The sequence below is a fragment of the Pseudomonas sp. SbOxS1 genome (assembly GCF_013416725.1).
Classification (GTDB): Bacteria; Pseudomonadota; Gammaproteobacteria; order Pseudomonadales; family Pseudomonadaceae; genus Aquipseudomonas.
Map to the genome: position 1 here is coordinate 452833 of NZ_JAAVXC010000004.1, position 114351 is coordinate 567183.

General features: G+C 60.9%; 108 protein-coding genes (2 of these 108 cut by a window edge). 49 read left to right on the forward strand and 59 right to left on the reverse strand.

Translation table 11 applies throughout. The features are described from left to right. Positions 1 to 479, reverse strand: the 5' portion of a protein-coding gene (locus tag HFK74_RS08390; protein WP_180203105.1) for an acyl-CoA dehydrogenase family protein. It extends 409 nt beyond the left edge of the window; only the first 479 of its 888 coding nucleotides appear in the window; its start codon is at positions 477 to 479; its stop codon lies off the left edge, out of view. A gap of 156 nt (positions 480 to 635) precedes the next feature. Between HFK74_RS08390 and olsB the strand changes: the two genes are divergently transcribed. Next, positions 636 to 1391 carry an L-ornithine N(alpha)-acyltransferase gene (gene olsB, locus HFK74_RS08395; protein ID WP_007903792.1) on the forward strand — a complete coding sequence of 252 codons (756 nt, stop codon included), beginning with the start codon at positions 636 to 638 and terminating at the stop codon, positions 1389 to 1391. Beyond that, the gene (locus HFK74_RS08400) at positions 1391 to 2185 is read left to right on the forward strand and encodes a lysophospholipid acyltransferase family protein (RefSeq protein WP_180203106.1); all 795 of its coding nucleotides are present in this window, start codon (positions 1391 to 1393) and stop codon (positions 2183 to 2185) included. Before olsB ends, HFK74_RS08400 begins: the two co-directional genes overlap by 1 nt. A gap of 121 nt (positions 2186 to 2306) precedes the next feature. On the opposite strand, the gene HFK74_RS08405 is transcribed toward HFK74_RS08400, so the two are convergent. Next, complete coding sequence (locus HFK74_RS08405; RefSeq protein ID WP_180203107.1) at positions 2307 to 2876, reverse strand: ACP phosphodiesterase; 570 nt, start codon at positions 2874 to 2876, stop codon at positions 2307 to 2309. Between the two features lie 171 nt (positions 2877 to 3047). On the opposite strand from HFK74_RS08405, the gene HFK74_RS08410 reads away from it, so the two are divergent. Genes HFK74_RS08410 through HFK74_RS08420 form a run of 3 tightly spaced genes read left to right on the forward strand, consistent with a single transcriptional unit; the run spans position 3048 to position 5623 of the window. Continuing rightward, positions 3048 to 3350, forward strand: a complete 303-nt coding sequence (locus tag HFK74_RS08410) for a helix-turn-helix transcriptional regulator (RefSeq protein ID WP_175392598.1) — start codon at positions 3048 to 3050, stop codon at positions 3348 to 3350. 35 nt (positions 3351 to 3385) lie between these two features. Continuing rightward, on the forward strand, positions 3386 to 4552 hold the full coding sequence (locus tag HFK74_RS08415; RefSeq protein ID WP_180203108.1) for an MFS transporter: 1167 nt from the start codon (positions 3386 to 3388) through the stop codon (positions 4550 to 4552). A gap of 21 nt (positions 4553 to 4573) precedes the next feature. Then, entirely contained in the window at positions 4574 to 5623 is a 1050-nt protein-coding gene (locus HFK74_RS08420) for an alkene reductase (protein ID WP_180203109.1), read from the forward strand. Between the two features lie 408 nt (positions 5624 to 6031). Here the strand turns inward: HFK74_RS08420 and HFK74_RS08425 are convergent, their stop codons facing one another. Continuing rightward, positions 6032 to 6664, reverse strand: coding sequence for a TetR family transcriptional regulator (locus HFK74_RS08425; protein ID WP_180203110.1), 633 nt, complete (start codon positions 6662 to 6664; stop codon positions 6032 to 6034). A gap of 267 nt (positions 6665 to 6931) precedes the next feature. Here HFK74_RS08425 and HFK74_RS08430 point away from each other — a divergent pair, with 267 nt between their 5' ends. The 4 genes from HFK74_RS08430 (at position 6932) to HFK74_RS08445 (ending at position 14401) form a co-directional block, all read left to right on the forward strand. Next, positions 6932 to 8089, forward strand: a complete 1158-nt coding sequence (locus HFK74_RS08430) for an efflux RND transporter periplasmic adaptor subunit (protein ID WP_008056893.1) — start codon at positions 6932 to 6934, stop codon at positions 8087 to 8089. A 3-nt stretch (positions 8090 to 8092) separates the two neighbouring features. Beyond that, positions 8093 to 11254: an efflux RND transporter permease subunit EmhB gene (gene emhB, locus HFK74_RS08435; protein WP_180203111.1), complete on the forward strand. Its 3162-nt coding sequence runs from the start codon at positions 8093 to 8095 to the stop codon at positions 11252 to 11254. Beyond that, positions 11254 to 12714 carry an efflux RND transporter outer membrane subunit EmhC gene (gene emhC / locus HFK74_RS08440; RefSeq protein ID WP_180203112.1) on the forward strand — a complete coding sequence of 487 codons (1461 nt, stop codon included), beginning with the start codon at positions 11254 to 11256 and terminating at the stop codon, positions 12712 to 12714. Before emhB ends, emhC begins: the two co-directional genes overlap by 1 nt. Before the next feature lie 427 nt (positions 12715 to 13141). Beyond that, positions 13142 to 14401, forward strand: coding sequence for an OprD family porin (locus tag HFK74_RS08445; RefSeq protein ID WP_180203113.1), 1260 nt, complete (start codon positions 13142 to 13144; stop codon positions 14399 to 14401). Positions 14402 to 14529: 128 nt separating this feature from the next. Here HFK74_RS08445 and pcaC read toward each other — a convergent pair whose 3' ends face one another. From pcaC to pcaR, 11 genes are all read right to left on the reverse strand, one after another. Next, positions 14530 to 14922, reverse strand: a complete 393-nt coding sequence (pcaC, locus tag HFK74_RS08450) for a 4-carboxymuconolactone decarboxylase (RefSeq protein ID WP_020798348.1) — start codon at positions 14920 to 14922, stop codon at positions 14530 to 14532. Positions 14923 to 14932: 10 nt separating this feature from the next. Then, the gene (gene pcaD / locus HFK74_RS08455; RefSeq protein ID WP_180203114.1) at positions 14933 to 15724 is read right to left on the reverse strand and encodes a 3-oxoadipate enol-lactonase; all 792 of its coding nucleotides are present in this window, start codon (positions 15722 to 15724) and stop codon (positions 14933 to 14935) included. An 11-nt stretch (positions 15725 to 15735) separates the two neighbouring features. Further along, a complete protein-coding gene (locus HFK74_RS08460; RefSeq protein WP_180203115.1) occupies positions 15736 to 17100 on the reverse strand; it encodes a 3-carboxy-cis,cis-muconate cycloisomerase in 1365 nt (454 codons plus the stop codon). A gap of 45 nt (positions 17101 to 17145) precedes the next feature. Beyond that, the gene (locus HFK74_RS08465; RefSeq protein ID WP_180203116.1) at positions 17146 to 18453 is read right to left on the reverse strand and encodes an MFS family transporter; all 1308 of its coding nucleotides are present in this window, start codon (positions 18451 to 18453) and stop codon (positions 17146 to 17148) included. Positions 18454 to 18647: 194 nt separating this feature from the next. Further along, the gene (pcaG, locus tag HFK74_RS08470) at positions 18648 to 19214 is read right to left on the reverse strand and encodes a protocatechuate 3,4-dioxygenase subunit alpha (RefSeq protein WP_180203117.1); all 567 of its coding nucleotides are present in this window, start codon (positions 19212 to 19214) and stop codon (positions 18648 to 18650) included. 1 nt (position 19215) lies between these two features. Then, positions 19216 to 19920 (reverse strand): protocatechuate 3,4-dioxygenase subunit beta, encoded by a 705-nt coding sequence (gene pcaH / locus HFK74_RS08475; RefSeq protein WP_180203118.1) that lies wholly within the window; start codon positions 19918 to 19920, stop codon positions 19216 to 19218. Between the two features lie 33 nt (positions 19921 to 19953). Next, a complete protein-coding gene (gene pcaF, locus HFK74_RS08480) occupies positions 19954 to 21159 on the reverse strand; it encodes a 3-oxoadipyl-CoA thiolase (RefSeq protein WP_177325070.1) in 1206 nt (401 codons plus the stop codon). Beyond that, positions 21156 to 21935, reverse strand: a complete 780-nt coding sequence (locus tag HFK74_RS08485; RefSeq protein WP_180203119.1) for a CoA-transferase subunit beta — start codon at positions 21933 to 21935, stop codon at positions 21156 to 21158. The genes pcaF and HFK74_RS08485 overlap by 4 nt, the downstream gene beginning before the upstream one ends. Next, positions 21935 to 22792, reverse strand: a complete 858-nt coding sequence (locus HFK74_RS08490; protein ID WP_008054173.1) for a CoA transferase subunit A — start codon at positions 22790 to 22792, stop codon at positions 21935 to 21937. The genes HFK74_RS08485 and HFK74_RS08490 overlap by 1 nt, the downstream gene beginning before the upstream one ends. Before the next feature lie 289 nt (positions 22793 to 23081). After that, entirely contained in the window at positions 23082 to 24428 is a 1347-nt protein-coding gene (locus tag HFK74_RS08495; RefSeq protein ID WP_180203120.1) for an MFS transporter, read from the reverse strand. A gap of 131 nt (positions 24429 to 24559) precedes the next feature. Next, entirely contained in the window at positions 24560 to 25402 is an 843-nt protein-coding gene (pcaR, locus tag HFK74_RS08500; RefSeq protein WP_180203121.1) for a pca regulon transcriptional regulator PcaR, read from the reverse strand. A gap of 422 nt (positions 25403 to 25824) precedes the next feature. On the opposite strand from pcaR, the gene HFK74_RS08505 reads away from it, so the two are divergent. The 3 genes from HFK74_RS08505 to HFK74_RS08515 all read left to right on the forward strand — a co-directional run bounded on the left by HFK74_RS08505 (position 25825) and on the right by HFK74_RS08515 (position 28134). Next, positions 25825 to 26085 (forward strand): hypothetical protein, encoded by a 261-nt coding sequence (locus tag HFK74_RS08505; RefSeq protein ID WP_180203122.1) that lies wholly within the window; start codon positions 25825 to 25827, stop codon positions 26083 to 26085. Then, complete coding sequence (locus HFK74_RS08510; RefSeq protein ID WP_008056863.1) at positions 26082 to 26282, forward strand: hypothetical protein; 201 nt, start codon at positions 26082 to 26084, stop codon at positions 26280 to 26282. The genes HFK74_RS08505 and HFK74_RS08510 overlap by 4 nt, the downstream gene beginning before the upstream one ends. A gap of 376 nt (positions 26283 to 26658) precedes the next feature. Further along, positions 26659 to 28134 (forward strand): inorganic phosphate transporter, encoded by a 1476-nt coding sequence (locus tag HFK74_RS08515; protein WP_180203123.1) that lies wholly within the window; start codon positions 26659 to 26661, stop codon positions 28132 to 28134. A 267-nt stretch (positions 28135 to 28401) separates the two neighbouring features. Here HFK74_RS08515 and ccoM read toward each other — a convergent pair whose 3' ends face one another. From ccoM to HFK74_RS08525, 3 genes are all read right to left on the reverse strand, one after another. Beyond that, positions 28402 to 28518, reverse strand: a complete 117-nt coding sequence (gene ccoM / locus HFK74_RS33415; RefSeq protein WP_056856105.1) for a cytochrome c oxidase subunit CcoM — start codon at positions 28516 to 28518, stop codon at positions 28402 to 28404. Positions 28519 to 28661: 143 nt separating this feature from the next. Next, positions 28662 to 28823, reverse strand: coding sequence for a hypothetical protein (locus HFK74_RS08520; protein WP_008016476.1), 162 nt, complete (start codon positions 28821 to 28823; stop codon positions 28662 to 28664). 99 nt (positions 28824 to 28922) lie between these two features. After that, positions 28923 to 29264: an aspartate-semialdehyde dehydrogenase gene (locus HFK74_RS08525; protein WP_180203124.1), complete on the reverse strand. Its 342-nt coding sequence runs from the start codon at positions 29262 to 29264 to the stop codon at positions 28923 to 28925. 231 nt (positions 29265 to 29495) lie between these two features. On the opposite strand from HFK74_RS08525, the gene rapA reads away from it, so the two are divergent. Continuing rightward, positions 29496 to 32342: an RNA polymerase-associated protein RapA gene (gene rapA / locus HFK74_RS08530; protein WP_180203125.1), complete on the forward strand. Its 2847-nt coding sequence runs from the start codon at positions 29496 to 29498 to the stop codon at positions 32340 to 32342. Positions 32343 to 32460: 118 nt separating this feature from the next. Here the strand turns inward: rapA and HFK74_RS08535 are convergent, their stop codons facing one another. Then, a complete protein-coding gene (locus HFK74_RS08535) occupies positions 32461 to 33810 on the reverse strand; it encodes an MFS transporter (protein WP_180203126.1) in 1350 nt (449 codons plus the stop codon). 375 nt (positions 33811 to 34185) lie between these two features. On the opposite strand from HFK74_RS08535, the gene HFK74_RS08540 reads away from it, so the two are divergent. Continuing rightward, positions 34186 to 36318, forward strand: a complete 2133-nt coding sequence (locus tag HFK74_RS08540; protein ID WP_368738156.1) for a putative bifunctional diguanylate cyclase/phosphodiesterase — start codon at positions 34186 to 34188, stop codon at positions 36316 to 36318. Here HFK74_RS08540 and HFK74_RS08545 read toward each other — a convergent pair. Beyond that, complete coding sequence (locus HFK74_RS08545) at positions 36275 to 37168, reverse strand: NAD(P)-dependent oxidoreductase (RefSeq protein WP_180203128.1); 894 nt, start codon at positions 37166 to 37168, stop codon at positions 36275 to 36277. The two genes, HFK74_RS08540 and HFK74_RS08545, sit on opposite strands and share 44 nt — an antisense overlap. A gap of 195 nt (positions 37169 to 37363) precedes the next feature. Between HFK74_RS08545 and HFK74_RS08550 the strand changes: the two genes are divergently transcribed. Beyond that, a complete protein-coding gene (locus HFK74_RS08550) occupies positions 37364 to 39559 on the forward strand; it encodes a hypothetical protein (RefSeq protein ID WP_180203129.1) in 2196 nt (731 codons plus the stop codon). 296 nt (positions 39560 to 39855) lie between these two features. On the opposite strand, the gene HFK74_RS08555 is transcribed toward HFK74_RS08550, so the two are convergent. Next, entirely contained in the window at positions 39856 to 40161 is a 306-nt protein-coding gene (locus tag HFK74_RS08555; protein WP_180203130.1) for a DUF2288 domain-containing protein, read from the reverse strand. 349 nt (positions 40162 to 40510) lie between these two features. Here HFK74_RS08555 and HFK74_RS08560 point away from each other — a divergent pair, with 349 nt between their 5' ends. The 5 genes from HFK74_RS08560 (at position 40511) to HFK74_RS08580 (ending at position 45514) form a co-directional block, all read left to right on the forward strand. Beyond that, on the forward strand, positions 40511 to 41638 hold the full coding sequence (locus HFK74_RS08560; protein ID WP_180203131.1) for a branched-chain amino acid ABC transporter substrate-binding protein: 1128 nt from the start codon (positions 40511 to 40513) through the stop codon (positions 41636 to 41638). A gap of 233 nt (positions 41639 to 41871) precedes the next feature. Continuing rightward, positions 41872 to 42795, forward strand: coding sequence for a high-affinity branched-chain amino acid ABC transporter permease LivH (gene livH, locus HFK74_RS08565; RefSeq protein ID WP_095058735.1), 924 nt, complete (start codon positions 41872 to 41874; stop codon positions 42793 to 42795). After that, complete coding sequence (locus HFK74_RS08570) at positions 42792 to 44048, forward strand: high-affinity branched-chain amino acid ABC transporter permease LivM (RefSeq protein WP_110748910.1); 1257 nt, start codon at positions 42792 to 42794, stop codon at positions 44046 to 44048. The genes livH and HFK74_RS08570 overlap by 4 nt, the downstream gene beginning before the upstream one ends. Continuing rightward, positions 44045 to 44812 carry a high-affinity branched-chain amino acid ABC transporter ATP-binding protein LivG gene (gene livG, locus HFK74_RS08575; RefSeq protein WP_180203132.1) on the forward strand — a complete coding sequence of 256 codons (768 nt, stop codon included), beginning with the start codon at positions 44045 to 44047 and terminating at the stop codon, positions 44810 to 44812. Before HFK74_RS08570 ends, livG begins: the two co-directional genes overlap by 4 nt. Next, positions 44813 to 45514: an ABC transporter ATP-binding protein gene (locus tag HFK74_RS08580; protein ID WP_020798122.1), complete on the forward strand. Its 702-nt coding sequence runs from the start codon at positions 44813 to 44815 to the stop codon at positions 45512 to 45514. 165 nt (positions 45515 to 45679) lie between these two features. Here the strand turns inward: HFK74_RS08580 and HFK74_RS08585 are convergent, their stop codons facing one another. After that, positions 45680 to 46588 carry a LysR family transcriptional regulator gene (locus tag HFK74_RS08585; RefSeq protein ID WP_180203133.1) on the reverse strand — a complete coding sequence of 303 codons (909 nt, stop codon included), beginning with the start codon at positions 46586 to 46588 and terminating at the stop codon, positions 45680 to 45682. A 106-nt stretch (positions 46589 to 46694) separates the two neighbouring features. Here HFK74_RS08585 and HFK74_RS08590 point away from each other — a divergent pair, with 106 nt between their 5' ends. Continuing rightward, positions 46695 to 47291, forward strand: coding sequence for a short chain dehydrogenase (locus HFK74_RS08590; RefSeq protein WP_008056834.1), 597 nt, complete (start codon positions 46695 to 46697; stop codon positions 47289 to 47291). Positions 47292 to 47326: 35 nt separating this feature from the next. Here the strand turns inward: HFK74_RS08590 and HFK74_RS08595 are convergent, their stop codons facing one another. Then, a complete protein-coding gene (locus HFK74_RS08595; RefSeq protein ID WP_257230275.1) occupies positions 47327 to 47788 on the reverse strand; it encodes a hypothetical protein in 462 nt (153 codons plus the stop codon). Between the two features lie 83 nt (positions 47789 to 47871). Here HFK74_RS08595 and HFK74_RS08600 point away from each other — a divergent pair, with 83 nt between their 5' ends. Together HFK74_RS08600 and HFK74_RS08605 are read left to right on the forward strand one after the other, a co-directional pair. After that, positions 47872 to 48537: a COG3650 family protein gene (locus tag HFK74_RS08600; protein WP_180203316.1), complete on the forward strand. Its 666-nt coding sequence runs from the start codon at positions 47872 to 47874 to the stop codon at positions 48535 to 48537. A gap of 95 nt (positions 48538 to 48632) precedes the next feature. Then, entirely contained in the window at positions 48633 to 50246 is a 1614-nt protein-coding gene (locus HFK74_RS08605) for an NAD(P)/FAD-dependent oxidoreductase (protein WP_180203134.1), read from the forward strand. Between the two features lie 140 nt (positions 50247 to 50386). Here HFK74_RS08605 and HFK74_RS08610 read toward each other — a convergent pair whose 3' ends face one another. Then, the gene (locus tag HFK74_RS08610; protein ID WP_180203135.1) at positions 50387 to 51481 is read right to left on the reverse strand and encodes a PLP-dependent cysteine synthase family protein; all 1095 of its coding nucleotides are present in this window, start codon (positions 51479 to 51481) and stop codon (positions 50387 to 50389) included. 250 nt (positions 51482 to 51731) lie between these two features. On the opposite strand from HFK74_RS08610, the gene nhaA reads away from it, so the two are divergent. Continuing rightward, positions 51732 to 52919 (forward strand): Na+/H+ antiporter NhaA, encoded by a 1188-nt coding sequence (nhaA, locus tag HFK74_RS08615; protein WP_180203136.1) that lies wholly within the window; start codon positions 51732 to 51734, stop codon positions 52917 to 52919. 193 nt (positions 52920 to 53112) lie between these two features. Beyond that, positions 53113 to 53583, forward strand: a complete 471-nt coding sequence (locus HFK74_RS08620) for a hypothetical protein (protein ID WP_180203137.1) — start codon at positions 53113 to 53115, stop codon at positions 53581 to 53583. 78 nt (positions 53584 to 53661) lie between these two features. On the opposite strand, the gene HFK74_RS08625 is transcribed toward HFK74_RS08620, so the two are convergent. Next, positions 53662 to 54126 (reverse strand): glycine zipper 2TM domain-containing protein, encoded by a 465-nt coding sequence (locus tag HFK74_RS08625; protein WP_008056824.1) that lies wholly within the window; start codon positions 54124 to 54126, stop codon positions 53662 to 53664. Positions 54127 to 54292: 166 nt separating this feature from the next. On the opposite strand from HFK74_RS08625, the gene HFK74_RS08630 reads away from it, so the two are divergent. Next, positions 54293 to 54529, forward strand: a complete 237-nt coding sequence (locus tag HFK74_RS08630; protein ID WP_180203138.1) for a hypothetical protein — start codon at positions 54293 to 54295, stop codon at positions 54527 to 54529. 5 nt (positions 54530 to 54534) lie between these two features. Here the strand turns inward: HFK74_RS08630 and pdxH are convergent, their stop codons facing one another. The 5 genes from pdxH to dinG form a co-directional block, all read right to left on the reverse strand. Continuing rightward, entirely contained in the window at positions 54535 to 55182 is a 648-nt protein-coding gene (pdxH, locus tag HFK74_RS08635; protein ID WP_180203139.1) for a pyridoxamine 5'-phosphate oxidase, read from the reverse strand. A gap of 24 nt (positions 55183 to 55206) precedes the next feature. Beyond that, positions 55207 to 56301 (reverse strand): OmpA family protein, encoded by a 1095-nt coding sequence (locus tag HFK74_RS08640; RefSeq protein ID WP_180203140.1) that lies wholly within the window; start codon positions 56299 to 56301, stop codon positions 55207 to 55209. Positions 56302 to 56414: 113 nt separating this feature from the next. Then, positions 56415 to 57560, reverse strand: coding sequence for an EstA family serine hydrolase (locus HFK74_RS08645; protein WP_008056818.1), 1146 nt, complete (start codon positions 57558 to 57560; stop codon positions 56415 to 56417). 169 nt (positions 57561 to 57729) lie between these two features. Continuing rightward, positions 57730 to 60231: a beta-agarase gene (locus tag HFK74_RS08650; RefSeq protein WP_180203141.1), complete on the reverse strand. Its 2502-nt coding sequence runs from the start codon at positions 60229 to 60231 to the stop codon at positions 57730 to 57732. A gap of 96 nt (positions 60232 to 60327) precedes the next feature. Beyond that, positions 60328 to 62472, reverse strand: coding sequence for an ATP-dependent DNA helicase DinG (dinG, locus tag HFK74_RS08655; RefSeq protein WP_180203142.1), 2145 nt, complete (start codon positions 62470 to 62472; stop codon positions 60328 to 60330). A 99-nt stretch (positions 62473 to 62571) separates the two neighbouring features. Here dinG and HFK74_RS08660 point away from each other — a divergent pair, with 99 nt between their 5' ends. Then, positions 62572 to 63036: a CopD family protein gene (locus HFK74_RS08660; protein ID WP_180203143.1), complete on the forward strand. Its 465-nt coding sequence runs from the start codon at positions 62572 to 62574 to the stop codon at positions 63034 to 63036. Between the two features lie 40 nt (positions 63037 to 63076). On the opposite strand, the gene HFK74_RS08665 is transcribed toward HFK74_RS08660, so the two are convergent. The 4 genes from HFK74_RS08665 to HFK74_RS08680 all read right to left on the reverse strand — a co-directional run bounded on the left by HFK74_RS08665 (position 63077) and on the right by HFK74_RS08680 (position 65756). Next, positions 63077 to 63835 carry a collagen-like protein gene (locus HFK74_RS08665; protein ID WP_180203144.1) on the reverse strand — a complete coding sequence of 253 codons (759 nt, stop codon included), beginning with the start codon at positions 63833 to 63835 and terminating at the stop codon, positions 63077 to 63079. Next, complete coding sequence (locus HFK74_RS08670; RefSeq protein ID WP_180203145.1) at positions 63828 to 64106, reverse strand: DUF1145 domain-containing protein; 279 nt, start codon at positions 64104 to 64106, stop codon at positions 63828 to 63830. The genes HFK74_RS08665 and HFK74_RS08670 overlap by 8 nt, the downstream gene beginning before the upstream one ends. A gap of 147 nt (positions 64107 to 64253) precedes the next feature. Then, positions 64254 to 64970, reverse strand: a complete 717-nt coding sequence (locus tag HFK74_RS08675) for an OmpA family protein (protein WP_180203146.1) — start codon at positions 64968 to 64970, stop codon at positions 64254 to 64256. Positions 64971 to 65060: 90 nt separating this feature from the next. After that, on the reverse strand, positions 65061 to 65756 hold the full coding sequence (locus tag HFK74_RS08680; protein WP_180203147.1) for an OmpA family protein: 696 nt from the start codon (positions 65754 to 65756) through the stop codon (positions 65061 to 65063). Positions 65757 to 65946: 190 nt separating this feature from the next. On the opposite strand from HFK74_RS08680, the gene HFK74_RS08685 reads away from it, so the two are divergent. The 4 genes from HFK74_RS08685 to HFK74_RS08700 all read left to right on the forward strand — a co-directional run bounded on the left by HFK74_RS08685 (position 65947) and on the right by HFK74_RS08700 (position 67747). Then, positions 65947 to 66444 carry a DUF6231 family protein gene (locus HFK74_RS08685; RefSeq protein ID WP_180203148.1) on the forward strand — a complete coding sequence of 166 codons (498 nt, stop codon included), beginning with the start codon at positions 65947 to 65949 and terminating at the stop codon, positions 66442 to 66444. Between the two features lie 4 nt (positions 66445 to 66448). Next, positions 66449 to 66925, forward strand: a complete 477-nt coding sequence (locus HFK74_RS08690) for a YchJ family protein (protein ID WP_180203149.1) — start codon at positions 66449 to 66451, stop codon at positions 66923 to 66925. Between the two features lie 124 nt (positions 66926 to 67049). Next, entirely contained in the window at positions 67050 to 67544 is a 495-nt protein-coding gene (locus tag HFK74_RS08695; RefSeq protein ID WP_180203150.1) for an LEA type 2 family protein, read from the forward strand. Beyond that, positions 67541 to 67747, forward strand: coding sequence for an SEC-C metal-binding domain-containing protein (locus HFK74_RS08700; protein WP_008056806.1), 207 nt, complete (start codon positions 67541 to 67543; stop codon positions 67745 to 67747). Before HFK74_RS08695 ends, HFK74_RS08700 begins: the two co-directional genes overlap by 4 nt. A 70-nt stretch (positions 67748 to 67817) precedes the next feature. Here the strand turns inward: HFK74_RS08700 and HFK74_RS08705 are convergent, their stop codons facing one another. Further along, positions 67818 to 68384 (reverse strand): cysteine hydrolase family protein, encoded by a 567-nt coding sequence (locus HFK74_RS08705; protein ID WP_180203151.1) that lies wholly within the window; start codon positions 68382 to 68384, stop codon positions 67818 to 67820. A 304-nt stretch (positions 68385 to 68688) separates the two neighbouring features. Between HFK74_RS08705 and HFK74_RS08710 the strand changes: the two genes are divergently transcribed. Then, complete coding sequence (locus HFK74_RS08710) at positions 68689 to 69099, forward strand: GNAT family N-acetyltransferase (RefSeq protein ID WP_180203152.1); 411 nt, start codon at positions 68689 to 68691, stop codon at positions 69097 to 69099. Between the two features lie 6 nt (positions 69100 to 69105). On the opposite strand, the gene def is transcribed toward HFK74_RS08710, so the two are convergent. The 3 genes from def to HFK74_RS08725 all read right to left on the reverse strand — a co-directional run bounded on the left by def (position 69106) and on the right by HFK74_RS08725 (position 70976). Then, positions 69106 to 69645 carry a peptide deformylase gene (gene def / locus HFK74_RS08715; RefSeq protein WP_130210077.1) on the reverse strand — a complete coding sequence of 180 codons (540 nt, stop codon included), beginning with the start codon at positions 69643 to 69645 and terminating at the stop codon, positions 69106 to 69108. Between the two features lie 2 nt (positions 69646 to 69647). Next, positions 69648 to 70607 (reverse strand): YihY/virulence factor BrkB family protein, encoded by a 960-nt coding sequence (locus tag HFK74_RS08720; RefSeq protein ID WP_180203153.1) that lies wholly within the window; start codon positions 70605 to 70607, stop codon positions 69648 to 69650. A 177-nt stretch (positions 70608 to 70784) separates the two neighbouring features. Beyond that, positions 70785 to 70976 (reverse strand): CsbD family protein, encoded by a 192-nt coding sequence (locus HFK74_RS08725; RefSeq protein ID WP_180203154.1) that lies wholly within the window; start codon positions 70974 to 70976, stop codon positions 70785 to 70787. 199 nt (positions 70977 to 71175) lie between these two features. Between HFK74_RS08725 and HFK74_RS08730 the strand changes: the two genes are divergently transcribed. Beyond that, the gene (locus HFK74_RS08730; RefSeq protein ID WP_180203155.1) at positions 71176 to 71553 is read left to right on the forward strand and encodes a hypothetical protein; all 378 of its coding nucleotides are present in this window, start codon (positions 71176 to 71178) and stop codon (positions 71551 to 71553) included. 169 nt (positions 71554 to 71722) lie between these two features. On the opposite strand, the gene fadD1 is transcribed toward HFK74_RS08730, so the two are convergent. Both fadD1 and fadD2 read right to left on the reverse strand, forming a co-directional pair. Then, complete coding sequence (fadD1, locus tag HFK74_RS08735) at positions 71723 to 73423, reverse strand: long-chain-fatty-acid--CoA ligase FadD1 (protein WP_180203156.1); 1701 nt, start codon at positions 73421 to 73423, stop codon at positions 71723 to 71725. Between the two features lie 379 nt (positions 73424 to 73802). Then, the gene (fadD2, locus tag HFK74_RS08740) at positions 73803 to 75491 is read right to left on the reverse strand and encodes a long-chain-fatty-acid--CoA ligase FadD2 (protein WP_180203157.1); all 1689 of its coding nucleotides are present in this window, start codon (positions 75489 to 75491) and stop codon (positions 73803 to 73805) included. A gap of 227 nt (positions 75492 to 75718) precedes the next feature. On the opposite strand from fadD2, the gene HFK74_RS08745 reads away from it, so the two are divergent. Then, a complete protein-coding gene (locus HFK74_RS08745; RefSeq protein ID WP_180203158.1) occupies positions 75719 to 76663 on the forward strand; it encodes an alpha/beta hydrolase in 945 nt (314 codons plus the stop codon). Between the two features lie 41 nt (positions 76664 to 76704). Then, on the forward strand, positions 76705 to 77175 hold the full coding sequence (locus HFK74_RS08750) for a MaoC family dehydratase (RefSeq protein WP_008056792.1): 471 nt from the start codon (positions 76705 to 76707) through the stop codon (positions 77173 to 77175). 151 nt (positions 77176 to 77326) lie between these two features. Here the strand turns inward: HFK74_RS08750 and HFK74_RS08755 are convergent, their stop codons facing one another. From HFK74_RS08755 to HFK74_RS08770, 4 genes are all read right to left on the reverse strand, one after another. Then, positions 77327 to 78190: an HlyD family secretion protein gene (locus HFK74_RS08755; RefSeq protein WP_180203159.1), complete on the reverse strand. Its 864-nt coding sequence runs from the start codon at positions 78188 to 78190 to the stop codon at positions 77327 to 77329. A gap of 10 nt (positions 78191 to 78200) precedes the next feature. After that, positions 78201 to 78407 carry a DUF1656 domain-containing protein gene (locus HFK74_RS08760; RefSeq protein ID WP_008056790.1) on the reverse strand — a complete coding sequence of 69 codons (207 nt, stop codon included), beginning with the start codon at positions 78405 to 78407 and terminating at the stop codon, positions 78201 to 78203. Beyond that, complete coding sequence (locus HFK74_RS08765) at positions 78394 to 80382, reverse strand: FUSC family protein (protein ID WP_180203160.1); 1989 nt, start codon at positions 80380 to 80382, stop codon at positions 78394 to 78396. The genes HFK74_RS08760 and HFK74_RS08765 overlap by 14 nt, the downstream gene beginning before the upstream one ends. Positions 80383 to 80539: 157 nt before the next feature. Continuing rightward, on the reverse strand, positions 80540 to 81007 hold the full coding sequence (locus tag HFK74_RS08770; RefSeq protein ID WP_008056786.1) for a PA2169 family four-helix-bundle protein: 468 nt from the start codon (positions 81005 to 81007) through the stop codon (positions 80540 to 80542). Between the two features lie 204 nt (positions 81008 to 81211). On the opposite strand from HFK74_RS08770, the gene HFK74_RS08775 reads away from it, so the two are divergent. Beyond that, positions 81212 to 81448, forward strand: a complete 237-nt coding sequence (locus HFK74_RS08775; RefSeq protein WP_008056784.1) for a DUF3820 family protein — start codon at positions 81212 to 81214, stop codon at positions 81446 to 81448. A 12-nt stretch (positions 81449 to 81460) separates the two neighbouring features. Continuing rightward, the gene (locus tag HFK74_RS08780) at positions 81461 to 82642 is read left to right on the forward strand and encodes an aminotransferase class V-fold PLP-dependent enzyme (RefSeq protein ID WP_180203161.1); all 1182 of its coding nucleotides are present in this window, start codon (positions 81461 to 81463) and stop codon (positions 82640 to 82642) included. Positions 82643 to 82644: 2 nt separating this feature from the next. On the opposite strand, the gene HFK74_RS08785 is transcribed toward HFK74_RS08780, so the two are convergent. The 4 genes from HFK74_RS08785 to zwf all read right to left on the reverse strand — a co-directional run bounded on the left by HFK74_RS08785 (position 82645) and on the right by zwf (position 86407). Next, positions 82645 to 83361 carry an intradiol ring-cleavage dioxygenase gene (locus HFK74_RS08785; protein WP_180203162.1) on the reverse strand — a complete coding sequence of 239 codons (717 nt, stop codon included), beginning with the start codon at positions 83359 to 83361 and terminating at the stop codon, positions 82645 to 82647. Positions 83362 to 83554: 193 nt separating this feature from the next. Further along, a complete protein-coding gene (locus HFK74_RS08790; protein WP_020797030.1) occupies positions 83555 to 84220 on the reverse strand; it encodes a bifunctional 4-hydroxy-2-oxoglutarate aldolase/2-dehydro-3-deoxy-phosphogluconate aldolase in 666 nt (221 codons plus the stop codon). 17 nt (positions 84221 to 84237) lie between these two features. Next, positions 84238 to 84951 (reverse strand): 6-phosphogluconolactonase, encoded by a 714-nt coding sequence (gene pgl, locus HFK74_RS08795; RefSeq protein ID WP_180203163.1) that lies wholly within the window; start codon positions 84949 to 84951, stop codon positions 84238 to 84240. Continuing rightward, positions 84938 to 86407, reverse strand: a complete 1470-nt coding sequence (zwf, locus tag HFK74_RS08800; protein ID WP_008056775.1) for a glucose-6-phosphate dehydrogenase — start codon at positions 86405 to 86407, stop codon at positions 84938 to 84940. Before zwf ends, pgl begins: the two co-directional genes overlap by 14 nt. 226 nt (positions 86408 to 86633) lie before the next feature. On the opposite strand from zwf, the gene HFK74_RS08805 reads away from it, so the two are divergent. Then, a complete protein-coding gene (locus HFK74_RS08805) occupies positions 86634 to 87494 on the forward strand; it encodes a MurR/RpiR family transcriptional regulator (RefSeq protein ID WP_170948639.1) in 861 nt (286 codons plus the stop codon). A gap of 131 nt (positions 87495 to 87625) precedes the next feature. Here the strand turns inward: HFK74_RS08805 and HFK74_RS08810 are convergent, their stop codons facing one another. From HFK74_RS08810 to edd, 11 genes are all read right to left on the reverse strand, one after another. Beyond that, positions 87626 to 88480, reverse strand: coding sequence for a D-hexose-6-phosphate mutarotase (locus HFK74_RS08810; protein WP_180203164.1), 855 nt, complete (start codon positions 88478 to 88480; stop codon positions 87626 to 87628). A 219-nt stretch (positions 88481 to 88699) separates the two neighbouring features. Beyond that, complete coding sequence (locus HFK74_RS08815; protein WP_180203165.1) at positions 88700 to 90046, reverse strand: carbohydrate porin; 1347 nt, start codon at positions 90044 to 90046, stop codon at positions 88700 to 88702. A gap of 149 nt (positions 90047 to 90195) precedes the next feature. Next, a complete protein-coding gene (locus HFK74_RS08820; protein ID WP_180203166.1) occupies positions 90196 to 91356 on the reverse strand; it encodes an ABC transporter ATP-binding protein in 1161 nt (386 codons plus the stop codon). Positions 91357 to 91359: 3 nt separating this feature from the next. Continuing rightward, positions 91360 to 92205 (reverse strand): carbohydrate ABC transporter permease, encoded by an 846-nt coding sequence (locus tag HFK74_RS08825; RefSeq protein ID WP_008056770.1) that lies wholly within the window; start codon positions 92203 to 92205, stop codon positions 91360 to 91362. Further along, positions 92198 to 93106, reverse strand: coding sequence for a carbohydrate ABC transporter permease (locus tag HFK74_RS08830; protein WP_180203167.1), 909 nt, complete (start codon positions 93104 to 93106; stop codon positions 92198 to 92200). Before HFK74_RS08830 ends, HFK74_RS08825 begins: the two co-directional genes overlap by 8 nt. A 159-nt stretch (positions 93107 to 93265) precedes the next feature. Then, positions 93266 to 94564, reverse strand: a complete 1299-nt coding sequence (locus tag HFK74_RS08835; protein WP_180203168.1) for an ABC transporter substrate-binding protein — start codon at positions 94562 to 94564, stop codon at positions 93266 to 93268. Between the two features lie 118 nt (positions 94565 to 94682). Then, positions 94683 to 95942 (reverse strand): AGE family epimerase/isomerase, encoded by a 1260-nt coding sequence (locus HFK74_RS08840; protein WP_180203169.1) that lies wholly within the window; start codon positions 95940 to 95942, stop codon positions 94683 to 94685. Positions 95943 to 96170: 228 nt separating this feature from the next. Then, entirely contained in the window at positions 96171 to 97640 is a 1470-nt protein-coding gene (locus HFK74_RS08845) for an ATP-binding protein (RefSeq protein WP_008056764.1), read from the reverse strand. Next, complete coding sequence (locus HFK74_RS08850; protein WP_008056763.1) at positions 97630 to 98361, reverse strand: response regulator; 732 nt, start codon at positions 98359 to 98361, stop codon at positions 97630 to 97632. Before HFK74_RS08850 ends, HFK74_RS08845 begins: the two co-directional genes overlap by 11 nt. A gap of 152 nt (positions 98362 to 98513) precedes the next feature. Beyond that, complete coding sequence (locus tag HFK74_RS08855; protein ID WP_180203170.1) at positions 98514 to 99467, reverse strand: glucokinase; 954 nt, start codon at positions 99465 to 99467, stop codon at positions 98514 to 98516. After that, complete coding sequence (gene edd / locus HFK74_RS08860; protein WP_008056761.1) at positions 99464 to 101290, reverse strand: phosphogluconate dehydratase; 1827 nt, start codon at positions 101288 to 101290, stop codon at positions 99464 to 99466. The genes HFK74_RS08855 and edd overlap by 4 nt, the downstream gene beginning before the upstream one ends. Before the next feature lie 220 nt (positions 101291 to 101510). On the opposite strand from edd, the gene gap reads away from it, so the two are divergent. The 11 genes from gap to HFK74_RS08915 all read left to right on the forward strand — a co-directional run bounded on the left by gap (position 101511) and on the right by HFK74_RS08915 (position 114005). Then, positions 101511 to 102512: a type I glyceraldehyde-3-phosphate dehydrogenase gene (gap, locus tag HFK74_RS08865; RefSeq protein ID WP_180203171.1), complete on the forward strand. Its 1002-nt coding sequence runs from the start codon at positions 101511 to 101513 to the stop codon at positions 102510 to 102512. A 226-nt stretch (positions 102513 to 102738) separates the two neighbouring features. Further along, positions 102739 to 103203: a methylglyoxal synthase gene (locus HFK74_RS08870; RefSeq protein ID WP_180203172.1), complete on the forward strand. Its 465-nt coding sequence runs from the start codon at positions 102739 to 102741 to the stop codon at positions 103201 to 103203. A gap of 77 nt (positions 103204 to 103280) precedes the next feature. After that, positions 103281 to 103799, forward strand: coding sequence for an RNA polymerase sigma factor (locus HFK74_RS08875; RefSeq protein ID WP_180203173.1), 519 nt, complete (start codon positions 103281 to 103283; stop codon positions 103797 to 103799). A 101-nt stretch (positions 103800 to 103900) separates the two neighbouring features. After that, entirely contained in the window at positions 103901 to 104866 is a 966-nt protein-coding gene (locus HFK74_RS08880) for a FecR domain-containing protein (protein WP_180203174.1), read from the forward strand. 122 nt (positions 104867 to 104988) lie between these two features. Then, positions 104989 to 107553, forward strand: a complete 2565-nt coding sequence (locus tag HFK74_RS08885) for a TonB-dependent receptor (protein WP_180203175.1) — start codon at positions 104989 to 104991, stop codon at positions 107551 to 107553. A 116-nt stretch (positions 107554 to 107669) separates the two neighbouring features. Then, positions 107670 to 108278 (forward strand): biliverdin-producing heme oxygenase, encoded by a 609-nt coding sequence (locus tag HFK74_RS08890; protein WP_180203176.1) that lies wholly within the window; start codon positions 107670 to 107672, stop codon positions 108276 to 108278. 166 nt (positions 108279 to 108444) lie between these two features. After that, positions 108445 to 108834 (forward strand): YbaN family protein, encoded by a 390-nt coding sequence (locus HFK74_RS08895; RefSeq protein ID WP_180203177.1) that lies wholly within the window; start codon positions 108445 to 108447, stop codon positions 108832 to 108834. A gap of 201 nt (positions 108835 to 109035) precedes the next feature. Next, entirely contained in the window at positions 109036 to 111174 is a 2139-nt protein-coding gene (locus HFK74_RS08900) for a methyl-accepting chemotaxis protein (RefSeq protein ID WP_180203178.1), read from the forward strand. A gap of 46 nt (positions 111175 to 111220) precedes the next feature. Then, a complete protein-coding gene (locus tag HFK74_RS08905) occupies positions 111221 to 112567 on the forward strand; it encodes a CoA transferase (protein WP_180203179.1) in 1347 nt (448 codons plus the stop codon). A gap of 4 nt (positions 112568 to 112571) precedes the next feature. After that, the gene (locus tag HFK74_RS08910; RefSeq protein ID WP_180203180.1) at positions 112572 to 113543 is read left to right on the forward strand and encodes a hypothetical protein; all 972 of its coding nucleotides are present in this window, start codon (positions 112572 to 112574) and stop codon (positions 113541 to 113543) included. A gap of 144 nt (positions 113544 to 113687) precedes the next feature. Beyond that, positions 113688 to 114005 (forward strand): helix-turn-helix transcriptional regulator, encoded by a 318-nt coding sequence (locus tag HFK74_RS08915; protein ID WP_180203181.1) that lies wholly within the window; start codon positions 113688 to 113690, stop codon positions 114003 to 114005. 22 nt (positions 114006 to 114027) lie between these two features. Here HFK74_RS08915 and HFK74_RS08920 read toward each other — a convergent pair whose 3' ends face one another. After that, a protein-coding gene (locus tag HFK74_RS08920) for an amidase family protein (protein ID WP_180203182.1) crosses the window boundary here: on the reverse strand, positions 114028 to 114351 show its 3' portion. Its footprint extends 1206 nt past the window's final position; only the last 324 of its 1530 coding nucleotides appear in the window; its start codon lies off the right edge, out of view; the stop codon is at positions 114028 to 114030.

Sequence of the window (114351 nt, forward strand, 5' to 3'; positions counted from 1 at the left end):
AACAAGCGGCCATGGCTGATGTCCGGCATCAACGGCATCGGCGGCAGTTTTTCCACCCGCACGCCCGGCTCATCGGGGTAGACCACCGCCAGGCTCAGGCACGGCGCCTCGCCTTGCTGTTCACTGCGGGCGGCAATCAACAGCCAGTCGGCGGCATCGCCTGCGGTGACGAAATCCTTGCGTCCGCTCAAGCGCAAATCGTGCAGGCGGGTCTGCATGTCAGCCACCCGCAGGCTGCGTTGCTCGGTCGCGCACAACGCGCCAAGGCTCAACGGCGCGCTTGGCCACAGCATGCGCAACGCCGCCTGATAGCCCACCAGGAACGCCAGCCCCGGCGTCGCCATCAAGCGTCCACCGACCACGGCCAGTTCAAACGGCGTGACGTTGCCCAGCTGCTGCAACAACGTTGCGAACCCCTCGCCCAGGTCCGGGTTGGCGGGCAAGCGAGCGTGGCGGTTCAACAGGGTTTGCCAGGGCATAAGAGGCTCCTTGTGGGCTGTCATACAAGCATCACCAAAGCTTCATGGCGATGACACCGGGGCTACATAGCCTGACTTTGCACAACACGGCTGGATAAAGAAAGTCGATTCGCTGTAACCCCCAAGACGGGTGAGCAGCCCGCACGGAGATTCGCCATGACTCAGATCGCCCGCATCAGCGACACCGGCAACGAACGCCGCCTGCAAGCCGAACGTCTTGTCGGCGCCGAGGCTTTGCAAGAGGCACAGGCCTTGCGCTTCAACGTGTTCAGCGGCGAATTCAACGCCAAGCTCAAAGGCGCGGAGCTGGGTCTGGACATGGACGATTACGATGTTCACTGCGCACACATCGGCGTGCGCGACCTGAACACCGGGCGCCTGGTGGCGACCACCCGCCTGCTCGACCACACCGCCGCCAGCAGCCTGGGCAAGTTCTACAGCGAAGAAGAATTCAGCCTGCACGGCCTGGTTCACTTGAAGGGCCCTATCCTCGAAATCGGCCGCACCTGCGTCGACCCGGCCTACCGCAACGGCGGCACCATCGCCGTGCTCTGGGGCGAGCTGGCGGAAGTCTTGAACCAGGGCGGCTACAGCTACCTGATGGGTTGCGCGAGCATTCCGATGCAGGACGGCGGGATCCAGGCCCACGCCATCATGCAGCGCCTGCGCGAACGTTACCTGTGCACCGAGCACTTGCGGGCCGAACCGAAAAAACCGCTGCCGACCCTGGATATTCCCTCGAACGTGATCGCCGAAATGCCGCCGCTGCTCAAGGCCTACATGCGCCTGGGCGCGAAGATCTGCGGCGAGCCGTGCTGGGACGAAGATTTCCAGGTGGCCGATGTGTTCATCCTGCTCAAGCGCGACGAACTCTGCCCGCGCTACGCCAAACACTTCAAGGCGGCCGTGTGATGCGTCGGTTGCGCGTGTACGCGCGAATCGCCCGGGTGTCGCTGGTGGTCGGGCTCGGCCTGGGCATGGCCACCGTGTTTGGTATCTTCGAGCGCCTGGGGCTGAGCCATTCGATGGAGCGCCGCCAACGCTGGTCGCGGTTTTTCATGGCGCGCCTGAGCAACGCCCTGCCCTTCGATGTGACCGTGCACGGTGAGTTGCCGAAAACGCCGATGCTCTGGGTCAGCAACCACGTGTCCTGGACCGACATCCCGCTGCTGGGGATGCTTACGCCGCTGTCGTTCCTGTCCAAGGCCGAAGTGCGCACCTGGCCGGTGGCGGGCTGGTTGGCGGCCAAGGCCGGCAGCCTGTTTATCCGCCGCGGCTCGGGTGACAGCCAGTTGATCCGCAAACAGATGACCCGCCACCTGGCGCACGCCCATCCGCTGCTGATGTTCCCGGAAGGCACCACCACCGATGGTCGCTCGCTGCGCACTTTCCACGGTCGCTTGTTGTCGGCGGCGATCGATTCCGAGGTGAAACTGCAACCGGTGGCGATCCGATATGTGCGTAATGGCGAGCCCGACACGCTGGCGCCGTTCATTGGCGATGATGATCTGCTGTCGCACTTGATGCGCCTGTTTGCCAATGACCGCGGCGCGGTGGAGATTCATCTGCTCAAGCCGATTGCTTGCGAAGGACGTGAGCGTGCGGCACTGGCGTTCGACGCGCAGCAGGCGGTGCAGAAGGCGTTGTTTGGAGAAGTGGCGAAACCTGCAGAACCACGTCGCGCCGGCGAACTGATCGCGGCCTGACGCACACGACCTGTAGGAGCGAGGCTTGCCCGCGAAGAACGATAACGCGGGCTCTCAGGTACACCGCGGCGCTCCCTTCGCGGGCAAGCCACGCTCCTACAAGGTTCGTGGAGGTTGGGTGTCAGCGGTTCTGGGCAAAATCCTGAAGCTGCGGATAAAACAACCGAAAATCCTCGCTCAACGGCTCATACAACAGCCGCAATTCCTGCATCGCCGCCGCCAGCTCCTCCGGCCGGGTCAAGCGCCGGGAAATCCCCCGCAGCACCTGCTCCAGCACTTCGAACTCTCGATAAGACCCCAACCAGTCATTGGCCACCATGTGCGGCGCGATCCTCGCCAGGCGCTCCGGCAACTGCGGTTGACTGGACAGCACCCGGTACACGTCCGAGGTGAACAGCTCCAACGGCCGGTCCGCGTACAGCGTCCAGTCCCGTGCCAGGCAATGATCGAAAAACACATCGAGCACGATCCCAGCATAGCGCCGACGAGTCAGGGAAAACCTCGACAACGCGACATCCACCAACGGATGGCGATCGGTGAACACGTCGATGCTGCGATGCAGCTGGATGGCCGTTTCGATTTCCGGATCAAACTGCCCTTGCAGCCGTCCCTTGACGAAATCGCCATAGAGACTGCCGAGCAATTGACCGGGACGCTGGCCACCAAGATGAAGATGTGCGAGATAGTTCATGGGCGCAGCTTAGCACTGCGCCCTTGTCCCTATACAATCATCGTATCGTTATAACCCGATATACCGATTTACTCGGCCATCAGATCAAAATCATATTGGTATATCGCGAAATACCGATTTAAAGTTCGCTTCATCGCGATATAGCGTTTTACTAATCACGAGCCCCCGACCATGAACCTTGACCTCGACGAAATAATAAAAGCCCTGGCGCACCCGGTACGGCGAGACATCCTGCACTGGCTCAAAGACCCGACCGTCGAATTCCCCGATCAGTCCCACAGCAACGAGCACGGCGTTTGCGCCGGGCAGATCGATCAACGTTGCGGCCTGTCGCAGTCCACCGTGTCCGCACACCTGGCCACCCTGCAACGCGCCGGCCTGATCAGCAGCCGCAAAGTCGGCCAGTGGCACTTCTTCAAACGTAACGAGGAAACCATCCAGGAGTTCCTCCGCATCTTCAGCAAAGAGCTCTGACCCTTTACGTCAGCCAGCCGACAAGGAATCCACCCATGCCCCTCTCGCTACTCATATTGGCGTTAAGCGCCTTCGCCATCGGCACCACCGAATTCGTCATCATGGGTTTGCTGCCCGATGTGGCGGCCGACCTCGGTGTGTCGATCCCCGGCGCCGGCTGGCTGGTGACCGGTTACGCCCTGGGCGTGGCCATTGGTGCGCCGTTCATGGCGCTGGCCACCGCCCGGTTGCCGCGCAAGGCCGCCCTGGTGGCGCTGATGGGCATTTTCATTGTCGGCAACCTGCTCTGCGCGGTGGCCAGTGACTACAACGTACTGATGTTTGCCCGTGTGGTGACGGCACTGTGCCACGGTGCGTTCTTCGGCATCGGTTCGGTGGTGGCGGCGGGCCTGGTGCCCGCCAACAAACGCGCCTCGGCCGTGGCCCTGATGTTCACCGGCCTGACCCTGGCCAACGTCCTCGGCGTACCGCTGGGCACCGCGCTCGGTCAACAGGCCGGCTGGCGCTCGACCTTCTGGGCGGTGACCGTGATCGGCGTGATTGCGCTGATCGGCCTGATTCGCTTCCTGCCGGCCAAGCGCGATGAAGAAAAACTCGACATGCGCGCCGAACTGCGTGCCCTCAAGGGCGCCGGTATCTGGTTGTCCTTGAGCATGACCGCCCTGTTCGCCGCTTCGGTGTTCACCCTGTTCACCTACGTGGCGCCACTGTTGGGCGAAGTCACCGGCGTTACGCCCCGCGGCGTGACCTGGACCCTGATGCTCATCGGCCTGGGGCTGACGGTGGGCAACATCATCGGCGGCAAGCTGGCGGACAAGGGCCTGGCGGCAACGCTGATCGGCGTCTTCATCGCCATGGCCGTGGTCTCCACCGTATTGACCTGGACCAGCGTCGCGCTGATCCCGACCGAAATCACCCTGTTCCTCTGGGCCACCGCGTGTTTCGCCGCCGTGCCGGCCCTGCAAGTGAACGTGGTGACCTACGGCAAGGCCGCACCGAACCTGGTCTCGACCCTGAACATCGGCGCCTTCAACGTCGGCAATGCCCTGGGTGCCTGGGTTGGCGGCAGCGTCATCGCCCACGGTTTCGGCCTGACCAGCGTGCCCCTGGCGGCAGCGGCCCTGGCGGTACTCGCCCTGCTGGCGACCCTGATCACCTTCCGTCAGAGCGGCGACCCCGAACTGGCCCCTGTTACCAACTGATCTTCACAAGAGAGCTATTTCATGACGACTATTTTCGATCCGATCAAACTGGGCGACCTCGAACTGGCCAACCGCATCATCATGGCCCCGCTGACCCGCTGCCGCGCCGACGAAGGCCGCGTACCCAACGCGCTGATGGCCGAGTACTACGTACAACGCGCTTCGGCCGGCCTGATCCTCAGCGAAGCCACCTCGGTCACGCCGATGGGCGTCGGCTACCCGGACACCCCGGGCATCTGGTCCAACGACCAGGTTCGTGGCTGGACCAACGTCACCAAGGCGATTCACGGCGCGGGCGGCAAGATCTTCCTGCAGCTGTGGCACGTCGGCCGGGTGTCCCACGAGTCGTACCTGAACGGTGAAAAGCCGGTCGCCCCGAGCGCCATCCAGCCGAAAGGCCACGTCAGCCTGGTGCGTCCATTGGCCGATTACCCGACGCCACGCGCGCTGGAAACCGCTGAAATCGCCGACATCGTCGATGCTTACCGCGTGGGCGCCGAAAACGCCAAGGCAGCCGGTTTCGATGGCGTGGAAATCCATGGCGCCAACGGCTACCTGCTCGACCAGTTCCTGCAGAGCAGCACCAACCAGCGCACCGACCAATACGGCGGCTCCGTGGAAAATCGTGCGCGCCTGCTCCTGGAAGTGACCGACGCTGCCATCGAAGTCTGGGGCGCCGGCCGCGTCGGTGTGCACCTGGCACCGCGTGCCGACTCCCATGACATGGGTGACGACAACTTGGCCGAAACCTTCACCTACGTCGCTCGCGAACTGGGCAAACGTGGCATCGCCTTCATCTGCTCGCGCGAAAAAGAAGCCGACGACAGCCTCGGCCCACAGATCAAGGAAGCCTTCGGCGGCCCGTACATCATCAACGAACGCTTCACCAAGGACAGCGCCAATGCCTGGCTGGCGAGCGGCAAGGCTGATGCAGTCGCCTTCGGTGTGCCTTTCATTGCCAACCCGGATCTGCCGGCACGCTTGAAGGTCGATGCGCCGCTGAATGAGGCGCGTCCGGAGTTGTTTTATGCCAAGGGGCCGGTTGGTTACATCGACTACCCGACGTTGTAATCGTCGCCCGCTAAAATGCAAAAGCCCCGGACTCGAAAGAGCCGGGGCTTTTTACTTATTGTGAGTTTGCCGCGCCCACTGTTAGGAGCGAGCCTGCTCGCGATGAACGTCCAGACAACGCGTTCATCCAGACAGCCAATGTTATCGTTGACGCCCATCGCGAGCAGGCTCGCTCCTACAGGGATTTGGGTGCATCCGCGAGAGTGGCGTTGGACTTCTGGTCGCCTTCGCGGGCAAGCCTCGCTCCTACGCGGCCGACACAAAATCCCTACAAAATACTGAGCCTGCTACCTGTCAACCTGCCGAACAGGCGTATATAAAAGCACCCTTGCGCCGTAACGCCCGTGAAGAACTGTTCATCTATGGCTTCAGCGGTTGACACACGGGAAGCCGATTACGCATTTTGTTTCACTTACGCAGGCTGGGACTGAAACGCAGCATGTCCAGCGCGATATCGACCCAACGCTCGGCCTCGGTGTGCAGCTCGAAGCTGTCCGGCGCGAGCAACCATTGGTACAGCAAGCCGTCTATATAGGCATGAATGCTGACAGCCGCACGGGCGGTGTCGAGATCTTCCGGCAACTGCCCACGATTGACGGCGTTACGCAGGGTCAGGCCGATGCGCGTGTTGCATTCGAGGCTGACTTCCCGGCGCTGCTGGCGCAGGTCGCACATTTCATCGGTGAACTCGCACTTATGAAACAGAATTTCGTTGATGCGCCGGGTCTTGGGATCCAGCGCAACTTCATGAAACAAATGAATCAGCAGCCGGCGCATGCAGCCCAGCGGGTCGGGCTCGTCTTCGCTCTCGGCGGCTTTGGCCAGTTCATCAAGGGGCTCTTGCAGCGTATCGAGCATGGCCTGCACCACATCCGCCTTATTGCTGAAATGCCAGTAGATCGCCCCGCGGGTGACGCCGGCCAGGGTCGCGATGTCCGCCAGGGTCGTGCGGGCCACACCCCGCTCGAAAAAGGCCTTTTCGGCCGCTTCGAGTATCTGGTTGCGGGTTTCTTGAGCTTCCTCTTTGGTACGACGGACCATGGCAGTACAACCTCAATCAGGATGCTTCAGCGATGTCTGGATATCAGCTGAATAAAAGCGGGGCGAGTGCTCTCGGGTATCGTCCCCGGACCTACGATTCGAACCTTTCAACGGTGTTTGTAACGACTTGGGTACAGGGCCAAGGTATTTACAAACAGCCATGAATGTAAGTATATTCCTTAGCATGCTACTTATCCACTCGGCCCTCAATTTTTAACCTTCAAACTTTTCTTGTGCGTTTTTTTCGCGCCTGACCCGAGGATTTTCATGCAATTCAAGCCAGCTGTTACCGCTCTGGTCGCCGCCGTCGCCCTCGCATCGCTGCTCAGCGGATGCAAAAAGGAAGAAGCCCCGCCGGCCGCTCCACCGCCTCAGGTCGGCGTCGTTACCCTGCAGACGCAAACGTTTACGTTGACGTCCGAGCTGCCGGGCCGCACCAGTGCGTTCCGCATTGCTGAAGTGCGCCCACAGGTCAACGGCATCATTCTCAAGCGTCTGTTCAAGGAAGGCGGCGACGTCAAGGCCGGCCAGCAGCTGTATCAGATCGATCCGTCGGTTTATGACGCTACGCTCAAAAGCGCCGAAGCCAACCTGCGTTCGACCAAGTCGGTCTCCGACCGCTACAAGCAACTGGTCGACGAGCAGGCTGTAAGCCGCCAGGAATACGACACCGCCGTGGCCAACCGCCTGCAATCGGAAGCCGCACTGCAAACGGCCCAGATCAATGTGCGCTACACCAAGGTGTATGCGCCGTTGACCGGCCGTATCGGTCGTTCGTCGGTCACCGAAGGCGCGCTGGTCAGCAACGGCCAGACCGAAGCGATGGCGGTGATCCAGCAACTGGACCCGATCTACGTCGACGTTACCCAGTCCTCGGTCGAGCTGCTTGCGCTGCGCCGCGAACTGGAAAGCGGTCGCCTGCAAAAGGCCGGCGACAACGCCGCGAAAGTCAAACTGACCCTCGAGGATGGCAGCCAGTACAAACTCGACGGCAAGCTGGAGTTCTCCGAGGTCTCGGTGGACCAGACCACCGGCTCCGTCACCCTGCGCGCCGTGTTCCCGAACCCTGATCACACACTTCTGCCGGGCATGTTCGTGCACGCCCAGTTGCAGGCAGGCGTGAACAGCGCCGCGATCCTGGCGCCGCAGCAAGGTGTCACCCGCGACCTCAAAGGCACGCCGACTGCGCTGGTCGTGGGTCCCGACAACAAGGTCGAACTGCGTCAGCTCAAGGCCAACCGTACCGTCGGCAACCAATGGCTGATCGAGGACGGCCTGAAGGCCGGCGATCGCCTGATCACCGAAGGCCTGCAATTCGTCAAGCCTGGCATCGAAGTCAAGCCCACTGACGCGACCAACGTCGGCGCAAAAAACCCGGCCCCCGCCAAGCCCGCTGAGCAGGCTTCCAGCGGCCAAGGGGAGTAATTCATGTCCAGATTCTTCATCGACCGTCCGATTTTCGCCTGGGTAATCGCCCTGGTGATCATGCTGGTCGGGGCTCTATCGATCCTCAAGCTGCCGATCAACCAGTACCCGAGCATTGCGCCGCCGGCCATCGCCATCTCCGTGACCTACCCGGGCGCTTCGGCGCAAACCGTGCAGGACACTGTGGTCCAGGTGATCGAGCAACAGCTCAACGGTATCGACAACTTGCGTTATGTGTCTTCGGAAAGTAACTCCGACGGCACCATGACCATTACCGCGACCTTCGAGCAAGGCACCAACTCCGATACCGCGCAGGTCCAGGTCCAGAACAAGCTGAACCTGGCCACCCCGCTGTTGCCGCAAGAAGTGCAGCAGCAGGGTATCCGCGTGACCAAGGCAGTGAAGAACTTCCTGCTGGTCATCGGCGTGGTTTCCCGTGACGGCAGCATGACCAAGGACGACCTGTCTAACTACATCGTGTCCAACATGCAGGACCCGATCTCGCGGACCGCCGGTGTCGGCGACTTCCAGGTGTTCGGTTCCCAGTACGCCATGCGCATCTGGCTCGACCCGGCCAAGTTGAACAACTTCAACCTGACCCCGATCGATGTCAAGACCGCCATTGCCGCACAGAACGTCCAAGTGTCGTCCGGCCAGCTCGGCGGCCTGCCCGCCCTGCCCGGCACGCAGCTGAACGCGACGATCATCGGCAAGACCCGCCTGCAGACCGCTGAGCAGTTCGAAAAGATCCTGCTCAAGGTCAACAAGGACGGCTCCCAGGTTCGCCTGAAAGATGTCGCCAGCGTCGGCCTGGGCGGTGAAAACTACAGCATCAACGCCCAGTTCAACGGTGCCCCTGCGTCCGGCCTGGCCGTGAAACTGGCCACCGGCGCCAACGCCCTGGATACCGCCAAGGCCCTGCGCACGACTATCGACAACCTCAAGCCGTTCTTCCCCGAAGGGATGGAAGTGGTGTTCCCGTATGACACCACACCAGTGGTGACTGAATCGATCAAGGGCGTGGTTCACACCCTGGTCGAAGCGGTCGGGCTGGTGTTCCTGGTAATGTTCCTGTTCCTGCAGAACTTCCGCGCCACCATCATCACCACGATGACGGTGCCGGTGGTATTGCTCGGTACATTCGGCATCCTCGCGGCAGCCGGGTTCAGCATCAACACCCTGACCATGTTCGGTATGGTGCTGGCCATCGGCTTGCTGGTGGACGACGCCATCGTCGTGGTGGAAAACGTCGAACGGGTGATGAGCGAAGAAGGCCTGTCACCGAAAGAAGCCACCAAGAAGTCCATGGGCCAGATCCAGGGTGCACTGGTGGGTATCGCCCTGGTGCTGTCGGCGGTACTGCTGCCAATGGCGTTCTTCAGCGGCTCCACCGGTGTGATCTACAAACAGTTCTCGATCACCATCGTCTCGGCCATGGCCCTGTCGGTACTGGTTGCCCTGATCTTCACGCCGGCGCTTTGCGCCACCATGCTCAAGGCGATTCCGAAGGGCGAGCACCACACCCCGAAACGCGGCTTCTTCGGCTGGTTCAACCGCAACTTCGACCGTGGCGTCAAAAGCTACGAGCGTGGCGTGGGCAGCATGCTGACGCACAAGGCGCCGTACCTGTTGGCCTATCTCATCATCGTCGTAGGCATGATCTGGCTGTTCACCCGCATTCCAACCGCGTTCCTGCCGGAAGAAGACCAGGGCGTACTGTTCGCCCAGGTACAGACCCCTGCCGGTTCGACAGCCCAGCGCACCCAGGTGGTCGTGGACGAAATGCGTGAATTCCTGCTGCGTCCAGGCAAGGATGGCGGTGAAGGCGATGCGGTGAACTCGGTGTTTACCGTGACCGGCTTCAACTTCGCCGGCCGTGGCCAGAGCTCGGGCATGGCGTTCATCATGCTGCGCCCATGGGAAGATCGTAACGCCGACAACAGCGTGTTCAAGGTCGCAGCCCGTGCCCAGCAACACTTCTTCACCTTCCGTGACGCCATGGTGTTTGCCTTCGCGCCTCCGGCGGTACTGGAGTTGGGTAACGCCACCGGTTTCGACGTGTTCCTGCAGGACCGCGCCGGTATCGGTCACGACAAGCTGATGGAAGCCCGCAACCAGTTCCTCGGCATGGCGGCGCAAAGCAAGATCCTGACGCAAGTGCGTCCGAACGGCTTGAACGATGAGCCGCAATACCAGCTGGAAATCGATGACGAGAAGGCCAGTGCCCTGGGCATTACCATCGCCGACATCAACAACACCCTGTCGATCGCCCTGGGCAGTAGCTACGTCAACGACTTCATCGACCGTGGTCGAGTGAAGAAGGTTTACGTGCAAGGCCAGCCCGGTGCACGCATGAGCCCTGAAGACCTGCAGAAGTGGTACGTGCGCAACAGCGTCGGCACCATGGTGCCGTTCTCGGCGTTCGCCAAGGGTGAGTGGATTTACGGATCGCCGAAACTCGCCCGTTATAACGGCGTGGAAGCGGTGGAAGTCCTCGGCGCCCCGGCACCGGGTTACTCCACCGGTGAAGCGATGGCCGAAGTCGAAGCCATCGCCAAGAAACTGCCAGCCGGTGTCGGTATTTCCTGGACCGGCCTGTCCTACGAGGAACGTCTGTCGGGTTCGCAAGCGCCGGCGCTGTACGCCCTGTCGTTGCTGATGGTGTTCCTGTGCCTGGCGGCACTCTATGAAAGCTGGTCGATTCCGATCGCGGTGATGCTGGTGGTGCCGCTGGGGATCATCGGTGCGCTGATGGCCACCAGCCTGCGCGGCCTGTCCAACGACGTGTACTTCCAGGTGGGCTTGTTGACGACCATCGGCCTGGCGGCGAAAAACGCCATCCTGATTGTCGAATTTGCCAAGGAACTGCACGAACAAGGGCGTAGCCTGCGCGAGGCAGCCATCGAAGCCTGCCGCATGCGTCTGCGACCGATCATCATGACCTCGCTCGCGTTCGTGCTTGGCGTGGTACCCCTGGCGATCTCCACGGGCGCAGGCTCCGGTAGCCAGCATGCAATCGGCACCGGTGTGATTGGCGGTATGATCACGGCAACCGTGTTGGCGATCTTCTGGGTCCCACTGTTCTTCGTCACTGTGTCGGCCCTGGGTCAGCGTAAAAACGTCGACCAGCAAGACGCCATTGAACCTTCTAAAGAGGCTGGCTAATGAGCAAGTCGCTACTCTCCCTGGCAGTCGCCGCCTTCGTGCTCAGTGGCTGCTCGCTGATACCTGACTATCAGCGGCCGGATGCACCGGTGGCAGAACAATACCCGCAGGGCCTGGCATACTCGCCGGCCCAGGCACCGGCGCAGGCCGCTGCCGAGCAGGGCTGGAAGCAGTTTTTCCATGACCCGGCGCTGCAGCAGCTGATTCAGCTGTCCCTGGAAAACAACCGAGACCTGCGTGTCGCGGCCTTGAACATCGACGCCTTTGCGGCTCAATACCGCATCTCGCGCGCCGATCTGTTCCCGGCCGTTTCGGCCAACGGTACCGGCAGCCGCCAGCGCTTGCCGGCTGACGCTTCGCAGTCCGGCGAGGCAGGCATCACCAGTTCCTATTCGGCCACCGTTGGCATCAGTGCCTATGAACTGGATATGTTCGGCCGGATTCGCAGCCTGAACGAAGAAGCCCTGCAGAAGTACTTCGCCACCGAAGAAGGCCGGCGCAGTACCCAGATCAGCCTGGTGGCCAGCGTGGCCAATGCCTACCTGACCTGGCAGGCCGACAAGGAACTGTACAAGCTGACCCAGGACACCCTGGCCGCGTTCGAGGAGAGCTACAAGCTCACCGCACGCAGCAACGAAGTGGGGGTCGCTTCGGCCCTGGACCTGGCACAGTCGCGCACCTCGGTGGAAAACGCCCGTGCGCAACTGGCCAAGTACACCCGTCAGGTCGCCCAGGATGAAAACAGCCTGGTGCTGCTGCTCGGCACCGGCATCCCGGCCAACCTGCAAGCGGCCAAACCGCTGAACGACGACCTGCTGGCCGAAGTACCGCCTGGCCTGCCGTCGGACTTGCTGCAGCGTCGTCCAGACATCCTGCAAGCCGAGTACAACCTCAAGGCCGCCAACGCCAACATTGGCGCGGCGCGGGCAGCGTTCTTCCCGAGCATCAGCCTGACGGCCAACGCCGGGACCCTGAGCCCGGACCTGTCCGGCCTGTTCAAGGGTGGTTCGGGCACCTGGCTGTTCCAGCCGCAGATCAACCTGCCGATCTTCAACGCCGGCAGCCTGCGCGCCAGCCTGGATTACTCGAAAATCCAGAAAGACATTGGCGTGGCGAACTACGAGAAGTCCATCCAGACGGCCTTCCAGGAAGTCGCCGACGGCCTGGCCGCGCGCCAGACCTACGTGCAGCAGTTGCAGGCACAGCAGGATTTCGTCAATGCCAACCAGGACTACTACCGCCTGGCCGAGCGTCGCTACCGTATCGGTGTCGACAGCAACCTGACCTTCCTCGATGCCCAGCGCCAGCTGTTCAGTGCCCAACAGGCATTGATCACCGACCGTCTGGCGCAGCTGGTCAGCCAGGTCAACCTGTACAAGGCCCTGGGCGGTGGCTGGAATGAACAGACGGCGAAGAACGAGCCGTTGAAAGAAGAAGCGCCGAAGATGAAGTATTTCTGATAGCGCGGTGAAAACACTAAGCCCACCTTTTGGTGGGCTTTTTGTTGGGTGCGGGAAAATTGTGGTGCCTGTGATGGCCCCATCGCGAGCAGGCTCGCTCCCACAGTTGACCCAGTTCCTTCAGAAAAAATGCGGTCCATTGTGGGAGCGAGCCTGCTCGCGATGAGGCCCGCATAACCACCACAAATTCAAAACCAATCTCGGTTCGATAATCGCCCAAAAACTGCTTTCAACGATTGAACCATCTAGTACATTCACATCACCATTCGACCAACAAAACCAATAACAACAGGTCCGATGCCATGCCCCCGCGCCCTGCCCTCTCCGGCTGATCCGCCCCGCTTGTCCTGATTTCCAATGCACGTCTGCAACCCCGGGTTGCGGCATCACCCTGTTTCATCCCCAAGAATTAGAGAGACCCGAGCCCATGACGCCTTCTTCCGCTCAGTATTTCGTTCCCAGCCTGATCGCCGTCGCCCTGGCGAGCGCAGCCCTGCCCGCCCAGGCCGAGGAGTCGGGTTTTGTCGAAGGGGCCAAGGTCAACCTGAACCTGCGCAACTTCTACATCAACCGCAACTTCACCAACCCGACCAAGGCCCAGGGCAAGGCCGAAGAGTGGACGCAGAGTTTCATTCTCGATGCCAAGTCCGGGTTTACCCAGGGCACCGTCGGTTTCGGCATGGACGTGCTGGGGCTGTACTCGGTGAAACTCGATGGCGGCAAAGGCACGGGCGGTACCCAGCTGCTGCCGCTGGACAGTGACGGCCGCCCGGCCGACAACTTCGGCCGCACCAACGTGGCGTTCAAAGCCAAGCTGTCGCAGACCGAAGCGAAGGTTGGCGAATGGATGCCGGTACTGCCGATCCTGCGTTCGGACGACGGTCGCTCCCTGCCGCAGACCTTCCGTGGCGGACAGCTCACCTCGAAGGAAATCGACGGCCTGACGCTGTACGGCGGCCAGTTCCGCCAGAACAGCCCGCGCGATGACAGCAGCATGGGCGACATGTCGATGACCGGCAAAGCCGCGTTCACCTCCGACCGTTTCAACTTCCAGGGCGGCGAATACCTGTTCAACGACAAACGCACCCAGATCGGGGTGTGGAACGCCGAACTCAAGGACATCTACAGCCAGCAATTCATCAACCTGACCCACAGCCAACCTATCGGCGCCTGGACCCTGGGTGCCAACCTCGGTTACTTCTATGGCAAGGATGACGGCAGCGCCCGGGCCGGCGAGCTGGACAACAAAACCATGTACGGCCTGTTCTCGGCCAAGTACGGCGGCAACACCTTCTACGTCGGCCTGCAGAAACTCACCGGCGACAGCCCGTGGATGCGGGTCAATGGCACCAGCGGCGGCACCCTGGCCAACGACAGCTACAACTCCAGCTACGACAACGCCCGGGAAAAATCCTGGCAAGTACGCCACGACTACAACTTCGCTGCCCTTGGCGTGCCGGGGCTGACCCTGATGAACCGTTATATCAGCGGCGATAACGTGCACACCGGCACGATCACCGATGGCAAGGAATGGGGTCGTGAAAGTGAACTGGGCTACACCGTGCAGAGCGGTGCGCTGAAAGACCTGAACGTGAAATGGCGCAACTCGACGATCCGTCGCGACTACAGCAACAACGAGTTCGATGAGAACCGCGTAATCATCAGCTATCCGATCAGCCTGCTCTAGAGACCGATCGTTCCCACGCTCTGCGTGGGAATGCAGCCCGGGACGCTCCGCGTCCCTTCCAAAGCCGAACGCGGAGCGTCCGTTGAGGCATTCCCACGCAGAGCGTGGGAACGATCAATCGCGGGGGATCACTCCCGCGATTCAACCCCCAACTCATCCCACACCGACTCCGCCAGGTGGAACGTCGCATTGGCTGCCGGAATCCCGCAGTAGATCGCGCTCTGCATGATCACTTCCTTGATCTCGCTGCGGCTCACGCCGTTGTTGGCAGCGGCGCGCAGGTGCAGTTTGAGTTCACCCTCGCGGTTCATGCCGATCAGCATGGCGATGGTGATCAGGCTGCGGGTATGGCGCGGCAGGCCAGGACGGGTCCAGATATCACCCCAGGCGTGGCGGGTGATCATTTCCTGGAACTCCGAGTTGAACTCGGTCAGGGTGGTCAGGCTGCGGTCGACATGGGCGTCGCCCAGAACGGCGCGACGGACCTTCATGCCCTCGTCGTAACGTTGTTTCTCGTCCACGGAATTTCCCTCAACGAGCCGTCAGAAAGGCCAGTACGCGATCGCTGAAATCAGCGCCGGCCTGGACGTTGGACAAGTGCGCGGCATAGAACTCGGCGTACTCGGCGCCCGGCACGTGTTCCTGGATGAAGTGCCCACCGGACGGTGGCGTGACCGCATCCTGGGTGCCGGCGATCACCAGCAGCGGCGCCTTGATCGAGGACAACTGATCACGGAAATCGGCATCGCGCACCGCCGCACAGTTGGCCGCATAGCCTTCAGGCGAAGTGGCCGCCAGCATGTCGGTAATCTGCTTGGCCGCTGCCGGGTTGGCTTCGGAGAAGTCCGGGGTGAACCAGCGTGCGATCGATGCATCTCGCAAGGCGACCATGGCCGCCTGACCGTCACGCAGCACGGTTTCGATACGCGGGTTCCAGATCGACGGATCGCCGATTTTCGCCGCCGTGTTGCACACGATCAATTTGTTCAGGCGCTCGCCTGCGTTGATGCCCAGCCATTGCCCGATCAGCCCGCCCATGGACAGGCCACAGAAATGTGCGCGTTCGATGTGCAAGGCATCCAGCAGCGCCAGGACGTCACGGCCCAGTTGCTCGATGCTATAAGGCCCCGGTGTCACCAACGATTGGCCGTGGCCGCGGGTGTCGAAACGCAGCACACGAAAGTGCTCCGTGAACGCCGGAATCTGCGCGTCCCACATATGCAGGTCAGTGCCCAGCGAGTTGGACAGCACCAGTACCGGTGCATCCACCGGCCCATCGAGTTGGTAATGCAGTTCGCCATCGGCGAGTTGAACGAAAGCCACAGCAGTCTCCTTCAGGCAGTCAATGCAGAGTGTTCAGCCACCGCTCGCTCGACCCAGGTACGGGCCTGACCGAGGTAATGGGCGGGGTCCAGCAGATGATCGAGTTCAGTGGCCGACAGCTCGGCGGTCACTTGCGGCTCGTCGCCGAGTACGGCGCGCAGATGGCGTTTTTCAGCCACGGCGCGTTTGCAGCATTGCTCCAACAGGTGGTGCGCGGTGTCGCGGCCAACCCGTTGTGCGAGGACGATGCTCACCGCTTCAGCGAGCACCAGGCCCTGGGTCAGGTCGAGGTTGCGCGCCATGCGTTCGGCGTCCACTTCCAGCCCGCCCGTGACCAACAGCGCTTGCTTGAGACTGCCGGACACCAGGCAGCAAATCTCCGGCAGGGTTTCCCACTCGGCGTGCCACAGTCCCAGGCTGCGCTCGTGCTCCTGCGGCATGGCACTGAACAGTGTCGACAGCAGGCCAGGCACGCGAGTCGCCGCGCCAATCAGCACCGCCGCGCCAACTGGATTGCGTTTATGTGGCATGGTCGAAGAGCCGCCCTTGCCCGGCGCCGAAGGCTCGAACACCTCGGCGGCTTCGGTCTGCATCAACAAGCTGATATCGCGACCGAGTTTGCCGAGGCTACCGGCGATCAATCCGAGTACCGAGCCAAACTCCACCAGGCGATCACGCTGGGTGTGCCAGGGCTGGTCAGGCAAGCTCAGTTGCAGCTCCTCGGCCAACGCCTGGGCAATCGGCAGCGCCTGATCACCGAGAGCCGCGAGGGTTCCGGATGCACCACCGAATTGCAGCACCAGCAGGCGCGGCTTGAGTTCTTGCAGACGTTGACGGCTGCGGGTGACGGCACCCAGCCAACCGGCGATCTTCATGCCGAGGGTGACCGGCGTCGCGTGCTGCAGCCAGGTGCGTCCCGCCAATGGCGTGGCCGCATACCGTTGGGCCTGGCTGGCGAGGGTATCGCCCAGTTGTGCCAGATCGCTGTCGATCAATTCCAGCGCCCGGCGCAATTGCAGCACCAGGCCACTGTCCATCACGTCCTGGCTGGTGGCGCCCAGGTGCACGTAGCGTTCGGCTTGCGCATCGCTCGCGGCGATCTGCTTGCCCAAGGCCTTGACCAGCGGGATCGCCGAATTACCCGCCGTGGCAATCGCCTCGCCGAGGGCAGCAAAATCGTAATGCCCGGCCTGGCAGGCCGCTTCAATCGGTGCCACCGCGGCATGCGGAATTACACCGACCCGCGCTTCGGCCCGGGCCAGCGCCGCTTCGAAATCGAGCATGGCCTGGACCCGGCCCTGATCGCAGAACACTTCGCGCATATCGCGGGCAGTGAAATAGGCATCGAACAATTGATTGCCCGGTCGCTCGTTCATAAACAGTCCCTGGAGGCGCGGGCCGCTCGGGCCCGCGGGTGTGGATCAAAGGTCGTTTTCTAGATACTTCGCATGCTTGGGCAGACGCAGGCTGAACAGGAACGCTATCGCCATCATCAACGTCACGTACCAGTAGAAGGTGTTTTCCATGCCGACCGCTTTGAGGCTCAGGGCAACATATTCCGCCGAACCGCCGAAGATTGCATTCGCCACCGCGTAAGCCAGGCCAACGCCCAGTGCACGCACCTCAGGCGGGAACATTTCGGCTTTTACCAGACCGCTGATCGAGGTGTAGAAACTGACAATCGCCAGCGCCAGGGTAATCAGCACGAAGGCCAGGAACGGACTGGTGACGCTTTTCAGGCTGAGCAGGATCGGCACGGTGCACAGCGTGCCGAGTGCGCCAAACCACAGCATCGAGTTCCGGCGACCGATCTTGTCCGAGAGCATGCCGAAGATCGGCTGCATGCACATATAAAGGAACAGTGCGCCGGTCATGATGTAGCTGGCAGTCTTGGCCTGCATGCCGGCGGTGTTCACCAGGTACTTCTGCATGTACGTGGTGAAGGTGTAGAAAATCAGCGAGCCACCGGCGGTATAACCGAGCACGGTGATGAACGCGGCTTTATGGTCGCGGAACAACGCGCGAATACTGCCGGCGTCCTTGTTTTCGCGCATTTCCTTGCTGGTGGTTTCTTTCAGCGAACGACGCAGGTACAACGAAACCAATGCCGCCATGGCACCGACCACGAACGGAATCCGCCAGCCGTAGGCACGCAGGTCATCCTCGGTGAGGAACTGTTGCAGGATCACCACCAGCGACACCGCCAGCAACTGCCCGCCGATCAGCGTCACGTACTGGAAGGAGGCGAAGAAACCGCGCTGCCCCTTGAGGGCGACTTCGCTCATGTAGGTGGCGGTGGTGCCGTATTCGCCGCCCACCGACAGGCCCTGGAGCAAACGGGCCAACAGCAGCATGATCGGCGCCCAGACGCCGATGTCCTTGTAGGTTGGCAGGCAGGCGATGAGCAACGAACCGAAGCACATCATCAGAATCGATATCAGCATCGAATTCTTGCGCCCGTGCTTGTCCGCGACGCGACCGAAAATCCAACCGCCAATCGGACGCATCAGGAACCCGGCGGCAAAGACGCCCGCGGTGTTGACCAACTGCACCGTGGGGTTGTCGGACGGGAAAAAGGCGGGCGCGAAATAGATCGCACAGAAGGCGTAGACGTAGAAGTCGAACCATTCGACGAGGTTGCCCGACGATGCGCCGACAATGGCGAAGATCCGCTTGCTGCGTTCTTCGCCGGTGTAGAGCGCTGCTGGAGCTGTAGTTGGGGTTGTCATTATTTTGTTCACTCAATGGGGACAGTGAGAGTCTAGACACACTTTGCAACAGTCCCGTTCCGCAGATGCAGTCTTACACCGATCGTTCCCACGGTCCCCGTGGGAATGCATCCCGTGACGCTCCGCGTCACAGTGGACGCAGAGCGTCCATGGCGGCATTCCCACGCAGAGCGTGGGAACGATCATTCATTGACTCAATAATCGAAGAACACCGTCTCTGCATCAGTGCCCTGCAGAATCACATTCCACTGATAAACACCGCTCGCATCCTGTTTGGCCAGCAAGGTGCCGCGGCGCTCGGCCGGCACGCATTCGAGCAGCGGGTCGTCCAAGTTGGCCGGCTCGCCATCGAAGTAGATCCGCGTCAGCAAGTGCTTCACCAAGCCACGGGCGAACACCAGCACCACCAGGTGCGGTGCCTGGGTCGTGCCCTTGAGGCCTTCGACCGTGCCCGGCTTGACGGTGGTGAAACGGAAACGCCCTTCGGCATCCACCGGCACCCGGCCAAAGCCTTCGAAGTTCGGGTCCAGGGGTTTGTCCTGATCGTCTTCAGGGTGGTCGTACTTGCCGGCGGCGTTGGCCTGCCAGACTTCCAGCATCGCGTCGTTGACGACATCACCGTTGCCATCGACCACTTGCCCGGTGATCGCCACGCGCTCGCCCAGGGTTTGTTCGACGGTCAGGTTCTCGCGGTTCAGCCAGGTCAAGCCAATGTGGTAGTACGGCCCGACGGTGTGGGACGTGGTCGCGGTCAGCGTCATCTTATTTCTCCATCGGCGTGGCATCGCGGCCGCGCAATACGATGTCCCAGCGATACCCAAGGGCATAGGAAGGGATGGTTTTTTCAAGATCGAACGTGGCGATCAAACGCTCCTTGGCGCTGGTATCCGGCACGCAGTTGTAGATCGGGTCGTACGCCAGCAGCGGATCCCCCGGGAAATACATCTGCGTGACCAGGCGCGTCAGGATGCTCGGCCCGAACAGCGAGAAATGGATGTGCGCCGGGCGCCAGGCGTTGTGGTGGTTACCCCACGGATACGCGCCGGGCTTGATGGTCTGGAACTGGTACCAGCCATCGGCGTCGGTCACGGTACGGCCGGTGCCGGTGAAGTTCGGGTCCAGCGGTGCATCGTGCAGGTCACGAGCATGGTTGTAGCGACCGGCGGCGTTGGCCTGCCAGATCTCCACCAGAATCCCCGGCACCGGGAAACCGTTTTCGTCCAGCACACGGCCGTGGACGATGATGCGTTCGCCCTGAGGCTGTCCCTCGTGCTGGGCGGTCAGGTCGTTGTCCTTCTCGTTGATGCGCTCGGCACCCACGGTAGGACCGGTGATTTCCGACAGCGAATGCGGCAGGAACACCAGCGGTTTGGACGGCGAGCGCAGGTTGGTGGATTGATAGGTCGGGTGCAGGTAGGCAGGCTGGGTGCCTTCCTGCGGGCGACGGTAACCAGGCTTGTCAGTCATGAAACATTCCTCTTATAAGTCTTTTCGAGCGCGTCAGACGCGCTCGATTGCCAGGGCCAGACCTTGGCCGACACCGACGCACATGGTCGCCAGACCTTTCTTGCCACCGGTTTTTTCCAGCTGATGCAGAGCTGTCAAAACCAGTCGCGCACCGCTCATGCCCAACGGATGGCCCAAGGCAATGGCGCCACCGTTCGGGTTGACTTGAGGTGCGTCGTCCGCCAGCCCCAGTTCGCGCAGCACCGCCAGGCCCTGGCTGGCGAACGCTTCGTTGAGTTCTATGACGTCGAAATCGCTGACCGCCACACCCAGGCGTTCGGTCAGCTTGCGCACCGCTGGCACCGGGCCAATACCCATCACCCGAGGTGCAACACCGGCGCTGGCCATGCCCAATACTTTGGCGCGAGCCGTCAGGCCGTGCTTTTTCACCGCTTCGGCCGAGGCCAGGATCAGGGCCGCCGCGCCGTCGTTCACACCGGAAGCGTTGCCGGCGGTGACGGTTTTGTCCGGGCCATTGACCGGTTTGAGTTTGGCCAGGGTTTCCAGGGACGTGTCGGCGCGAGGATGCTCATCCTGGCTGACCACCGTTTCACCCTTCTTGTGGGCAATGCGCACTTCGACGATTTCTTCGGCGAAAAAGCCCGCGGCTTGCGCGGCAGCGGTGCGTTGCTGGCTGCGCAGGGCGAAAGCGTCCTGGTCTTCACGGGACACTTCGTAATCGTCAGCGACGTTGTCGGCGGTCTGCGGCATCGCATCCACACCGTATTGGGCTTTCATCAACGGGTTGATGAAGCGCCAGCCGATGGTGGTGTCTTCAAGTTTCATGTTGCGCGAGAACGCGGCGTCGGCCTTGCCCATCACGAACGGTGCGCGGGACATCGATTCGACGCCACCGGCAATCGCCAGCTCCATTTCGCCACTGGCGATGGCACGGAACGCGGTGCCGATGGCATCCATGCCCGAAGCGCACAGGCGATTGAGCGTCACGCCAGGAATCGATTCCGGCAGACCCGCCAGCAGAAGCGCCATGCGCGCCACGTTGCGGTTGTCTTCACCGGCCTGGTTGGCGCAGCCGAGGAACACCTCGTCCACTGCGTTCCAGTCCACCGACGGGTTGCGCTCCATCAGGGCCTTGATCGGCACGGCGGCCAGGTCATCGGCACGAACCGCCGACAGGCCTCCGCCGAAACGGCCGATGGGGGTGCGAATCGCGTCGCAGATATAAACTTCACGCATCATGCTTCTCCTGGTGCTTGGCCGTGGGCCGCTGCGGTGCGGGCTTCCAGATCGCGCAGTGCGGTCAGCTCGACCTCGGTCGGCTCGGCGGTGGTGTCGACGTTGTCGGCAAAACGGATCGGCCAACCGGTAGCCGCGACCACTTGCTCGCGGGTCACGCCCGGGTGCAGTGCAGTGACCACAAATTCGTGGGTGCCGGTTTCCGGCTCCATGATGCACAGGTCGGTAATGATCCCTACGGGACCTGCGCCCGGCAGGCCCAGACGCTTGCGTGAATCACCGCCCTCGCCATGGCCGACCGACGTGATGAAGTCGAGTTTGTCGACGAAGGAACGCGACGACTGCTTGAGGATGATCAGCACGCTCTTGGCGGAACCGGCAATCTCCGGCGCGCCACCGGCACCCGGCAGGCGCACTTTCGGTGCGTGGTAATCACCGACCACGGTGGTGTTGATGTTGCCGAAACGGTCGACTTGCGCAGCGCCGAGGAAACCGACGTCGATACGCCCACCCTGCAGCCAGTAGCGGAAAATCTCACCGGTCGGGACCACGGTATCAGCGGTTTCCGCCAGTTCACCGTCACCGATCGACAGTGGCAGTACGCTCGGCTTGGCGCCGATCGGGCCCGATTCGTAGATCAGCACCACGTCTGGCGAGGAGGTCAGGCGCGCCAGGTTGGCCGCTTTCGACGGCAGGCCGATACCCACAAAGCATACGGAACCGTTCTTCAGGCGGCGGGCGGCAGCGACGGTCATCATTTCATTGGTGGTGTAAGTCATTACTTCGCCTCCGAAGCGGCGGCCAGTTTGGCCTGGAACTCGCTGAAGTCAGCGCTGCCATGGATGTACTCGTTGATCCACGCAGTGAAGGTTTCACGGTCGCGGGCAATCGGGTCCCAAGCCTGGTAGAAGCGGTTGTCGCGCTCGTTGTAACCGTGGGCGTAGGACGGATGCGCGCCACCAGGGACGTGGCAAACCGCGCTCAGGGCCCAGGTTGGCAGGACACAGGAGTTCATCGGCGCGTTCAGGTCGTCGACGATTTCCTCGACGGTGACGATGCAGCGCTTGGCGGCCAGCGCAGCTTCTTTCTGCACGCCGAGAATGCCCCACAACAGCACGTTGCCCTTGCGGTCGGCTTTTTGCGCGTGGATCACGGTGATATCCGGGCGTACCGAAGGCACGGCGGCCAGCACTTCGCCGGTGAACGGGCAGGTAACGGACTTGATCAGCGGGTTGACCTTCGGCAGGTCGGAACCGGCGTAGGCACGCAGCACTGCGAACGGCAGGCCGGAAGCGCCGGCGACATAGGCGTTGGCCAGGTCGGCGTGGCTGTGTTCTTCAATTTCCAGGGCGTGGGGCCACTGCTTTTCGACGGCGTCACGCAGACGATGCAACGAACCGACGCCAGGATTGCCACCCCAGGAGAAAATCAGCTTGCGAGCACAACCGGCACCGATCAACTGATCGTAGATCAGGTCAGGGGTCATCCGTACCAGGGTCAGGTCTTTCTTGCCCTGGCGAATGATTTCGTGACCCGCTGCTGTCGGGATCAGGTGAGTAAAGCCTTCGAGTGCGACCGTATCGCCGTCGTTCACGAATTGCTTCACCGCGTCGTGCAGCGAAAGAATTTCAGCCATTGGGGCAGGCTCCCATTTTTTATTAACCAACGTGGTGAAAAGGCGCCGATGCGCAGCGCCGAATTGGTTAAAGATTAAGCTCCTGCCATACGCCAAACAATCCGATAATCGACTGAGCGTTCGTTTATCGAACACATTGTTGTCAGGCTACCGTTTCTTTGATTGATCGTTCCCACGCTCTGCGTGGGAATGCAGCCCGGGACGCTCCGCGTCCCAAAAGCAGACGCAGAGCGTCCATTGAGGCGTTCCCACGCAGAGCGTGGGAACGATCAACGATCAAGGTAAAATGTCAGGTCGCATCCGCGTGACTGACCACACCCTTGATCAGCACCGCCGCAGTCGCCAACGCCGCCGGAATCACCAGCGCCGTCAGCACTTGCTCGAAGTTCCAGCCCAGCCCCAGCAGGGTCGCGCCCATCCATGCCCCCAGGATCGCGCCGAAACGGCCAATCCCGAGCATCCACGACACCCCGGTGGCACGCCCTTGAGTCGGATAAAACCGCGCCGCCAGCGACGGCATCGCCGATTGCGCACCGTTGACACACATGCCGGCCACCAACACCAAGGTCGCCAGGAGGGTGATATTGCCCAGGCTCTGCCCTACCGCGTAGGCAAACACCCCGGCCAACAGATAGAACGTGCCGATGACCTTGTGCGGATTGAAGCGATCCATGGCCCAGCCTACACCCACCGCGCTCAACACCCCACCGAACTGGAACAGCGCGCCGATGAACGCGGCCTGCTCCATGCTTGCGCCACTGTCGCGCATCAGGGTTGGCAGCCAGCTGGTGAGAAGGTAAACGATCACCAAGCCCATGAAATAAGTCAGCCACAACAACAAGGTGCCGACGCTGTAGGTGCCGCTGAAGATCACCGCAAACACGTTGCGCGCCTTCACGGTTTTCTGTTCCGGCACGCTGAAGCCCGATGCCTGCGCCACCACCGTCGGATCGATGGGCGCCAGCGTCTTGCGTACTTTGTCGGTGCCGCGATTACGCACGACCAGAAAGCGCGCCGATTCGGGTAGCCAGAACAGCAACACGACGCCGAGGATCAACGGCAGGATCCCGCCGATCAACAGCAGGCTGTGCCAGCCGAACGCCGGAATCAGCTTGGCCGAAATGAATCCGCCACCGGCCATGCCCAGGTTGAAGCCGCAGAACATGCTGGTCACCAGCAGGGATTTCTTGCGCTCCGGGGTGTATTCCGACAACAGGGTCGTGGCGTTCGGCATGCCCGCGCCCAAGCCAAGGCCGGTCAAAAAGCGCAACACCAGCAACTGGTCGACGTTGGTGCTGTAGGCCGACGCCAGGCTGAAGGCACCGAACAACAGCACCGCCCCGACCAGCACGACCTTGCGCCCAAACCGGTCAGCCAGCGGGCCGGAGCCCAGTGCCCCAAAGACCATGCCGATCAGCGCCGCACTCATCACCGGGCCGAGGCTGGCGCGATCGATACCCCAATCCTGGGACAGGGCGGGCGCGATGAAGCCCATGGCCGCCGTATCGAGGCCATCGAGGAAGACAATCAGGAAACACAGGATCACCACTCGCCACTGATAGCGCGAAATGGGTTGGGCATTGATGAAGGACTGCACGTCGAGGCAGTTACCTACAGCAGACTGGGGCTGGTTCATTATTTTTATTCCGCGCAAAAGTACACAGTCGAACAGGTGCCAGCCGAAGGGTTGGCGCAGCCGCGACAGTAATAATCCGCAGGAAACAGCGTCAATTCACCAAAAGCGACTCCGTGCGATTATCGAACAGCTTAGGAGAACAGCTGGGTGCTGAGGTCCCGACTCGCACTCAACAGACCGGGCAAGAAACGCTGTTCAAGCTCGCTGCGGCTGACCCGGCCGGCGTGGGTACTGACGTTGAGTGCCGCGACCACCTGGCCGGAAGCGTCGTACACCGGGACAGCGATCGAGCGCAGTCCCTGCTCCAGCTCCTGATCGACGATGCACCAACCCTGCTGACGTACTTCCTGCAGGCATTCGAGCAAGGCTTCGGGGGTGTGAATGGTTCGACTGGTCTTGGCTTGCAGGTCGGCGTGGTCAAGATACTCGCGCAATGAAGTGTCATCGAGGGCGGCGAGCAGGATCCTGCCCATCGACGTGCAGTAGGCCGGCAGGCGTCCGCCCACCGAAAGGTCGACCGAAATCAGGCGCTGGGTGGTCGCCGAGCGGGCGATATATAGAATGTCATCGCCTTCCAGGGTGGCCATGTTGCAGGCCTCATGGAGTTGCTCGCTCATGCGGTCCAGGTAGGGTTGCGCAGAAACGGCCAGCGGCGTCGAGGACACATAGGCATGGCCGAGTGTCAGCACTTTGGGCAGCAACGAATACGTACGGCCATCAGTGGTGGCATAACCGAGTTTGATCAGCGTGTGCAGGCAACGTCGCACGGCGGCGCGGGGAATTTCCGTGCGATGGCTGATCTGCGCAATGGTCAGGTGCCGCTTGCGCTCCTGGAAGGCTTGCACCACGGCAAGCCCACGCGCCAGCGAGGTCATGAAATCCGGATCACCGGTCAGGGCCTGGATTCGCTTGGCGGGTGAAGCAACGATCGGCGGTGCCACCGAAGCGAAGGAGTTGCGCAGTTGATCGTTCATAACAAGGTCCTTTTCCCGGACGGATCGGCGAGCTATTACAGGGCACTGGCTGCTGGGCACACAAGCCCGGCCCTAAGACACTGGGCGATTATCGAACCATTGCTCGATAATCGCAATCCATGCTCCTCATGACGCAACCGGTCATGCAGCCATCAGTACATGTACTTGCGCAGGCGCTGCAGACTTCAAGGCGCAATGTAACTGTCTTTAGTTGTGCGACTTAATGGCGCCAGCAAAAAGACATCGCCGTACAGTGGCATCATCCATGCCCAAGTTGCCAGTAACGGTTATGGATAAAAAACAATCACACATCAAGATCCACTTTTAACTCTATCGTGATAGTGTTCTGTCAATCGCTCGCTATAATGTAATTCAGTAGCCATTCGGATTTTTATTGGCCGATACCGCTACCCGGTGGCGCGATGTTCCATCGCCGCTCTCCACAGCAAGCACCTGACGCCGACTGCATCCGCATCGCGCCAACGCGCTCGCTGAAACAGGATCTGATGCTACGTCAGCTGTTTATCTCTGGTGCCGTGGCCGCCTGCAACATGGAAGTAAAGATCGCACTGTCGCAAAAACGATGCCTGCAAGGGCTTTTTGCATTCGACGCGTGCGGTCAATACATCAGTGCAGCGCGTTTCACCAGAATTCATCTCAACTCTATCAAGGTAGCACCGTGACAAAAGACGAACTGCGCGCGGAACTTGAGCGCCAGGAACAACGTTACAAGGAAGTTTACGGCGGGGAAGTCACCACCTACGCCGCCCAGCCAGAACCGGAACGCAAGCCATGGCGCAAACGTGCCACCGTTCAGGATCAGGTGTTCAAGCAAGAACTGGAAAAAATGGAAAAGGAACTCAAAGCCGAAGAGCCATGATGGCCTGGGCTTGAAAACCTGCCGGGGTCTGCGTTGCATCCGTTAAAAGCGGAATGTACAAATATTGCCTTTTGCGCCCGCTACGAGCGGGCAGCGGCCGCCTTGCCCACCGGACGAGGTTGAAGGCTCGAATCTGACCCTTTTTTCAGAAATTTCATACAAGCATGCTCACACCCCCTACAGGTGAGGCAAACCCCTGTGCCTGCGGGCTTTCCAAAGAAATTCAATCACTTGCAAAACCCTGAAATTCACCGGGGTTATGGGCACCGTTGCAAAATAATTCGTTGAAGAATGTTACCGATGAGCAGCAAGTGCATCGATTTCCAGTCTTTTCTGGCATAATCGCGCCCCCTTATGACCGGGTCAGAAAACCTTCATGATCGATTTATTCAGCGGACTGGATGCTTGGGTGCTTGTGAGCCTCTTGCTCGCCCTGGCTTTTGTCCTCGCCTTCGAGTTCATCAATGGATTTCATGACACCGCTAACGCGGTAGCCACTGTTATCTACACCAAAGCGATGCCCCCACATCTGGCGGTGTTCTTTTCCGGTGTGTTCAATTTCCTCGGCGTATTGCTCGGTGGCGTTGGCGTGGCGTATGCCATTGTCCACCTGCTACCAGTTGAACTGCTGATCAACGTGAACACCGGCCACGGCCTGGCAATGGTTTTCTCGCTGCTCGCAGCGGCCATCACCTGGAACCTGGGCACCTGGTACTTCGGTATTCCGGCCTCCAGCTCCCACACGCTGATCGGTTCGATCCTCGGCGTAGGCCTGGCCAATGCCCTGATCAACGAGATTCCACTGGCCGACGGGGTGAACTGGCAAAAGGCGATCGACATCGCCATGTCGCTGGTGTTCTCGCCGATGGCAGGTTTCCTGATCGCCGCGCTGATACTGATCGGCCTTAAATGGTGGCGTCCGCTGTCGAAGATGCACAAGACGCCGGAACAGCGCCGCAAGATCGACGACAAGAAGCACCCACCGTTCTGGAACCGCCTGGTGCTGGTCATCTCGGCCATGGCCGTGAGCTTCGTGCACGGCTCCAACGACGGCCAGAAAGGTATCGGCCTGATCATGCTGGTACTGATCGGTATCGTGCCGGCGCAGTTCGTGCTCGACCTGAACAGCACCACCTACCAGATCGAACGTACCCGCGACGCGACCTTGCACTTGAGCCAGTTCTACAAGCGCAACGCCGACTCCCTGGGCGAGTTCCTGGCCCTGGGCAAAAGCTTGGAAGGCGATTTGCCGGAGAAGTTCCGCTGCAACCCGCAGCAGACCGAACCGACCATCGACGCATTGCTTGGCACCCTTAAAGGTGTATCCGACTACCACTCGTTGTCGTCGGAAAGCCGCATCGAAGTCCGCCGTTACCTGCTGTGCCTGGACGACACGGCGAAGAAAGTCAGCAAATTGCCAATCCTGGGCGCCCGTGAAAAGGCCGACCTGGACAAGCTGCGCAAGGACCTGACCACGACCACTGAATACGCTCCGTTCTGGGTCATCCTGGCGGTCGCCCTGGCCCTGGGCCTGGGTACCATGGTTGGCTGGAAACGCGTGGTACTGACCATCGGCGAGAAGATCGGCAAGCAAGGCATGACCTATTCCCAAGGCATGTCGGCGCAGATCACCACCGCGAGCCTGATCGGCATGGCCAACATCTTCAGCCTGCCGGTGTCGACCACCCACGTCCTGTCCTCGGGCGTGGCCGGCACCATGGTCGCCAACAAAAGCGGCCTGCAAGGTGGCACCGTCAAGACCATCCTGCTGGCCTGGGTCCTGACCCTGCCGGCCACGGTCGCCCTGTCGGCCGGCCTGTTCTGGCTGGCGTCGAAGGCGCTGGGTAGCTGATAGGCTGTTGTACGAAAAAGGCGCGCTCCGTGAGGACCGCGCCTTTTTTATTGCCGCAAGAAAGGCAAACAACCCGAAACCTGTAGGAGCTGAGCTTGCTCGCGAAGAGGCCGTAACATTCAGCATCTACGTTGGATGTTAAACCGCTATCGCGAGCAAGCTCAGCTCCTACAGATGTTTTGTGTGCCCGATAGAAATCGCAGGCAAAAAAAAAGGGCAACCGAAGTTGCCCAAAATGCCTTGCGTGCTCATTGCATCCAGAAAGACCTACGGCTTTTTTCGCTTGTGCGAGTCTTTCCAGATAAAAAATCCGAACCCTGCAAAAAATACAAACATGAGGCTGACGGTCAGCACTCCGGCGATCACCACGTTGTCGAAAAACATGACGCGTCTCCTGCAGTTGCCCTGTTGCGATGGAGCCAAGGTAACCAATCAGGCAGGAGCGAATATTGACCGGGATCAATGTTGCCCGGGGCCGGGCATAGAAGGAGGGAAAAACTGACCTGCATCAATCGATGCAGGGGGATTCAACGTTTTTTCGGTTTGTTCTTTGGCTTTTTCTTCGCCTTGCCCAACGGCATGGCCTGCTCGAACGCCTGGCGCACTTCATTCAGGCGCTTGTCGTTGAGGTCATGGACACGCTTGGCGCGTTCAGCATTAAGGTCGATTAGCTTGTCATCTTGGCTCATGGCGTCAGTGCATCGCTTGAAATGAAATTCAGTTGCCGCAGGGTTCGGCAGGATTGTGCCAATAATGCGGTCTGGCGACGGCGCTGACCAGCCACCGGCTCAAATCTCGATATCGACCCACAGCCCCTGGCGAGGCTGGCCTTCCATCAACGGAGCCACCGGCACGGTGTTGTCGGCATTGAGTTCGTTGCCCGGGATTGCCAGGTGCGCCTCCGGGTCCTCGTCGGCCTCACGGCGGCGTCTTTGCTGCTCCTGCTTGCGCCGCTGCTCCTCGCGCAGCAACAGGGCGGCCTCCTCCGGATCACGTTTTTGCAGGTCGATGGTGCTGTCGCTGGCACTTTCCTGCATCGGCACGACGGGTGCGATGTCCGGGCGCGGGCGGACCGGGTCGTGCTGGGAAGTGATCGGCACGGCACTCAAGGGGAGCATCGGTGGCAGCATATTTATCAGTCTCCTGTCAGCAGGCTGTCGGCCGCGGCGACGGCGACTTGAGCCATCGGTCGCAAACTGCGTCTCTATCGGCACGGCGGGAACTGTCACAGGCTACGATTTCCTCAGCCCGGCAAGATCAAAAGATCGCAGCCCAGGGCAGTTCCTGCACAGGTATTCCTTTGGTCTGGAGACCTGATTCCGTTAAGATAGCCCGCTTTTTCAAGGTGGGAGTCAGGCAGCATGGCGCAGCAGTATCAACCGGGGCAACGCTGGATCAGTGACAGCGAAGCGGAGCTGGGTTTGGGCACCGTTCTGGCACAGGACGGCCGCTTGCTGACCGTGCTCTACCCGGCCACTGGCGACACTCGCCAGTACGCGCTACGGAATGCGCCCCTCACACGTGTACGGTTTTCGCCGGGCGACACCATCACTCACTTCGAAGGCTGGAAACTGACCGTACGCGAAGTCGACGACGTCGATGGCCTGCTGGTCTATCACGGCCTCGACGCGCAGAACGAAGTGGTCACCCTGCCGGAAACCCAACTGTCGAACTTCATCCAGTTCCGTCTCGCCAGCGACCGGCTGTTCGCCGGGCAGATCGATCCCCTGGCCTGGTTCGCCCTGCGTTATCACACCCTGGAACACACCAGCCGCCAACTGCAGTCGTCGCTGTGGGGCCTGGGTGGCGTGCGTGCGCAACCGATCGCGCACCAGCTGCACATCGCCCGCGAAGTGGCCGACCGCATTGCGCCACGGGTCTTGCTGGCCGACGAAGTGGGCCTGGGTAAAACCATCGAAGCCGGTCTGGTGATCCATCGCCAACTGCTCTCGGGCCGCGCCAATCGCGTGCTGATCCTGGTACCGGAAAACCTCCAGCACCAGTGGCTGGTGGAGATGCGCCGCCGCTTCAACCTGCAGGTCGCGCTGTTCGACGAAGAACGCTTCATCGAAAGCGACGCCACCAACCCGTTCGAAGACACCCAGCTCGCCCTCGTGGCCCTGGAGTGGCTGGTGGACGACGAGAAAGCCCAGGACGCGCTGTTCGCGGCCGGTTGGGACTTGATGGTGGTCGACGAAGCACACCACCTGGTGTGGCACGAAGATCAGGTCAGCCCTGAATACTCCCTGGTCGAGCAGCTTGCGGAAACGATTCCGGGCGTCCTGCTGTTGACCGCGACCCCGGAACAACTGGGCCAGGACAGTCACTTCGCGCGTCTGCGCCTGCTCGACCCGAACCGCTTCCACGACCTGGCGGCCTTCCGCGCCGAGAGCGAAAATTATCGCCCGGTGGCCGAGGCCGTTCAGGAGCTGCTGGAAAAAGGTCGCCTGTCGCCGCAAGCCCACGAAACCATCCATGGCTTCCTCGGTAACGAAGGCGAAGCGTTGCTGAACGCCGTCAACGATGGCGACACCGAGGCCAGCGCCCGCCTGGTCCGCGAACTGCTGGACCGCCACGGCACCGGCCGCGTGCTGTTCCGTAATACCCGCGCCGCGGTCCAGGGTTTCCCGGAGCGCAAACTGCATCCTTACCCGCTGCCGTGCCCGGACGAATACCTCGAGTTGCCACTGGGCGATCACGCCGAGCTGTACCCGGAAGTCAGCTTCCAGGCCCAGCCGGATGCCAACGAGGAAGAGCGCTGGTGGAAATTCGACCCACGCGTCGAGTGGCTGATCGACCAACTGAAAATGCTCAAGCGCACCAAGGTACTGGTGATCTGCGCCCACGCCGAAACCGCCATGGACCTCGAAGACGCCCTGCGCGTGCGCTCCGGCATCCCGGCCACGGTGTTCCACGAGGGCATGAACATCCTCGAGCGTGACCGCGCCGCCGCCTACTTCGCCGACGAAGAGTTTGGCGCGCAAGTGCTGATCTGCTCGGAAATCGGCAGTGAAGGCCGTAACTTCCAGTTCTCCCATCACCTGGTGCTGTTCGATCTGCCATCGCACCCGGACCTGCTGGAACAACGTATCGGTCGTCTGGACCGGATCGGCCAGAAGCACACCATCGAACTGCACGTGCCGTACCTGGAAACCAGCCCGCAAGAGCGCCTGTTCCAGTGGTACCACGAAGCCCTGAACGCGTTCCTCAATACCTGCCCAACCGGTAACGCCCTGCAACATCAGTTTGGCCCGCGCCTGCTGCCGTTGCTCGAGGAAGCCGACGATGGTGAATGGCAAGCGCTGATCGACGAAGCCCGTACCGAGCGCGAGCGCCTGGAAGCCGAACTGCACACCGGCCGTGACCGCTTGCTGGAGCTCAACTCCGGTGGTGCCGGTGAAGGCGATGCGCTGGTCGAGGCCATCCTTGAGCAAGACGACCAGTTCGCCCTGCCGATCTACATGGAAACCCTGTTCGATGCATTCGGCATCGACAGCGAAGACCATTCGGAAAACGCCCTGATCCTCAAGCCGAGCGAAAAAATGCTCGACGCCAGCTTCCCGCTGGGCGACGACGAAGGCGTGACCATCACCTACGACCGCAACCAGGCGCTGTCTCGCGAAGACATGCAGTTCATCACCTGGGAACACCCGATGGTCCAGGGCGGCATGGACCTGGTGCTGTCCGGCTCCATGGGCAACACCGCCGTGGCGCTGATCAAGAACAAGGCGCTCAAACCCGGCACCGTGTTGCTGGAACTGCTCTACGTCAGCGAAGTGGTAGCCCCGCGCTCGCTGCAACTGGGCCGCTACCTGCCACCGGCCGCCCTGCGCTGCCTGCTCGATGCCAATGGCAATGACCTGTCGGCCCGGGTGTCGTTCGAGACCTTGAACGATCAACTGGAAAGCGTGCCGCGCGCCAGCGCCAACAAGTTCATCCAGGCCCAGCGCGATCAGCTGACGCCACGGATCAACGCCGGCGAAGACAAGATCTACCCACGTCACGCCGAACGTGTGGCAGAGGCGCAACGCCGCCTGGCTGCCGATACCGAGGAAGAACTGGCACGCCTGACCGCGTTGCAAGCGGTCAACCCGACCGTACGCGACAGCGAACTGGTTGCCTTGCGCAAGCAACGCGAACAAGGCCTGGCCATGCTCGACAAGGCTGCGCTGCGACTGGAAGCGATCCGGGTGCTGGTGGCGGGTTAAGCCCCCTGCTCTACCGGTAAAAAAGAAGGCCCGCAGCGATGCGGGCCTTTTTTTACCTGATCGTTCCCACGCGGAGCGTGGGAACGATCAAGCTACCGAAGGCTACGATCTTTTGATCTTAAGCAGTCGCCGCAGAACCCACTGGCTCAACCACCGCCACCAGCCCTTCCTTCATCCGCTTCGCATCCCTCACAAAACACCGCGAAGCCAACACCAGAAACACCATGGTGAAAAACAGCGCCACCGGAATCAGGTACATCGCGTCATGCAGGCCCACCGCCTTGAACGCCTCGGTCATCTGTTCGGCACCCGCCGCCAGCATCGCCGTGTGGGCAAAGTGATCGGACAGCGCGCCAACCACCACTGGCCCCAACCCACCGCCCAACAGGTACAGTCCGGCAAAGAACAAGGCCATGGCAGTGGCCCGCAGGCGCGGCTCGACCACGTCCTGAATCGCCGTGTAGACGCAGGTGTAGAAGTTATAGGCGAACAGCCAGCCCACACTGAACACGGCCACGAACACCCCGATCTCGATTCGTCCCGAATGCAGCGCCCACGCCGTGCACAGGGTTGAAATGATCAGGCTGAACGCGGCAAACAGCAGACGACCGTTGGCAACCCGCTGGTGGATCTTGTCCGCCACCCAGCCACCCAGGGTCAGGCCAACCAACCCGGTCACGCCGACGATCACCCCGGTCGCCACCGCCGCTTCCTGTAACGGCATCAGGAAATAGCGCTGCAGCATCGGCACCAGAAACGAATTGCAGGCATAGGTCGCGAAGTTGAAGCACAGCCCGGCCAGTACCAGCCACAGGAAAGTCGGCACCGCCAGGATACGGCGGATAGGCCGGTCAACCTTCTCCTGCGACACTTGCACGCTTTCAGCGGCGCCGCGTTTCGGCTCCTTGATGAAAAACATGAAGATCGCCAGGATCAGCCCCGGTACCGCGGCTATGAAGAACGGCGCCCGCCAGCTGTCGAAAGCCTTGACCATCGCGCCGATGGTGAAGAACGCCAATAACAGGCCCAACGGCAGCCCGAGCATGAATATGCCCATGGCCCGCGCCCGGCGATGCGCCGGGAACAAGTCGCCGATCAGCGAGTTGGCGGCGGGTGCGTAACTGGCTTCACCGATGCCGATGCCCATGCGCACGATCAGGAAACTCCAGAAGCTGCCGACCATGCCGTTGACCGCGGTCAGGCCGCTCCACGCTGCCAGGCCCCAGCCCATCAACTTGCTGCGCGAACCAGTATCGGCCATTCGCCCCAGCGGCAGGCCGGCGATCGCGTAGACGATGGTGAAGGCCGTACCGATGATCCCCAGTTGAAAGTCGCTGAGGTGCCACTCCATGCGGATCGGTTCGATGATGATGGCCGGGATCGTGCGGTCGAAGAAGTTGAACAGGTTGGCCAGGAACAGCAGGAACAGAATGCGCCAGGCATTCGCCGCTTGGGTCGAGTTCTGCATGGGTCCGTCTCTTTTATTGTTATGGGGGCTTCATTGCCAGTGCATCCGAGCCCGGAACCTGCAATCTAGTCAGGCGGGCCAGGACTGTCTGTAATTATTCGTAAAGCTGATACCCGCCCATGGGGACAGACGCGGCCCATGCAACATTTTATTTCCAAACGAACTAAGGCTCATTCCAAAATCATTGGGAGACAATGTGCCACTATCCCTTGCGTTCAATCCATGGCCTCTATACTCCAACACATTCGCCAGCGTTGATTGCCGGCCAGGGAGACAACCACGGGGCATGCTATGGAGTGGCTTGGTCTGCATTTCACTACAGAGCTAGCAGAAAGCGGACAGGTCATACTCAACTGCGTACATGACCCTTTTCTGGTGCTGCTGGCTTTTCTGGTCGCCTGCGCCAGCTGTTTTGCCGCACTGGATATGGCCGAACGGATCAGCCACGCGCAAAAACCCGCGGCCCAACGCCTTTGGCGCTGGATCGGTGCCGGGTGCCTGGCTGGCGGAATCTGGGCCATGCACTTCATTGGCATGCTGGCATTCCAGGCGCCGATCGACGTGCACTACCATTTGCCCATCACACTCCTGTCGCTGTTGATCGCCCTGTGTGCCTCGTGGCTGGCGATGCATACCCTCAGCCTGCCTGCCTTGAATGTGCGCCAATGCTGCAAGGCATCGATCATCATCGGCCTGGGCATCGCCACCATGCACTACGTGGGCATGGCCGCCATGCGTTCGCAAGCGACGGCCTACTACCATCCGGCGCTGTTCCTCCTTTCCATCGTGATCGCCACAGGCGCCAGCCTGGCGTTACTGCTGCTGGCGAGCTACCTGCGCAATGGCGCGGGGGTGTTTCACCAACTGCGCAAATACGCCGCCAGCCTGGTGCTGGGCGCAGGCATCATGAGCCTGCATTTCACCGGCATGGCTGCCTTCGACCTGGTCCTGCCAACCGGCAGCCTGATCACCCAGCCTGGGGAAAACAACCATCTGCAACTGGGCCTGACGGTAGCCGTCATGACGCTGCTGATCATCGGCAGTTGCATCAGCGCGGCGCTGGCAGACAAGAAACTGCAACACAAGGACCGTGACCTGCTGCGGGTCAACTCGCTGCTCAGCCAACTGGACCAGGCGCGCATGTCCCTGCAACAGGTGGCGCATTACGACGCCCTGACCAACCTGGTCAACCGTCGCGGGTTCAACCAGCTCTTCGCCGAGAAGCTTCTGGAGCGCACTCACTCAGGCGGCATGCTCGCAGTGCTGTTCCTCGACATCGACCATTTCAAGCGTATCAACGACAGCCTCGGCCACGATGCCGGCGATGAGCTGCTCAAGGTCCTCGCCCGGCACATCAAAAGCTCGGTGCGCAGTCATGACGATGTGGTGGCGCGCTTTGGTGGCGACGAGTTCTGCATTCTCATCGACCTGCATGACCGCGAAGAGGCGCGACAGATGGCCCAGCGCATCATGCTGAAAATGAAGGAACCCATCGAGCTGTCCGGGCGGCGCATGGTCATGACCACCAGCATCGGCATCAGCGTGTTTCCCGAGGACGGCAAGACCTGTGAAGAACTGCTCAAAAACGCCGACCTGGCGCTGTATCAATCCAAGGACAGCGGCCGTAACGGCCTGAATTTCTTCAGTGCCAACCTCAAGGCACGCGCCATGCTGGAACTGCAAATGGAGGAAGAGTTGCGCCATGCCCTGCGCGAAGACACCGGCCTGATGCTCTATTACCAACCGATCCTGGACCTCAAGACCGACGAGGTCAGCAAGCTCGAAGCGTTGATCCGTTGGCAACACCCTGTCCATGGCTTCCTCGCGCCGGACCGCTTCATCGGCATAGCCGAGGCCAATGGCCTGATTACCGAACTGGACAACTGGGTGCTGCGCAAGGCCTGCGCGGACCTGGGCGAACTGGCGCGCCAGGGTTGCGGGCACTTGAAGATCGCCATCAATTGCTCACCCCTGACCCTGGCGCGCGAAGAACTGAGCGACGAAATATCACTCGCGCTGCGCAGCGCCGGGGTGGAACCCCATCGGCTGGAACTGGAGGTCACCGAGAGTGCGCTGATGGGCAACATTGCCGATACGCTGGTGTTGCTGCAGCAGATACGCGCCCTCGGCGTTTCGCTGTCGATCGATGACTTCGGCACCGGTTATTCATCCCTGGCTTACCTCAAGCGCTTGCCGCTGAACACGCTGAAGATCGACCGCTCATTCATCCAGGACATTCCCAAATCCACTCAGGACATGGAGATCGTCCAGGCGATCATCGTCATGGCCCACACCCTGCATCTGGAGGTGGTTACCGAAGGCGTCGAAACCTTCGAGCAGTACCGGTTTCTCGAATGCCACGGCTGCGACTTCGTCCAGGGTTACCTGCTCAGCCGTCCGGTCCCGCTGACCGAACTGCAGCCGGTGCTGAACGAAATCAACCAGCGCAAGCATTCATACAACGTCACGCACCTGGGTCTGGTTCACGGTACATCTGCACTAATGTAGACGGATCTTTCTCCAGGAACCCCTGCCCCCCGTGCAGGCGCATCAATTGCGCGGCCAGGCCGCTGATCGGCGTTGCCGAACCTTGTTCGCGGGAAAACTTCACCGCGCCGTCCAGATCCTTGAGCAAGGTGCGCACGTGCCATTTGACCGGTTCGAAACAGCTCTCGGCCATTTGTGGCACCAAGAACTGCAAGGGCCTTGAATCGGCAAACCCACCGGCCAGTGCCTCGGCGATGAGACTGGCGTCGACCCCGGAGCGCTCCGCCAGGGCCACCACTTCGGCGATGACCAGCACATTGCAGGCCACGATCATCTGGTTGCAGGCCTTGGTCACCTGCCCTGCGCCCACGGCGCCCATGTGCGTCACGCGCTGACCAAGAGTCAACAAAACCGGCTTGACGCGCTCAAGGTCTGCCATGGTGCCGCCAACCATGATCGCCAGGCTGCCGGCTTCGGCACCCACCACCCCGCCCGACACCGGCGCATCCAGCCAGCCCATGCCGGTTTTACCGAGTTCTGCCGCCATCTCCCGGGTTGCCGTGGGTTCCAGGCTGGAAAAATCCACCAGCAATTGATCCTTTTTCGCCCCCTCGGCAATGCCCGACTTGCCGAAAACCACCTCGCGAACCACCGCGGTATCCGCCAGGCACAGCATGACCACGTCGGCGTGTTGGCATAACTCGGCAGGCGTGGCGACCTGGCGTGCACCGGCTTCGACCAGCGGCGCGCACTTGGCCGGATTGCGGTTCCACACCGTCAATGGATACCCCGCGGCGAGCAAGCGCCGGCACATTGGCAGGCCCATCAGGCCAATTCCGGCAAAACCCAGGGCCGGTAGAGTTGACATCATTTTGCCTCCTTTTGATTAAAGAACACCGAATATTGGCCGATTCATCAAGACGCAGGAAAGGATTCCGCCGAGCGACGCGCAAGCTGACTGCGCCGCCCGGGACTAATACGCGCTGATAAAAGACGCGAGTTCTCATTCCGTGATGGTCGAAGGCAGCATGTCCTGCGACCAACCAGCCCAGGTAAATGGCGAACAATGACTTCCAAAAACAACCCGGCCCCTGCGCTTTCCGACCTGACGCTGAGCCCGGCGGCGAACAGCCCCGCACCCTCGAAGCCATTGACGCCGTCGCGCCCGCTGGCGACCCAGCAGTACCTGTACTTCACCGAAACCAACACCGATCGCATTCTCGACAACCTCGACGGCCTGCGCGACCTGGTGTTCCCCCGCCCACCGCACCTGGAAGGCGACAACGAACAGCACAACGACCAGCAATTCCCGTCAGTGTGCCTGATTGGCCTGGGCCGCTGCGGTTCGAACATCGCGCTGGATGTCGCGGAACTGGTCTACAACGCCCGCAAGTTCTACCTCAACGAATTCAATAACGAAGATCGCCTCTCGCCAGACAAACGCTATGCGGAAAAAGGCTACAGCCCGGCACAGTGGATTCGTAACAATTTGCGCCTGGGGGCGAACAAGGCCACCAAACCGGTGTTCCTGGTGGAACCGCTGGTGATGCTGGGCGACCTGGACAAGGACATTGCCGGACGTATCCGTTTCTCGCGCAAAGGCGAAAAAAGCGGGTTCCTGCGTGACTACAGCAAAATGAAAATCATGGACCTGTCGGAAGTCCATGCCGGGGGTGCCGGTAACGCGCCGATCCTCGGCCAGTACCTGGCCAAGATCATCCTGAACAAGGACACCCAGCGCTTCTCCAGCCCCGACTGGAAGATGATCCACTCGTACCTGATCGACAGCTGCGGCATCAAGGCCAACCAGTCGCGCCTGTACTTCTCGATCTTCAGTGCCGGTGGCGGTACCGGTTCGGGCATGGCCTCGGAGTTCGGCCTGGCCCAGCAACACTCGTACATGAACAAGACGTTCGACACCAAGCCGATGGACGAGCACGACAGCAAGAGTGGCCACGCCTTCGTCTTCGAGCCGATCTTCACCAGCGGCATCTGCGTATTGCCGAACATTTCCGATCACCGCAGTGAAATGTCCGAAGCACTGCACATCAACGCCGGTCGCCTGCTGTGCAAATACCTGTCGGAAGAGTGGGACTTCTCCTACAACTTCGCCAACGAAGACAGCAGCGAAGCCAGTGTCATGGGCCGTATCCGCCCATGGAACGCGATGATGCTGATCTCTAACGACATCATGCGTTATGCCGAAGAAAGCGATGACGGCAACATCCAGAACATCGACGTCAACGCGATGGAAAAGCATGCCAACCAGTACATCTCGCAGCAGATCTTCAACATCCTGACCGCGCAGGCGGTCACGACCGACTACGACCAGAACTATTTCCGCCGTGCCGGCATCGACATCGGCGAAACCATTCGCCTGGACGCCAACGACCTGTTCATGAGCCTGGCCGGCCCAGTGGCGATTGCCTACGCCGAGTCCGTGGTGCCGGAAACCCCGGCGCCTACCGGCGACAAGTTCAAGGTGTTCGAGAAAGAGCCACAGCGCCTGAACATCGACGACCTGTTCTTCCGCTCCATCGACCTGCCGCACTTCAACAAGGTCACCCAGGCCATCGAAGGTATCAGCCTGTTGCCGATCGAGTCCAAGCGCTATCGGGCGGCGCTGGAGCAGTACAAGAATTCGGGGTATGACGCGGCGGCCCTGCACGACCTGCACTTCTTCAAGAATTGCTCGTCGGTGGTGTCGATCGTTTCCCTGCCAAAGGACTACAAGCTGTCCTACATGGACCTGAACCGGTTGAAGACGCACCTCAACAACCTGTTCCCCAACACCACGCTCAAGCGCTATGCGCTGGTGATCGGCGCCTCGGCCAACCTGTCGCTGACCACCCTGATCGCCAAGAGCCCGTGCCTGTCGGACGATTTCCTGACCTTGATCGTGGCGTTCATCAAACGTTGTTTTGCGCGCACCCCTTACCGCTTCGATGACACCCTGGACAACTCGGTCCTGGACTTCATCATCAACGAAGAATTCGATGAAAACCTGATCGACGACCTGCTCAACGAGTTCGAGAACCCGGCGAAAATTCTCGATACCAATTGGTATGCGATCAAACCGATGTACGAAAAGAAGTATCGCGAGCTGATCAACGACAAGGACAAGTTTGTCTCGATCAACGACATCCGCCTGTCCCGCGATTGCGTGAAGAAAGCGATCAAGTACCTGCGCGAGATCTATCGTCACCGGATTGGCAAGACCAAGGTTATTTCGCTGAATAACCACACGGGCAAGACGTTCTAAGCCCGGCGCAACACCGAGTCGGCCCTATCGCGAGCAGGCTCGCCCCCACAGTTTACCGCGTTCCTTCTGGATGAACGTGATCCCTGTAGGAGCGAGCCTGCTCGCGATGGCGTCCGCAAAAACACTACATTTCAACATCCGGAAACAATTGAGCAGCTGTTTAGTTGTCCCCGCAACTGTTCCCGTTACGTTTACGTCACCGTGAAGCGTGGCCTTTCTCTACGGCAACGTGCCATCACGCTACTCGGCTACACACTTATCATCGCCAAGCCATCGCACCAATACGGTGCAACCATTCAAGCCTGCGCCTTTTCCTGGATCAGGATCCACGGCGAAACCACCACTGCCCACAACGGCGGATCGCGTTCAAAAAGATCCAGCGCCCGCGTTTCAGAGAGCTTGGCGACCTTGTCGGCGGCCAGCCAGGCAGCCACTTTCTCGCCGTCATCGGTCGCCATGGCCTCGGCGGCAGCGATCAAATCAAGGCTGGGGTCGACCCACAATAGGGCACCCTTGGCGAAGAACGGCTCCAACTCCTTCCAGGAAATAGATGCGGTTTCGCCAAGCAGCTTGGCATAGAGGGTGCTAGGTTCTTCAGTCATGGGTCCGGTCCGGAAAAGAAATCGACGCAATGATAACGTCGGTGCTCAGGCAGAAAAACCCAGAAGCAATTTGCAGCACCGAATGAAAAGCGCAGGAATGCCAAGGAATGCACGGAATCTGGCTATATGCCCGTCAACGCCCCGCCGCAATTCTGACTTTTTCTTTCAAAAAAGCGACACCCCCAAGTTTTGCCCCCTGGCGCCAGCTTCCCAGGCTGACAATCGGCGCTCTACACTGTACCGGTACAGTTGCCGAGGGGCTTTTCCGGGGAATGTCGTAGATACTTACCCGGTTCTGCCGCCTGCGGCGCCAGGACTATAAAAATTACAACAGTAAGAGTGGAGCACTATGACTAAGGCTACTAAGCAGATTTCCAAACTGTTTGCCGCTATGGTTCTGGCCGGGGTTGCCAGCCATTCGTTCGCAGCTGACACCATCAAGATCGGCATCGCCGGCCCTAAGACCGGCCCTGTAGCCCAATACGGCGACATGCAGTTCAGCGGCGCCAAAATGGCCATTGAACAGATCAACGCCAAAGGCGGCGTAGACGGCAAGAAGCTCGAAGCCGTTGAATACGATGACGCCTGTGATCCAAAACAAGCGGTAGCGGTCGCGAACAAAGTCGTCAACGACGGCGTGAAATTCGTGGTCGGCCACCTGTGCTCCAGCTCTACTCAACCGGCTTCGGATATCTACGAAGACGAAGGCGTGATCATGATCACCCCGGCGGCCACCAGCCCGGACATCACCAACCGTGGCTACAAAATGGTGTTCCGCACCATCGGCCTGGACAGCGCCCAAGGCCCTGCCGCCGGTAACTACATCGCCGATTTCGTAAAACCGAAAATCGTTGCCGTCCTGCACGACAAACAGCAATACGGTGAAGGCATCGCCTCTGCCGTGAAGAAAACCCTGGAAGGCAAAGGCGTCAAGGTTGCCGTGTTCGAAGGCGTCAACGCCGGCGACAAGGACTTCTCGTCGATGATCGCCAAGCTCAAGCAAGCCAACGTCGACTTCGTCTACTACGGCGGCTACCACCCGGAGCTGGGCCTGATCCTGCGTCAATCCCAGGAGAAAGGCCTGAAAGCCAAGTTCATGGGTCCGGAAGGCGTGGGTAACGACTCCATTTCGCAGATCGCCAAGGACGCCTCCGAAGGCCTGCTGGTGACCCTGCCGAAATCCTTCGACCAGGATCCGGCCAACGTTGCCCTGGCTGATGCGTTCAAGGCCAAGAAAGAAGATCCAAGCGGTCCGTTCGTGTTCCCGGCCTACTCGGCTGTGACCGTGATCGCCGACGGCATCAAGGCTGCCAAGTCCGAAGACTCTGCCAAAGTGGCTGAAGCCATCCACGCCGGCACCTTCAAGACACCTACCGGCGACCTGAGCTTCGACGAAAAAGGCGACTTGAAAGACTTCAAATTCGTGGTCTACGAGTGGCACTTCGGCAAACCGAAAACTGAAGCCAAGCCTCAGTAAGGCATTGCCTGACTGACTGCCAACAAAGCCCACGGCGTGCCGTGGGCTTTGTTTTACGAACGTATCTGGGCCGCGCTGGCGTGATCCGCTAGTCTCCCCACCTGAAAATCTCAAAACCGTCATCAGCGGTTCGCTGGCAAACTCCGGATTCGAAGTGGATGCAGATCCACGGGGCCCGGGCGGGAAAATGACTCCACCAGTGAAATGCGTATCAGGTTTTTAGGAGCGCTGTAATGCCTGACATCTATCACTTCTTCCAACAGCTGGTTAATGGTCTGACCATTGGCAGCACGTATGCCCTGATCGCCATCGGCTATACGATGGTTTACGGCATCATTGGAATGATCAACTTCGCCCACGGCGAGGTGTACATGATCGGCTCCTACGTGGCGTTCATCGCCATCGCCGGGCTGGCCATGCTGGGACTCGACAGTGTTCCGCTGTTGATGACCGCCGCTTTCCTGGCGACCATCGTCGTCACCAGTGCCTACGGCTACAGCATCGAACGGATCGCCTACCGCCCCTTGCGCGGCAGCAACCGTCTGATCCCGCTGATTTCCGCCATCGGCATGTCGATCTTCCTGCAGAACACGGTTCTGCTGGCGCAAGACTCCAAGGACAAATCCATCCCCAACCTGATTCCGGGCAACTTCGCCTTCGGGCCAGGTGGCGCACATGAAGTGCTGATTTCCTACATGCAAATCGTGGTGTTCGTGGTGACCCTGATCGCCATGCTCGGCCTGACGCTGTTCATCTCCCGCTCTCGCCTGGGTCGCGCCTGCCGCGCCTGTGCCGAAGACATCAAGATGGCCAACCTGCTGGGTATCAACACCAACAACATCATCGCCCTGACCTTCGTCATCGGTGCCGCGCTGGCGGCCATCGCGGCCGTGCTGCTGAGCATGCAATACGGCGTGATCAACCCGAACGCCGGTTTCCTGGTCGGCCTCAAGGCCTTCACCGCCGCGGTACTGGGCGGTATCGGCAGCATTCCGGGCGCCATGCTCGGCGGGCTGGTACTGGGCGTGGCGGAAGCCTTCGGTGCCGATATCTTCGGCGACCAGTACAAGGACGTCGTGGCCTTCGGCCTCTTGGTTTTGGTGTTGTTGTTCCGGCCAACCGGCCTGCTGGGCCGCCCGGAGGTTGAGAAAGTATGACTAGGAATCTTAAACAGGCGCTGTTCAGTGCCTTGCTGGTGTGGGCCGTTGCCTATCCGGTACTGGGTCTGAAGCTGAGCATCGTTGGCATCAACCTCGAAGTCCATGGCACCAGCACCGCCACGTTGATCACCATCGCCGTGTGCTCGGTGCTGATGTTCCTGCGCGTTCTGTTCGACCAGCAGATCAGCTCGGCCTGGCGCTCCTCGCCGAGCATGCCGCTGATTCCGGCCAAGGCCAGCAACTTCCTGACCCTGCCGACCACCCAGCGCTGGATCATCATTGCGCTGATCGCCGGCGCCCTGGTCTGGCCGTTCTTCGGCTCGCGCGGCGCGGTGGATATCGCGACGCTGGTGCTGATCTACGTGATGCTGGGCCTGGGCCTGAACATCGTGGTCGGCTTGGCTGGCCTGCTCGACCTTGGTTACGTCGGCTTCTACGCCGTCGGCGCCTACAGCTACGCGCTGCTGTCGCACTACTACGGCTTGAGCTTCTGGATCTGCCTGCCAATTGCCGGCCTGATGTCGGCCACCTTCGGCTTCCTCCTCGGTTTCCCGGTGCTGCGTCTGCGCGGTGACTACCTGGCGATCGTGACCCTGGGCTTCGGTGAAATCATCCGTCTGTTCCTGCGTAACCTGACCGGCCTCACGGGCGGTCCGAACGGCATCAGCAACATCGAGAAACCAACGTTCTTCGGCCTGACCTTCGAACGTAAAGCCGCTGAAGGGATGCAGACGTTCCACGAGTATTTCGGCATCGCCTACAACTCGATCAACAAGGTGATTTTCCTCTACCTGGTTGCCCTGTTGCTGGCGCTCGGCGCGCTGTTCGTCATCAACCGCCTGCTGCGCATGCCCCTGGGCCGTGCGTGGGAAGCCTTGCGTGAAGATGAAATCGCCTGCCGTGCACTGGGTCTGAACCCTACCGTGATCAAATTGTCGGCGTTCACCCTGGGTGCCAGCTTCGCCGGTTTCGCCGGTAGCTTCTTCGCTGCCCGTCAGGGCCTTGTGACGCCGGAGTCCTTCACCTTCATCGAGTCGGCGATCATCCTCGCCATCGTGGTGTTGGGTGGCATGGGCTCGCAGCTGGGTGTGATCCTCGCCGCGGTGGTGATGATCCTGCTGCCGGAAATGATGCGTGAGTTCAGTGAGTACCGCATGTTGATGTTCGGTGCCTTGATGGTACTGATGATGATCTGGCGCCCTCAGGGTCTGCTGCCCATGCAACGTCCTCACATGGAGCTGCGCAAATGAGCCGCGAGATCCTGAAAGTAGAAAACCTGAGCATGCGCTTCGGCGGCTTGCTGGCGGTCAACGGCGTTGCCTTGAGCGTGAAAGAGAAACAAGTGGTTGCACTGATCGGCCCCAACGGCGCCGGCAAGACCACCGTGTTCAACTGCCTGACCGGCTTCTACAAGCCGAGCGGTGGCAGCATCCTGCTCGATGGCGAGCCGATCGAGGGCCTGCCAGGCCACAAGATCGCCCTCAAAGGCGTGGTGCGCACCTTCCAGAACGTGCGGTTGTTCAAGGACATGACCGCGGTCGAGAACCTCTTGATCGCCCAGCACCGCCACCTGAACACCAACTTCCTGTCCGGCCTGTTCAAGACCCCGGGGTTTCGCAAGAGCGAACGCGAGGCCATGGATTTCGCCGAATACTGGCTGGAAAAAGTTCACCTCAAGGAGTTTGCCAACCGTCCGGCCGGTACCCTGGCCTACGGTCAGCAACGGCGCCTGGAAATCGCCCGCTGCATGATGACCCGTCCACGGATCCTCATGCTCGACGAACCGGCCGCTGGCCTGAACCCGAAGGAAACCGAAGACCTGAAGGCGCTGATCAGCGTGTTGCGTGAAGAACACAACGTCACCGTGCTGCTGATCGAACACGACATGAAACTGGTCATGAGCATTTCCGACCACATCGTCGTGATCAACCAGGGTACGCCCCTGGCCAACGGTACGCCGGAACAGATCCGCGACAATCCTGAAGTGATCAAAGCCTACCTGGGGGAAGCGTAAATGCTGCAGTTCGAAAACGTTTCCACCTTCTACGGCAAGATCCAGGCCCTGCACAGCGTGAACGTCGAAGTCCGCCAGGGCGAGATCGTGACCCTGATCGGCGCAAACGGTGCCGGCAAATCCACGCTGTTGATGACCCTGTGCGGTTCGCCGCGGGCCCACAGCGGTAGCATCCGCTACATGGGTGAGGAACTGGTCGGGCAGGATTCTTCGCAGATCATGCGCAAGAGCATTGCCGTGGTACCGGAAGGTCGTCGGGTGTTTTCCCGCCTGACCGTGGAAGAAAACCTCTCCATGGGTGGTTTCTTCACCGCCAAGGGTGACTATCAGGAACAGATGGACAAGGTCCTCGGACTTTTCCCACGCCTGAAAGAGCGCTTCAGCCAGCGTGGCGGCACCATGTCCGGCGGCGAACAGCAAATGCTCGCCATCGGCCGTGCGCTGATGAGCAAACCCAAGCTGCTGCTGCTCGACGAGCCTTCGCTGGGCCTGGCCCCGATCATCATCCAGCAGATCTTCGATATCATCGAACAGCTGCGCAAGGACGGTGTAACGGTGTTCCTGGTCGAGCAGAACGCCAACCAGGCCCTGAAAATCGCTGACCGCGCCTACGTATTGGAAAACGGCCGGGTGGTGATGACAGGTACCGGTGAAGCGCTGCTGACCGATCCGAAAGTGCGTGATGCGTACCTCGGCGGTTAAGCCTTTGCGGTAAACAAGAAACGGCCTTCGGGCCGTTTTTTTATGCCCGGTAGCCCCCTTGTAGGAGCTGGCTTGCCAGCGAAAGCGGTAGTTCACTCACCACCTTCACTGAATGTAAGATTGCCTTCGCTGGCAAGCCAGCTCCTACAAAGATCGTGCGCCCCGCTACAGCCGATCCAGCGCCTCCCCACTGCGCTTGAACCACCCAATCAAATAATCCGCCAGCACATGCGTGCGCTTGGGCAACCCGCCCTGATACGGATGCACCAGATACATCGGCATACTGCGGGTCTGATAATTACGCAGCAGCCAGCGCAAACGTCCGTCAGCCAATTCCACCGGCAATGCGTAGGACGGCAAACGAGCAATGCCGGCGCCAGCCAGCGCGGCTTTTTTCAACAGGTTGTAATGGTTGCTGGCGAACGGTCCCGAAACCCGCACCCGCAACAGTTCGTGTTGTTGGTGATACAACCACTCCTCCCGACCACTGTAGTGACTGTTGAGCAGGCACCGGTGCTCGGCCAGCGCCTGAGGGGTCTGCGGCTCACCGTATTGCTCCAGATAAGCCGGGCTGGCGCAGGTCAACTCTCGCCATGCCAACAGCGGGCGCGCCACCAGGCGCTGGTCAATCGCCACATCGGAGCGGATCGCCAGATCGAAGCCGTCACGGGACAAATCGCGGTAGTTGTTGTTGAGCTCCAGCTCAATCTGCACCTCGGGATACTGGGCGGAGAACTCCAGCAGCAAGCCATCGAAGAAGGTTTCCCCGAGCGACACTGGAACCGTCATCCGCACAGGGCCGGCCATGTCGTCCTTCAGTCGTGCCAGGGCCTGGCGCGCGCGCTCGACTTGCACCACCAGTGCCTGGGCCTGGGGCAACAACGCGGCGCCCGCCGCCGTCAGGCTCAAGCGCCGGGTGGTGCGCTGCAGCAGGACCACGGAAAACTGCGCTTCCAACTGGCTGATGCGCTTGGACAGCTGCCCCTTGCTGCAACCCAACTGCTGCGCCGCCAAGGTAAAACTGCCCGCCTCGATCAACACCGCGAATGCCGCCAGGTCATCCATCTCGCTCATGGATTGTTTCCATTTGAAAACCAAAGGTTGCCTATTAGTGCGCTTATCCGCAGAAAAAACCACTCTAAACTGAAACCTCACTCAATCGATACGAGGATCAGCCAGCATGAAAATTCTTTTGATCGGCGCAGGCGGCACCATCGGTTCGGCCGTCGACAAGGAACTGTCCCAACGCCACGAGATCGTGCGCATCGGCCGCAACAGCGGTGATTTCCAGGTGGATATCAGTGACAGCGCCTCGATTCGCAAGCTGTTTGAGCAAACCGGCAAGTTCGATGCGCTGGTGTGCGCCGCTGGCAACGTGACCTTCGCCCCATTGGATGAAATGACCGAAGAGAGTTTCGCCCTGGGCCTGAAAGACAAGTTGATGGGCCAGGTCAATTTGCTGCTGATCGGTCGCGAGTTCGCCAACGACGGCGCGTCGTTCACCTTCACCACCGGTGTGCTCAGCCACGATCCAATCCGCAGCGGCGCATCGGCAGCGCTGGTCAACGGGGCGCTGGACAGCTTCGTTCGTGCCGCCGCCATCGAATTGCCGCGTGGCCTGCGGGTGAACTCGATCAGCCCGAATGTGCTGGTTGAAGCCATGGGCAAATACGCACCTTACTTCCGCGGTTTCAAACCGGTTCCGGCGGCTGATGTGGCATTGGCCTACGCCAAGAGTGTCGAAGGCTTGCAGACCGGCCAGACCTTTCACATCTGAACAAACCCAAGGTGCGGCGCTGACTCAGCGTCGCATCAGGGTGCCGGAGACTCCAGCAGGGTAGGCAGTAGGTTGCCTGCGATCGCGCGCGGTACGGATATCAAAAGACTGGGGCCTTTGATCACCGATCGAATCGTCGCGGTCGACACCAGAATACCGTTGATGGACAGCCGCAAACTCTGGTCCATTTCCTGACGCGTCACCTGTTCCATACGGCGTTGCGCATCGGCGCTGAGCATGACGTTGAGCCCAATGGATTGCGGATTATGATCATCGATCCGTTTAAGCTCCAGGTTGATGGCGGTAAAGTCCGACCTGGACGTAAAAGCGATGTCTGCCGCCAGGCATTGCATCGCTGCCATCATTCCCAATGCCACAAAAATCAGCCTGCCCGAGCCCCTCATAACACCTCCTGCATCAAAAAGACCGACAAGGTTACGGCCAAATTCCTTTCGCCCTGGTGTTTCAAGTACAGCTGAATGTTTCTTGCGCGGCATCGTTTCCCATGCAAGGCCAACTCATGGGTTGTGATGAACGGTCAGGCTGAGTAACGTGACGGCACTTGTCAGGAGACCCAATGATGCGTGTTGCCCGTTCCTTAGTCCTCGTTGCCCTTCTTCCGCTGTTCGCCGCCTGTCAGTTGTTCGATGGTTCGCGGGAAAGCGCTTCCCACGCAGGCCAGACCCGCATGCAGGGCCAATTGAGCGCCGCCGACGGCAAGCTGATGTTCCAGCCGTGCGGCGAGCAGAAACGTTATGCGGTCAACGACACGGGCAGTACCAGCGTCCTGCAACAGGCCGCGAGCCTGGCCGATGCCCAGGGCAAGCTGTTTGCCGATGTGCGCGGGCGGATCGTTTCCGGTTCCGGCGACGGGCAACTGGACGTCGAACAGCTGTACCGCGTCGAGCGTTCGGGCAATGCCTGTGCCGATCCCGACTTCAAGAAGCTGATCCTGCGCGCCGCCGGCCATGCCCCCGAGTGGAGCGTGAGGGTCACCGGCAAAGGCATGGTCCTCGAACGCGCCGGCCAGGCGCCGTTGGCCGTGCCCTACGTCGAGGAGCAATTGGGCGATGGCCGCTTCAACCTCAGCACCGAAGCCAACCAGCAGCACATCGAACTGTGGGTCGCACCGCAACGCTGCGTCGACAGCCGCACCGGCAGCATCCAGCACATGAGTGCTGAACTGCGAATCAACGGCCAGGTGCAACGTGGTTGCGGGTATTTCGGCGGATCGCGCGACGACTGATCGTTTAAGCCTCACGGGCCTGCGCCTTTGAGGCTTATAATCGCCGGTTTCAAACGCCCTGGCGCAGTTGTGCGCCCCGCGAACCGGATCCTGCCATGTTACGAATCACCGAACTCAAGCTGCCGATCGACCATCCCGATGAAGACCTGCGTCCTGCCATCCTGCAGCGCCTGGGCATCACCAGCGATGACTTGCTCGATTTCACCCTGTTCAAGCGCAGCTACGATGCACGCAAAAAGTCCTCCGAGCTGTGCTTCATCTACACCATCGACCTCGATGTTCGCGATGAAGCGGCGGTGCTGCACAAGTTCGCCGATGACCGTAACGTCAACGTGGCACCGGATGTCAGCTACAAAATGGTCGGCCAGGCGCCGGCCGACCTGAGCGTGCGCCCCGTTGTGGTCGGCTTTGGTCCGTGCGGGATTTTCGCCGGGCTGCTGCTGGCTCAGATGGGCTTCAAGCCAATCATCCTCGAACGCGGCACGGAAGTACGCCAGCGCACCAAGGACACCTGGGGCCTGTGGCGTAAAAGCGTGCTCAACCCCGAGTCCAACGTGCAATTCGGCGAGGGTGGCGCGGGGACATTCTCCGACGGCAAGCTCTACAGCCAGATCAAGGATCCGAAGTTCATCGGGCGCAAAGTCCTTAATGAGTTCGTCAAGGCCGGTGCCCCGGAAGAAATCCTCTACGTCAGCAAACCGCACATCGGTACGTTCCGCCTGACGGGCGTCGTGGAAAACATGCGTGAGCAGATTCGCGCCATGGGCGGCGAAGTGCGTTTCCAGCAACGGGTGACCGACGTACTGATCGAGGACGGCCAACTGGTTGGCGTCGAACTCGATGGCGGCGAGCAGATCCACTCGAAACACGTGATCCTGGCCCTCGGCCACAGTGCCCGTGACACCTTCCGCATGCTCCACGGCCGTGGCGTGTTCATGGAAGCCAAGCCGTTCTCGGTAGGCTTCCGCATCGAGCACCCGCAGTCGCTGATCGACCGCGCGCGCCTGGGCAAGTACGCCGGCCACCCGAAACTCGGTGCCGCCGACTACAAACTGGTGCACCACGCCAAAAACGGCCGTTCCGTCTACAGCTTCTGCATGTGCCCGGGCGGCACGGTGGTGGCGGCGACTTCCGAGCCGAACCGCGTGGTCACCAATGGCATGAGCCAGTACTCGCGTAACGAGCGCAACGCCAACTCCGGGATCGTGGTCGGAATTACCCCGGAAGTGGATTACCCGGGCGGCCCGCTGGCCGGTATCGAGTTGCAGGAACGCCTGGAATCCCACGCCTTTGTGCTCGGCGGCAGCAACTACGAGGCACCGGCGCAACTGGTCGGCGACTTTATCGCCGGCAAGCCGTCCACCGAACTGGGCAGCGTCGAACCGTCCTACAAGCCGGGCGTTGCCCTGGGTGACCTGGCACTGGCCTTGCCCGCCTTCGCCATCGAGGCGATTCGTGAAGCCTTGCCGGCGTTCGAGAAACAGATTCGCGGTTACTCGCTGCACGATGCCGTGTTGACCGGGATCGAGACCCGCACGTCGTCACCGCTGCGCATCACCCGCAACGAGTCGATGCAAAGCCTGAACGTCAAGGGCTTGTTCCCGGCCGGTGAAGGCGCGGGTTATGCGGGCGGGATTCTGTCGGCGGGTGTGGACGGCATTCGCATTGCGGAAGCTGTGGCGCGGGATATCCTCGGTCTGCAAACCTGATTCGCGACACCTGAAACTACGCAAAACCTGTGGGAGCGAGCCTGCTCGCGAAGGCGGATTAACACTCAACAGAGATGTTGACTGATCTACCGCTTTCGCGAGCAGGCTCGCTCCCACAGTGATTTCTGCACCTGATGAATTCAGATATTGGCGCGCAACACGCTCGCCGGCAGCGCCTCGCCGCGCTCGACCGTCGCTCTAACCGCTTCGATCAACCCGCCCAGCTCAAACCCCTCGGCCTTGAGCCACGCCTGATCGTAATACGTCGTGGCATAGCGCTCGCCGCTGTCGCACAGAATCGCCACGATCGATCCCTCCTCCCCCGCCGTTGCCATCTGCTGTGCCGCCATCAAGGCGCCGATCAGGTTGGTCCCGCTCGACCCGCCAACGTGACGCCCCAGGCGTTCGGCCAGGTAATGCATGGCGGCCAGCGACAACGCATCCGGCACCTTGACCATCGCATCGATGACCTTGGGCAGGAATGACGCTTCCACCCGAGGCCGGCCAATGCCCTCGACCCGCGAACCGTGATCCAGGCGCAGGCTGGCGTCGCCGCTCTGGTAGTAATCGAAAAACACCGAGCGTTCGGCATCGGCACACAGCACGCGGGTGGCGTGCTGGCGATAACGCACGTAACGCCCCAGGGTCGCCGTCGTGCCCCCGGTGCCGGGGCTGGACACCAGCCAGCTCGGCTCCGGGTGCTTTTCGAAGCGCATCTGCTGGAAGATCGATTCGGCGATGTTGTTGTTCGCCCGCCAGTCCGTCGCGCGCTCGGCGTAGGTGAACTGGTCGATGAAGTGGCCGTCGTGTTCGCGCGCCAGGCGTTCGGACTCGGCGTAAATCTGCGTCGGGTCCGCGACCAGATGCGTCTGCCCGCCATAGAAGGCGATTTGCGCAATCTTCTCCCTCGACGTGCTGGCCGGCACCACGGCAATGAACGGCACCCCCAGCAATCGCGCGAAGTAGGCCTCGGAAATCGCCGTCGAACCGCTGGACGCCTCGATCACCGGTGCACCGGGCTTGAGCCAGCCATTGCACAGCGCGTACAGGAACAGCGACCGCGCCAGACGGTGCTTCAGGCTGCCGGTGGGATGGCTCGACTCATCCTTGAAGTACAACTCGATGCCCGCAAAACCCGGCAGCGACAAGGGGATCAGGTGAGTGTCGGCGCTGCGCTGGAAATCCGCTTCGATGATCCGGATGGCTTCGCGGGACCACTGTCGGTTGTCGCTCATGGTGGTTTTCTCGATGGGTCGGGCAATAGGCGGCCTTGTCACAAGCCTCAATATCCAAGCTTAGGAAAAATCCTACATCCAGCACAGATACAGCTGAGTTCCAATACGTCCGGCAACTGCTAGGCTCAGGTCCTTGCCGCAGGATCGCGCTGTAACGACATATAACAAAAAAGAATATAACTTTTGTTTTAACAACTAACGGTACGGGTTAGGGTGTGCCACCTTTTGACTTTATCGATGGAGAGCGACTTTGCCTCTGCGTAGCACGTTCACGCGTTTCTTTCAGCTGGAAGCTGCCAGCGGTCTGCTATTGATCGCCGCGGCTGTCCTCGCGTTGATCATCAACAACTCTGCCCTGTCGTGGCTTTACAACGATCTGCTGGAAACCCCCGTCGTCGCTCAGATCGGCGCGCTGAAAATCGCCAAGCCGCTGCTGCTGTGGATCAACGACGGGCTGATGGCGATGTTCTTCCTGCTGATCGGGCTCGAGGTCAAGCGCGAGGTGCTCGACGGGCAACTGTCCAAGCCGTCGCAGATCGTCCTGCCCGGCGCGGCCGCCATTGGCGGCATGGTCGTGCCGGCCCTGATCTACTGGTTCCTCAACCGTGACAACCCGCCAGCCCTGAACGGCTGGGCGATCCCGACGGCCACCGACATCGCTTTCGCGCTGGGCGTGCTGGCGCTGCTGGGCAAACGCGTGCCGGTGTCGCTGAAGCTGTTCCTGATGACCCTGGCGATCATCGACGACCTCGGCGCCATCGTCATCATCGCGATCTTCTATTCCGGCGCGCTGTCGACCCTGTCCCTGGCACTGGCCGCAGCCTGCATCGCGGCGCTGATCGGGATGAACCGGCTCGGCGTGGTGAAGCTCGGACCGTACATGATCATCGGCCTGATCCTCTGGGTCTGCGTGCTCAAGAGCGGTGTGCATGCCACGCTGGCGGGCGTGACCCTGGCTTTCTGCATCCCGCTGCGCACGAAAAACGCCGAACCGTCTCCCCTGCTGACACTGGAACACGCGCTGCACCCCTGGGTGGCCTACGGCATCCTGCCGTTGTTCGCCTTCGCCAACGCCGGCCTGTCCCTGAGTGGCGTCACCGCCGAGAGCTTCACCCATGACGTGCCAATGGGCATCGCGATTGGCCTGCTGCTGGGCAAGACCGTCGGCGTGTTCGGCCTGACCTGGCTGGCGGTGAAAACCGGCATCGCCGCCCTGCCCCAGGGTGCCAATTGGGGCCAGGTGCTGGGGGTCGCGATTCTCTGCGGCATCGGCTTCACCATGAGCCTGTTCGTCGGTTCGCTGGCCTTTGAGCCGGGCGTCAGTGACTACGCAGGAATGGACCGCATGGGGATCCTGACCGGTTCGATTCTGGCGGCGCTGATAGGTTATGCCGTGACGGCGGCGGCGAGTCGCAAGTCTGTGCTACAGCCTGCGTAGCCCCAGACGGCGTAACGTGTAGGAGCAAGTTCGCTCCCGCACGTTACGCACCAAGCTTTTCGGATTCTTCCTACAATCCTTACGGATGCTGCCTGCATAAATCTCCAAGCCTTTCCCGATAACTTTGCGATTTCTGACTCGTGCCTTCTGCTTTATGCAGGCACGGTCAAACTCAGTAATGTTGGAGAGGGTTATGGCGCTGCGTCAGGAACTAATGCCCCCGCATCTTTGCGAAACCAGGGTCGCTCGCCTTGCAGACCTTGCGGCCGAAATTGCTGGCGCAGATCAGGATCGGGCCAGGAATCTGTTGGCTGAATTCAATCGAGAGGCCATGACCCACCTGACCTTTCTCGACTTTCAAGGCCTTTACGGGGCCCAGGATCATGACACATGGGTTCGCCAGATCCTGGCGGCTCCTTATGAACGACGCCTGAAGGGTATCTCCCAATCTGAACTGATCGAAATTGCTCGCAGAGTCATGAATGCCGATAGTCCGGAACATGCCACCGACTTCTGGCTGAAAATGTTGGTGCTCAATATTCCGGATGTTCGTGTTTCCGATCTTTTTTTCTGGCCTGGTGAATATTTTGGCGATGGGGACAACGCTCGAGAACTGACACCGGAGCAGATCATTGAAACGGCCCTGAAGAACAGCGACTTGTAGCCCAATGCCGGAAAACGGCGCAAAAGAAAACCCCGACCAGTCACCCTGATCGGGGTTTTCTTTTACCCGTATTCCCGCTTAGTGGGAAACGCGGCTGGTGCCATCAACCGTGGCAATACGCACGCGCTCACCGACACGGAACACTTCGTTTTCCTGAACCTGTTGCACGTAGGCGCGCATGCTGCCGTCATCTTCGCGCACGGTGATTTCCACACCTTGGGTACGGGTCAGGCCTTCTTCGGTGGCCGAGCCCAGCAGGCCGCCGGCAACTGCACCGATGACTGCAGCGACGATGCTGCCTTTACCGCCGCCGATGGCACTGCCGCCGACACCGCCGACCACTGCACCCGCAGCACCGCCGATCGGGGTTTTGGTACCTTCGATTTTCACCGGTCGCAGGGCTTCGATGGTGCCCATGCGAATCGTCTGCACGCGACGCGCTTCGTCACGGGAATAGGAGTCACCGGTCAGGCTCGATTGGCAGCCAGTGAGCAACATCGCCATGGTAGAAAAGGAAGCAACCAGCAGAACAGACTTACGCATAGCATCAACTCCAAAGGACAAGTAACCATTAAACTCCGCAGCTTGACGCCTGTCACGGCATTGCCCGGAGAAAATTGCTTCGATTCAGGCTCCGTACAGGCCGTCTGCGAACTCACCACACAGTAGCGGCCTTTACTCAAAACTGCGCCACTGACCGGGGATCTATATGGATTACTTTATCATTGTCATCACTACCGTCGCCGGACTGTACTTCCATGGCTGGCTGTACGTGCGCATCCGACGCTGGATGGACCGGGACCTGGCGTTGGCGCTGGCGGGCAATGACGAGCAGAAGAAAGCGTTCATGCTCGAACGGTTGGCGAGCGCCCAGGCGCAGAAAATCAAGCGTCGAGACCTGCCGCAGTGGCTTGAGGCCGCCGCGGCAGGCTATCCCGAGCGGTAGACTGCTTAAGGCGCCAGACGTTCAAGAATCCAGCTGGCACCCTGCAGGCGATAGTTGAGGCGGTCGTGCAGTCGGCTTGGGCGGCCTTGCCAGAACTCGATGCGTTCTGGCAGCAGACGATAACCGCCCCAGTGTTCAGGGCAGTGAGGCTGGGTAACGCTGAAACGTTGCTCGGTATCCTTGAGCAGCGACTCCAGTTCGTTGCGATCGGCTATCACCCGGCTCTGCGGCGAAGCCCAGGCACCCAGGCGACTGCCCAGCGGGCGCACCTGATAGTACGCGTCGGACTCCTCGGGCGTGACCTTCACCACCCGACCTTCAATCCGCACCTGACGCTCCAGCGTCGGCCAGAAAAACGTCATGGCGGCGAATGGATTCGCCACCAGCTGCTGGCCTTTGGCGCTGTCGTAGTTGGTGAAGAAGGTGAAGCCCTGCGCATCCAGGCCCTTGAGCAGCAGAATGCGGCAATGCGGCCGCCCGTCCTGGTCAACAGTGGCCAAGGTCATGGCATTGGCCTCCACCGGTGCCTGCTCGGTTTTCACCGCGTCGGCAAACCACTGGTGGAACAGCGCAAACGGCTCGGCCGGCGCTTGCGCCTCGGTCAGGCCATCACGGGTGTAGTCGCGGCGCATATCAGCCAGGGCCTTGGTCATGGCGCATTCCTTATGGTTAACGAATCACTTCTTTGTGGTATCGGCGGCGACCTTCGTCGAGTCGGCAGCGGCTTTGGCCGGTGCAGTCTTTTTCGCAGGTGTCGCGGTTTTAGCCGGTGCCTTCTTGGCTGGAGCCTTGGCGGCTTTCTTGGCCGGCGCTTTTTTCGCGACCGGTGCAGCCGCTTTCTTCGCGTCGGCAGGTGCTGGCGTCACAGGCTTGGCCACAGGCTTGATGTCCTGGGCTGCAACCATGCGCACAGGCGCCGGAGCCGGCATATTGTACTTGCTCAGCAGCGCGACCATGGTGTTTTGCGGCGTGACCAACAGCTCCACGCGACGGTTCAAGGCACGGCCTTCAACGCTGTCGTTGGCCGCACGCGGGGCTTCGCCGCCCATGCCGCGCAGCATCAGGCGATCACGCTGCAGACCGCTGAGACGGAAGATCGCGGCCACGGACTGCGCACGCTCCTGACTCAGCTTCACATTAGCGGGCGCTGCACCCGAGGTATCGCTGTGGCCGAGCACCAGTACGGCCGTCTTCGGGTCGGCTTCAAGGATTTTCGCAACGCGGGTGAACGGGCCGAGTGTCACCGGCAGCAGCATGGCCGGGCGGTCCGGGTTGAACGAGCCTTCTACCGGCGCGGTCACCACCAATACGTTTTCACGGCGTTCGAGTTGCAGGTTGCTGTCCTTGATCGCTGTACGCAGGCGCGGCTCGTAGTCGTCAAGCCAGGCTTGGGTGACTTTCGGATCCGGCATCGGCACGGCTTTGGCAGTGCTCTGCTCTTTGCCTCCAAACGGCCACCACCACTTGCCACCCGCGTCGGCCTCAGCCTTGGCCACTTCGACCGGCTTGGCCACAGGTTTTACCTCTGGTTTTTTATCGAGCGCTTCCTCGGAGCCGAACGGCCAGTACCACGGGCTGGAACTTTCAGCCTTGGCAACTGGCGCGGCAACCGGTTTCAGCGGTGCCGGGGCTGGAGCCGGTGTCTTGGTCGCGACTTTGTCGGAAGACCCGAACGGCCACCAGCTGCCGCCGTCTACATCACTTTTAGGAGTCTGTGCGCAACCGGTAATAGCAAAGCACAGTGCCAAGGCGAGGGTGGGTTTGGTTGACATTGGGTATCCACAAAAATGAAGTAATAAAAATCAGGCCGAATCGGCCCGCATAAACAGACGCTTGGAAACTGAAAAGGCTGTCGGGTTCCAGCTCCGGAACCTTTAAGCGTGATTTACAGACAAGTGGCCAGTACCCGCACAAGCCTTTGTGCGCGCGGATCCATCAAGACGTACGGCCCCAGGGTATTTGTCACAAATCCGAACGCCACATCATGCTCGGGGTCAGCGAAGCCAACGGAGCCGCCAGCGCCCGGATGCCCGAATGCTCGCGCGCCCAGGCCGAAGGTGGCATTGGGCACATCCGGTTGATCGAGCATGCAGCCCAGGCCGAAGCGGGTCCGGGTCAATAAGGTCTTGTCCTCGCCAAGGCTGTGCTCACGGGTCAGTTCGTCGAGCAACTCGCCTTCGAGCAGGCTGCCATCGAGCAACCCGGTGTAGAACCCGGCCAGGCTGCGGGCATTGCCGTGGCCATTGGCCGCCGGCTGCTGCATGCGCCGCCACTCCGGCTTGTTGGTGCTGGTCAGCACCGAGGGCGGATTGGTGAACGCGCGGGTGGTCATGGCGGTTGGCTCGCGCATGGTCACTTGCAGCAGACGCTGGGCCGCCGCATCGCCGACATTGCCCTTGCCGCGGGCAATGTGCGCCACGCGATGGAACTCTTCATCGGCCAGGCCGACATGAAAATCCAGGCCCAAGGGCTTGGCGACCCGCGCCACAATGGACTCACCGGGGCCACGGCCGTCAGCACGGCGCAACAGCTCGCCGATCAGCCAGCCATAGGTGATTGCCGCATAACCGTGGCCTTCACCGGGCGTCCACCAGGGTGTTTCGGCGGCCAGCGCCTCGACCATGGTTTGCCAGTCGTAGAGCGCTTCAGGGGCCAGCAGCTCGCGTAACGCCGGCAGCCCGGCCTGATGGCAAAGCAGCTGGCGCAAGGTGACCGATTCTTTGCCAGCGGCGGCGAATTCAGGCCAGTAGCGAGCCACCGGGGCATCCAGTTGCAACTTGCCTTCGGCCACCAGTTGCAGGGCGGTGACGGCGGTGAAGGTCTTGGTGCAGGAGAACAGGTTGGCGATGGTGTCGCTGTGCCAGGCATCGCTCCCGTCCTTGTCGGCGGTGCCGGACCACAGGTCGACGACAGTTTCACCGCCGATCTGGATGCACAACGCGGCGCCACGTTCCTGAGGATCGTCGAACAGCGCCGCGAACGCTTCACGCACTGCCTCGAACTTAAGCTCGTAATGACCCTGAATCTGCACCCGCAACTCCCCGCAAACGTTCTGTAAAAGTGGCCCGCATTGTTCCAGCCCTTGAGGGTTTTGGGAACAGGTGCGGGCTGGGCGGTCGATCACTCGCAGAACTGATCAGAATTTTTTGGCGTCTGTAAAGATCCCATCGCGAGCAGGCTCGCTCCCACAGGAATCGGATTCAATGACCTTTGCCGGAATGCCCACCAGCGCCCTTCCCCGGGCCTGTGCCGGCCTCGGCCTTGCGCCCGCCCTCGGCATCATGGTTAGCCTTGTCGACTTCGGCTGCAGCCTTCCGGGCCTCTTTGCCCAACTGCTCAACCGCCGCCAGATTGCTCTTGCGCACGCTGTCGACAAAGCCCTGGAACGGCAGATCGGTAATGCCTACCAGGCCAAAGTGACCATTTTCGCCATCCAGCAGGCGCCCGGTCACGGGTTGGTCGAGGTACTGGAACCAGTGCACCCCGACAATCGACGGTTCGGTCAGCGCCTGTTTCAGGAAGTTCGCGTAGGCCGGGCCCCGGTCTTCTTCCTTCGCCAGTTGCGTCACGCCGCCCCAGAACGGGCCGCGATCGGTCGAGCCGAAGTTGAATTCGGTGATCAGCACCGGTTTGTCGAGGCTGCGCAGTTGGGCGAAGTCGTAACCATCCTGTGGCTGCAAGGTGTACATGTTGAAGCTCAGGACATCGCAGTACTGCGCACAGGACTCAACCGCTTCCGGGGTGCTGATGGCGAACCGGCCACCGAGCAACAGCTGGTTCGGCGCGTGCCACTCGAGCGAGTCGGAAATGGTCTTGAAGTAGGTGTCGGCGAAGACCTTCTGGAAATATTTGAAGTCGGCCTCGATTTCCGGGTGCTCGGCGCTTGGCAGGGGCGGCACGAAGCCCGGGTCTTCCATCAGCTCCCAGGCTGGCAGATCGATACCCCAGGCTTTCGACAAGCCTGCCTGGTTGCGGTATTTATCGCGCAACTGCTTGAGGAAGGCGCGCTTGGCCGGCACGTCGGTGGTCATTTTCAAGGTGCCGTACGCGAGCGCGTAACGGGCTTTCGGGTCATCGCCGGGACCGGCCCAGGCCAGTTCGTTGTCGGCGAAGTAACCGATCAGCCAAGGGTCGTCGCGATGGTCGCGGGCGGCAATGGCCACGGCGCGTTCGGTCGCCATGGCGAAACGCGGGTCGAACGGGTCGGGCATCCCGCCCCACCAGTCGCTGCCGGTGCTGATGCTGGCGTAATCGCCGACGATTGACAGGGGCAAGGTGTAGGGAACGCGTTCAGCTTCACCCAGGGTCTCAGCGCTCCAGTTGCCGAGGGTATTGAAGCCCCAGGCTTGCAGGCGATCGAGGGTGTGGCCGGTCCAGCGATGCTCATCGAACGTCGTTTTGCAGGGTTCGGCAGGTGCTGGCTCAGCCGCTTTCGCCACCGTCGCATCGACGGCGCCGGCCTTGGCGGCTTCTGCGACACCGGATTCAGCCGTTGATGGCGTGACGGGGGGCTCGGCAGCCTTCTCGGCCGTTGCCTCTACCGCATCGGCCTTGGCCGCTTCAGCGACGCCTGCCTTGGTATTGCTACCCAATGCACAAGGGTCGCCATACAGGCGCTGCAAATTGGCACCGTAGAAGTCGTACCATTTGCCAGCATTGAATCCGCGGCCCTGATCAACACCGTTACCACCGCGGTTATCGCCCTCACCGTAGTGATTGGCCAGCGGTTCGTCAGGTTTGGGCAGGGATTCGAACATCCATTCGCGGCCGGCGACATAGGTCTGGTTGATGTCTGCCGTAACCGCATTGACCCCCAGCGAGTAAAACGGATGCCCTTGCGGTGTCACCAGGTACCAGCGGCCGTCGCGTTTCTCGGTGCGGAAAAAGCCGCTGGCCTTGAACGTCGGCCCGGTGGTCCAGCCACCGAACTTGTCCAGGGAGGACTTTTCGCGATCGACCAGCCAGGTTTTCAGCTGCTGTTGTTCCTTGGCGGCGGCGCTTTTCAATTGTTCGTCGCTGCTGACCTTTTCTGGCCATTTGGCCCGGGTCGATTGCCCATAAGCGTCCACCAGGGCGCCATAGACCGCTTGGGTCACCCCTTCGCCATCCTGCACGCCAAAGCGCTCCAGCAGGATGCTCTGGGCGACTTTCGGCTGATCCATGGACAAGCTGACCGACACCACCTGGCTGCGGTCCAGCTCACCGGCACTGCTGGCGAGCAAAACGCGCTGACCGTCGACCGTCATCGGCATTGGCGGACCCGCCTTCATGCCCTGGCTGAGCGGTGAAGTCGGCTGCAAGGGCACCAACAGGGTCTGCGCCGGACCGGCCGGAAGATCGACGCGACTGACCAAGGTCTTGCCGTCGTTGCTCTGGATAGTCACGTACAGGGTCACGGCCCAGTTCATCGCGCTCTGGATCCGCAGGCTCATGACGCCCGACTGCGACCAGTCCCACGCCCCGCTCTGCGGCGACAGGCGCAGGGTTGGCCGGGCCACCGGGTTGAATGTCACCCGGCGCAGCACTTCACCTTCGGCGGTTTGTTCGGCGTTGGATTGCGGCAGGCTGGCGTCCTGGGTCGCCACCTGGACCACGTCGGCGGGGCGCACAAAGTTGAAAAGCGTCTGTTGGCCTGCGGGCGCGGCCATCAAGGGCGTTGTAATCAACAGGGCAAGAACGGCAGGTAGCGAACAGCGAATCATGAGAACGGAATTCTCCCTAGCGACCCGTATGGGGCCAATGGAAATGCGATGGTAGAGAGATAGACAACGCGGCGGGCAAAACTGCCCACCGGTTTATCAGGAAATTTCACGACGGAAGGGAGGCAACGCATTGAGGATCGCCTTGCCATAGCGCTGGGTGACCAGGCGCCGATCGAGCAAGGTGATGGTGCCGCGGTCCTCTTCGGTGCGCAGCAGGCGACCGCAGGCCTGGACCAGTTTCAGCGAGGCATCCGGCACCGAAATTTCCATGAACGGATTGCCGCCACGGGCCTCGATCCATTCGGCCAGGGCCGCTTCGACCGGGTCATCCGGTACCGAGAACGGAATCTTGGCGATCACCACGTGCTCGCAGTACGCGCCAGGCAAGTCCACCCCTTCGGCAAAACTCGCCAGGCCGAACAGCACACTGGAATCACCGCCATCGACCCGCGCCTTGTGTTTGTTCAGGGTCTCCTGTTTCGACAGGTTGCCTTGAATGAACACTTGCTTGCGCCAGTCGCGGTCCAGGCCGTCGAACACGTCCTGCATCTGCTTGCGCGAGGAAAACAGCACCAGCGTGCCCCTCGAGCCTTCGACCAGCTCCGGCAGATCGCGGATGATCGCCGCGGTATGGGCCGCTGCATCCCGCGGATCGGCGTTCAGGTTCGGCACCCGCAACACACCGGCGTCGGCGTGATGGAACGGGCTCGGCACCACGGCGGTCACGGCTTTTTTCGGCAGGCCGGCGCGCATACGGAAGCGGTCGAAGGTGCCCAGGGCGGTCAAGGTCGCGGAGGTTACGAGCGCGCCATAGGCCACGTTCCACAGGTTTCGCCGGAGCATTTCAGCCGCCAGGATGGGGCTGGCGTTGACTTCGATATCGAACAGCGAGCCGCTTTCCGACAGGGTCAGCCAGCGGGCCATGGGCGGGTTGTCTTCCGGGTCTTCGGCGGTGAAGGCGACCCACAACTCCCAGTTGCCCGAAGAGCGGGACAACAGGCTGCCAAACAGCGGATACCACTCTTCGGCCTGGTTACTGGCGATCCCGATATTGACCTCGCCGTCCATGCCTTCCTTGAGCAATTCCGTGAGGCGGGTAAACAGGTCAGTCAGGCGCGCGAAGCCTTTCTTCAGCTCGATGCCCATTTCGCGCATGTGCTCGGGAATCACCCCGCCGACGAAACGGTGACGCGGGCGTTCGCGGCCCTCGACGTCTTCGCCGGGCTTGAAATCGGCGGCCTGTTCGCAGGCGGTGAACATGAACTGCTGCTGGGTCTTGATCTCCCGCGCCAGCTCCGGCACTTGCTCGATCAGCTTGCCCAGGTCACCCGGCAAGGGATGCTGGGCCAGCAGCTTGGTGAGGTTCTTGGCGGTGGTTTCCAGCCAGTCGGCGGTGGAGCGCAGGCGCGTGTAATGGGCGAAGTGGCCGATGGCCTTGTCCGGCAGGTGGTGGCCTTCGTCGAACACGTAGATGGTGTCGCGCGGATCGGGCAGCACGGCACCGCCACCCAGTGCCAAGTCGGCCAGGACCATGTCGTGGTTGGTAACGATCACATCGACCTTGCCCATGCCTTCGCGGGCCTTGTAGAAGGCGCACTGGCCGAAGTTCGGGCAATGGCGGTTGGTGCACTGGCTGTGATCGGTGGTCAGGCGCGCCCAGTCGGCGTCCTCCAGGGCAGTGGACCAGCTGTCGCGGTCGCCGTCCCACTTATTGCCGGCGAGCTTCTCGATCATGCTGGTGAACAGCTTCTGACTGGCCTCATCGACCTCGATCTTGAAGCCTTCTTCTTCGAACAACTGGGCAGTGGCGGTTTGCGCGTGACCTTCCTGGAGCAACATGTCGAGCTTGGACAAGCACATGTAGCGCCCACGCCCCTTGGCCAGCGCGAAACTGAAATTCAGCCCGCTGTTGCGCATCAGGTCGGGCAGGTCCTTGTAGACGATCTGCTCTTGCAAGGCGACGGTGGCCGTGGCGATCACCAGGCGTTTGCCGGCCGCCTTCGCCGTGGGGATGGCCGCCAGGCTGTAGGCCACGGTCTTGCCGGTACCGGTGCCGGCTTCCACCGCGACAATCGCGGGTTCGCCACTGCGCCGGCCTTCGTCGTCGGTGTCGATGTCACCGAGGACCTTGGCGATTTCAGCGATCATCAGTCGTTGGCCGTAGCGCGGCTTGAGGCTCTTGGCTTCGAGAAAACGCGAATAGGCGCCCTGGATCGTGGTTTTGAGTTCAGTGCTGATCATGGATTGTCGGGCGCAAAAAACGCTGGATAAATTTTCAGTAGTTCGGTTCGGCCGCTATCATACCCCGCTAATGAATCCCGCGCAGAACGGAGTAACCCAATGACACCCTTTAGCCTCATTTATAGCCTGCATGTACTGGCGGCCCTGGTCTGGGTCGGCGGCATGTTTTTCGCCTGGATGGTCTTGCGCCCCGCGGCCTTGAAGGCACTGGAGGGCCCTGCCCGGCTGAAGCTGTGGGTAGAAGTGTTTCAGGGCTTTTTTCGTTGGGTGTGGGTCGCGGTGGCGCTGTTGCCGATCAGTGGCGTTGGCATGATTCATCTGCAATACAGCGGTTTTGAAACCGCGCCGCGTTACGTGCAGGTGATGATGGGGTTGTATGTGGTGATGACCGCGCTGTTTATCCGGATCCAGGCGTTGATGTTGCCGGAGTTGCGCGCCGCGGTAACGGCCCAGGATTGGCCGGCGGGGGCTGCGGTGCTGGGGAGGATTCGCCGGTTGGTGGGGATCAATCTGATCGTTGGCCTGGTGTTGGTGGCGATTGCGGCGGTTAGGCCGACGATGTGATCGTTCCCACGCTCTGCGTGGGAACGATCAGTCTGGGGGATTACAACCGCTGCACAGTCACCGAACCCGCGGCCCCCTCCACTCCCGGCTGCCCGTCTACGCCAGGCTTGCCACTCTTGCCACCATCAGCCTTGTAGACGAAACAGCCCTTGGCCTTTCCGCCCGCCCCCGGCTTGCCGCCAGGTCCGGCCACGCCACCGGCACCGCCGGCCACTTGAACCTTGATATTGTCAGCCGGGTAATCACGCGGCACGGCCAGCCTGACCGCCGCGCCAGGCGCACCGGCCTGGCCATTGCTGCCATCGCTGCCGTCGGCACCGCGACCCGCCTGGCCCCAGGCGCAACCCGGTGCCTGGCCGTTGGCCCCGTCAAGACCGACAAAGCCCGGTGCACCGGCGCCACCACGAGCATCCACCAGCAGTTGCGGTGCCTTCAGTGCCTTGATCTGCATGTTCAGGTTGCGCCCGGAGCGGGCAGCCTTCTGATAGGTCCCCGGTGCGCCGCGCGCGGTGATCTGGCTGCCCTCGGACAGGTCAGCACGGTTGACCTTCAACTCCAGAGCCTGCTCGCCGGGCACAATGGTAATCCGCGCCTCGCGGCCCAGGTGCAGTTCACCGACGCTGACTTCGGTCACGTTCGAAGGAATCAGCAAAGTGCCGTAGTCGGCCACTTCCAGGCGTTCCAGTTGCAAGGTGCTGGCGGTGTTGGGCAGGCGCATCAGCGAGTTGGTTTCGACACTCACCACCTGGGCGCAAGCCAATGGACTGATGAGGGCGGCGAGCAGACAGAGTTTACGCATGGGAAGCCTTAGGTGCGGTGGGAGCGGGGATGGTTTGCAGGTGGAAAACACCGAAAATGAGCACTTTCAAGCGATCGAGCCAAGGGTGGGCACGGCCCCTGAGGCTGCGGTAGCAAAACATCGCCTCCAGCAGATGAAGCCCCGCCAGCAGGCAGCCGGCCAGGTTGGCCAGCTGGTGCAACGGATAGATGAACGGCGTGAGCAGATTGACCAGCACCACCAACCAGAACACCAGGGTCAACAGCTTCCCCAGCCCCCATATCACCTTCATAACCGCCCCCGATGAGAATTATTATTTGCTCGCACAGTAACGGCTTCCACGCGGGATAAGCCAGAGGGCAAGCGAAAATTCCTGAGGAAGATGGAAAATGGCCGACGGAACGACGTAAATCATCGCCCGACGGCTCTATTGCGCGGCTCAGCGATTGATGTGCAATTCCACGCGGCGATTTTTCGCACGGCCTTCTTCGGTTTCATTATCGGCCACAGGCTCGCTTTCGCCTTTGCCTTCGCTGGTGACTTTATCGGGCGCAACGTGCTGGCTGAGCAGATAGTCGGCGACACTGCTGGCACGTCTTTGCGACAGCTCCTGGTTGTACTCATCCGATCCGACGCTGTCGGTGTGGCCGACCACCTTGATGCTCGCGACGCTGGGGTCCTGCAGTTTGCCCATGACCGAGTCCAGCTTGCTTTGCATGCTGGGGGTCAAGTCAGCGCTATTGAAGGCAAACAGCACGTCATCGGCATCGCTCAGGGTAATGACTTCGGCTTGCACAGGTTCAGCCTTCACGCTGTCCGGGTATTGCGGCAGCGGGCAGCCATGATGTTCCACGGGTGTATTGGCCGGCGTGTCAGGGCAGCGATCGCGACGGTCGAACACGCCATCGTCGTCTTCGTCGCCATCCTGGGCATAACAGATCAAGCCACCGCCCAAGATCCCGAGCGCCGCTCCACCGGCCGCCCAACCGCCACTTTCGATAGCGCCCAGACCTCCGCCGACGAGTCCGCCAAGAAGGCTGCAGATCGGCCAGGTACGTTGATTGAGGGGGGCGGTGCCATCGCTGTGAGTAGCGCAACCGGTCAACAGGCTGCCAAGCAGCAGAACCGGCAAGACGGTCCGTGTGAGAATGCTCATTTTTGAAAGCTCCTGTGTCACCGGCCGATGCCGGTTACACAGGAGTAAAGACCCGCATCCACGACTGCACAAGCCGTGGATGCGAGGGGTCTAGCGGTTGATTTTGATTTCCGTGCGACGGTTCATCGCGCGGCCGTCAGCGGTTTTGTTGTCGGCAACCGGCTGGCTTTCACCAGCCCCGCTGACCGACACGAAGCTGCTGCGAGGCACACCGCTTTCGATCAGATATTCCACCACCGAATGCGCGCGGCGATCCGACAGTTTCTGGTTGTAGGCATCGCTGCCCACGCTGTCGGTGTGACCGGTCACGGTCAGTCGGGCGCTGGCTGCTTCCTGTTTCAGGCGAGTGGCAATGGTGTTGAGCTTGTCTTTATCGGCGGCTGTCAGCTTGGCCGAGTCGAACTGGAAGTTGACATCGCGAATCACGATGGTTTCTTCCTTGACCACCACGACCTCTTCAACCACTGGAGCAGGCGCTGGTGGTGGGCAGCCATCGGCATCGACCTTCACGCCTCTTGGCGTGCCTGGGCACTTGTCGCGGCTATCGAGCACACCATCGCCATCTTCGTCACCATCACCGTGAACCCAGCAATAGGCTGCCGCCGTAGCACCGACTACCAACGCGCCATAACCGGCCCATGATGAACTCTCGGTTGCACCGAGACCCGCACCTACGACACCACCGACCGCGGCACAGGTCGGCCAGTCGGTTTTCTGCAAACCTGCGCAACCAGTCAACACACTGGTTAGCAGAACCAGGGGTAATGCTGTCCGAACTATGCTCATCTAGTTTTCTCCTGAAGGATCGGCTTAGAACCGATTCAGGGAGTAAAGACCGGAGTTTTAATCTCCGCCAGCAATAGGCCATAGCAGTTTTGTCCCGTGTTCACAGGCGATCGTGACTTTTCCATCGAAGCCGCTCTAGGATCGAACAAGCGGGCAGGCTAGTCTTGGCAAATCTGATTGAGGATCTTCGATGATTGCAGGTATTTCTTCACGCACGCCACAGCAGGCGCTGGCCGCTTTGCTGGACCGTTATGCCCCTGCGCGCCTGTTGTTGATTGGCGCCAGCGAGTTCCCCGCGCTCGAGGCCTTCAAGCTTGCGCACCCGGACAGCAACGTGGCGCATGCGGCGCCCGGGCCTTTGCCCGCCGAGCTGGAGGCGCGCCGTTTCGATCTGGCGCTGGTGGTCGACTGCCTCGAACATTTGCCCAAGCGTGATGGCCTGAACCTGCTCGGTGGCATTCGCAACCTCAACGCCAGCCGCATCGCGGTGCTGGCCGACCTGCCGGCGAGCGGCTGGCAGGAAACGGATTTTTTCTCCCTGGCGCTGCAAGCCAGTGAACGCTTCCAGCGTGACGAACAGGTGCTGACCCTGTTCACCTATGATCTGCTTGAATACAAACAAGTACCCGACTGGCTCAACTCACGGTTCTGGGCCAATCCGGAAAATTTCGGGAAATACTGGTGGTAACGCAATGAGTACATCCATTTGCCCTTGCGGCAGCGGCACCCTGCTCGATGCCTGCTGCGGCCATTACCATGCCGGGCACCCGGCACCCTGCGCCGAAGCCCTGATGCGCTCGCGCTATAGCGCCTATGTGCTGGGCCTGATCGATTACCTGGTGGCAACCACCCTGCCCGCCCAGCAGAGCGGGCTCGATCGTCAATCGATCACCGACTGGAGTGCCCAGAGCACCTGGCTGGGCCTTGAAGTCGAGAGTTCCGAAGTGCTCGGCGGCCAGCCGGAGCATGCCTTTGTCACGTTCACCGCACGCTGGCACGACGGCAGCGGCGAGCACAGCCATCGCGAACGCTCCTCGTTCGTGCAGAACGCCGGACGCTGGTACTTCATCGACCCTACCGTGCAACTGGACGTCGGGCGCAACGACGCCTGCCCTTGCGCCAGCGGGCATAAGTTCAAGAAGTGCTGTTCGGGGTATTTCGGTAGCTGACCCCGGACTGTAGGAGCCGGCTTGCCGGCGAACCATACGACGCGGTGTGTCAGATACACCGCTTTCGCTGGCAAGTCGGATCGCCGCATCGCAGCTCCTACAGGTTCAAGGGAGAGAAACGACCATGATCACCCGGCGACTCGCATGCTTACTGCTCACTCTGGCTCTTTGCCTGGGGCTCGGCGGCTGCGCATCCTGGTTCAGTACCGATGAGCCAGACCCGGAGGTGCATCTGGTCAGGGTCGAAGTCGTGCGGGCCAAGTTGATGGAGCAACGGTTTGTCCTGCACTTTCGTATCGACAATCGCCGCGACAGCGAGTTGACCGTGCGTGGCCTGGAGTATCGCATCCACCTGGGCGACATCCTGTTGGCCGAAGGCGAGCATGAGCACTGGATCTCCGTTAACCCCAGGAGCAGCCGCTTTTACAAGGTGCCAATTCGCACCAACCTGTGGCCCAAGGTCAAGGACCTGGTCAAACAGCTGAAAAACCCAGAGCAGGCCGTTCCCTATCGTCTGGAAGGTGAGATGGAAACCGGTTTATTCATCGCTCACTACGTGCACCTGGCGCGTAATGGCGTGATAATCCCCGCCGATCTAATTCCGGAGCAACCTCGATGACCCAGCAACCCCATGTTCATGGCCCAGACTGCAACCACGATCATGACCATCACCAGCATGATCACGACCATGGCCATGTCCACGGCCCGAACTGCGGCCACGCCCACCAGGAACCGGTGCGCAACGCCTTGAAAGACGTCGGCCGCAACGATCCTTGCCCATGCGGCAACGGCAAGAAGTTCAAGAAGTGCCACGGCGCTTGATCGGCTGAACCCCTGTCTCTGTAGGGGCTGCGGTGTATCAGGTTGGCCGCCTTCGCCGGCAAGCCGGCTCCTACAGGGTTTCAACCGCTTCCAGGATATGCGCGGTGCTGGTGACCGTGGCGTACTCGCCATGCAAGTTCCCCAGCGACATCCCATGGACCTCTTCGGCTGAATGGGCATTGCCGAAAAAATCGGCCTTGTCGAAGGTAAAGCAGCCATCCTCCACCACCCAGGTATCAAACCCCAGGTTGCCTGCCGTGCGCGCCGTGGACTCCACCGAGTTGTGGGTCGCCACGCCAACGATGACCAGTTGCTCGATCCCCGCCTCGCGCAAAACGGCTTCCAGCCCCGTCGAACAAAACGCGTCCGGTACCTGTTTTTGAATGTGTCGTTCGCCAGGCGCAGGCAGGAATCGCTCCTGAAATTCCACCCCGGACTGCCCGGGCCAGAATACTGAATCCTCTGAGCGGGACAGATGCTGCACGTGGATCACCGGCCGAGCGCTATGGCGCCAATGGCCCAGCAGTTCCAGCATGCGCTCCTCGGCCTGGGGATTGTTCCGCAACCCGAGTTTGGGGTGCAGGATGCCTTTCTGTTGATCGATGATGATGAGCGCCGCGTTGGTCTTCAGCTCCATGCAGACTTTTCTCGTGCAGAATTTAATGGCTTGCAGTTGCTTTCAAAAGGATCGCTCCCATGATGCATGGGAGCGATCACCCGCGCGGGTTCAATGACCGAACACGCCCACCTTCTTGGCTTTCTTTTCCGTGCGCTTTTCGATGGCGGTTTTCAGCGGTTTTTTCTTCGCTGCTTTCTTCGAATCCATACCTTTGGACATGATGCGTACTCCACGGACAGGGGATGTGAGATCAGGTATACACCTATCGCAGCCGACGTGTTCTTTTATAATCCCAAGCTTTGCGCACCGACAGTCCAAGACCATGCCCGATACCCAGTACACCCGGCTCGAAGAGCCATTATGGCCGCTGATGAACAAGTTTTATCGCGCCCACCAATCGTCTATGAAGGCGGTGCGCGACGCACAATTGTGGGTGGCGCGGCGCGACGAGATCGTCGCAGCGCTGTGTTTGCGGCCGGTGTCCGGCGGGCATTGGTTGACCGGGCTGTTTGTCGACCCGGCTTGCCGCGAACAGGGTGTCGCCGCGGCGTTGATTGCCGCCGCCACCCGAAACATTGAAAGCCCGGTATGGCTGTTCTGCCATCCGGACTTGCGTGATTTTTATCAACGTCGCGGCTTTACCTTCGATCCGCCGATGCCTTACGCCATGGTCGAGCGCCTGAGTCGCTACGCCCGCAGCAAGCCGATGATTGCCATGGGCCTGGCGCCGTAGAACAGGTCAGTCGTCTGCGTTGGGATCAAGGTCCGGGAACATCACCTCGGTAAACCCGAACTTGCTGAAATCGCTGATGCGCGACGGGTACAACCGACCGATCAGGTGGTCGCACTCATGCTGCACCACCCGCGCGTGAAACCCCGAAGCGATGCGCACGATCGGCTCACCCTTGGGGTCGAAACCTTCGTAGCGGATGTGTTGATATCGATCCACCGCGCCGCGCAGGCCAGGCACCGACAGGCACCCTTCGAAACCCTCTTCCAGGGTCGGGCTCAGCGGCGTGATCAGCGGATTGATCAGAATGGTCTGCGGCACCGCTTCGGCGTCCGGGTAACGCTCGCTGTGCTCGAAGCCGAAGATCACCAGTTGCAGGTCGACGCCGATCTGCGGCGCGGCCAGCCCAACCCCTCCGACGCTTTCCATGGTCTGGAACATGTCGTCGATCAGTTGCCACAACTCGGGGCTGTCGAACATCTCGGCCGGCACTGGCGGGGCAATGCGCAGCAGGCGTTCATCGCCCATTTTCAGGATTTCACGGATCATGGTCAGGTTTCGTCAATGGTCGGTTTGGGTTGTGAGTGATCGCGGCCCAGGCCGGACACGTGGTGTTTTTCCTCGTGGACAGGACCATGCTCGCCGGCCACCTTCTCGCCAGGGTCCTTGCCCTCTCGCGACATGTGCTCGATCACCGCATTCATCTCCGCGCCCAACAACAACACCGCGGCGGATATGTAGAAGTACAGCAACAGCACGATGATCGCACCGATACTGCCATACATGGCGTTGTAGTTGGCGAACTCCTTGACGTACAAACCGAAGCCCAGGGACGCGATGATCCACACCACCACCGACAGCACCGAACCTGGCGTGATGAAGCGAAATTCCTGTTTGACGTCGGGCATGACGTAGTAGATCAACGCGACGGCGACCATCAAAAGGATCACGATCACCGGCCAGCGCGCAATGCTCCATAACGTGACAATGAAGTACTCCAGACCGACTTGCGCCGCGATCCAGCTCATCACCTGCGGCCCGAGCACCATCAGGGCGGCAGCGATAAGCAGCATCCCGGCGATGCCCACGGTGTAGATGATCGACAAAGGAAAGCGCTTCCACGCCGGTCGGCCTTCAACCACATCGTAGGCGGCGTTCATCGCGCTCATCATCAAGCGCACACCGGCCGACGCGGTCCACAGGGCAATCACGATACCCACCGACAGCAGGCCACCCTTGGATTGCTGGAGCTGGTCGATTACCGGGTTCACCTGCTCCAGCGCCTGGGGTGGCAATACCAGCTCCGATTGCAGGCGCAACCAGGAAAAGAAGTCCGGCAGATGCAGGAAGCCGATCAGGGCAATCAGGAACAGTATGAAAGGAAACAGCGAAAACAGCATTTGATAGGCCAGCGCCGAGGCATACGTCGACATTTCGTCGTCGACGAACTCGGTGACCGTGCGCATCATCACACGGTGCAGTGGCAGGCCTCTCATGTCCGGGAAAATCATTCGCGTCTCCATTCGCCGCATACAGGATTGGGTTGAAGTCGTGGCGACTCAGGGACCGTTTTCATTGATCAAAGTAGCCTACCTGGCGACTTTGAAACAGTTTCGTCGATCAAGTTCAGGCTGACACAAAAACGGCCATCCGTGGATGGCCGTTCCATACGCTCACAAAGGGCCGTTTCACGCGTTGTCGACACCTTTCTTGATCGCATCCTTGGCTTTGCCGATGGCTTGCTGAGCTTCGCCTTTCCTTTCCTGAGCCTTGCCTTCCGCTTGCAGGTTGGGGTTATTGGTGGCCTTGCCCACGCCTTGCTTGACGTTACCAGCGGCTTCGTTGGCCATGCCTTTGACTTTATCGCTTGTGCTGCCCATGGTGTTTCTCCTGTGAACATCTCAATGAGAAAAAGTGGTTACACAAGGTTGACCGGGGGCGTTTGCAGGGAGTTTCATTTATTTTCCGGCGACATTTCATCGTTCAATGCAGGTTGGGCTTTATGTTTGCCCGGCAACCCTCGAGAATGCGCAACGTATTCAGGCCCTGGGGCTGAAGATCCAATTTTGTAGGAATGTTATGAAACTCGATAAAAAGCAGGCCATTGCCCGCAGAAATCAGGAACTCGGCGGTGCTGTGCTTGGCGTCAACAATTGCCACTTCACCGAATTGAACCGCAACCGCAACATCTGGTGGTTCGACATCCCGGTGTCGCGCCTGGCGATTGGTCAGTACGAGTGGATTCACCTGCTGATGCACACCCCGGACACCGACGAACTGCTGCACCTGAAAGTGCCGACGGTGTTCCTGCGCGAGAAGCTCGAAGGCCTGGTGGTACGCAACGAAGGCAAGCGCAAGGCAGCCCTGAGCCTGGAACTGAGCGCCGACAAGGACTCGTTCCTGCAGGACATGCGCCCGGCGGGCACCAACGTCAATTTCGCACCGTTCCGCCAGTAACACCCGCTCTCTGCACTGATCGTTCCCACGCTCTGCGTGGGAATGCCGCCCCGGACGCTCCGCGTCCGATGCTGGGACGCAGAGCGTCCCGGGATGCGTTACCACGCAGAGCGTGGGAACGATCAATTGAGCACAAACAAAAAGCCCCGCATCTGCGGGGCTTTTTTTGTTACGCGGCGGTTTTCTTCGCGTTGATCTTCTTCAGCTCTTCATCACGCAGTTCACGACGCAGGATCTTGCCGACGTTGGTGGTCGGCAGCGCATCGCGGAATTCCACGGCTTTCGGAACCTTGTAGCCAGTGACGTTGGCACGCATATGCTCCATCACCGTTTCCTTGGTCAGGGTCACGCCCGGCTTGGCGACGATAAAGATCTTGATCGCCTCGCCCGACTTCTCGTCCGGCACACCGATGGCTGCGCATTGCAGCACGCCCGGCAGGGTCGCCAGCACGTCTTCGAGCTCGTTCGGGTACACGTTGAAACCGGACACCAGGATCATGTCTTTCTTGCGATCGACAATGCGCATGTAGCCATCGGGCTGGATCAGCGCGATGTCGCCGGTCTTCAACCAGCCTTCGCTGTCGAGGATTTCATCGGTGGCTTCCTGGCGTTGCCAGTAGCCCTTCATCACCTGTGGACCTTTCACACACAGCTCGCCGATTTCGCCCATCGGCTGCTCGACACCGGCATCGTTGACGATTTTGCACAGGGTCGACGGCACCGGAATGCCGATGGTGCCGATCTGGATGTTCTGGATCGGGTTGACCGTGGCCACCGGGCTGGTTTCGGTCATGCCGTAACCTTCGCAGATGGCGCAACCGGTGACCGCTTTCCAGCGTTCGGCAGCCGCCAGTTGCAGGGCCATGCCGCCGGACAGGGTGACTTTCAGGCCTGAGAAATCCAGCTTGCGGAAGCCTTCGTTGTTGCACAGGGCCACGAATAGGGTGTTGAGGCCGACGAAACCGCTGAACTTCCACTTCGACAACTCCTTGACCATCGCCGGCAGGTCGCGCGGGTTGCTGATCAGGATGTTGTGGTTGCCGATCAGCATCATCGCCATGCAATGAAAGGTGAAGGCATAGATGTGGTACAGCGGCAGCGGCGTGATCAGGATCTCGCAGCCTTCATTGAGGTTGGAGCCCATCAGCGCCTTGCACTGCAGCATGTTCGCCACCAGGTTGCGGTGGGTCAGCATCGCGCCCTTGGCCACGCCGGTGGTGCCGCCGGTGTATTGCAGCACAGCCACATCGCTGCTGGCCGGGCTGGCTTCGGTCACGGGCTGGCCATGGCCCTTGCTCAGCACGTCGTTGAACTTGACGGCCTTGGGCAAGTGATAGGCCGGCACCATCTTCTTCACGTACTTGATCACGCTGTTGATCAGCAGACGCTTGAGCGGCGGCAGCAGGTCCGCCACTTCCGTGACGATCACGTGCTTGACCCCGGTTTTCGGCACCACGGTTTCAGCCAGGTGTGCCATGTTGGCCAGGCAAACCAGGGCTTTGGCACCGGAGTCGTTGAATTGGTGTTCCATCTCCCGCGCAGTGTATAGCGGGTTGGTGTTGACCACGATCAAGCCGGCGCGGATGGCACCGAAGACGGCAACCGGGTACTGCAACACGTTCGGCAGTTGCACGGCGATTCGATCGCCCGGCTGCAAATCGGTATGCTGTTGCAGGTAAGCGGCAAAGGCACCGGACAATTCGTACAGCTCACCGTAGGTGATTGTCCTGCCCAGGTTGCTGAAAGCCGGTTTGTTGGCGAAGCGTTGGCAGGACTGCTTCAACACTGCCTGAATATTCGGGTACTCGTCTGGATTGATGTCGGCAGCAATTCCAGCTGGGTACTTATCCTTCCAAAAGTCTTCGATCATGGAAGCCCACTCCTCAGCAACGCGAATTCAACACCGCATTTGATGCGATTATTATTGGTGTTTGTCTATAGGTGAGTCTGGCTTTTTACTAGGCCGAGAAGTCACAAAGCGCGCCGAGAGTAGCAGCTTTAAATTGGGTCGACTAGAGCCAAAAGCGGCCTCTACGGTCACTTTTTTGACTCAAGAACATTAGCTGGTCATTTTAGAGCAAAAAACCTATATGTCGCTGAAAGCCCCGAAATTCGGGGCTTTCCCTTAAACGCATCGCGGGCAAGCCTCGCTCCTACAGGATTGGTGTCGTTCACAAGGAGTGTGAATGACTCAAACTTGTAGGAGCGAGGCTTGCCCGCGAACCGCGCGAAGCGCGGCCATTCAACGATTATGCGATATCCCGCAACTCCCGCCGCAAAATCTTGCCCACCGGCGTCATCGGCAACGATTCACGCAAGACGATGTGCTTGGGCACTTTGTACGCCGTGAAGTTTTCCTTGCAGTAGGCCTTCAGCTCCTCAAGGCTGACCCCCGCCTCACGGGCAACCACGAACAACTTCACCGCCTCGCCTGAACGCTCGTCCGGTACACCGATCACCGCGCAGTTGGCGACTTTCGGGTGAGCCATGACCACGTCTTCGATTTCGTTCGGGTACACGTTGAAACCCGAGACGATGATCATGTCCTTCTTGCGATCGACGATGCGCACAAAGCCGTCCGGGTCGATCACCGCAATGTCGCCAGACTTGAACCAGCCCTCGGCATCCAGCACTTCATTGGTCGCCTCGGGTTTCTGCCAATAGCCCTTCATGATCTGCGGGCCCTTGATGCACAGCTCGCCCCGCTCGCCCAACGGCTGCTCGACACCGTCATCGTTGATGACCTTCAACGTGGTCCCCGGCACCGGCAGGCCGACCGTGCCGATGCGCGACTGGTCGCCATACGGGTTGGTGCAGGCCACCGGCGAGGTTTCGGTCAGGCCGTAACCTTCGGTGATGCGGCAACCGGTCAACTGCTCCCAGCGCTCGGCCGTGGCCTTGACCAGCGCGGTGCCGCCGGAGTTGGTGAGTTTGAGGCTGGAGAAGTCGAGGGTCTTGAAATCCGGGTGGTCCATCAGTGCGACAAACAGCGTGTTGAGCCCCAGCAATGCCGAGAACCGCCAGTTTTTCAGCTCCTTGATGAACCCGCCAATGTCCCGCGGATTGGTGATCAGCACGTTGTGGTTGCCGGTCACCATCATGCACATGCAATTGGCCGTGAATGCATAGATGTGGTACAGCGGCAGCGGTGCGATCATCACCTCCTGGCCTTCGCGCAACAGCGCCTGTCCGTCGGCCGCGAACTGGCTGAGGCAAGCCCGCGCCTGCTGCATGTTCGCCACCAGGTTGCCGTGGGTCAGCATCGCCCCCTTGGCCAGGCCGGTGGTACCGCCGGTGTACTGCAACACGGCGATATCCTTGAGGCCGGCGTTCAGTGGCTTGATGCTCTTTCCTTTGCCCTGGTGCAAGGCGCTTTTGAAGGAAATGGCCTGGGGCAAGGAATAGGCCGGGACCATTTTCTTCACCTTGCTCACCAGCGTATTGACCAGCCAGCCCTTGGCGGCGGGCATCAGGTCGCCCATCCTCGCTTCGATCAGGTACTGGATGTCGGTGTCCGCCAGCACTTCCTGGACCTTGGCCCCGAACATGTTCAGGTACACCAGTGCCCGGGCACCGGAGTCCTTGAATTGATGACGCATCTCCCGCGCGGTGTACAGCGGGTTGGTGTTGACCACGATCAGCCCGGCGCGCAAGGCACCAAACACGGCGATCGGGTATTGCAGGACGTTAGGCATCTGCACCGCGATGCGATCCCCCGGCACCAGGTCGGTGTGGGCTTGCAGGTAACCGGCGAACGCTGCGCTGTAGCGTTCCAGTTCGGCGTAGGTCAGGGTGACGCCCATGTTGCTGAATGCCGGGCGATCCGCGAACTTCTTGCAGGAACGCTCGAACACCTCGATGACCGACTTGTATTCAGCGACATCAATGTCCAGGGGTACGCCGGCCGGGCGTTTGTCATTCCAGAAATCAGGTTGCATTGTTCTTGTCCTCTTTACCTGAACCTATCCGGGGCCGCTGGTCTGTCATTTCTCGACAACAGAACGCGGAGCTTCACGGACACTAGCAGCTATGGTGAATCAGGCAAATATGGGCCAAGGCGTCATTGATCGTGTGAATCTTCCCGCCGTGGCGTGGGCTGATGCCAGCGCCGTTATGCGCTATACAATGCAACCACCTCGCGCCCCCTGCATGGAAAGGAATCGCCATGATCCACGACACGTTCTGGCTGACCACCAGTGACCGCAGCCGTCTCTTCGTCAACCAGTGGCTGCCTGCTGGCGGGCTCAAGGCCGTGATTTTGCTGGCTCACGGCATGGCGGAACACAGCGGCCGCTACGCGCGCCTGGCGGGAAAACTCTGCGAACAGGGCTACGGCGTCTACGCACCCGACCAGCGCGGACATGGCAAAACTGCCGAAAACGGGACGCTCGGCCATTTCGCCGACAGTGACGGCTGGGCCAAAGTGGTGGGCGACCTGGCGTGCCTCAACCAGCACATCGGCCAACAGCAACCCGGGGTGCCCATCGTGCTATTGGGGCACAGCATGGGCAGCTACATCGCCCAGGCCTATCTGCTGCATCACAGCGCCAGCCTGCACGGGGCCATTCTCAGCGGTTCGAACTTCCAGCCCGTGGCCCTTTATCGAGCGGCCCGGCAAATCGCCCGTGTCGAACGCCTGCGCCAAGGCCCCAAGGGGCGTAGCGCCCTGATCGAATGGCTGTCGTTCGGCTCGTTCAACAAAAAATTCAAACCGGCGCGCACCCGCTTCGACTGGCTCAGCCGTGACCCGGTGGAAGTCGACCTGTACGCCAACGATCCGCTGTGCGGCTTTCGTTGTACCAACCAGCTGTGGATCGATTTGCTCGGCGGGTTGCAGCAAATCAGCAAAGCGTCCAATCTCGCCCAGATCGATCCGGGCCTGCCGCTGCTGGTGATTGGCGGCGAATGTGATCCGGTGAGTGAGGGCAAGCGTCTGAAGGATCTGGCCAGCGCGTTGCGCGAGGCTGGCAGCCAGAGCTTGCAACTGACCGTTTACCCGCAGGCACGGCACGAACTGTTCAACGACATCAACCGTGATGAAGTGACGAGCGACGTGTTGGCCTGGATCAACCAGGCGTTGAGCAGTCCACGACCACACCGAACCGAATAGTTTTTTGTGAATTTTTTAATTCGTCACAGGAATCCAGACACATGACCCAGGTTACCAACACCCCTTACGAAGACCTCGAAGTCGGCCAGACCGCCAGCTTCAGCAAAACCGTCGAAGAGCGCGATATCCAGCTGTTCGCCGCGATGTCGGGCGATCACAACCCGGTGCACCTGGACGCCGAATACGCCGCCAGCACCATGTTCAAGGAGCGTATCGCCCACGGCATGTTCAGCGGTGCGCTGATCAGTGCCGCGGTCGCCTGCGAGCTGCCTGGGCCGGGCACTATCTACATCGGCCAGCAGATGAGCTTTCAGAAGCCGGTGAAGATTGGCGACACCCTGACGGTGCGCCTGGAAATCCTCGAGAAACTGCCGAAGTTTCGTGTGCGCATCGCCACTCGCGTGTTCAACCAGCGCGATGAGCTGGTGGTGGACGGCGAAGCGCAGATCCTGGCGCCGCGCAAGCAACAGTCGGTGACCTTGACCGAGTTGCCGCCGATCAGCATTGGCTGATCTAAAACCTTTGGATAGGTTTTTCTGTGGTGAGGGGATTTATCCCCGTTGGGCTGCGAAGCAGCCCCTTGCGTCCGGTCAGACAGAGAGATTTGTCTGGATTTACGACTGCTTCGCAGCCGAGCGGGGATAAATCCCCTCGCCACAACGATCAGCGTTCCCCCTCCTGCACCTGCACGCTCGCCGTCATCCCCGCACTCAGGTTGAGCCCTTCAGGCACGTGGTCGAGTTTGATCCGCACCGGAATCCGTTGCGCCAGCCGAACCCAGTTGAACGTCGGCTCCACCTCTGCCAACAACTGGCCATCCGGCGTGGTATTGCGGTCGGTAATCCCCCGGCTGATGCTTTCCACCCGCCCCTGCAAGGCATCCCCGGCGCTCATCAACCAGACCTTCACCGGGTCGCCGACACGAATGCGCGGCAGTTTGGTTTCTTCGAAATACGCCTGCACATAAAAGGTCGAGTCATCGATAAGGGCCATCACCGATTGCCCGGCATTCACATAGTTGCCCTGGGCCAGGCGCAGGTTGGTGATGTGGCCGTTGCGCGGGGCGTGGACCTGGCTGCGGTCCAGATTGATTTGCGCGGCCTTGGCTTCGGCCTGGGCTTCGCGCAGTTCGCCACGGGCGATGCCGGCGTTGATCTGCGCGTTTTCCCGCAGCTCCGCACTGATTGCCTGCGGCCCGAGGCTGGCGCGTCGGCTGGCTTCGCGCTCACGTAGACTGAGTTGCTGCTGGCGGGTCTGCACCACGGCCTGGGCCTTTTCCAGCGCGGCTTCGAAACGGTCGCGGTCAATGCTCAGCAACAGGTCGCCGGCCTTCACCTGCTGGTTGTCGTACGCCTTGAGCTCGCGCACCCAGCCTGACACATCCGGGGAAATCACCACCACGTCGGCACGGATGCGCGCGTCACGGGTCCAGGGGGTCAGCATGTAGTACTGCCACAAATGCAAACCTGCAAAAATCGCCGCCACCACCAGGCACAGGGTGACCGCGACACGTACGGAGGTACGCATATTCAACTCCTTACAAAGGTCCGAGGACGACGGTGATCGCGGTCAATACGCAGACGTACAAGGCGCAATCGAATAACGCTTCATGCCAGATCCAGCGGCTCGCTGGCGTCAGGCGCAACAAAAGGCGCAAGGCACCGGTCACCAGCAGTGCCAGCACCACATAAATCAGGAACGGGCTGAGCAGCACGCCGCCCACCGACCACTCACGCAAGCCCATCGACTTCCTCCTGCTGGCGGCACCAGGCGCGCCAGCTGTTTTGCAATTGCAGCACCGCACCCTGGGCCAGCTTCACCGCATCACCGGGGGGCAAGGCGTACAAGGTTTGCAGCAATGCTGCGCTCGGCTCGGCCAATGCCTCGGCGCGACTGCCGGCCGGGCCTTGGCGCAGGATTTTTTCCAGGTCATCGAGGTAACGCCGTTGCGGCTCCGTAACCGGTACTTGCGCCACCGCCAGGCTCAAGCGCAGGTGCAGCAATTCATCGCCGATGTCCAGGCCGAGCAAGCCGTCGTCCCAACGACTGCGCGCCGGTTCCGGCAGTTCCGGATAGTGCCGCGCCAGTTGCAGCAAGCGGTCGGCCATGCGCCCGCCGAACCAGCTTTCGGCGCCGGCCAGGTTGCGTCGGGTCAGGCGCACCAGATCGTCCAGGGTAGCCGCCAGCAGGCGTCGGCCATGCCAGGCCGGGTTGCGCAGGATCAGCAAATGGAACGCCAGCACCGCCGCACCGACGCCGATCACCATGGCCTGTGCGCTGTTGAAGAACGTCGCGACGTCGAACTGCATCTGGTTCAACGGTGCGACCAACACAATGAAATGCAGGCAGAACGAGGTGGCCGTAGCACCGATCTGCGCCTTGGCCATGCCCAGCGCGCCGAAAAATAGCGGCACGCCCATGGCCAGGCAGAGCATCGCGAAACTGCTCCACTGCGGCAGTAGAATTTGCCCGACGATAAACGCCGCCGGAATGGCCAGGAAAATACCCCGCATAAAACTCATGCCGATCTGCGCGCCGTTCTCACGACTGGCAAACAGGCTGCATACCACGCAGGTCAACACCAGTGCACCGGCGGCAGCCGGCCAGGCGGTCGCCAGCCAAAAGCACGACACCACCAGGAAGGCCAGTGCGCTGCGGGCGCCGAAGACCAGGGCCAAAGACAGATCGCGGTGCGGCGTCAGGGTTCTCGGCGGGTCGAGTGTTTCACCGCCCTGCTCCACCGCCTTCAACGCCGCGTTTGCCGCCAGGGCGGTATCGATCAACAAGGTGAAGCGGACCAGGCAGTAACTCTGCGCAGAACTGATGCCCGGATCATGGGAAGCATCGAGCAAACGCGGGCGCAAGGCTTGCAGGGTCGCGCTATCGGCGCTGTTCAGCGCCCCCTGGACCTGGTTCATCCAGGGCATCAACTGCTCGGATTCCTGCGGCGCCAACTGCTTCCATTGCCGGCGCACCGAACGGGCAATACGCAGCAGCATCAACAGTTTCTGGCTCAAGCCACTGATGGCCCGCGCGCGCTGGCGGCCGCGGCTGCCTTCGAACCAGGCGTGTTCGCGCTGGGCGTCCACCGCGACGATTCGTCCGAGGATTTCCAGCAGCCCCTTGCGCGCCTGGGCATCACCGGCCAGGGTCGCCTGCGCCGCCTTGATGCCGCTTTGCCAGGCAGCCCGGGCCTGATCCGCCAATTGCCGTTCGACCCGCAGCGGCCAGAGCAAGGCACTGCTGGCCGTGGCGCAGATAATCCCCAGGCAGATTTCCGTGCAACGCGCCACCGCCTGGTCGAACACCGTCAGCGGATGATTGATGGCGGGCAAGGCAATGATCGCCACCGTGTAGCCGGCCAGCACAAATGAATAGGACCAGGCGCTGCGCAACAACGTTGAACTGGCGGTACACAGCCCCAGCCACAACGCCAGCGCCAACAGGAACAGCCAGGGCGTCTGGGCGAAGACGCCCATGAACACCACCGACATGATGGTCCCGACCAATGTCCCCAGCAGCCGCGCCAAGCCCTTTTGCAGGACCATCCCGGACAACGGCTGGGCGACGATGAAGGCCGTCATCAACGCCCAGGCCGGTTGCTCCAGGCCCCAGCGCAGGGCAAGCCACAGCGCCACGCCTCCGCCGATCAAGGTCTTGATCGCGAATTGCACGGCGCGGCGGTCAGGCAGGAACAGGGCCTGCAAAGTGATAGGCACGGAATGGACTCTTGGGAGGACGATTTAACGATAGTCGGCCTGGGCCGTGTAACTTGAAAAACAAATTATTAGCTAGCTATCTATATGCCGTCCAGCAGTAAATCCATAACACAAAAAAACGCCAGGCTGGCTGGCGTTTTTGACAGCTAACGAGCGCTTACGAGCGTGCGCGAGCCTGGTTACGCAAGGCTTTTACCTGATCGTGATTGCGTTGTACGCCGTGGTACTGGCGCTCAACGATGTCACGAATGCCCACCAGGTTATGCTTGTTGATTTTTTCCATGGCGTCCCGATAGGCCTTCAGCGCATGGTCTTCACCACGCTCGGCTTCATTGAGCACGGCCTCTTCGTCCTTGCCGGTGAACATCGACTTCACGTCGACCCAGCGACGGTGCAAATCACCGCTGACACTGGTGGAAGTTTCCGGATCGCCACCCATGGAACGCACGGCGCTCTGCAGTTCTGCCGCCGCTGCGGCGCAATCGGCCGAGCGTTGCACGAACAGGGTCTTGAGTTCAGGGTGCTTGATGTCTTCAGCGCAAGTCTTGAACCCTTCCTGACCGTCCTTGCTGGTTTCAATCAGGTCGTTGAGTACAGAAATCGCTTCTTTATTCATGTCGGTCATTTTTCAATTCCTTGCGGGTTGATGAAAGATGCAATAGGTATTGCACTCGTCATGCCAGCCTGGAACCGATCAGTAATTCGTTATTTTTCAATAAGTTAAAATCAACCAAAGAATCTGTATCCGTTTTATTTGCATGATCTGTCATTTGGCCTGCATGCAGAATGCCTGTATTTTCCAGACTGATTGATTCAAGGCGACCGATTGATGAACCCCGAAAAACTCGAACTGCTGATAACCCGGCAAATGCCCTTCGGCAAATACAAGGGCCGAATCATCGCCGACCTCCCCGGCCCCTACCTCAACTGGTTCGCCCGGGAAGGTTTCCCCCATGGCGAACTGGGTGGCTTGCTGGCCCTGATGCAGGAAATCGATCACAACGGCTTGTCCGAGTTGCTCGAACCCTTGCGCGCCAAACATGGCAAACCCGCACCCCGTCATTGAACCGAGTAACCCATGCCCGATAACACCCGCCGCGCCCGTGATGAAGCTTTCTGGCGAACCTTTGCCGACCGCTACGATGTCCAACCCGGCCCGATCAACCTGGAAAATGGTTACTTCGGGCGTATGTCGCGCACGGTGGTCGAGGAATACCAACGCAACATCGAGCTGATCAACCGCAGCAACTCGGTGTACGTGCGCCAGCGTTTCGAACAGGGCGAGAGCCACAGGATCAGCGCGCAGGTGGCCGGTTTGATTGGCGTTGCCGCAGAGAGCGTCGCCCTTACCCGCAACGCGACGGACGGGCTGCAATCGTTGATCCGCAACTACAACCGCTTGCAGCCAGGCGACCAGGTGCTATTCAGCGACCTGGAGTACGACACGGTCAAGGGCGCCATGCGCTGGCTGGCGCGCACCCGCGGCGTCGAAGTGATCGAGATCGAGCACCCGCATCCCGCCAGTTTCGACAGCCTGCTGAGCGCCTACCGTGACGCCTTCACGCGTTACCCGCGACTCAAGCTGATGGCCCTGACCCACGTCACCCACCGCACCGGCCTGGTGATGCCGGTCCAGGCGATTGCAGCCGCCGCCAGGGGGCTTGGCATCGACGTGATCCTCGACGGCGCCCACGCGCTGGGCCAGTTCGAATTCGACCTCAATGAACTGGGTATCGACTTCGCCGCCTACAACCTGCACAAGTGGATCGGTGCGCCGCTGACCCTGGGGTTCATCTTCATCGCCCCCGAGCGCCTGGCCGACATCGACCCGGACATGGGTGAGATGCATTTCCCGGTCACCGACATCCGCGCCCGCACGCCCTACAGCACACCGAACATTCCGGCCTTGCTGACCCTGCCGCTGGTCATCGAGGAACATCATGCGATGGGCGGTTCGGCAGCCAAGGGGGCGCGGCTCAACTACTTGCGCAACCTGTGGGTTAGGCCGGCGCGCGAGCTGTCGGGGATCGAAGTCATGACGCCGGATGACCCGAGGCTGTACTGCGGCATCACGTCGATGCGTTTTGTCGCTCATGCCGAGCAGCAGCCGATGGTTGAGCGTTTGCTGCGCGACTACAACCTGTTCACCGTGGTGCGCAGCGGTGCGGCCTGTGGTCCGTGTATCCGCATCACGCCGGGGCTGACCACCACCGCGGCCGACATGATGCTGTTGACCACGGCGTTGACCGAACTGCGCTGAGGTCACACGGTGTATTTGTCGAAGTCTTCGGGCTTGATCTGTGCCGACACCGCGAAGGTGTCGATGCCGATAGTCATGTACCCGAAAAAGCCGTCTTCATTCGAGTCGCGGCCGAGGGTATGGATGTTCAGGGTCGAGGCTTCGCCGCCCATGTTTTGATAGTAAAAATCTCGATCGTTGCTCAATGGCGCGCTGGCCCGACCGCGATATTCCCGGGCATTGAGCACCGAGCGCGCGGCCACTTCGGGAAAGTACAACTGCCCCACCCACGCAACGTGGCGCTCTTGCAGATAGTTGTTGCCACTGGTGATGCGCACGGCGACGTGAATGTGCAGGGCCCTGCCTGCATAAAACCCCGGGCAGATCGTGGTAAACCGGGCGATACCTTTCTTATCGGTGAATTGCCCGCCACGCAGGTAGGTGTCGTCGTCGGTTCGCGGGATCGCGCCGATGTCTCCAGCGTCGACCTCCAGGTCCGGGTTGACCCGGCTCCAGCCCGAATACGCCCCGCGTGCATTGCAGTGCCAGATGTCCACCAGCGCATCGGTGACCGGCTGAGCAGTCATGGCATCGACGATTTTCAAACGCAGCACCAAAGGAACACCCTCGACGCTTTCGCTGATGTTTCTTCTGATGAGTTTCGGATTGCGAAAATACGGGCCGGCTATTTGTTCGGGTGACAGCAAGTAAACCGGTGCTGCAGAGGTGTTGTCGTCCATGACGTTCGCTCTTCCATAAGATGAACGCAGGCTAGCACCGGGCTGAATTCAAAATGCGCTAACTATGTATCGCATGATGTCGTTGCAGGCTTGCCCGCTCCTGCAGGGTTTATTTCAGGCAAAAAAAAACGGTGCACCGACCAAGCGCACCGTAAAGCCGTAAAACACACAACTACGTGTCTGGTAAAGCGGATCAGTCCAGCAGCGCCAAGGCCTCGGCGGTGCATTCCTGAATGCGGGCCCAGTCGCCGTTCTTGATCCACTCCGGATCAAGCATCCAGCTACCGCCCACGCACATGACGTTTTTCAACGCCATGTAGCTCTTGATGTTGGCCGGACCTACGCCGCCAGTCGGGCAGAACTTCACTTCGCCGAACGGGCCGCCCAGGGCCTTGATGGCTGCGACGCCACCACTGACTTCTGCCGGGAACAGTTTGAAGCGGCGATAGCCCAGGCCGTAGCCTTCCATGATGCCCGAGGCATTGCTGATGCCCGGCAACAGCGGAATAGGGCTGGCGACGCTGGCTTCCAGCAGGTCACGGGTGATGCCTGGCGTGACGATGAACTGCGAACCTGCCGCTTCGGCCGCAGCCAGCATGTGGCGATCGAGCACGGTGCCGGCACCGGTCACCAGCTCCGGACGCTGCTCACGCAGGACCTGGATGGCCTTGAGGCCGAACTGCGAACGCAAGGTCACTTCCAGGGCGGTCAGGCCACCGGCCGCGAGGGCATCGGCCAGCGGCAGAATGTCCTGTTCGCGGGCAATGGTAATCACCGGCAGGATCCGCGCCTTGGCGCAGAGGCTGTCGATCAGGGCAACTTTATCCGCCATGGAAACGGTCGGGGATGGGTTTGTCATAGCGGCTGTTCCTTGGCTCATGGGCACCAGTAAATCTCTAACGTGGGTTGCAGAAAGGCGCGCACCGGCATTTCGGCGACATCGTCACCGGCCAGCGCGAAACTCAGGGTGGTCAGCTTGGACTGACCGGAAATCGACAAAATCTTGTGTTTGGCCGAAGCCAGCAGCGCACGGCTCATGGTCAGGCGTTGATGCGGCACAGTCGGCGCCAGCATCGGGTAGCAGCGACGAGTACCGTCGGCCTGCAGGGCTTCGGCGAGATTCGGGCTGCCGGGGAACAGTGACGCGGTGTGGCCGTCATCGCCCATGCCCAACACCAACACGTCGATCACCGGCAGCTCGGAAAGCAAACGATCGGCGTGCTCGGCGGCTTGCTCAAGGTTGGCGCTGGCGCTGTACAAGCTCAGGAACTGAGCCTTGGCCGCGGGCCCCTGCAACAGGTATTTTTTCAACAGGCCGGCATTGCTGTCGGCATGCTCGACCGGCACCCAACGCTCGTCGGCGAGGCTCACCACCACGTTCGACCAGTCCAGCGTTTGCTTGGCCAGGTGCTGGAAGAACGCCACCGGGCTGCGGCCACCGGAAACCACCAGGGTCGCCGTGCCTTGGGCCTCAATGGCATCGCTCAGTTGCTTGGCCACGTTCAGGGCCAGGCTTTCAGCCAGCAAGACCGGGCTCTTGAACGCATGTGCGTGGACGCCCTTAGGCAGTTTCAAATCAGATATCGCCATACCACGACCTCCCGTCCCGCGTGATCAGTGCAATGGAACTCATCGGTCCCCAGGACCCGGCCGCGTACGGCTTGGGCGCATCACCGGATTTTTTCCACCCGGCGATCAACTGGTCACACCACTTCCACGCGGCTTCGATTTCATCTTTACGGACAAACAGGTTCTGATTGCCGCGCATCACTTCCAGCAACAACCGTTCGTAGGCATCGGGAATCCGTGCACTGCGCCAGGTGTCGGAAAAATTCAGCTGCAACGGACCGCTGCGCAGCTGCATGCCCTTGTCCAGGCCTTGTTCCTTGGTCATCACGCGCAAGGAAATGCCTTCGTCCGGTTGCAGGCGGATAATCAGCTTGTTGCTGATCTGCAGGCGCTGCTCGGGAGCGAAAATGTAGTGCGACGGTTCCTTGAAGTGGATGACGATCTGCGACAGCTTCTGCGGCATGCGCTTACCGGTGCGCAGGTAAAACGGCACGCCGGCCCAGCGCCAGTTGCGAATATCGGCACGCAGGGCGACGAAGGTCTCGGTGTCGCTCTGGGTGTTGGAATTGGGTTCTTCCAGGTAACCGGGCACCGATTTCCCTTCGCTGTAGCCGGCGATGTACTGGCCACGTACCACCTGGGTGGTCAGGCCTTCCGGGCTGATCGGCGCCAGGGCCTTGAGCACCTTGACCTTCTCGTCACGGATGCTGTCGGCGGACAGGTCGGCCGGCGGGTCCATGGCGATCAGGCAGAGCAGTTGCAGCAGGTGGTTCTGGATCATGTCGCGCAGCTGGCCGGCCTTGTCGAAGTAGCCCCAGCGGCCTTCGATGCCAACCTTCTCGGCCACGGTGATTTCCACGTGGGAGATGTAGTTCTGGTTCCACTGGGTTTCGAACAGGCTGTTGGCAAAGCGCAGGGCGATCAGGTTCTGGACGGTTTCCTTGCCCAGGTAGTGGTCGATGCGATAGGTGCGGTTCTCCGGGAAGAACTGCGCCACGGCGTCATTGACCTTGCGCGAGGATTCCAGGTCCGAACCGATGGGTTTTTCCAGCACCACGCGGGTGTTTTCTGCCAGGCCGACCTTGGCCAGGTTCTCGCAGATCGCGCCGTAGACCGCTGCCGGCGTGGCGAAATAGGCGATGACCCGCTGCGCACTGCCGGCCGCTTCAGCCAGGGCTACGTAGTCTTCGGACTTGAGGAAGTCGACGTGCAGGTAGCTCAGGCGGGCAAGGAACCGCTCGGCCACGGCTTCGTCCAGCTCCTTGGCACCGACGTAGCGGCGCAGCTCGGACGTGATGAACGCCAGGTGCTCGTGCTCGCTGCCAGGCTCACGGGCCAGCGCGATGATCCGCGTGTCCTCGTGCAGGAGGCCTGCACCATCGAGTTGATAGAGGGCAGGAAACAGCTTGCGCAAGGCCAGATCGCCCAAAGCGCCGAACAAGGCAAAGGTGCACGGTTCAACCGTAATCGAAGGCATGATGTTTGTTCTTTTATCAAGTTAAGCTACAAATACCTTTTTTCAAGGCATCACTCAAGGGAAAATGTAGTAATAACCACAACATTTTCGCAAAATACAGATTCCGAGTGGTGGTCGGTCGGAGCCATCAGTAGGATAGGCCACCGTTACGGGCCTCATCAAAGGCCCTTTTTGCATTAGCCGCGCGCTTATTGGCGCAGGTGTAAAGGATACTTATATGGACCGCGTGCGAAATTTACTGGAGCAGATCCAGAATCGCCTTGAAGAGCTGAACAAGGCCGAACGCAAAGTGGCCGAGGTGATCCTGCTCAATCCGCAGCAGGCCACCCGATTCAGCATCGCCGCCCTCGCCCAGGCCGCCTCGGTCAGTGAGCCGACGGTCAACCGCTTCTGCCGTTCGTTCGGCGTCAGCGGTTACCCCGAGCTCAAGTTGCAACTGGCCCAGAGCCTGGCCAGTGGCGCCGCCTACGTCAGCCGTGCGGTGGAAGCCGATGACAACCCTGAAGCCTACACGCAGAAAATCTTCGGCAGCGCCATCGCGTCCCTGGACAGCGCTTGCCAGGCGCTGGACCCGAACCTGATCAGCCGCGCCGTCGACCTGTTGATCCAGGCCCGGCAGATCCACTTCTTCGGGCTTGGCGCTTCAGCCCCTGTGGCGCTGGATGCGCAGCACAAGTTCTTCCGTTTCAACCTGGCCGTGACCGCCCATGCCGACGTGCTGATGCAGCGCATGATTGCCTCGGTGGCGCACACCGGCGAGCTGTTCGTGATCATTTCCTACACCGGCCGCACCCGCGAACTGGTGGAAGTGGCGCGCATCGCCCGGGAGAACGGTGCTTCGGTGCTTGGCCTGACCGCCGAGAACTCGCCCCTGGCCAAGGCCAGTACCTTGAGCCTGAACATTCCGCTGCCGGAAGACACTGACATCTACATGCCGATGACTTCGCGGATCATCCAGCTGACCGTGCTGGATGTGCTCGCTACCGGCATGACCCTGCGCCGAGGGGTGGATTTCCAACCGCATTTGCGCAAGATCAAGGAGAGCTTGAATGCCAGCCGGTATCCGGTTGGAGATGAGTTCAACTAGATCTCTATTGCCTGTTCTGGCCTCTTCGCGGGCAAGCCTCGCTCCTACAGGATTACGCGGATTTCGCGGGCAACCGATAACCTGTAGGAGCGAGGCTTGCCCGCGAAGGCATTAGCCGTATCACCGCAAAATCAAGCCCCCACCCGCGCCTGCAAACTCAAATGAGCCCGCTCCCCTGGTTTCAGGCACAAGCTGTCGGTGCCGCCACTCGCCGCTTCCACGCAAACGAATTCCGATATCTCATTCCAGCTCACCCCCAGCAACGGCCGCGAGCCCGGGTGCCAGACCACCGTGTCCGCCGTGTCGCCGGTATCGATGTACAACGCCCTCTCCCAAGCGTGATCGTTGAGCTGCAGTTCGCCGTCATGCTGGAACACCCGCTGACAACCGCCATCGACGCGCAACTCGCCTTCCTGCTGGCAAACCTGCCGGTTCAACTGGTCGTAACCTTGCGCGCCCTCGAGCCCAGACAGCGCTATCTCACTGACATCGCCAATACGCCAGTAAGCGTGCAAAGCCTGGCTCAACTGACACGGCATGTCGTCCTGATGCTCAGTGCTCAGGTGCAACTCCATGCGCTCGCCCAGATGCGCGTGCAGGTCCACCTGCCAGTCGCACAGCTCAAGCCGCCAGTGCAGGCGCACGCCATCGTCATCGCTGCGGCTGTCGATCAGTTTCCAGTCGAGCAAACGCGCCCAGCCATGGGACGGCCAGGCGTTCTCGCTCGGATGACGGCCATACCATGGCCAGCACACCGGCACGCCACCGCGAATGGCCCCGACCTGCGGCCACTTCGCCGCGCACCACAGCCAAGGCTTCTGCCCCTTGGGCTGAAAGTGCAGCAACTGCGCGCCCTGACGACTGAACACCGCCTGACACAGCGGATGATCGATCACCAACACGTCGCGCTTCTGATAGCGCTCCCATGCGAACACCGGCCGTTCACGCAAGGATTTGAAGAAGCGTTGTAGCGGATGCTCAAGCATGTGCCACGGTCCTGAAAATCATGGAGGTACTCAGCGAATCAATGTAGTGACGGTCTACTGTGGCGAGGGGATTCATCCCCGTTGGGCTGCGAAGCGGCCCTAAAAAATGGGACTGCTAAGCAGTCCAGCGGGGATGAATCCCCTCGCCACACAAAAAAAAGCGGACAGCCTTGGCCGTCCGCAAAATGCGCACATGGTGAGGAGCTTATCGCAGTCGCGTTAGAACACCGACTGAATTTTCAGGCCGGCGACCAAAGCGTCATCGACTTCATCGACGCCACCCGGGTGGGTGATGTATTGCAGGTTGGGACGCACGGTCAGCCAGTTGGTCACGTGGAAACCGTAGTTGAGCTCGTAGTTGTATTCGGTGTCACGCAGGGGCGAGAACAGCGGATCGTTGTAGTCGCTGACGCCATTGGAGGCGTTGACCAGCTCGGCGTTTTTCTTCACGTCATCGTTGACATGGATACGGGCGAAACCGATCCCCATGTCATCTTTGGGACGGGCATCGAACGGCCCCTTGTACACAAACATCAGCGACTGGTAGTTGTCGACGATGTTGGTGTCCTTGTCGTGGAACGTGGCGTTGGCGGCAATGTTCAGGCCGCGGGTCGCGTCACCGTTATGGCTGGTGAGTTGCTGCTGTGCAACGAACCAGTAGCCGTGCTTGCTGCTGTGGCTGCGATAGGCGTTGCCGCTGGTGGCCGCATCATTGCCGTTGTCGTCCTCGATAACGTCATCGGCGCTGGCCGTACTCTTGTAGTAACCGACACGGTATTCGCCCGGCAGGTTGCCAGGGTTGGGCAACCACACCAGTTCGACCGGCAGGACGGTGCCCTCGGTACCACTGCCGCTGAGCTTGAAGCCGTTGCCGTGTTCCAGTTGCGTCGGGTTCTGGTTGTAGGCGCCGATCTGCGCATAGAACTCAGGCGAGATGTTCCACTTCAGGCGGATAGCGGCCTGGCTGACCGGCCAGTTGTACCAGATGTTAGTGGCCCAGTTGCCCACCTGGGAGCCGCAGAACGCCAGGTTCTGGAATTCGCACGGGAAGGTGTTGAAGTCTTCACCCTCACCGAAGTAACCGGCCTTGATGTCGAGTTTATTGTCGAGGAATTGATGCTTGATCCACAGCTGGGTCAACCGGACCATGTGCCCACGACCGTAGACTTCCTGGGACGAACTCAAGGTGCCGGCACGCGGGTCGCCGACACGGTCATTGGAGATGTTTTCACCGTTACGGTTGGTGAGCTGGACCTTGGCCTGGGTGTTGTCCCAGCCGAACAGTTTCTCCAGGTCCAGCGCCGCGCCCAGGCCGAACTGGTCGCTGTAACGCGCGGTCTTGTCATCGTTGAAGCCGCCGTGGAGGTTGCCGCCCACTTCACCGACGTAGTCCATCTTGATGTCGATGCCTTGCTCGATCAGCCGTGTCCTTTCGCCACCCCAATCGCCGGTCATCCATTCGGAATCGGCGCTGAACGCTTCAGCCGCGTGAACGCTGCCGGCCAGCATCATGGCCGCAACGGCCGATAACTGGCAGATAAGCTGAGCGCTGTTGTTCTTCTTCATCCCTACTTCCTCGTCTTATTGTTATTAACTTTTTTGTTTAACGCGGTTACGACTGTTATCCCCGGTAGGAGCTGGCTTGCCAGCGAACCAGGCGACGCGGTGTGTCAGGCACACCGCCTTCGCCGGCAAGCCGGCTCCTACAATGATTTTCAGCGGCCTTTGAATTGGGCGACGTTGGCGGTGTGTGATTCGGTTTTCGGCAGGCCGGCAACCCCCAGGCGTTCGCCGGTCTTGGCATCGAACAGCAGCACTTTCGATGGATCGAATTGCAGGGTCAGGGTCTCGCCCACCGCTGGCGCAACATCGGGCGCCAAGCGGCAGCAGACCTTGGTGTCATTGAGATTGACGAACACCAGGGTGTCGGGCCCGGTCGGTTCAGTGACCTGGACTTCAGCGCGAATGGTCGGCAAACCGTTGGCTTCTCCGTTGCCCAGCACGATCTGCTCCGGGCGCATGCCGAGGATCACTTCGCGGTCTTCGAGGCCGGCGTCCTGCATGCCCAGCGGCAATTCGCAACGGGCCTGGCCGCTGTCGAGCAGCGCCAGCAGGCGACCGTCCTTGCGCTGCAAACGCAGGGGGATGAAGTTCATCGGCGGCGAGCCGATGAAGCTCGCCACGAACAGGTTCGCCGGGTTGTTGTAGATGTCTTTCGGCGTGCCGAACTGCTGGATGATCCCGTCCTTCATCACCGCCACCTTGTCGCCCAGGGTCATGGCTTCGATCTGGTCGTGGGTCACGTAGACCGTGGTGGTTTTCAGGCGCTGGTGCATCAGTTTCATTTCGGTGCGCATCTCGACCCGCAGCTTGGCGTCGAGGTTGGACAGCGGTTCGTCGAACAGGTAGATCTTCGGCCGCCGTGCCAAGGCACGGCCCATCGCCACGCGCTGTTGCTGGCCGCCGGAGAGTTGGCCCGGCTTGCGGCTGAGCAGGTGTTCGATCTGCAGCAGCTTGGACACCCGAGCGACTTCTTCGTCGATTTCCGCCGTCGGCATCTTGCGGATCTTCAGACCGAACGCGATGTTGTCGCGCACGCTCATGGTCGGGTACAGCGCGTAGGACTGGAACACCATGGCGATGTCGCGATCTTTCGGGCTCATGCCACTGATGTCGGCGTCATCCACCAGGATCGCGCCGCCGCTGATGGTTTCCAGCCCGGCGATGCAGTTCATCAAGGTGGATTTGCCACAGCCGGACGGGCCGACCAGGATCAGGAATTCCCCGTCATCGATCTTCAGTTCGATGTTCTTCAGGGTGTCCGGCAAACCGGCGCCGTAGGTCTTGTTGACGTTGCGTAATTCGAGAGTTGCCATGTTCTACCCCTTGACCGCGCCGGACGTCAGCCCACGCAGGAAATACTTGCCAGCGAATATGTAGACCAGCAGTGTCGGCAGCCCGGCGATCATCGCGGCGGCCATATCAACGTTGTATTCCTTGGCCCCGGTGCTGGTGTTGACCAGGTTGTTCAGGGCCACGGTAATTGGCTGGGCATCGCCACTGGCGAAGACCACGCCGAACAGGAAGTCATTCCAGATCTGGGTGAACTGCCAGATCAGGCAGACCATCACGATCGGGATCGACATCGGCAGCAGGATCTTCCAGAAGATCATGAAGAAGCCCGCGCCATCGAGCCGCGCGGCCTTCACCAGCGCATCCGGAATGCTCACGTAGTAGTTGCGGAAGAACAGCGTTGTGAACGCCAGGCCGTAGACCACGTGCACCAGCACAAGGCCCGTGGTGGTGTTGGCCAGGCCGAACTTGCCGAGGGTGAACGAGGCCGGCAGCAGCACGGTCTGGAACGGCAGGAAGCAACCGAACAGCAACAGGCCGAAGAACAGCTGCGAACCGCGGAAGCGCCACATCGACAGCACATAGCCGTTCATGGCGCCAATGAAGGTCGAGATCAGCACCGCCGGCACGGTGATTTTCACCGAGTTCCAGAAGTAGCCGCCGACCACGTCCCAGGCCTTGATCCAGCCGATGCCGTCGATCACGGTCGGCCAGCTCAACAGGTTGCCGGTGCGGATGTCTTCCGGGGTCTTGAAGCTGGTCAGCAGCATCACGATCAGCGGGATCAGGTACACCGCGGCAGCCAGCAACAAGGTCGCGTAGATGGCGATGCGGCTGAAGCTGAGCGACGGTTTTCCGAGTTGATTAGTCATGGCGTTTGCCTCGCAGCTCGGAGTACAGGTACGGCACGAGGATGGTCAGCACGGCGCCGAGCATCAGCATGGCGCTGGCCGAACCGATGCCCATCTGGCCACGGCTGAAGGTGAAGGAATACATGAACATCGCCGGCAAGTCGGACGAGTAGCCAGGACCGCCTGCGGTCATGGCCGCGACCAGGTCGAAGCTCTTGATCGCGATGTGCGCGAGGATCATGAAGGCGCTGAAGAACACCGGACGCAGGCTCGGCAGCACGATCTTCAGGTAGATGGTCGGCAGGCTCGCACCGTCGACTTGCGCGGCACGGATGATCGACTGATCGACACCGCGCAGTCCGGCAAGGAACATCGCCATCACGAAGCCGGAGGCTTGCCAGACAGCGGCGATCACCAGGCAGTAGACCACGCGATCCTGATCCACCAGCCAGTCCAGGCGAAAGCCTTCCCAGCCCCAGTCACGCAGCATCTTGTCCAGGCCCAGGCCCGGGTTGAGCAGCCATTTCCACGCGGTACCGGTGACGATCATCGACAGCGCCATCGGGTACAGGTAGATGGTGCGGATGAAGCCTTCCTTGCGGATGCGCTGGTCCAGCAGCACGGCGAGGAGTACGCCCAGCACCAGGCTGATGCCGATGAACATGCCGCCAAACAGCGCCAGGTTCTTGCTCGCGACCCACCAGCGGTCGTTGTCCATCAGGCGCATGTATTGCTGCAGGCCGACCCACTTGTAGCTCGGCATGAAGCTGGAGTTGGTGAAGGACAGTATGAATGTCCAGATGATGTAACCGTAGAAGCCAACCAACACGATCAGCATGCTCGGCGCCAGTACCAACTTGGGTAACCAGCGTTGCAGCGCATCGAACGGTGAGGCTTTGCTGAAAACCGCCACAGAGCTCATCGGGATAATCCAGTTGAGAATTGAAGAACCACCTGTAGGAGCTGGCTTGCCAGCGAACCAGACACTGCGGTGTGCCAGGTACACCGCCTTCGCCGGCAAGCCGGCTCCTACAGGAGAGCGAGTCGAATGAGGCCGCAGGTGAACCTGCGGCTCAAGGGATCACTGGGCGGCTTTGACGGCCGACGCCAGTTGGGCGCTGGCCTTGGCCGGGTCGGCGTCCTTGTCGTTCATGAAGTTGGTGACCACGTCGAAGATCGCGCCCTGCACGGCCAGGGAGGTGGCCATGTTGTGCGCCATGCTCGGTTGCAGGCCGCCGTTCTTCTCGTCCGCCAGGAAGTCCTTGGCCGCCGCTTGGGCGCAGGAATCGAAGCCCAGGCCCGCCATGTCGTTCAACATGTCGGTACGCACCGGGATCGAGCCCTTGTTGATGCTGAAGACTTTCTGGAAGTCCTTGCCCAGGGCGACCTTGGCCAGGTCTTGCTGTGCGGCGATGTCGCCCTTGCGATCAGCTTTCAACTTGAACACAGCCATCGAGTCGATGTTGTAGGTGAAGGCTTTCTCGGTGCCCGGGAACGCCACGCACTGGTAGTCCTTGCCGGCGACTTTCTTCGCCGCGGTCCACTCGCTCTTGGCCCAGTCGCCCATCATCTGCATGCCGGCCTTGCCGTTGATCACGTCGGCAGCGGCGATGTTCCAATCACGACCGGCGCGGTTCGGGTCCATGTAGGTGGTGATTTTTTTCAGCTCGGTGAAGGCCTTGGTCATCTCGGCGCCCGAGAGGGTTTTCTGATCCAGGTCTACCAGGGCTTTCTTGTAACCGTCGGCGCCCATGACCGAGAGCACCACGTCTTCAAACACGGTGCTGTCCTGCCAAGGCTGGCCACCGTGGGCGAGCGCGATGAAGCCGGCGGCCTTGAGCTTGTCGCCAGCGGCATAGAATTCTTCGAGGGTGGTCGGCGCCTTGTCGATCCCGGCTTTCTTGAACACTTCCGGGTTGATCCACAGCCAGTTGACGCGGTGGATGTTCACCGGCACGGCGACGTAATCGCCTTCGTATTTCACGGTGTCGGAGACTTTCACCGGCAGCAGGCTGTCCCAGTTTTCCGACTTGGCGACTTCTGTCAGCGTGTCGGTGGACAGCAGGCCAGTGCTGCCCCACTCCTGGATGTCCGGGCCCTTGATCTGGGCAACGCCCGGCGGGTTACCCGCTACGGCGCGGCTCTTGAGCACGGTCATGGCCGTGGAACCGCCACCACCGGCGACTGCGCCGTCCTTCCAGGTGAAGCCGTCTTTTTCGACCTGGGCCTTGAGGACATCGACCGCTGCTTTTTCGCCACCCGAGGTCCACCAGTGAACGACTTCCACGGAACCTTTGGATTCGGCGGCAAGCACACTGAGAGGGAGCGCAGACAGGGAGACGAGAGAAATGACAGTAGCGAGGCGAGAAATCGCATTCATCTTGGAAGTACCTTTCTTGTTGTTATGCATGCAAGTCTGGTGCTTGCGCTGCAGAGGATTCTAAACAGGGGACACCCCTTCGCAGGTAACGAAGGGACGCGCGAATGTCACCGCATGGTTACATGGAAACGTTCTGGGACAATGCCGCCAGCGCACTGGCCATGCTCGGCGCCAGGGGCAGGCGCGGAATCAGGACGGCTTGCCAGGCGTGATAGAGATCGGGTTTGCCGGCCCAAATGTCACCGCTGGGGCGGTTCAATGGGTCGAGTTCGTGGTGCCAGCTGCCGCCTTCGCGATCGATGAAATGACCCTCACAAAAATCCCAGAACAGTCGGTACCAGTGTTCGTATTGCTCATCGCCCGTGCGCTTGAGCAAGGCACTGGCCGCGGCGCTGGCCTCACAATGGGTCCAGTGCAGGCGATGGCGAACCACCGCTTTGTTGTCCCAGTCGAGGGTGTAGACCATGCCCGGTGCGCCATCGATGTCCCAGCCGTGGCGGCAGTTCTGCGCGAAGAGCTTTTGCGCGTCGGTGACCAGCCATCCCGGGGTGAGCATGCCGGCGCGCACCCGCGCAGCTTCCAGGTGCAAGAGCAATCGGGCCCATTCGAAACCGTGACCCGGCGTGGTGCCGTACGGACGGAAACCGTCGGCCGGGTTGACATGGTTGTACTCGCGCAGGGGTTGCCAGTCGCGGTCGAAATGTTCGATCACCAGATAGTCATTGGCGGCGGCATGACCATGAATCACCCGCTCGACGATGCGCTGGGCGCGGCACAACCAGCGTTTGTCGTCGGTGACATCGGCCAGGGCGAGGAAGGCTTCGGTGGCGTGCATGTTGCTGTTGGCACCGCGATAGGCTTCCTCGCTACTCCAGTCGCGGCTGAAGGATTCGCGCAGGGCGCCTTCTTCTTCGCTCCAGAAGCAACTGTCGATGATGTCGATCGCGTCATCGAGCAAGGCTTGCGCACCGGGCCGCTGCGCGACCACCGCGGAACTGGCGGCCAGGGCCACGAAGGCATGCAGGTAAGCATTTTTTCCGGTGTCGCCGTCGCGGTGTTCGGCCACCGCGAACCAGCCACCGTGCACGGCATCGCGCAACGGCCCGCGCAGGGCCTGGATGCCATGATCCACCAGCTCGGCAAAGCCCGGCAGGCCCTGGATGTGCGCCATGGCGAAGCTGTGGGTCATGCGCGCGGTGTTCATGGTGTGTGCTTGCGCGTCGGCCGGCAGGTGACCTCGTTCATCGAGATTGCCGAAGCCTTCAGGCAGCTTCGAAGCCTTGGCAAACGCCAGCAGGCGCAGGCCTTCGGCGGCGAGCCATTGCTGGTGGGCGGGGGCATTCAGCCAACTGCTGAACGCGGGTTGGAAGGTGTGCATGGGGGGCCTTTTTTGTTGTTATGACTGAGTGGCAGTCTAAACAACGGGCCGTGGCGGGCTTGTAACGAAGGGGGCGAGTTATGTCACCGACTTGTGACATTTGCCTTGATGTTTTTGTTGAAGGGTCTGACGCCATCGCGAGCAGGCTCGCTCCCACAGGGGTTCTGTGTCGTACGCAAATCCAATGTGGGAGCGAGCCTGCTCGCGATGAACGATAACTCGGTATTCCTAATCAACACTGCGCGGCAATTGCAAAGTCACCCGCAACCCACCCTCACGCAAATTCTGCAAACTCACTTCCCCCCCATGACTATGGGCGATATTGCGCGCAATCCCCAACCCCAACCCATACCCCTGCTGTTGCCCGGCCAAACGAAAGTGCGGCTCGAACACCTGTTCCAGCCGCTGCTCGGGAACCCCCGGCCCTTCATCATCGACATGCAGGACAAACGCGCTGTCGTCGTCATCGATGTGCAGGTGGGCGTTCTGGCCGTACTTCAGGGCGTTGTCGATCAGGTTGCCGATGCAACGCTTGAGCGCCAGCGGTTTGCCCGGATAAGCCGCCAGGGCACGCCCTTGCTGGGTCACGCGACCGTTACCGGTGGGAGACAGGTACGGCTCCACCAGACATTCGAGTACATGATTGAGATCCACCGGCTCGATGTTTTCGTGGATGTCGGTGTCCTTCACACATTGCAGCGCGCCCTTGACCAGCAGCTCCAGCTCATCCAGATCGCGACCGAACTTGGCTTGCAGCTTTTCGTCTTCCAGCAACTCGACGCGCAGGCGCAAGCGGGTGATGGGCGTGCGCAGGTCATGGGAAATCGCGCTGAACAGCTGGCTGCGCTCGGTCAGGTAACGGCTGATGCGCTCGCGCATGGTGTTGAAGGCGCGGCCGACTTCGACCACTTCACTGCCGCCGCCTTCGGCCACCGGCTCGACGTCGGCGCCCAGTGACAGGTCCCGCGCCGCCCGCGCCAGGCGCTTGAGCGGCCGGCTTTGCCAGTGCACCAGCAGGCCGATGAACAGCAACAAAAAGCCGCTGGTGAGCACGATGAACCACACTTGCTGCGCCGGCAGGCCTTGCTCTTCAAGGCTGGTGTAGGGTTCGGGCAACAGCGAGGCGATGTACAGCCATTCGCCGGGCGCCATCTGGATCTGCGTAACCAGCACCGGCGGGTTCACCGGTTCCAGGGTCAATGCGTAGTGCGCCCAGGAGCGCGGCAGTTCGTCGAGCTTGAGCCCGCCATTGAAGATCCGCAGGTCTTCGGGGCTGACAAAGGTCACCGAGATATCGGTGTCCTGCCCCAGGGACTGGCGCAGCACTTCGTCCACCGCCTTGATCACCGCCTCCTTGCGGGGCGTGATCGGCAGCACTTCCATGCCCAGGGGTTTGTCATTGAGCGTCACCACGAACCGCGTGCCACCCATGCTGCGCAGCTGGTCGAGTACCAACGGGCGGTAGGCCACCGGCAACGAGCGCAGGTAACTGACACTGGCATTCATCGAGTGCGCGAGGCTGCGCGCGCTGGTGACCAGGCCTTCGAGCTGGGTCGCACGTAATTGGGAGACCCAGATCACGCTCGACAATGCCTGGGCGAACAACACCGCGAGTAACGTCAGCAACAACATGCGCCCGAGCAGCGAGCGTGGCACCGGCACGCGGCCGGCCAGCTTGCGCAGGAAATCAGTGACCATTGGCGGCAACCACACTGGCTGCCAACTGATAGCCGCTGCCCCGTACGGTGCGAATCAGTCGCGGTGGTTTTTCCGTATCGCGCAGTCGCTGGCGCAAGCGACTGACCGCCATGTCGACGATGCGATCGAGGGGCATCAAGTCGCGGCCACGGGTGGCGTTGCCGATCGTGTCGCGGTCGAGGATTTCCTGCGGATGATCGAGAAACAGCTTCAACAGGGCGAAGTCGGCACCGGACAGAATCACCTCTTCGCCGTCGATGTGAAACAGGCGATGACTGACCATGTCCAGGCGCCAGTCATCGAAGGCCAGCACTTCGCTCCCGGAGCGCTCCTGACCGAACTGCGCCCGGCGCAGCAAGGCCTTGATGCGCGCCTGCAGTTCGCGGGGGCTGAAGGGTTTGCCCAGGTAGTCGTCGGCGCCCAATTCCAGGCCGATGACCCGGTCGGCCTCGTCGGAACTCGCGGTGAGCATGATGATGGGTACCTGCGACTGGCGCGGGTGCTGGCGAATCCAGCGACACAGGCTGAAACCGTCTTCGTCCGGCAGCATCACGTCAAGGATCACCAGGTCGCTGGGGGCCTCGTTGAGGGCCTGGCGAAAGCCTGCACCATCGGGCGTGGTACGCACCTGGAACCCGGCGCGGGTCAGGTAGGTGTCCAGCAACTCGCGTATCTCTTGATCGTCATCGACCAACAAAATCGACTTGTTGACTGAGCTCACGGGGCGGCGTCCTTGTTGTTTGAATTGGGCGGATTATGCCTGATGAACTGATCGTTCCCACGCTCCGCGTGGGAATGCCTCAAGGGACGCTCCGCGTCCAGTGACGCGGAGCGTCACGGGCTGCATTCCCACGCGGAGCGTGGGAACGATCACTAGTGTGCCTGCTCCAGCGCTACGCCGGCACCAACAAGACCGGAATACGGCGCTGTCACCAGCCACACCGGAATCCCCTTGAAGTAATCGCTCATGCACCCCTTGTCGGCAAAGCACCTGGCGAAACCACTTTCAAGGAAGAAATCGGCAAAGCGCGGAATCACCCCGCCAACGATGTACACACCACCGCGCGCGCCGGTGGTCAGCACGTTGTTGCCCGCCACGCGACCGAGCCAGCAGCAGAATTGTTCGAGCACTTCCAGGGCAATTGGATCACCCGCCAGGCCAGCAGCGGTGATCGCTTCCGGCGTGTCGAGTACCGGCTCGTGGCCGTCCACCGCACAAATCGCCCGATAGACCCGTGGCAAGCCGCCGCCGCTCAACGCCGTTTCGGCGCTGACATGCCCGATCTCGTTGAAGATGTGCTGCCACAGTTGAGTCTCGCGCGGACTGCTCAACGGCAGATCGACGTGACCACCCTCCCCCGGCAACGCGGCAAATCGCCCTTCACCGAGATCAAGCAACGTGCCGACACCCAGGCCCGTGCCCGGACCGATCACCACCGCCGGGCGCAACGGCTCCGGCGTGCCTTCGCAGACCACGCGGAATTCGCCCGGCTGCAAACGCGTCATGCCCAGGGCCATGGCGGAAAAATCGTTGACCAGCAACAGCTGATCCACCTGCAAGGCCTGACAGAAACCCCGGCGACTCAGGCGCCAGTGATTGTTGGTGAACTTGAATTCGTCGCCGCTCACCGGGCCTGCCACCGACAGGCACACCGAACCGATCGAACCCGGCGCCAGGCCAAGCCCGCTCAGGTAGAGGCTGATGGCCTCTTCCGGGCTGGCATGGTCGGCCGTCGCCAGCACCTGGACCGATTCCAGCTGCTGGTTTTTCCACAACGCGAACCGTGCGTTGGTGCCACCGATGTCACCGACCAAAGCCAGTTTCAATTAAGCGTCTCCAGGGCAGAAGTGAAGGCGCTGGCCCCCTGCTCTGCCGAGCTGAAGGCCATGCGCATGAAACCAAACAGTTCGCGACCGGTGCCGATGTTGTTGCCCAACAGGCCTTTTGCCGGCGTGCGTGCTGCGAATTCTTCGGCGTCCACCTTAAGCTCCAGGGTGCCTTTGACGCCATCGACGCGGATGATATCGCCCTCCTGCACCCGCGCCAAAGCGCCGCCCACGTAAGCTTCGGGGCTGACGTGGATGGCCGCCGGGATTTTCCCCGACGCGCCGGACATGCGCCCGTCAGTGACCAGTGCCACCTTGAAGCCGCGATCCTGCAGCACGCCGAGGAACGGCGTCATCTTGTGCAGTTCCGGCATGCCATTGGAGCGCGGGCCCTGGAAGCGCATCACCGCGACGAAATCCTTCTCCAGCAAACCGGCCTTGAACGCATCCGCCAGGTCCTGCTGGTCCTGGAACACCATGGCCGGTGCTTCAACGATCTGGTTTTCCAGTGCCACGGCGGAAACCTTCATCACGCCGCGACCGAGGTTGCCTTCCATCACACGCAAGCCGCCCTCCGGCGAGAACGCCCGGGCGACTGGGCGCAAGATGCTTTCATCGAGGCTTTCGGTGATGCCTTCGCGCCAGACCAGTTCGCCGTTATCGAGGAACGGCTCCATGGTGTAGCGGCGCAGCCCGTGGCCCAGCACGGTGTTGACGTTTTCGTGGAGCAGCCCGGCATCCAGCAGTTCGCGGATCAGGAACGACATGCCGCCCGCGGCCTGGAAGTGGTTGATGTCGGCCTTGCCGTTCGGGTAGACGTGGCTCAGGGTCGGCACCACCTCGGAGAGATCGGCCATGTCCTGCCAGGTCAACTGGATACCCGCCGCCATGGCGATCGCCGGCATGTGCAGGGTGTGGTTGGTCGAGCCGCCGGTGGCGTGCAGGGCGACGATGGAGTTGACCAGCGAACGCTCGTCGACGATTTCGCCGATCGGCAGGTAGTCGCCGTTCTGTTTGGTAATGCGCGTCACCTGATGCGCCGCTTCGCGGGTCAGGGCGTCGCGCAATGGCGTGTTCGGGTTGACGAAGGACGCGCCCGGCAAATGCAGGCCCATGACTTCCATCAGCAACTGGTTGGTGTTGGCAGTGCCGTAGAAGGTGCAGGTGCCGGGGCTGTGGTAGGAATTCATTTCCGACTCCAGCAGCTCTTCACGGCTGGCCTTGCCTTCGGCGTAGCGCTGACGCACGTCGGCTTTCTGCTTGTTGGAAATGCCCGACACCATCGGCCCGCCCGGCACGAAGATCATCGGCAGATGGCCGAACCGCAGCGCGCCCATCATCAGGCCCGGGACGATCTTGTCGCAGATGCCGAGCATCAGCGCGCCATCGAACATGTTGTGGGAAAGCGCCACGGCGGTGGACAGCGCGATCACTTCACGGCTCGGCAGGCTCAGCTCCATGCCCGGTTCGCCCTGGGTCACGCCATCGCACATGGCCGGGGTGCCGCCGGCGAACTGGCCGACGGAGCCGATTTCACGCAGGGCCTTCTTGATCAGCTCAGGAAAGACTTCATACGGCTGGTGCGCCGAGAGCATGTCGTTATATGACGAAACAATTGCGATGTTGGCGGAGTTCATCATCCGCAGGCTGTTCTTGTCGTCGCTGCCGCAACCGGCCACGCCATGGGCGAAGTTGGCGCATTGCAGCTTGCCGCGCATCGGACCGTCGCTGGCGGCATCGCGGATCAATGCAAGGTAAGCCTCACGCGTGGCGCGGCTGCGGGCGATAAGCCGTTCGGTGACCTCAAGGACGCGGGGATGCATGTGTAGAACTCCAGGCTAACGGATGTGGCGACCTGATTGTCTATGCTGATCAAACACCGGTGTCGATGGGATGACAGACGGCTTTCTTGACCATTCGGACCAGTTGATTCAGGTCACTCGTTGTAGATTGAACAAAATATTGCCATTAAAAAGGCTTGTTTTCTATTTTTTTGCGAATAATCTTGTAATTCCAACAACAAAACGACGGCGGCGCTGACAAATGACTCTACGAATCGCAATCAATGGTTTTGGCCGAATCGGTCGTAACGTCCTCCGGGCACTCTATACCCAAGGCTATCGCCAGGATTTGCAGATCGTCGCCATCAACGACCTGGGCGACAGCGCGATCAATGCGCACTTGCTCAAGTACGACACGGTTCACGGCACGTTCGATGCCGATGTCCAGCATGATCAGGAAAGCCTGACCGTCAACGGCGACCGTATCGCGGTCAGCGCCATTCGCAATCCGGCCGACCTGCCCTGGGCCGCGGAAAAGATCGATGTGGTGTTCGAATGCACCGGTCTGTTCACCGACCGTGCCAAAGCCGCCGCGCATATTACGGCCGGAGCCCGCAAAGTGATTATCTCGGCCCCGGCCACAGGCGCCGACGCCACTGTGGTTTATGGGGTCAACCACGACATTCTGCGCCAATCGCACCAGATTATTTCAAACGCCTCGTGCACCACCAACTGCCTGGCCCCGGTGGCCCAGGTGCTGCACCGCGAACTGGGCATCGAAAGCGGCCTGATGACCACCATCCACGCCTACACCAATGACCAGAACCTGACCGACGTCTACCACACCGACCCGTACCGCGCCCGTTCGGCCACCCAGAACATGATCCCGAGCAAGACTGGTGCAGCCGAAGCGGTCGGCCTGGTGCTGCCGGAACTGGCGGGCAAACTGACGGGCATGGCGGTGCGCGTGCCGGTGATCAACGTCTCCCTGGTCGACCTGACCGTTCAGCTGAAAAAAGAAGCCAGCGCAAAAGAGGTGAACGAACTGCTCAGGCAAGCCGCCCAGCACTCGAAAATCCTTGGCTACAACACCTTGCCGCTGGTCTCCAGCGACTTCAACCACAACCCGCTGTCGTCGATCTTCGACGCCAACCACACCAAGTCCAGCGGCAAGCTGCTCAAGGTACTGGCCTGGTACGACAACGAATGGGGCTTCTCCAACCGCATGCTCGATAACTGCCTGGCGCTGTGCAACGCCGAATAATTCGGCACGTCACACCCGAACCGCGATTCCGTAGGAGCCAGGCTTGCCGGCGAAAAACGATAACGCGGTTTTACAGATACACCGCAGCGTCTGGTTCGCCGGCAAGCCTGGCTCCTACAGGCGAAGAACGATAACGCGGTTTTACAGACACACCGCGGCGTCTGGTTCGCGGGCAAGCCTCGCTCCTACAGAGTAGTGGCGTTATCGACATCGTTTGGAGCCCCCCATGATCGGCATCACCTTTACCCAAAAGACCATGGCCGCGCGCAAGCGCATCGCCCTGGTCGCCCATGACCATTGCAAAGTGTTTTTGCTGGACTGGGCCGAACGACAGAAAGACCGGCTCGCGCAACATGAACTGGTCGCCACCGGCACCACGGGGTTGTTGTTGCAACAACGCCTCGACCTGCCAGTGGAGAGCATGATCAGCGGCCCATTGGGCGGAGACCAACAGCTCGGCGCGCGAATCGCCGAGCAACGGGTCGACATGCTGGTGTTCTTCTGGGACCCGTTCGAACCACAGCCACACGACCCCGACATCAAGGCATTGCTACGGGTCGCGGCGGTCTGGAACATTCCGGTGGCGTGCAACGAATGCAGCGCCGACTACCTGCTCAGCAGCCCGCTGATGGATCAGGCGCACGGGCATCGGATTCCTGATTACGCCACTTATTTGCAGGGTCGGGCGTAAAACTTCACAAATCAGTACTTGACCATTCGAGCGGATGATAAGCATTATCATTCACTCGAAATGGATCAGGTCCTCCCGTGAGTCAATCGCGCTTCAACGACGTCTTCATCAACCAGCGAATCTCTCTGCTGCGTACGCTGGAGCGGATGGTCAACAATCACAGCACCGCCGAAGACCTCTTGCAGGAGACCTACCTGCGCGTGAGTCGTGCACTCAGCGAGCGGGCCATCGATCACCTGGAACCCTTCGTTTTCCAGACCGCCCGCAACCTGGCACTGGACCATTTGCGCGCGCGACGCATCCACTCGCGCACCATGGTCGATGACGTGCCACTGGATGTGGTGGAAAGCGTCGCCGCCCCCGTCAGCAGTGCCGAGGACGCCGCCCATGCCGAACAATTGCTCGAACGTTTGAACGTGCGCCTCAGTCAACTCAGTTCCCGCCAGCAGCAGATTTTCATCCTCAGCCGTCTGCACGGCCACAGCTATCTGGAGATCGCCGAGAAACTCGGCGTCTCACTCAGTACCGTGCAGAAGGAGCTGAAACTGATCATGACCATCTGCATCGGCGTCGCCGACCGGTTGAACGGCCACTGAGTCAGCCTTGGCTCGACGACCTTGTTCATCAGGGCTACCCTTGGCCCTCTTTTGCGCTTCACTAAAAAAACAGCCGTGCACAGACACGCCGAGGAAACACCGTGACGGACACCCACCGCGCCCCTTCGCCTTCCGCGGCGCAGGCCACAGCCGAGGCGATGGACCAGGCCCTGGACTGGCTGATCGTGCTGGACAGCCCGAGCGAAGAACAGACCCGCCAGTTCCACCAATGGCTCGCGGCCGACCCGGCCCACGCCGAGGCATTCGCCAAGGCCCAGGCGATCTGGAACGGTGCGCCCGTCACGCAATGCGCGCAAAAAATGGCGGCACAACCAGCAAAAGTCAGCGTACTGTCGCGCCTGCGCCCGCACTGGAAGCCGTTGGCCACTGCCGCCGTGCTGATCCTCGGCCTTTTCAGCTTCAGCAATCTGCCGATGCGCCTGCAGGCCGATCACCTGACCGTGGTCGGTGAACGCCAGCGCCTGCAACTGGAGGACGGCTCGAAAGTCCTGCTCAATACCAACTCGGCGTTTTCCAGCACCATCAACGACCAGAAGCGCGTGGCCCGGCTGTATCAAGGCGAGGCGTTTTTCGAAGTGCAACCGCATCGCGGCCTGCCGCTGGAAATCGACGCGGGTCGGGTCACCGCGAGTGTCCGTGATACGGCATTTGCCGTGCGTTACCTCGACGGCGTGACCCAGGTTCGGGTGCAGCGCGGGGATGTCGACTTGCGCGCCACCGGCGACGACGCCCGGGTTCGGCTGACGGCCGGGGAAAGCATCCGCATCGGCCCCAACGGTTTCGACCGCCCGGCCAAACTCGATGCGGCCACTGACCTGGCCTGGGTCCAGGGTCGCCTGGTGTTTGAAAACTGCCCGCTGAACCAGGTGCTGGCGGAGCTGCGTCGCTACTACCCTGGCTGGATCATCAACAACAACGAGCAGTTGGCGAATGTTGCCGTGACCGGAAATTATCGCCTCGACCAGCCGCTGGACGTGGTCCGCTCGCTGGCTCACATCACCTCGGCACAGCTCAAGGAATACCCTGCGCTGGTCATCTTGAACTAAATGAGAATTATTTTTACTCGATAGCTGAACCTCGTACGTCTCGTTATAGCCAATGCAATTGATTCGCATCTCTAAATGCCAATCAGCACCTATAAAGATTCGTGCGACACGGAGCGCTATCGATGTCCTCTCGCCTTACCCGCCCAGCCACTTCACCTTCCCGCGTACTGTCGCTGCTGACCGCCGCCATCCTGATGGCCGGTACTGCGCCGGTCATGGCCGCCACTGCTTCCGAGCAGACGGCGCGCAAAATGGGCGATTACGCGTTCACCATTGCGCCACAGCCGCTGGTGTCGGCACTCAATTCGTTCACCGCCGTGACAGGCTGGCAGGTCGGCTTTTCCGCCGAACTGGCGCAAGGCATCGACTCACCGGGCGTGCGCGGATCGCTGCCACCGGAAAAAGCCCTGGAGCGCCTGTTGGTGGGGACCAACCTGAGCTATCGCAAACTCGGCAACAACAACATTGTGCTGGAGCGGCGCGCCGTCGCCGGGGCCCTCAACCTGGAACAGGTGACCATCAGCGCCACTCGCCAGGAACAAGACATCAACAGCGTGCCCAGCACCGTCACTGTCCAGACTCGCGAAGATCTCGACCGCAACAACGTCAATAACATCAAGGATCTGGTGCGCTACGAGCCGGGTGTGTCGGTAGGCGGCACCGGTACCCGCGCGGGCCTTTCCGGCTACAACATCCGCGGCATCGATGGTGACCGCGTATTGACCCAGGTCGACGGCGTGCAAGTACCCGACGGTTTCTTCAACGGCCCGTATGCCCAGACCAACCGCAACTATGTCGACCCGGAAATCGTCAAGCGCGTGGAAATCCTGCGCGGCCCGGCTTCAGTGCTGTATGGCAGCAACGCCATTGGTGGCGCGGTCAGCTACTACACGCTGGACCCGGACGACATCATCAAGCCAGGCCAGGACGTCGGTGCTCGCCTGAAGACCGGCTACAGCTCGGCCGATGATAGCTGGCTCACCTCCGGCACCGTGGCCGGGCGCACCGGCGACTTCGACGGCTTGCTGCACCTGAGCCAGCGCAACGGTCATGAAACCGAGTCCTACGGCGAAACCGGTGGAACCGGCCTGGACCGCACCGAAGCCAACCCCGAGGACGTGCGCACCACCAACGTGCTGGCCAAACTGGGTTGGAACTACGCCGACGATGCGCGCTTTGGCTTGACGTACGAGCACTACAAGGACGATCGCGACACCAATCAGCTGAGCGCCGTGGGTGGCCCGTTCAACGCAGGCCGCGGCTTCGGCTTCTACCAGTCGCGCACCGGCAACGACACCATCACCCGCGAGCGCTTCGGCCTGGATCACCGCTTCGCCGTGGACAGCCTGCTGGCTGACAACATCAAGTGGACGTTGAATTACCAGATCGCCAAGACCGACCAGAGCACCGAAGAAATCTACGCGCCGTCGCGCACGGTGCTGCGTAACCGCGATACCACCTACAAGGACCGCCAATGGGTATTCGATGCCCAGGCTGACAAGGCCTTTGCCATCGCCGACACCGACCATGTCGTCACTTACGGCACCACCATCAAGCAGGACAAGGTCACCGGCCTGCGCACCGGTAGCGGCACCTGCCTGACCGTGGCCGGCGCGTGCCGCGTCATCGGCGCTGCCAGCGCTGCCGACACCCTGACCCCGGCCAGCGACTTCCCGGACCCGACCATCAACACCTACAGCCTGTTCGCCCAGGACCAGATCGCCTGGAACAATTGGACCTTCATGCCCGGCCTGCGCTACGACTACACCCAGCTCAAGCCGCACCTGACCGATGAGTTCCTGGCCACGGCCGACCAGAGCGGCAACGGCGAGGTCAACGAGGACAACAAGACCTGGCATCGCCTGTCGCCGAAATTCGGCACCACCTACCGCTTCAACGACCACTACACCTGGTACGGCCAGTACGCCGAAGGCTTCCGCACGCCGACTGCCAAAGCCCTTTATGGACGCTTCGAAAACGTGGCGGGCGGCTACCAGGTCGCACCCAATCCAGACCTCGAACCGGAAAAGAGCAAGAGTTATGAAACCGGCCTGCGTGGCCAGTTCGACGCCGGCACCTTCGATGTCGCGGTGTTCTACAACAAGTATCGCGACTTCATCGACGAGAACGCCATTACCCCCGGCTACACCGAGACCACTTTCCAGAGCAACAACATCAAGCACGCCACCATCAAGGGCCTGGAGCTCAAGGGGCGCTTGAACCTGGATACCTTCGGCGCGCCAAGCGGCCTCTACACCCAGGGCTCGGTGGCCTACCTGTATGGGCGCAACGATGACAGCGGCGAGCCGCTCAACAGCATCAACCCGCTGACCGGCGTCTTCGGCCTGGGCTATGACCAGGACCAATACGGCGCGCTGCTGAGCTGGACCCTGGTCAAACACAAGACCCGGGTCGACAGCACCAGCTTCAACACCCCGGACGGCACCAGCACCCAGTTCAAGACACCGGGTTACGGCGTGCTCGATCTTGCAGGCTTCTACAAGGTGACCGACGACCTGACCGTCAACGCCGGCCTGTACAACCTGACCGACAAAAAGTACTGGCAGTGGGATGACGTACGCGGCTACGACAGCGTCGGCGAAGCCTCGGTGACCCAGCCCGCCAACCTCGATCGCCTGACCCAGCCTGGACGCAACTTCGCGATCAATCTGGTCTGGGACATCTGAACCCGTGCACCTCACCGCGCGATGCTGGTAACAGCCGCCCGGTGAGGATTTTTTACTGTCATGCACCTGCTCATTCGTCTCGTTACCAAGCGCCTCTTTTTTCCCAAGGATTTGCCATGACCACCCAGGACACCGCCCAACGCCCCACCCTGCGTTCGCAACGCTTGAACCAGGTCACCAACGAGCCGCACAGCAAGCTCGATGCACTGGTCAAAGCCCATGCCCCCTTTGAAACCCAGGCCAATTTCGCCCGCTTCGTGGTGGCGCAATATCTGTTCCAGTCGGAACTGGTGGCGCTGTACAACGATGCCGAACTGACGGCCATCGTCCCGGACCTGCCAGCCCGTTGCCGTGCCGATGCGGCCAAGGCGGACCTGGCGGACCTCGACACCGAAGTGCCGGCGCCGGTTGCAGGTGCACTGCAAAACCCGACCAAGGCCCAGGCCCTGGGCTGGCTCTTCGTCTCCGAAGGCTCGAAGCTGGGTGCCGCGTTCCTGATCAAGCGTGCCGTGGGCCTTGGCCTGAGCGAAACCTTCGGCGCCCGCCACCTTGGCGAACCGGCCGGTGGCCGCGCTGAAGGCTGGAAAAGCTTCGTCAAGACCCTGGACGGACTCGAACTCAGTGCGCAGGAAGAAGCCGAGCTGGACAAAGGCGCCATCGATGCCTTCAACCGCTTCACGGTGTTGCTGGAACAGGCTTATTCGACAGTTGCCGAACCGGCCTGATTGATACTCCACAAATCCTTGTGGGAGTGAGCGTGCTCGCGATGACGGACTGACATTCAAAAGTGATGTCGACTGTAAGACTGCTATCGCGAGCAGGCTCACTCCCACAAGGGATCGAGTCAGCCTGCAAGATCTTCATCAAGCCTCACATGCGTCCTTTGAGCTTATGCCTGCCTCTTCAAAACTCGCCCGCCTCCTCTTCGGTCTGCTGGCCTATGTCAGCCTCGCCATCGGCCTGGTCGCCATCGTCATACCCGGCCTGCCGACCACCGAATTCATCCTGCTGGCCGCCTGGGCTGCCACCCGAAGCTCGCCGCGCCTGAGTGCCTGGTTGGAAAATCATCGGCTGTTCGGCCCCATTCTCCTTAACTGGCGCAACGGCAAGATCATCGCGCGTCGGGCCAAGGTCAGCGCCACCGTCAGCATGCTGCTATGCGCCACGTTGATGCTGGTGATGCTCGACCACGGCTGGCCGATCTACCTGGCGATTGTCGGCATGGGCCTGGGCAATCTGTGGATCTGGTCGCGACCGGAATCACTGGCGCCACAACCTTAGGTTTCGCCGCGACTTTTCCCGTTTTTCACCCACTTTTCGGCACATTTTCCCGCGCAAACGTTTAACCATGACCGTTCGTCGGCAGCCCCCTCATGCAACCTGTGCCCCAGGCCGATGTGCATTGATTGGCGCTAAATGGATTTGGCGTGTCGAGCCGCAATGGCTCACAGCCGACCCTTCATCCATTCGCGAGCTCGCCCTATGTTCGACTCACTGTCCATCCGCCTGAAAATCGTCCTGCTGTCCGGCCTGTGCCTGCTTGGCGTGGTTGCATCGATAGTGGGCATGAACCTCTATCAGACCAATCAGAACGATGAGCTGGTCAGCACCTCCAGCAGCAGAATGCTGACCGACAGTGTGCAGAACCTGCTCCAGGCCAAAGCCGCGGAGCAAGGGGTGCGGGTGCAGAAGACGTTCGGTGAAACCCTGACGGTGGTGACCGCCCTGGCGGACCAGATCAAGGACCTGCGCAACATGGCCGCCAAGCGTTCGCTTGAGCCCGGCGCCCTGCGTGAAGAGTTGAACCAGAGCCTGAAAACCGCCTTCGAACGCAACGGCAAAGTGCTGGGCATCTGGCTGGCTTTCGAACCCAACGGCCTGGACGGCAGAGACAGCGAGTTCGTCAGTGACGCCGCCCGCCAGTCCAACGAGATCGGCCGCTTCGCGACCTATTGGAGCCGTGCCGGAGGGGAAGCGCTGAACACGATCATGGTCGAAGAGGACATGACCAAAACCACCCTGAACCTCAGCGGCACGCCCTACAACGTCTGGTACAACTGCCCTCGGGACAGCAAGCGCATCTGCCTGCTCGACCCGTATGCCGATACCGTTGGCAACAAGGAAGTGTTGATGACCACCATTTCCGTGCCGCTGCTGGTGGATGGCAAGTCCATCGGCGTGGTCGGTATCGACATCGCCCTCGACGCGCTGCAAGCGGCGGCGGTCGACTCCCAGCGCGAATTGTTCAACAACGCCGGCCACATGCTGATCGTTTCCGGCACCGGTGTGATGGCGGCGTACAGCGTCGACCCGACGAAAGTGGGCAAGAGCATCGGTGACACCCTGGGTGCGGACGGCAAGGACATCCTGCAATTGCTCGCCAGCGGTGCGCCGAAGATCCTCCAACAGGGCGACCTGATTCGGGCGGTGTATCCGGTCAGTCCGATTGCCGACGCCAAGGCGTGGGCCGTGGTGATCGACTTGCCCAAGCAAGTGCTGCTGGCCGATTCGGTGAAGCTGCAAGCGGTACTCGACGACGCCCAGCAGAGCGGCACGATCAAAGCGCTGGGCGTGGCGATCATTGCCGGCATGATCGGCCTGTTGCTGATGTGGCTGACCGCGTCGGGCGTGACCCGACCGATCAACAGCGTGGCCCAGATGCTCAAGGCGATTGCCAGCGGCGACGGCGACCTGACCCAACGCCTGCACTACGGCAAGAAGGATGAACTGGGCGAACTGGTCAGCTGGTTCAACCGTTTCCTCGACAAGCTGCAGCCGACCATCGCGCAGATCAAGCAGAGCATTACCGATGCGCGCGGTACCGCCGACCAGTCTTCGGAAATCGCCCGCCAGACCAGCGAAGGCATGCAGGTGCAATTTCGCGAAATCGACCAGGTCGCCACCGCGTCCAATGAAATGAGCGCCACCGCCCACGACGTCGCCAACAGCGCGTCGAATGCCGCCAGCGCGGCCAAGGGTGCCGATCAGTCGGCCCGCGATGGCATGCAGATCATCGAGCGCAGCACGCGCGACATCAATCAACTGGCCGACGAAGTCAGCAAGGCCGTGACTGAAGTCGAGGCATTGGCGGTCAACAGCGAGCAGATCGGTTCGGTATTGGAAGTCATCCGCAGCATCGCCGAACAGACCAACCTGCTGGCGCTCAACGCGGCGATCGAAGCCGCTCGCGCTGGCGAAAGCGGTCGCGGTTTTGCGGTGGTCGCCGACGAGGTGCGCAACCTGGCCAAACGTACCCAGGACTCGGTGGAAGAAATTCGCCTGGTGATCGAACGCATCCAGAGCGGCACCCGCGGCGTGGTCGCCACCATGCACTCGAGCCAGACCCAGGCCCACAGCAACGCCGGGCAGATCCAGCAAGCGGTCCAGGCCCTGGGCAAAATCAGCGACGCGGTCACGGTGATCAGCGACATGAACCTGCAGATCGCCAGCGCCGCCGAACAGCAAAGCGCCGTGGCCGAAGAGGTCAACCGCAATGTTTCGGCCATCCGTACCGTCACCGAAACCCTCACCGGACAAGCCACCGAATCGGCGCAGATCAGCAGCCAGCTCAATGCCCTGACCACCCAGCAGATGAAACTGATGGATCAGTTCCGGGTGTGACCGGTTTTTGATTTATGCTCGGGCTCTCGCTCCGGAGGGCCCTTCGATGACTGATTTGCTCACGTCCATTCAAGCCGAACTCGGCATGCCGCACACCCCCATTGCGTTCACCTCCAGCGGCGCCCTGCCCTCGGTGTTCGCCGTCACCGACCTGGCGTCCGCCAGCATCGCCGCCGCAGGGCAAGCTGTCAGCGAATTGCTGCACCAGCAGACCGGACGCTTGCCCGGCCTGGAAGTCGACCGGCGCCTGGCTTCCTTCTGGTTTTCCAGTTCGATCCGCCCGCTGGGCTGGAGCGTCCCACCTCTGTGGGACCCGGTCGCCGGTGACTATGCCGCCAAGGATGGCTGGATCCGCTTGCACACCAATGCGCCCCATCACCGAGCCGCCGCTGAAGCCGTGCTGGGCGCCTGCGTAGACCGCCAGGCGATGGCCAGCAAAGTGGCGCAATGGGCCAAGGGCGATCTGGAGCAGGCCGTGGTCGAGGCCGGTGGTTGTGCCGCCGAAATGCGCAGCCGGGAACAGTGGCAGGTCCATCCGCAAGGGCTCGCGGTCAACGCCGAACCGCTGATTCAGTTCACCACTGGCCACAACCGGCACAGCGAACGCTGGCAAGGTTCGGTGGCCCGACCACTGGCCGGAATCAAGGTGCTGGACTTGACCCGCGTGCTCGCAGGCCCCGTCGCCAGCCGCTTCCTCGCGGGCCTGGGCGCTGATGTTCTGCGCATCGACCCACCCTCCTGGAACGAGCCGGGCGTAGTGCCGGAGATGACGCTGGGCAAGCGTTGTGCACGCCTGGATCTGCACGATAAAACCGATCGAGCTGTATTCGAAAACCTGCTCAAGGACGCAGACATCGTGCTTCACGGCTACCGCGCCGATGCGCTGGAGCGTCTGGGCTATGGTGCCGCCGAACGCCAGCAACGGATTCCCGGCCTGATCGACGTGTGCCTCAACGCCTACGGCTGGAGCGGCCCGTGGCAGAACCGCCGCGGCTTCGACAGCCTGGTGCAGATGAGCAGTGGCATCGCTGACGCGGGCATGCACCTCACGCGTGCGGACAAACCGACGCCCTTGCCACTGCAGGCGCTCGATCACGCCACCGGGTACTTGATGGCGGCCAGTTCGATCCGGTTGTTGGCAGCACGCTTGAACAACGGACAGGGTGGCTCGGCGCGGTTGTCGTTGGCGCGTACGGCAAAGCTGTTGATCGACAACGGCCTCGGCAGCGACCAGCCGTTGCGGGCCGAAGATGAACACGATCAGGGGATGCTGGTCGAGCAAACCCCATGGGGCCCGGCGCATCGCTTGCACGTGCCGTTGAAGATCAGCGGGACGTCGCTGCAGTGGGCGCTTGCAGCGTCTGAATTGGGTTCACATCGCGCACAGTGGTAACACCATGAAATTTGACCTCGCCTATTGCCTCGGCCTCGACGAAAAACTGTCGATCTACGACGTGCGCGATCTGAACTTCGACGAGACGATGGCATTCGATTCCGCGAAAGAACATTTCCAGTGCCCCAACGATGCCTGTCGTTTGGCGTTCGATGGGACGAACGCGTTGGGCACGTTCAACGCCAAGAACGTGAACTACGTGCGCACGCCGCACTTCAAGAATCTGCCCGGCACGCGGCATGTTGCGGGTTGCCCTTATGTGAGCCTGAAGACCCCGGCTTTGGCCGTGGAGGCGGACGGCGAGGAAACGGACGACAGTCGCGAGGAACATTTCCCCTCGGAACTGCTGCTGAATCGGCGTGAGTATGTGCGCAAGCCGTCGCCCCTGGCCGGGGCTGCCGATTTGCAAAGGGATGCACCACCAGCGGCTCCGGCGGCCACCCAGGTCGAGTTACCCGAGCGCGAATCGACGCCGGACAAGACCCGTGTCTTCGCCCATCCGGTGGAATGCTTCGTGTCGAACTTCGAGGACAAGGCGCTGCTCAAGCGCATGCCCTTGAAGATTGGCGAGCACACGGCAACCTATGCCGGGTTTTTCAAGAAGATCGAGTACCTGCAAGACAACAAGGGGCTGATTTACTGGGGCAAGATCAAGCAGATCAAGGATTACACCCAGAGCTTTCGCATCGATTTCGAGAAGAAGGCCTGGTTCGAAAAGAAGCCGTACCCGGTCAACGTTTACCTGAGCAAGAAGCTGATCGACAACTACCGCAAACGCAAGGCGTTCCTGGAGGAAATCAAGCACGCCATCGAGGGCGGGCGGCCACTGTATTGCTTCTTTTATGGCGTCCAGCCTGCATTGCAGCAGGTGCCCAGCAAGAAAAACCCCGAGCAGACGTTCGGCGTGTTCAGCGCCAACATTGAGAATCTGGATCATTTTATCGTGCGGGAGGCGCCGCAGTTGGAGGGCGAGTAATACCCGGCACGCAGGCAGTGACCTTCCGTCTGGCCAAGGGGCCGGAAATCGCAAAAATCGAAAAATGCGTTTGATCCGGATCGAAAACAACTGTACAAAAACACAGTACATTTGAATTCAACACTCTCGAGCCCGGAGAACCCCATGGCCTCTCAAGCGATGAAAATCACCCTGGAACGTATCGCCCTCTTCCAGTTCACCCCGGCCCACTGCGCCCAGGCCCGAGCGATGCTGGGCTGGAGCGTGGAAGTGTTATCCCGCGAAGCCGGGGTTTCGGTGCAGGCCATTGAGCGCTTCGAGGCGCGGCAGGAGGTGCTGGACGTCACGCGCCTGGCCCTGGCGTATCGGCTTGAATCGGAGGGGCTGGTGTTCTTCCCGGGGTTTGCGCCGGGTAGAGGGATGAATGTGCAAGGGGCAACGCCGAATCCGGTGGGGCGAGCGGATTTTGCGATGGTTGAGTGAGGTCGCAACTCCACCCTTTCAGCTACGACCCGACTTTCACTGGTGAGCGCTGCGGCTTGAATGCTGGCGTTGGCCGCGCATGGGAGGCTTGTTCATAGCCATAAGCCAATGCCAGGAGACTGGCTTCGCTCCAGCGTGCACCGAAGAACAGTGCAGAGGTGGGCAGTCCTTCTTCGTCCGCTCCAGTGGGTACCATGAGGCTGGGATAACCCGCCAGTGGAACAATGTCCAACCCCGGTGAGCCGACATCCAGCACCACGGCATCCAGTTGATGCCGCGCCAGGACCTCATCGATGGCAGCGGCGTTTTCACGCTGGATTGTCTGCCACAGGTCTTCGTAGGCGCG

Coding starts and splice junctions, on each gene's coding strand:
- olsB (WP_007903792.1), top strand. CDS start 636: ATGACTCAGATCGCCCGCATCAGCGACACCGGCAACGAACGCCGCCTG.
- HFK74_RS08400 (WP_180203106.1), top strand. CDS start 1,391: ATGCGTCGGTTGCGCGTGTACGCGCGAATCGCCCGGGTGTCGCTGGTG.
- HFK74_RS08405 (WP_180203107.1), bottom strand. CDS start 2,876: ATGAACTATCTCGCACATCTTCATCTTGGTGGCCAGCGTCCCGGTCAA.
- HFK74_RS08410 (WP_175392598.1), top strand. CDS start 3,048: ATGAACCTTGACCTCGACGAAATAATAAAAGCCCTGGCGCACCCGGTA.
- HFK74_RS08415 (WP_180203108.1), top strand. CDS start 3,386: ATGCCCCTCTCGCTACTCATATTGGCGTTAAGCGCCTTCGCCATCGGC.
- HFK74_RS08420 (WP_180203109.1), top strand. CDS start 4,574: ATGACGACTATTTTCGATCCGATCAAACTGGGCGACCTCGAACTGGCC.
- HFK74_RS08425 (WP_180203110.1), bottom strand. CDS start 6,664: ATGGTCCGTCGTACCAAAGAGGAAGCTCAAGAAACCCGCAACCAGATA.
- HFK74_RS08430 (WP_008056893.1), top strand. CDS start 6,932: ATGCAATTCAAGCCAGCTGTTACCGCTCTGGTCGCCGCCGTCGCCCTC.
- emhB (WP_180203111.1), top strand. CDS start 8,093: ATGTCCAGATTCTTCATCGACCGTCCGATTTTCGCCTGGGTAATCGCC.
- emhC (WP_180203112.1), top strand. CDS start 11,254: ATGAGCAAGTCGCTACTCTCCCTGGCAGTCGCCGCCTTCGTGCTCAGT.
- HFK74_RS08445 (WP_180203113.1), top strand. CDS start 13,142: ATGACGCCTTCTTCCGCTCAGTATTTCGTTCCCAGCCTGATCGCCGTC.
- HFK74_RS08460 (WP_180203115.1), bottom strand. CDS start 17,100: ATGAACGAGCGACCGGGCAATCAATTGTTCGATGCCTATTTCACTGCC.
- HFK74_RS08465 (WP_180203116.1), bottom strand. CDS start 18,453: ATGACAACCCCAACTACAGCTCCAGCAGCGCTCTACACCGGCGAAGAA.
- pcaG (WP_180203117.1), bottom strand. CDS start 19,214: ATGACGCTGACCGCGACCACGTCCCACACCGTCGGGCCGTACTACCAC.
- pcaH (WP_180203118.1), bottom strand. CDS start 19,920: ATGACTGACAAGCCTGGTTACCGTCGCCCGCAGGAAGGCACCCAGCCT.
- pcaF (WP_177325070.1), bottom strand. CDS start 21,159: ATGATGCGTGAAGTTTATATCTGCGACGCGATTCGCACCCCCATCGGC.
- HFK74_RS08485 (WP_180203119.1), bottom strand. CDS start 21,935: ATGACTTACACCACCAATGAAATGATGACCGTCGCTGCCGCCCGCCGC.
- HFK74_RS08490 (WP_008054173.1), bottom strand. CDS start 22,792: ATGGCTGAAATTCTTTCGCTGCACGACGCGGTGAAGCAATTCGTGAAC.
- HFK74_RS08495 (WP_180203120.1), bottom strand. CDS start 24,428: ATGAACCAGCCCCAGTCTGCTGTAGGTAACTGCCTCGACGTGCAGTCC.
- pcaR (WP_180203121.1), bottom strand. CDS start 25,402: ATGAACGATCAACTGCGCAACTCCTTCGCTTCGGTGGCACCGCCGATC.
- HFK74_RS08505 (WP_180203122.1), top strand. CDS start 25,825: ATGTTCCATCGCCGCTCTCCACAGCAAGCACCTGACGCCGACTGCATC.
- HFK74_RS08515 (WP_180203123.1), top strand. CDS start 26,659: ATGATCGATTTATTCAGCGGACTGGATGCTTGGGTGCTTGTGAGCCTC.
- ccoM (WP_056856105.1), bottom strand. CDS start 28,518: ATGTTTTTCGACAACGTGGTGATCGCCGGAGTGCTGACCGTCAGCCTC.
- HFK74_RS08520 (WP_008016476.1), bottom strand. CDS start 28,823: ATGAGCCAAGATGACAAGCTAATCGACCTTAATGCTGAACGCGCCAAG.
- HFK74_RS08525 (WP_180203124.1), bottom strand. CDS start 29,264: ATGCTGCCACCGATGCTCCCCTTGAGTGCCGTGCCGATCACTTCCCAG.
- rapA (WP_180203125.1), top strand. CDS start 29,496: ATGGCGCAGCAGTATCAACCGGGGCAACGCTGGATCAGTGACAGCGAA.
- HFK74_RS08535 (WP_180203126.1), bottom strand. CDS start 33,810: ATGCAGAACTCGACCCAAGCGGCGAATGCCTGGCGCATTCTGTTCCTG.
- HFK74_RS08545 (WP_180203128.1), bottom strand. CDS start 37,168: ATGATGTCAACTCTACCGGCCCTGGGTTTTGCCGGAATTGGCCTGATG.
- HFK74_RS08550 (WP_180203129.1), top strand. CDS start 37,364: ATGACTTCCAAAAACAACCCGGCCCCTGCGCTTTCCGACCTGACGCTG.
- HFK74_RS08555 (WP_180203130.1), bottom strand. CDS start 40,161: ATGACTGAAGAACCTAGCACCCTCTATGCCAAGCTGCTTGGCGAAACC.
- HFK74_RS08560 (WP_180203131.1), top strand. CDS start 40,511: ATGACTAAGGCTACTAAGCAGATTTCCAAACTGTTTGCCGCTATGGTT.
- livH (WP_095058735.1), top strand. CDS start 41,872: ATGCCTGACATCTATCACTTCTTCCAACAGCTGGTTAATGGTCTGACC.
- HFK74_RS08570 (WP_110748910.1), top strand. CDS start 42,792: ATGACTAGGAATCTTAAACAGGCGCTGTTCAGTGCCTTGCTGGTGTGG.
- livG (WP_180203132.1), top strand. CDS start 44,045: ATGAGCCGCGAGATCCTGAAAGTAGAAAACCTGAGCATGCGCTTCGGC.
- HFK74_RS08580 (WP_020798122.1), top strand. CDS start 44,813: ATGCTGCAGTTCGAAAACGTTTCCACCTTCTACGGCAAGATCCAGGCC.
- HFK74_RS08585 (WP_180203133.1), bottom strand. CDS start 46,588: ATGAGCGAGATGGATGACCTGGCGGCATTCGCGGTGTTGATCGAGGCG.
- HFK74_RS08590 (WP_008056834.1), top strand. CDS start 46,695: ATGAAAATTCTTTTGATCGGCGCAGGCGGCACCATCGGTTCGGCCGTC.
- HFK74_RS08595 (WP_257230275.1), bottom strand. CDS start 47,788: ATGCCGCGCAAGAAACATTCAGCTGTACTTGAAACACCAGGGCGAAAG.
- HFK74_RS08600 (WP_180203316.1), top strand. CDS start 47,872: ATGCGTGTTGCCCGTTCCTTAGTCCTCGTTGCCCTTCTTCCGCTGTTC.
- HFK74_RS08605 (WP_180203134.1), top strand. CDS start 48,633: ATGTTACGAATCACCGAACTCAAGCTGCCGATCGACCATCCCGATGAA.
- HFK74_RS08610 (WP_180203135.1), bottom strand. CDS start 51,481: ATGAGCGACAACCGACAGTGGTCCCGCGAAGCCATCCGGATCATCGAA.
- HFK74_RS08620 (WP_180203137.1), top strand. CDS start 53,113: ATGGCGCTGCGTCAGGAACTAATGCCCCCGCATCTTTGCGAAACCAGG.
- HFK74_RS08625 (WP_008056824.1), bottom strand. CDS start 54,126: ATGCGTAAGTCTGTTCTGCTGGTTGCTTCCTTTTCTACCATGGCGATG.
- HFK74_RS08630 (WP_180203138.1), top strand. CDS start 54,293: ATGGATTACTTTATCATTGTCATCACTACCGTCGCCGGACTGTACTTC.
- pdxH (WP_180203139.1), bottom strand. CDS start 55,182: ATGACCAAGGCCCTGGCTGATATGCGCCGCGACTACACCCGTGATGGC.
- HFK74_RS08640 (WP_180203140.1), bottom strand. CDS start 56,301: ATGTCAACCAAACCCACCCTCGCCTTGGCACTGTGCTTTGCTATTACC.
- HFK74_RS08650 (WP_180203141.1), bottom strand. CDS start 60,231: ATGATTCGCTGTTCGCTACCTGCCGTTCTTGCCCTGTTGATTACAACG.
- dinG (WP_180203142.1), bottom strand. CDS start 62,472: ATGATCAGCACTGAACTCAAAACCACGATCCAGGGCGCCTATTCGCGT.
- HFK74_RS08660 (WP_180203143.1), top strand. CDS start 62,572: ATGACACCCTTTAGCCTCATTTATAGCCTGCATGTACTGGCGGCCCTG.
- HFK74_RS08665 (WP_180203144.1), bottom strand. CDS start 63,835: ATGCGTAAACTCTGTCTGCTCGCCGCCCTCATCAGTCCATTGGCTTGC.
- HFK74_RS08670 (WP_180203145.1), bottom strand. CDS start 64,106: ATGAAGGTGATATGGGGGCTGGGGAAGCTGTTGACCCTGGTGTTCTGG.
- HFK74_RS08675 (WP_180203146.1), bottom strand. CDS start 64,970: ATGAGCATTCTCACACGGACCGTCTTGCCGGTTCTGCTGCTTGGCAGC.
- HFK74_RS08680 (WP_180203147.1), bottom strand. CDS start 65,756: ATGAGCATAGTTCGGACAGCATTACCCCTGGTTCTGCTAACCAGTGTG.
- HFK74_RS08685 (WP_180203148.1), top strand. CDS start 65,947: ATGATTGCAGGTATTTCTTCACGCACGCCACAGCAGGCGCTGGCCGCT.
- HFK74_RS08690 (WP_180203149.1), top strand. CDS start 66,449: ATGAGTACATCCATTTGCCCTTGCGGCAGCGGCACCCTGCTCGATGCC.
- HFK74_RS08695 (WP_180203150.1), top strand. CDS start 67,050: ATGATCACCCGGCGACTCGCATGCTTACTGCTCACTCTGGCTCTTTGC.
- HFK74_RS08700 (WP_008056806.1), top strand. CDS start 67,541: ATGACCCAGCAACCCCATGTTCATGGCCCAGACTGCAACCACGATCAT.
- HFK74_RS08705 (WP_180203151.1), bottom strand. CDS start 68,384: ATGGAGCTGAAGACCAACGCGGCGCTCATCATCATCGATCAACAGAAA.
- HFK74_RS08710 (WP_180203152.1), top strand. CDS start 68,689: ATGCCCGATACCCAGTACACCCGGCTCGAAGAGCCATTATGGCCGCTG.
- def (WP_130210077.1), bottom strand. CDS start 69,645: ATGATCCGTGAAATCCTGAAAATGGGCGATGAACGCCTGCTGCGCATT.
- HFK74_RS08720 (WP_180203153.1), bottom strand. CDS start 70,607: ATGATTTTCCCGGACATGAGAGGCCTGCCACTGCACCGTGTGATGATG.
- HFK74_RS08725 (WP_180203154.1), bottom strand. CDS start 70,976: ATGGGCAGCACAAGCGATAAAGTCAAAGGCATGGCCAACGAAGCCGCT.
- HFK74_RS08730 (WP_180203155.1), top strand. CDS start 71,176: ATGAAACTCGATAAAAAGCAGGCCATTGCCCGCAGAAATCAGGAACTC.
- fadD1 (WP_180203156.1), bottom strand. CDS start 73,423: ATGATCGAAGACTTTTGGAAGGATAAGTACCCAGCTGGAATTGCTGCC.
- fadD2 (WP_180203157.1), bottom strand. CDS start 75,491: ATGCAACCTGATTTCTGGAATGACAAACGCCCGGCCGGCGTACCCCTG.
- HFK74_RS08745 (WP_180203158.1), top strand. CDS start 75,719: ATGATCCACGACACGTTCTGGCTGACCACCAGTGACCGCAGCCGTCTC.
- HFK74_RS08750 (WP_008056792.1), top strand. CDS start 76,705: ATGACCCAGGTTACCAACACCCCTTACGAAGACCTCGAAGTCGGCCAG.
- HFK74_RS08755 (WP_180203159.1), bottom strand. CDS start 78,190: ATGCGTACCTCCGTACGTGTCGCGGTCACCCTGTGCCTGGTGGTGGCG.
- HFK74_RS08760 (WP_008056790.1), bottom strand. CDS start 78,407: ATGGGCTTGCGTGAGTGGTCGGTGGGCGGCGTGCTGCTCAGCCCGTTC.
- HFK74_RS08770 (WP_008056786.1), bottom strand. CDS start 81,007: ATGACCGACATGAATAAAGAAGCGATTTCTGTACTCAACGACCTGATT.
- HFK74_RS08775 (WP_008056784.1), top strand. CDS start 81,212: ATGAACCCCGAAAAACTCGAACTGCTGATAACCCGGCAAATGCCCTTC.
- HFK74_RS08780 (WP_180203161.1), top strand. CDS start 81,461: ATGCCCGATAACACCCGCCGCGCCCGTGATGAAGCTTTCTGGCGAACC.
- HFK74_RS08785 (WP_180203162.1), bottom strand. CDS start 83,361: ATGGACGACAACACCTCTGCAGCACCGGTTTACTTGCTGTCACCCGAA.
- HFK74_RS08790 (WP_020797030.1), bottom strand. CDS start 84,220: ATGACAAACCCATCCCCGACCGTTTCCATGGCGGATAAAGTTGCCCTG.
- pgl (WP_180203163.1), bottom strand. CDS start 84,951: ATGGCGATATCTGATTTGAAACTGCCTAAGGGCGTCCACGCACATGCG.
- zwf (WP_008056775.1), bottom strand. CDS start 86,407: ATGCCTTCGATTACGGTTGAACCGTGCACCTTTGCCTTGTTCGGCGCT.
- HFK74_RS08810 (WP_180203164.1), bottom strand. CDS start 88,480: ATGCTTGAGCATCCGCTACAACGCTTCTTCAAATCCTTGCGTGAACGG.
- HFK74_RS08815 (WP_180203165.1), bottom strand. CDS start 90,046: ATGAAGAAGAACAACAGCGCTCAGCTTATCTGCCAGTTATCGGCCGTT.
- HFK74_RS08820 (WP_180203166.1), bottom strand. CDS start 91,356: ATGGCAACTCTCGAATTACGCAACGTCAACAAGACCTACGGCGCCGGT.
- HFK74_RS08825 (WP_008056770.1), bottom strand. CDS start 92,205: ATGACTAATCAACTCGGAAAACCGTCGCTCAGCTTCAGCCGCATCGCC.
- HFK74_RS08830 (WP_180203167.1), bottom strand. CDS start 93,106: ATGAGCTCTGTGGCGGTTTTCAGCAAAGCCTCACCGTTCGATGCGCTG.
- HFK74_RS08835 (WP_180203168.1), bottom strand. CDS start 94,564: ATGAATGCGATTTCTCGCCTCGCTACTGTCATTTCTCTCGTCTCCCTG.
- HFK74_RS08840 (WP_180203169.1), bottom strand. CDS start 95,942: ATGCACACCTTCCAACCCGCGTTCAGCAGTTGGCTGAATGCCCCCGCC.
- HFK74_RS08845 (WP_008056764.1), bottom strand. CDS start 97,640: ATGGTCACTGATTTCCTGCGCAAGCTGGCCGGCCGCGTGCCGGTGCCA.
- edd (WP_008056761.1), bottom strand. CDS start 101,290: ATGCATCCCCGCGTCCTTGAGGTCACCGAACGGCTTATCGCCCGCAGC.
- gap (WP_180203171.1), top strand. CDS start 101,511: ATGACTCTACGAATCGCAATCAATGGTTTTGGCCGAATCGGTCGTAAC.
- HFK74_RS08870 (WP_180203172.1), top strand. CDS start 102,739: ATGATCGGCATCACCTTTACCCAAAAGACCATGGCCGCGCGCAAGCGC.
- HFK74_RS08885 (WP_180203175.1), top strand. CDS start 104,989: ATGTCCTCTCGCCTTACCCGCCCAGCCACTTCACCTTCCCGCGTACTG.
- HFK74_RS08890 (WP_180203176.1), top strand. CDS start 107,670: ATGACCACCCAGGACACCGCCCAACGCCCCACCCTGCGTTCGCAACGC.
- HFK74_RS08895 (WP_180203177.1), top strand. CDS start 108,445: ATGCCTGCCTCTTCAAAACTCGCCCGCCTCCTCTTCGGTCTGCTGGCC.
- HFK74_RS08900 (WP_180203178.1), top strand. CDS start 109,036: ATGTTCGACTCACTGTCCATCCGCCTGAAAATCGTCCTGCTGTCCGGC.
- HFK74_RS08905 (WP_180203179.1), top strand. CDS start 111,221: ATGACTGATTTGCTCACGTCCATTCAAGCCGAACTCGGCATGCCGCAC.
- HFK74_RS08910 (WP_180203180.1), top strand. CDS start 112,572: ATGAAATTTGACCTCGCCTATTGCCTCGGCCTCGACGAAAAACTGTCG.
- HFK74_RS08915 (WP_180203181.1), top strand. CDS start 113,688: ATGGCCTCTCAAGCGATGAAAATCACCCTGGAACGTATCGCCCTCTTC.